This window comes from Salmonella sp. SAL00653 (assembly GCF_046552515.1).
Classification (GTDB): Bacteria; Pseudomonadota; Gammaproteobacteria; order Enterobacterales; family Enterobacteriaceae; genus Salmonella; species Salmonella enterica.
Genome location: NZ_JBGDTY010000010.1, coordinates 1 through 115343, shown reverse-complemented (window position 1 = coordinate 115343; position 115343 = coordinate 1). Strand labels below are relative to the sequence as shown.

Sequence of the window (115343 nt, the reverse complement as noted above, 5' to 3'; positions counted from 1 at the left end):
AACCATAGCGCCGCGCCGCCAGGTTTACTGATGCGTGCCGGAGGTTCAAGTGTGCTCATGTTTCCCCCTTATACCGTCAGGACCACGCAGCTATCCGCTTCCCAGCACAAACGCACTTCATCGCCCCAGGTCGGTAACCCTTTCCGGTAACGGTGCGCATTCTGCAGTTGAGCGCTGATCATCTGCCCGCTTTTTAGCCGCACATGATAAATAGACAGATCGCCGAGATACGCAATATGCGCCACTTCGCCGACGGCGAAATTATAGCCATCGGCAGGCGGCGACTCACACAGCATGACTTTTTCCGGACGTAGCGCCACATATACCGGCACATTATCAACGACAGAGGCATCTGCATCGACTTTTAACGGATGAACCAAACCGGGCGCGTCAATGACCAGACCGTCCTCCTCACGCGCTTTCAGTAAGCCCTCAAAAACATTTACCGATCCGATAAATTCGGCGCTATAGCGGGTCGTCGGATGCTCGTAAATCTCCTCCGGTTCGCCAATTTGCACAAATTTTCCACGGTTCATGATGGCAATGCGCCCCGCCATCGTCATCGCTTCTTCCTGATCGTGCGTCACCATGACGCAGGTCACGCCGACGCGCTCAAGGATATCCACCACTTCAAGCTGCATCCGGTCGCGTAATTTTTTATCCAGCGCGCCCATCGGTTCATCCAACAAGAGCAGCTTAGGACGTTTCGCCAGGCTGCGCGCCAGGGCCACGCGCTGGCGCTGACCGCCGGAAAGCTGATGCGGCTTACGTTTTGCAAACTCCTGCATGTGCACCAGACCCAGCATCTCATTGACGCGGCTGGTAATCTCCGCCTTCGGCAGTTTGTCCTGCTTCAGACCAAAAGCGATGTTCTGCTCTACCGTCATATGCGGAAACAACGCATAGGACTGAAACATCATATTAATCGGACGCTGATACGGCGGAACATGCGCCAGATCGACGCCGTCGAGCATAATTTGCCCGCTGCTCGGCGGTTCAAAACCTGCCAGCATCCGTAGCAGAGTCGATTTTCCACAACCTGACGCGCCCAGCAGGGCAAAAATCTCGCCTTTATAGATAGTCAGACTGACATCATCGACAGCATGTTGCCTGTCGAATGACTTCGTCAGGTTGCGAATTTCCAGAAGCGGCGTCAGCGCTTTACGGGTTTTCACCTGCGGGCGGTGGGGGACATCATTCACAAGGCGCTCTCCGGCATAACACAATCAAACGATACAAACGGTGGAATGCCCGATAGCGCACGCTTATCAGGCCATACCGTTAATAAATTACTTACCGCTTTTCACCTTCGTCCATGCGCGGGTGCGGACGCGATCAATCTTCGGCTCCTGCACTTTCAGGGTAAACAACTTGGCCCGCACATCCGCCGGCGGATAAATTCCCGGGTTATCGCGCACCTGCTGGCTGACCAGCGCCGTCGCCTCTTTATTCGCATTGGCGTAGAAAACGTGATCGGAAATATGGGCAATCACATCAGGGCGCAGCAGATAATTAAGGAACTGGTAGGCCTCGTCTTTATTTTTGGCGTCAGCCGGCATGGCAAACACATCAAAAAACGCCATTGCCCCCTCTTTGGGGATCGAGAAAGAGATATTGACGCCATTTTTCGCCTCTTTCGCTCGGTTAGCGGCCTGCCAGACATCGCCCGCCCAGCCGATGGCCACACAGGTATCGCCATTAGCCAGATCGTTAATGTATTGCGAGGAGTGGAAATAGCGAATGTTTGGCCGTAGCTTCAACAACAGATCGGTTGCCGGGCCGGTGTAGTCATCCGCTTTGCTGCTATTCGGATCTTTACCCAGATAGTTCAGCACGGTGGCAAAAATTTCTTCAGGCGCATCAAGGAAAGAGACACCGCAGCTTTTTAGCTTCTCCAGATTTTCCGGCTTGAGGACTAAATCCCAGCTATTCACTGGCGCATCATCCCCCAGCACCGCTTTCACTTTATCAACGTTATAGCCAATGCCCGTCGTGGCCCACATATAGGGCATGGCGTATTTGTTGTCAGGATCGTGCTTCGCTACCAGTTTCAACAGTTCAGGATCGAGGTTTTTCCAGCCGGGAAGTTTGCTTTTATCCAGCGGCTGAAAAACGCCCGCGGTGAGCTGGCGCTCAAGAAAACTGGCCGATGGCACCACCAGATCGAACCCGGTGCTGCCTGCCATTAACTTGCCTTCCAGCACTTCGTTAGAGTCAAAGACATCATAGATAACGTTAATCCCGGTCTCTTTTTCAAAGTTCGCCACCGTGTCCGGCGCGATATAATCTGACCAGTTATAAATGTGCAGCGTTTTTTGTTCGGCAGCGAGCGTGCCGACAGAGACGACCATCAGAGCACCCGCAACCAGACCCGATAGCCATTTTTTCTTTAAGGCGGTCATCATCGCTTTCCTTCTGAAATCCGTTAACAAATGAACCCATTAGGCGTGGTTTAAAACATGCCTGAAATGTGCATACCTTTTCATTTGATACAAATGAAGAAGAGAGGTCACCCTCCCTGCCATCAAGCTCGCTATAGAAGCTTCGCAAGAATAACTTTAGCTAAGGTTCGAGGCTATAGCCCAGATTAAAAAACGCCTTTTATCAATTTTTTATGCAGGTTTTGTCTATGTGATAAAGCGAAATGGTCAGAAAGGAGGTGAATAATTCTTTAAATAAAGGTTAACGGCAGCATAAAAAAACGTAAACAGCAGCCGCGCTGGCAGCGACTGCCTGATTATCGGGAGGGATCAGTGAAGAAAATGGTCAACCGCGCTGTTTTTTTGCGCGTCTTCTTCCGCGTTAAACAGAAGCTGATGCGCCCCGGCCTCAAGGATCACCATAGAAATCTGCTCTTCACTTTGGCGAACAAACCATTCGAACTGTTCGTAGGTGACTCCTTGCATAACGGATAAAGACTGGCACACAACCAGTTTTGGTAGATTATCATCCTGCATATCGAGAAAGGCTTTTACCGTCAACGAACTGGCGTTGATAGCAGAGAGATCGGCCGCCAGCGGCAGCAACGCGGAAGGCCTGACCTCCGCCATCGCGGAAAAAAGAATGGTGTTGTCCACCAAATCGATTTTAGCATCGTAGACGCCGTCAAAATTCTGCATATGCGGCAAATGCAGCGCCTGGCAGGTATCACATTCGAAGAAATTCATGCCCAGGTCGTCGAGCCATTGACGCAACGTATCCAGAGTGGGAACGACCAGTGATATCATAATAATGTGCTACCTCTTACGATGACGATGAAAAAATTACCGACACAGCTTACGCAAAAAGCGTGCTTCGTACTACGGCGGAATCCACGATTGCGATTAGCCGCCGATTTTAAGGCAAAATTCAGGCGTAGCGTGACGTTCTATCCACTGAATCATTCGCCCCGCGATATCCACGCCCGTAGTCTTTTCGATACCTTCCAGTCCCGGCGAGGCATTCACCTCCATCACCAGCGGCCCGCGCGCGGCGCGTAAAATATCGACACCCGCCACATCCAGCCCCAGCGTCTGTGCGGCTTTGATGGCGATATCCCGTTCACGGGGCGTGATCGTCGCGATGCTGGCCACCCCGCCACGATGAAGATTGGAGCGAAAATCACCGGCTTTCGCGCACCGCTCAATCGCCGCCACAACCTCATTGCCGACGACCAGACAACGAATATCGCATCCTTTAGCTTCGGCAATGTATTCCTGAACCAGGATATGGGCATTGAGCCCCCGAAACGCATCAATAACGCTTTCAGCAGCCTGACGCGTCTCCGCCAATACCACGCCGATCCCTTGCGTGCCTTCTACCAGCTTCACGACCAGCGGCGCCCCGCCAACCATCTTAATAAGATCGCTGGTATCATCCGGCGAATGGGCGATCCCGGTAATGGGAAGATCGATCCCCTGGCGCGCCAGAAGTTGTAGCGATCGCAGCTTATCGCGCGCGCGGGTAATAGCGACGGATTCATTCAGCGGATAGCTACCCAGTAGCTCAAACTGACGTAGCGCAGCGGTACCATAAAAGGTAATGGCCGAACCAATACGGGGAATAACGGCGTCAAAATGGGGCAGACGACGCCCCTTGTAATGGATCGACGACGCAGCCGGATTAATATTCATATAGCAGGAAAGAGGATCGAGTATCTCGACCAGATGGCCGCGCCGCATCGCCGCTTCGCGCAGACGTTTGCAAGAATAGAGCGTTCCATCCCTGGACAATATGGCAATTTTCACCCTGCACCTCGCTGAAAACCCTGAAAAGCCCGCGTATCATACACTGGCCCGCAGGTTTTAGCGCGTCGCCCAGCCCTGTTTATGCAAATATTCAAGGATAAATGGGCGATTTTCTTTAATCAGGGTGCGACGGATATGATCGCTCCAGGTATCGCGTCGCGTATTACTGCCGCGGGTCAGATAATACTCAGCCAACTGCTCGTCATAGAGCGCCAGCAGCTTTTCATCAAGCGGTTGATACTGGTTCTCATGAACCACAAGCTCGGCAGGCAGGCGCGGTTTCAGATCCGGATTATCCGCAGGCCATCCCAAACACAGGCCAAAGAGCGGCAATACATGCTTCGGCAATTTTAATAGTTCGGTAACAGACTCAATATTGTTACGGATGCCGCCGATATACACGCCGCCTAACCCCAGTGATTCCGCCGCCGTCAGCGCGTTTTGCCCCATCATCGCCGTATCGACGACACCGAGCAGCAGTTGTTCGGCAAGCCCCAACTGCGCGTCAGGACAGATCTGCAAATGACGATTAAAATCGGCGCAAAATACCCAGAACTCAGCGGCCTGCGCCACATGCTTTTGCCCGCCCGTCAGGGGCACTAACGCCTCGCGCAGCGCCCGATCGGTAATACGGATAATAGAACTGCACTGTAAAAAACTGGAACTGGACGTGCTGCGCGCGGCGGCAATAATGGCCTCTCGCTGCGCGTCAGTCACGGGTTCATCGGTGAAATGGCGAATAGAACGATGGCCACAAAGAAGTTCAATGGTCGGACTCATTATGCTTTTCTCTATCTGAACGGGAAGAAATGTCGGGTGGACGTTTCATCAACTGCGGCGCCAGTAACTGCGCAATACGCCACATCATCGCCACCGCGGCGGGGAGGATCAACACGACGCCCAGGAAAACCATCAATACGCCAGCCAGCGGCGTATTGAACGGCGCGGGCAGCGTAAGGTAATGATTAAGCGATAGCAGAGCAAACGCCAGCAAAATCATACCGAGGTATTCCAGTATCAGTACGCTTTTGGGTAACACGCCAATCGTGCGCATATCAAGCCTCCCGGTTAACTGACGCACAGTGTAGAACGTTCTGGTCCGGCGTGCTTAACAGATATAGCCCTGGGTTATCAAAGGAACAGGCGTAACCTGCTTTTCATCTGCCGTAAATCGCGGCATGATAACACCTGTTCGCCGTCTGGCTTTATGTTCGAGGAGAGATATGTTTACTGTTATTTTTGGCCGCCCAGGGTGCCCTTATTGCGTGCGTGCAAAAGAGTTGGCGGAAAAACTGAGCAAAGAACGCGACGATTTTAACTACCGCTATATTGATATCCATGCTGAAGGCATTACTAAAGCGGATTTGGAAAAAACCGTAGGTAAACCTGTAGAAACCGTACCGCAGATTTTTGTCGATCAAAAACATATCGGCGGCTGTACGGATTTTGAAGCATGGGCAAAAGAAAATCTGAATCTTTTCGCCTGATTGCTCTGGCAACGCCCTCTACCGGAGGGCGCTATCGGCGTTTTTTTCGCCGGTGGCTAAACAGGCTGCTAATAAACAAATAGCAGAGCGCGCCTAACGCACACCAGAATACGGCGCTAAATAACCACGCCACTTCTTGCCAAAACGATCGGGTAGGCATAAATACCACGCGCATTAACACCAGGCAAAACGGCGCCGCCAGCATCGCCCCGATCAGCGGTCGGATCACCTCGCGTCGGTGAGAACAAAAACTGGCCACCGCACCAGGCAACGTAAAAAATAACAGTCCAATCTCAGGATGCCCTGCCGCGCGAAAAGCGCCTTGTACATGCATAGTTAATGAAAGACACACCACAATAAAGAGTACAAAGCAGCAGACAACGCTTGCCCACCCGTGTTTATGTTTCAATCGTTCCTCCTGACACTCTCTATCGAACACGCTTTCCGCCGTGAGGCATCCAGTCAGATAAAGTCATGTGGCATTCCATGCCAAAAACACACCTGCACGATTCTTATAGCCGTTAGTACGCAATAAGATTAAACTAGCAGGATATATTGTTGTGTTGTTTTTATTTGGATGCTGTATGCAATACGATTGCACCCTTAATTCATGATAAAAACAGTAGCGTAAATTACCATTTCTTTCAACAGCTTACTCGTAAACAAGAAGTTAGTCTCCGTGAATATAAACATCTCAGATTTGTTAAATGGGAATTACATCCTGTTATTATTTGTGGTCCTGGCTCTTGGCCTGTGTCTTGGCAAGTTACGTCTGGGTTCAGTCCAACTTGGTAATTCCATTGGCGTTTTAGTGGTCTCTCTATTATTAGGGCAGCAACACTTTAGTATTAACACCGACGCGCTAAATCTGGGATTTATGCTGTTTATTTTTTGTGTCGGCGTCGAGGCTGGCCCCAACTTTTTTTCGATTTTTTTTCGCGACGGTAAAAATTATCTGATGCTTGCCCTGGTCATGGTCGGTAGCGCTCTGCTAATCGCCTTAGGCCTTGGTAAGCTATTCGGCTGGGATATCGGCCTGACGGCCGGTATGCTGGCCGGCTCAATGACCTCCACGCCCGTGCTGGTTGGCGCAGGCGATACCCTGCGACATTCCGGCATCGCCAGCACCCAACTCTCCTCCGCTCTTGATAATCTGAGCCTGGGCTATGCCCTGACCTATCTGATTGGCTTGGTCAGTCTGATCGTGGGCGCGCGCTACTTGCCTAAACTACAGCATCAGGATTTGCAAACCAGCGCCCAGCAAATTGCTCGCGAGCGCGGTCTGGATACCGATGCTAATCGCAAGGTTTATTTGCCGGTTATCCGCGCCTATCGGGTTGGCCCGGAATTGGTGGCCTGGACTGACGGCAAAAACCTGCGCGAGCTGGGTATTTACCGCCAGACAGGCTGCTATATCGAACGTATTCGCCGTAACGGTATTCTGGCGAACCCGGATGGCGATGCGGTGCTGCAAATGGGCGATGAGATTGCGCTGGTCGGCTATCCGGACGCGCACGCCAGGCTCGATCCCAGCTTCCGTAATGGTAAGGAAGTGTTTGATCGCGATCTGCTTGATATGCGCATCGTGACGGAAGAAATTGTGGTGAAAAACCACAATGCGGTCGGTCGCCGCCTCGCTCAGCTCAAGCTGACCGATCATGGCTGCTTCCTTAATCGCGTCATCCGCAGCCAGATCGAAATGCCTATCGACGATAACGTCGTGCTGAATAAAGGCGACGTGTTACAGGTGAGCGGCGACGCCAGACGCGTAAAAACCATCGCCGATCGCATTGGTTTTATTTCGATCCATAGTCAGGTGACGGACCTGCTCGCCTTCTGCGCTTTTTTTATCATCGGGTTAATGATCGGGATGATTACCTTCCAGTTCAGCAATTTTAGTTTCGGCATCGGCAACGCGGCCGGATTGCTGTTCGCCGGGATCATGCTCGGTTTCCTGCGCGCTAACCATCCTACCTTTGGTTATATTCCGCAGGGCGCGCTTAACATGGTGAAAGAATTCGGCTTGATGGTATTTATGGCAGGCGTTGGTTTAAGCGCCGGCAGCGGTATCAACAACGGTCTGGGCGCGGTCGGCGGACAAATGCTGATCGCCGGGCTTGTCGTCAGCCTGGTACCGGTGGTGATCTGCTTCTTGTTTGGCGCTTATGTGCTGCGCATGAACCGGGCGCTGCTGTTCGGTGCCATGATGGGCGCGCGTACCTGCGCCCCGGCGATGGAAATCATTAGCGATACGGCGCGCAGTAATATTCCAGCGCTGGGTTATGCGGGGACTTACGCCATCGCCAACGTTCTGCTAACGCTGGCGGGGACGCTTATTGTCATCATCTGGCCGGAGTTAGGATAAAACTGAAGTTTGCCTTTAAGTGAAAAAATTTTGCCAATAGGTCGAACTTTTCGTTAAAGCATCAGTCATACCTATTGCCACTGCTTTTCTTTGATGTCCCCATTTTGTGGAGCCCATCAACCCCGCCATTTCGGTTCAAGGTTGGTGGGTTTTTTGTTGCCTGACGCAGAGTGACACGACATTGACTCTCCGGCGATTCGCTTTACCATCTGTAAAATCGCTTCACGCGCCAGCGGCGTTCGATCCGTTACAAAATGCAGCGTCATCCCCTCGATAAACGCATCCAGCGCGCGGGCGGTCTGTGCGTCAAACCACTGCGCCAGCGTATTCTGGCTACGCTGCATCCAGTTTTGCATGACTATTTTTAACGCTGGCTTATCGCTGGCATAGGCATATAACTGATACATTAACGCCATATTATCCGGCGTCGTAACCTGCGAGCCGTAAATCATTTCCGTTATCGCCTGGCACGCCCCCTCCGCATCCGTCACCTGCGCAAAAAAGTCCTGGTATTGACGCGACATGTTCTCGGTGAAAAGTGTAAAGGCTTCACTCAATAACGCATCCATACCGGCAAAATAGTAGGTCATCGAGCCAAGCGGTACCTGAGCGATAGCGGCGATTTTCCGGTGCGTCACGGCATGAACGCCATAGGTCTTTACCGCTTCCAGTGTGGCCTGAATTATTTTTTCCCGTCGCTTAGGATCATTGGCGCGTCTTACGGCATTTTCTTTCATGATGAGTTCCACATCTCATTCAGGATGCAGGCGATAGTAGCCTGCCGCTTACGCTGAAAAAACAGACAGCAAAAACTGTCTGCACAACGAAGTATGACGACGATATGTACAAATGTACACAAGCTTGCTAATGTTTACCTCTCGCTTCTATTTTCTGGCCTGACGCTATGACCGTCCTCTCCTCACGTAACGCCTTAAAACGCCGTACCTGGGCGCTGTTTATGTTCTTCTTTTTACCCGGACTGCTGATGGCCTCCTGGGCAACCCGAACGCCTGCTATTCGGGATATTCTTTCCGTCTCTACCGCGGAAATGGGGGCGGTCTTATTCGGGCTTTCTATCGGTTCAATGAGCGGTATTCTTTGTTCCGCCTGGCTGGTGAAACGATTTGGCACCCGGAAGGTTATTCGCACGACGATGACCTGCGCAGTAGGCGGGATGGTTATTCTTAGCGTCGCGCTGTGGTGCGCCTCGCCGCTGATTTTTGCCCTTGGATTAGCCGTTTTCGGCGCCAGTTTTGGCGCCGCCGAAGTGGCGATTAATGTCGAAGGCGCGGCGGTCGAACGCGAGCTGAATAAAACCGTTCTGCCGATGATGCATGGTTTTTACAGTTTCGGCACGCTGGCGGGCGCTGGTGTCGGCATGGCGTTAACCGCATTAAGCGTCCCGGCTAACATCCATATCATCCTCGCGGCTGCCGTGGCGATCGCGCCCATTTTCATCGCCATTCGGGCGATCCCTGACGGTACGGGTAAAAACGCATCGGAAGATTCTCACCTTCAGGAAAAAGGATTACCTTTTTATCGGGACATCCAGCTTTTGCTTATTGGCGTGGTGGTGCTGGCAATGGCATTCGCCGAAGGATCTGCGAATGACTGGCTACCGCTACTGATGGTAGACGGACACGGTTTTAGCCCAACCTCCGGCTCTCTGATCTACGCCGGTTTCACGCTTGGTATGACCGTTGGCCGCTTTACCGGCGGCTGGTTTATTGACCGCTATAGCCGGGTGACGGTTGTTCGCGCCAGCGCGTTGATGGGAGCGCTGGGCATTGGCCTGATTATTTTTGTCGATAGCGACTGGGTCGCCGGCGTCTCGGTCATTCTTTGGGGCTTAGGCGCTTCGCTCGGCTTCCCGCTGACCATTTCCGCCGCCAGCGATACCGGTCCCGACGCGCCGACGCGCGTGAGCGTTGTCGCCACGACCGGCTATCTGGCGTTTTTGGTCGGGCCGCCGCTGTTGGGCTATCTGGGAGAGCATTATGGATTACGCAGCGCCATGATGGTTGTGCTGGCGCTGGTTATTCTGGCGGCGCTGGTGGCGAAGGCCGTCGCCAAACCTGTATCGACTCCGCAACCGGTGATGGAGCATAACGCATGAGTATCAAATTAATCGCCGTCGACATGGACGGCACGTTTCTGAGCGATCAAAAAACCTATAACCGTGACCGGTTTATGGCGCAGTACCAACAAATGAAGCGGCAAGGCATTCGCTTTGTCGTGGCCAGCGGCAACCAGTATTACCAGTTAATCTCCTTCTTTCCGGAAATTGCGCACGAAATCGCTTTTGTCGCGGAAAACGGCGGCTGGGTGGTCAGCGAAGGCGAGGATATTTTTAACGGCGAGCTGACAAAAGCAGACTTCCAGGCGGTTGTCGAACACCTGCTCACACGCGCCGATGTGGAGATCATCGCCTGTGGAAAAAACAGCGCCTACACGCTGAAACGCTACGACGATGCGTTAAAAGCCGTTGCGGCAATGTATTATCATCGTCTGGAGTTTGTGGATAATTTCAACAACATCAGCGATGTTTTTTTCAAATTCGGCCTTAATATTACCGATGAACGGATACCGGAAGTACAGGCGGCGCTGCACGACGCCATTGGCGATATCATGGTCCCCGTTCATACCGGCTATGGCAGTATTGATTTAATAATTCCCGGCGTGCATAAAGCCAACGGCCTGCGTCTGTTACAGCAGCGCTGGGGCATTCATGATAGTGAAGTGGTGGTATTCGGCGACGGCGGCAACGATATTGAGATGCTGCGTCAGGCCGGGTTTAGTTTTGCCATGTCGCACGCCAGCGAAGCGGTCGCGGCGGCGGCGAAATACCGCGCCGGATCGAACAATCAGGAAGGCGTGCTGGATATCATCGACAGCGTATTAAACAACGAGCCGCCGTTCAACGTCTAGCGGATGCCTCTCTACGCCTGATAACAGAAAGCTTATCAGGCGTAGCCGCTCTCTCAGACTGTTTGCAAATTCCCCGTCCGCTTATCTTTTAAGAAGACCAGCATCAGCAGTAGCCAAAGAATACCGTTTGCCAGATTAAACAGGCTAAATAGCCCATTGCCGCCACTTAACCAGGCGTGTTTACTGACTTCAATGCCAACGGTAAAAATCAGCATTTGTAGCATTCCCATCGCCGCCGAGACCGTTCCTTTACTCATATCGCTGGAAAAGAGCGTCAGACGCACCAGTCCGGCATTCGCCAGCCCAATGCCAAAAGCGTATACGCTTAATCCCGCCGTCATCCATAAATAAGCATGGGATGAAACCACCGTCGCCGCCGCGGTGATGATCAGCCCCGCGACGATAGGCCAGCCGCCCATCACGATCAGCGAGCGAACCGTACGTCGGGAGGTTAAACGCGCCAACACCAGATTACCGGCAATGAGCGCGCCAAAAACGGGCACCTGCAGCAAACCATATTCATAGCTGCTGAGCTGTTCGCCGCTAATGATGATAATCGGCGACTGCGCAATCCAGGCCAACAGCGGCAGGCTGACAAATCCCAGCGCTAACGCCCCTGCGACGAACCGCCGATTTTTTATCACCAGCCGATAATCCCGGCCAAGCGCCTTAAATGACAGCGTTTCGCCCCGCCGCGTGGCGGTCTCCGGCATTGCGCGCTGTAGCCCGAAAAAGGCGATAGCGGCCAGTGCGGCAAATAAAATAAACATCCCCTCCCACGGCAGAACATGCACCCATGCCGCCCCAACCAGTGGTCCCAGTAGCGGCGAGATTAACGCCACGTTCGCCATCAGCGCGGTAATTTTTATACACACCGCCTCCTCAAAGGATTCCTGAATCGCGGCATACCCTACAGCGCCGATAAAACACAGGCTAATCCCTTGCAAAAAACGCAGGAATGTAAATTGTTCGATGTTTTTCGCCAGTAACGTCGCCAGGCAGGTGACAATAAACCACACGACGCCCGCCAGCATCACGGGACGACGGCCAATCCGGTCAGACAACGGGCCAAGCAGCCATTGTAAGAACATACCGCCTGCCAGATAAGCGGTCATGGACGTCGGAACCCAGTCCAGGCCCGCCTGATACTGCTCAACCACCGCCAGCATACCCGGCTGGATCATGTCGTTGCCAATATAAGTAGAAAATTCGTACAGCACCAGACAGAGAGGAAAAAGTAGCGCCTGACGTCCTAGCCTGCCGCCTGATTGTAAACGATTCTGCATACCATCTCTTCGCCAATAAAAACCGCGCAGAGTGTAATGAAAGTCGGGGAACTGAGATAGCGAATTATGAGGCTGCAAGGGAAATAGCGCACATTTTTACAGAAAGCCGCTTAGCGCTTACGTACTTTAAGGTTAATTTAAGTTTGCGCCGTTATCATCAACGTTATTTTATGCCATTGTCTTAAATCTCTTCATGTTGCCGCCAAATAAGACAATACTGCTTTTACTCCCTGTTACGCTGCATTTATGCTCAGTTTGCACGGGGATGAGCTGGCTATCCCTTTTGATTTCATTGCTCCGAGCCTGGATGTTATGCTGGAAAACCTTAACAACTCGCTGTTTTATTTTATTAACGCCACGCCTGATTCCGCGCAGTGGACAATTTCGCTCGCTATCTTTATCGCCAAAGATGTCATCAACATTGTCCCGCTCTTAGCCGTGGTACTCTGGCTGTGGGGCCCCCGCGATCGGGTCTGCGCTCAGCGCCAGCTGATCGTTAAAATCGGCATCGCGCTGATTATCAGTCTGGCGGTCTCCTGGACAATGGGACACCTTTTCCCGCACGACCGTCCGTTTGTCGATCATATCGGCTATAACTTCCTGCATCATGCCGCCGATGACTCGTTCCCCAGCGATCACGGTACGGTGATTTTTACCTTTGCGCTGGCGTTTTTGTTCTGGCACCGCCTCTGGTCAGGCATCGTGATGATGGCGATAGCCATTACCATCGCCTGGTCGCGCGTCTATCTCGGCGTACACTGGCCGTTAGATATGATTGGCGCGCTGCTGGTAGCGATGCTTGGCTGCCTGAGCGCACAGCTGATCTGGCAATGGTACGGCGCGCCGCTCTACCAGGCGCTGCAACGTTGTTACCGTTTCTGTTTCGCATTGCCCATTCGAAAAGGCTGGGTACGTGACTAAACAGCGAAAAAAAGAGTAATATTAAGCGCTCTGTATGGTGCGGAGCGCTTATTTAACTCTCCAGGGGAACTATGGAAACGCGACGCGACGAGCGTATTGGTCAATTGCTGCAGGCCTTAAAACGCAGCGATAAACTTCATCTTAAAGAAGCCGCGACCCTGTTGGGCGTCTCTGAAATGACCATTCGTCGCGACCTGAACCATAAAAGCGCGCCTGTCGTGTTGCTGGGCGGCTATATCGTACTGGAGCCCCGCAGCGCCAGCCATTATCTGTTAAGCGATCAAAAATCTCGTCTGGTGGAAGAAAAACGCCGAGCCGCTCAGTTGGCTGCGGGCCTGGTACAAGCCCATCAGACGGTATTTATTGACTGTGGCACCACCACGCCGTGGATCATTGAAGCCATTGATAATGACCTTCCCTTTACGGCGGTGTGCTATTCACTTAATACCTTTCTGGCGCTGCAGGACAAACCCCATTGCCGCGCCATCCTCAGCGGCGGGGAGTTTCACGCCAGCAACGCCATTTTCAAACCGCTTGATTTCCATGAAACGTTAAACAATATTTGTCCGGATATCGCGTTTTATTCCGCCGCTGGCGTTCATACCAGTAAAGGCGCTACCTGCTTTAATCTGGAAGAGCTGCCGGTAAAACATTGGGCAATGACAATGGCACAGTGCCATGTACTGGTGGTGGATCACAGTAAATTCGGCAAGGTACGTCCGGCGCGGATGGGGGAATTATCACGCTTTGATACGATTATCAGCGACCGCCGTCCCGATGAGGCCTTTGTGGCCTACGCTAAAGCGCAACAAATTACTCTGATGTATTAACCGCCCGTAGCCGGATGCGACGCGCACCCGGCTACGGAGTTATTTTACGAGAACCAACTGCCAAACCACTGATGGAGTTTCATCAGCACAAAATCCCACATCCGGCTGAAAAATCCCCCCTCCTCGACGTTTTCCATCACCATTAACGGGCGTTGCTCAATGGATTTTCCGTTAAGCTGGAAATCGATGGTGCCGACAACCTGCCCTTTCTTCAACGGCGCCGTGAGCTGTGGTTCGTTCAACGTAAAGCTGGCCTTCAGGTTTTTAAGCTGCCCACGCGGAATCGTCACAGACCCCGCATCGCCCGCCCCCAAATTGACCTCACACTTATCGCCAAACCAGACTCGTTGCGTCACGAATGTCGCGTCAGGTTTAATCGGCGTGACCGTTTCAAAGAAGCGGAAACCCCAGGTCAGCAGTTTTTCTGACTCATTAAAACGAATACGGTCCGTTTTCGCCCCCAGCACGACAGAGATCAGGCGCATATCGCCCTGGGTGGCGGAGGCGACAAGGTTATATCCAGCCCCTGCCGTTGTCCCCGTTTTCATGCCGTCGACATGCAGATTGGTGCTCCACAACAGGCGGTTGCGGTTCGGTTGACGAATATTATTAAAAGTAAATTCTTTTTCTTTATGAATGGCGTATTCGTCAGGCACATCGTGAATCAAGGCCTTGCCGAGCAACGCCATATCGCGAGCGGTACTGAACTGCCCTGGCGCATCAAGACCGTGTACCGTCTGGAAGGTTGTATTGGTTAACCCCAGTCGTTTCGCATAGGCGTTCATCAGGCCGATAAAGGACTCCTGGCTTCCGGCGACGTAGTCGGCAAGCGCGATACAGGCATCGTTACCTGACTGAATGATGATGCCTTTATTAAGATCCGCAACCGACACCTGATCGCCTGGCTTCAGAAACATCACCGACGACCCACGTAGCGCCGGGTTCCCCGTCGCCCAGGCATCTTTGCCCACCGTCACCATATCGGTCAGCTTGATTTTCCCTGCCTTCAGCGCCTGGCCCACCACGTAGCTGGTCATAATTTTTGTCAAACTGGCAGGGTCGAGTTTCTCATCGGCGTTGCCTTCCGCCAGTACTTTACCGCTGGCGTAATCCATTAAGATCCAGGCTCGCGCATCAACGCCCGGCGGCGCGATCGTTTGTTCCTCTGCCTTTACAGGCGAAGCGAAAAGGAATAAGAGAACCGAACCTGCCGCGAGGCTACGAAGGGAAGAAGCGTATTGCGTCATAGTACCACCCGAGTATCCATTCCAAAAACACACGTCACACCACCGTGTAATAAGTGCGGTGAGTAATAACGCACTCACGACGTTAAAGAAACCGTAACTTGGTAAAGTTTTTAAAGTTTATGCAATAACATCCCGTTACGCTTCCTTCATAACGATTTTTTTACAGACCATTGTGTAAATGTTAGGTTTATCTCACGGTAGGCCGATTACTGTCATTATCCTGATAAAACGGAAGGGGTTAATATGATTACGCTGTGGGGCCGGAACAACTCGACTAATGTTAAAAAAGTGTTGTGGACGCTTGAAGAGCTGGAACTGCCATACGATCAAATTCTGGCAGGCGGAAAATTCGGCGTTAACCAGGATGCCGACTATCTGGCGATGAATCCTAATGGACTGGTGCCGCTGCTTAAAGATGATGAAACCGACCTGTTATTGTGGGAATCCAATGCCATTGTCCGCTATCTGGCGGCGCAATACGGCCAGAACCGGCTATGGGTTGATAATCCGGCGCGGCGTGCGGAGGGCGAAAAATGGATGGACTGGGCGAATCAAACGTTAAGCCCGGCGCACCGCGTGATCCTGATGGGACTGGTCAGAACCCCGCCGGAAAAACGCGACCAGGCGGCAATTGAAGCTGGTATCGAAAAGTGTGATAGCCTGTTTGCGCTTCTTGATGATGCTCTGGCCCGCCAGCCGTGGTTCTCCGGAGATAACTTTGGCACCGGCGATATCGCTATTGCGCCTTTCGTCTATAACCTGCTGAACGTGGGTCTGAAATGGACGCCGCGCCCGAATCTGGAACGCTGGTATCAACAGCTTACCGAGCGCCCTGCTTTTCGCAAAGTGGTGATGATCCCGGTGACCTAACGCGTGGCTGCAGGACTTACCTTGAGTAACTGCCCGTCGGACTCATCGGTTAACACATATAAGTAGCCGTCAGGTCCGACACGCACATCCCGAATACGCTGCTTTCTGTCACCCAGAATACGGCCTTCTTCCGTCACCGTATTGCCATCGACGCGCATCACAATGACCTCTTTATCTTTTAGCGCGCTGATAAACAGTTTGTGCCGCCACGGCGCAAAAACGTCGCTGGCATAAAAAGCCATCCCGCTGATCGCCGGAGAATCCTTCCAGTAGTAAACCGGTTGCTCCGTTCCCTCGACAATTTCACCTTTGGCTTCCGGCACTTTCAGACCACTATAGTTGACGCCCCATGTGGCCAGCGGCCAGCCATAATTTTTGCCTTTTTCCGGGATGTTAATTTCATCGCCGCCGCGCGGACCGTGTTCATGCAGCCATAGCGCGCCGCTCCAGGGATTGATGGCCAGCCCCTGCGGATTACGAATACCGGCATTGTACATGGCAAGATCAACAACCTGCCCTTTCATGCCGGGCTGACAGGCGCGGTATTCATAGTCGACCTGAAAGCTGCGGCAACATGCCTGACAGCGGTAATGCTGGTGCCCTGCACTCCCCGGACCATACTTTTTAACGGATGCCGTTTGCGCGCAAAACGGGCATTTCACATCGACTTTAGCCATCATAAATCCTGCGATAAAAGTCGGTATTCGAAACGATAATCAACGATTGAATACATGATCGTTTTCTGGGGATTTCACTGCATGTCATGATGGTTTACTCCTGCGATGAATAAGAGAACGGCGTTTAACCGTAAAATCAACATGCAGCGGGTCGAGAATAAAGATTATTAACGGAGTGATACCGACTTGAATCCGCCGAGTACTTTTTAGAGTATGTTCCATTCTTCGCGCCGGAATCCCTGAGTAATAGCCTGTCTGATCTAAAATGGAGATCAGAAAAATATGACACAAGCTGTTGCATAACATGGATAAAATGGGTAGTCATGCAAGCGAGATAAGACAATGAATGTATTCATTACTGATGCTGGTCGCTTATCGTGGTTACAGTGTGATCCTTTTTGCTCCGCTGGTAGCACTTGGCGCAGTTCTGTTCACCCGTCCAGTGACGGTCGCCCCGGTTTTCAGTGATATATTTATGGATAAGTTGATCGGTTTTGTAAAACTTTATTTTCCTGTCTTTCTGCTGGGTGCAGTATTTGGCAAGCTGATTGAATTTGCTGGTTTTTACTACTCAATTGTCAGTGCTGTGACCTGCATGTATGGTGGGCCAGAACAAAGCCATGCCGATGATTATTCTTGTATGCGCTTTATTGACCTATGGAGGCGTATCATTGTTTGTGGTAGCGTTTGCCAATCTGTTCTTTGCTTGGCTGATTCCACATATTTACGGTGATCAGTTTATGATAAATCTGCCGGGGCTGAAAAAACCGCTGTAAACGGGTTAACCTGATGACCACGGGGAGCAGGTATTAGCATCTACGTTACAACGGTTCCGACAATATGTATGACCTGACCCCCTGTCAGCGGTCACCAGCGTCCTACCAGATCCCCGGATCATGGTAGGGCGGTGACACCGTCAGCCTACATTTTGTAGTTATCTCGACGTGACAGGAATTCGGATAGGCCGAAATACTCAGTCTGACTGAGCCTATAAAAAAGCAGCACACTGTATTATACGTTAATTATGAGCCACAACGATGCACTTTGATATAAAAGATTTAAAATTATTCCTTGCTATCAGTGAAGAAGGGAGCATAACACGTGGAGCGGAAAAAACTTACATGTCTGCCGCATCTGGTAGCGTGCGTATACGTAATCTTGAACAGAGTATCAATCTGAGATTGCTGTATCGTAGTAGCAAGGGGATAACGTTATCCTCTGCTGGTGAAACATTTAAACACCACGCCAGCCTTATTGTGAATCAGATGGAAATGTTACGTAGCGATATGCAGGAGCATGTTAAAGGCATCAAAGGACATGTCAGAATATTTTCCAGTATAACTGCTATTGCAGAGTATCTCCCCCCATTGTTGAGCCATTTCCTTACACTATATAACGATGTGAATATTGATCTCAGGGAGTATCCAAGTCCGGAAATTGTACGTTCTGTTATTGAGGGGAAAACTGATCTCGGAATTGTTGCTGGTAATATTACAACAGATAATCTTGAAATACTGCCGTTCCGTACTGATAGGCTAGTGCTTATCACCGCGACAGACCATCCCTTTGCTGACAGAAAAAGCGTGACCTTTCATGAATTAATTCAATATGAACAAATCAGCCTGCCTGAAGGGACAGGAATGTTTGAATTTATCCGAAAAAAGGCAGAACTAGTACCATCTAAACTGAAAATTAGAATACAGGTCGGCAACTTTGAAACATTTTGCCGTATGGTTGAAGCAAAAGTGGGCATTGGTATAATGCCTCACTCTGCTGCATCCCGTTTGCGTCAGTTGCATGAATTTTCGATTATTGATCTTGATGAATTTTGGTCATTAAGAAAATTACAAATCTGCGCCAGAAGCTTTGACAAATTACCCGGCTTCACACAAAAACTGGTTACTATGCTCACAGCTCAGAATGAGTGATAGCGTTACATCCCTGTATAATTTGGTCCGTTGCCACCTTCAGGCGTAGTCCAGGTTATATTTTGTTTAGGATCTTTAATGTCACAAACTTTACAGTGAATACAGTTCTGTGAATTTATTTGCAGACGCATATTTTGTGTTTCACTATCCTGTAAAAATTCATATACTCCGGCAGGGCAATATCGTTCTTCGGGGCCACCATAAATATCCAGATTAATGGATATAGGGATATTCTGATCACTGATTTTCAAATGTACTGGCTGGTCGTCATCATGCCAGGTGTTACTGAGATAGACGGATGACAAAATATCAAACGTCAGTTTACCGTCAGGTTTGTCGTACAGTTTTTTCTGGCTTTTGTTGGCCGGTTGCAGAGTGATATTGTCCGGTCGGTTATTTTTTACACGCCAGGGGATTTTTTTTATACCCATTCGGGGAAGCAGCCAATGCTCAATGCCAGTCATGATAAAACCTATCACACGCCCTTTTTTAAACCAGGGTTTGAAATTACTACCATTTTCCAGTTCCTGCCAAAGCCAGCTCTGTCGCAGTAATGTTTGATATTCTGTCAGTATGTCGTTTTTCCTGTTGTCCAGCAAAGCATTAAATATAGCGTCAGCCGCTATCATGCCACTTTTGATAGCTGTATGTATGCCCTTGATTCTACTTGCATTGAGCGTACCGGCATTACAACCAATCAGCAGACCACCAGGTAAACAGGGATCAGGCATAGACGCAATCCCGCCGTTATTGATTGCTCTTGCGCCATAACCAATACGCTTACCCCGGTCAATGTATTTGCGTATAGAAGGGTGTGTTTTCAGGCGCTGCATTTCCTGAAAAGGGCTTAACCAGGGATTTGAATAATCAAGTCCCACAACCAAACCTAGTGCAATTTTATTATCATTAAGATGATAGAGAAACCCACCCCCGAACGACTCTTTATCCAGAGGCCAACCTGTGGTGTGAATTACAAGCCCCGGATGGGACTGGTCTGATGGAACCTCCCACAACTCTTTTATGCCTATGCTAAAACTCTGGGGTGCTTTGCCTGTATCAAGATGAAATTTTTTGATCAGTTCTTTAGCCAGACTACCGCGGGCCCCTTCGGCAAAAATTGTATATTTTGCCAGAATTTCTATTCCACTCTGGAACCCCTCTTTCTTGCTGCCATCCCGATGACGTCCCATATCACCAGTTACTACACCGATAATGTTAGTATCCTGATCATACAGTATCTCAGTTGCCGAAAAGCCTGCATAAATATCCACGCCCGACGTTTCTGCCTGACCGGCGAGCCATTTAATGAGATTACCGAGGCTTACGATAAAGTTTCCATGGTTGCGAAAATTATCAGGAATCAATGCATCCGGCAAATTAATACATTTTTCATTCGTCAGTAACAGTAATTTATCCTGAGTAACAGGCTGTTTAATGGGTGCGCCTCTTTCCTGCCAATCAGGAATTAGTTCATTCAGCGCTCGGGGATCCATGACTGCCCCACTGAGAATATGAGAACCAGGCTCAGCTCCTTTATCAAGGACGATAATGGACAGTTCTTTTCCTGCGTCATTTGCCTGTAATTTAAGTTTAAGAGCTGCAGATAATCCGGCGGGTCCTGCTCCCACAATAAGAACATCACATTCTATTGTCTCACGTGATTGCTGGGTATTAGAAAGTGTATCGTTCATTATTAACTCCTTAATTTTTCAGCACCGTAGGAACAGCTATATTATGTAAATAAAATTGCATTCATATTGTAACCAATGAAATAAATATCATAGTGATAAAACAGATGAAATGGTATAGGAATGTTCAACCTTAGAAAAAGGTGCCTATAAGACTATATAGCCAGTTATCAACTATAAAAAAAATGTCGGTGATGATGAAGCATTCCATAACATTTATATTTATCTTTCTCCCTCAGATGAAAAAGAATATACACAAATCATTTTTAAGCCGTTCATCATAATTGCAGGAAAAGTCCCTATTTTCTTGGCATTCTATTATAGTTACCCGCGAGAAATAATCAGCCAACTGTCGGGTACAGAAGGGAGCGGCAATGACATGTTCAATCGAGACTATAATGACTCCGGACAGAGGTAACTGTTTCATAATATTTTTCCAATTGATTTGACATCAGAATGAACGTGGCATCTCCAGCACATGCTCAGCGATATAGCTCAGGATCAGGTTGGTAGATATGGGAGCAACCTGATATAAACGTGTTTCTCTAAACTTTCGTTCGATATCATACTCACAGGCAAAACCATATCCACCATGAAATTGCAGGCAGGCATTGGCTGCTTCCCAGCTGGCTTTCGCAGCAAGGTATTTCGCCATATTAGCCTGTGCTCCACAATCAAGATGCTGATCAAAAAGCTCGCACGCTTTAAAACGCATCAGATTAGCCGCTTCCACTGCAATAAATGCTTCTGCAATAGGAAACTGCACCCCCTGGTTCTGACCAATGGGACGACCAAAAACCTCACGCTCGCAGGTATAGCGGGTAACACGATCCATAAACCAATATCCATCGCCTATACATTCTGCCGCAATCAAGGTACGCTCTGCATTTAAACCATCAAGTATGTAATGAAAACCCATACCCTCTTCACCAATAAGATTTTCTTCGGGAATTTCCAGGTTGTCAAAAAAGAGCTCGTTGGTTTCATGATTGACCATATTGGGAATAGGTCGTACTGTCATTCCATTTTTCATAGCTTCTTTAATATCAACCATGAAAATAGACATCCCTTCGGATTTACGTTTTACATTTGCAAGCGGAGTAGTTCGAACCAGAAGAATCATCCAGTCTGAATGTTGAACACGTGAAATCCAGACTTTTTGTCCGTTTATCACATACCGGTCTTCTCTTTTTACAGCTGTAGTTTTAATTCTGGTGGTATCTGTACCTGCTGTGGGTTCTGTGACGCCCATCGACTGCAGGCGCCATTCACCAGTAGCTATCCGTGGCAGCCAGAATTCTTTCTGTTTATCGGATCCATGACGTAACAACGTATTCATGTTATACATCTGACCATGGCAGGCTCCAGAGTTTCCACCCGATCTATTGATCTCTTCCATGATAATAGATGCTTCAGTTAAACCAAGCCCTGACCCTCCAAATTCCTCCGGGATGAGCGCAGCCAGCCAACCAGCTTTGGTTAGTTTATTAACAAACTCTTCAGGATAGGCTTTTGCTTCATCTATCTTACGGTGATATTTATCATCAAATTCACTACATAATGAACGAATCGCATCACGAATATCCTGATATTTATCCTTTTCAATACTTTTCATAATTTTTTCCTCAATAAACCAGCGCCAACAGGGGGTAGAAAATGACCTTTTATCGGATGACCATCAGCAGATAGATCTGACTGGCGGTCGACAGGAAGAAAATAGAGCCAGTGCCATAATTCTGGCAGAACGCCCCCCCCCCCCTCTTTAAAGATTTTGATGTCTTTATCCAGAGTGGCGGCCAGCAGCTTAGCGGGACCGGGGTTAAGATAATCGGTGTTGCGCAGAATGCCAGGCTGCCAAATTTGAATATCAGTATATTGCATAAAAGTTACCTTTAAGGAGGAAAAAATATGATTTATAATTTATCGATAAGTTCAGGTACAGCTTTGAAAATATCAGCTACCAAACCATAATCCGCAATAGAAAAGATAGGAGCGTCAGGATCCTTATTAATAGCGACAATGACGCCTGACTCTTTCATCCCGGCAAGATGTTGTATGGCGCCAGAAATTCCCAGAGCAATATAAAGTTGAGGCGCAACGATTTTTCCGGTCTGGCCAATCTGATAATCATTTGGTGCATAACCAGCATCTACAGCAGCCCGGCTTGCCCCCACGGCAGCGCCTAATTTATCTGCCAGGTTATCAACAAGTTCTTTGAATGCCTGTGCACTTCCTACTCCTCGTCCACCTGATACTACAACTCTGGCGGATTGTAAGTCTGGACGGTTACTTTTATTAACATGTTGGCTAATAAATTTTACCTGATCTGAACCAAGAACAACCTCTGTAAATTCAATGGGGGCTTTTCCCTCATCTTCCGCAACCGCAGCCGCAAATGAGGTAGGACGAACAGTTATCACTTTATATTCATCATCACTGTGTACTGTGGCAATAGCGTTACCCGCATAGATTGGACGTTCAAAGGTATGTTGATCAATGACACGCGTAATATCACTAATCTGAGATACATCAAGTTTTGCTGCTAAGCGTGGCGCACAGTTTTTTCCAAAAGAGCTTGCAGGAAAAAGAATGGACTGATAATGATTTTTCCCACTATTCAAAAAATAGCTGATCTGTTTTTCCACATTCTCTGCCAGAAGGTGTTCGAATAGTGGGCTGTCAGCAATAAATACAGTGGATATCCCCTGAATATGACTGGCTTTAACTGCAATACTTTCTATACCATATCCTAACATAAGTATATCTATATCACTATTAATGGCTTTTGCCGCAGTGATAGTACTGAGTGTTGAAGGTAAAAGAGTATTGCCGTTATGTTCAGCAATAACTAAAGAAGCCATATTTTCCTCCTTAAATTACTTTTTCTTCGTTTTTTAATTTATCTAGCAGCGTGTTAATATCTGGAACGATTATGCCTGCTTTCCTTCTTGCTGGCTCATCAACTTTAATAATAGTCAATCTGGATGACGGGTTAATACCAAGTGAATCGAAATCTATCTCCTTAACAGGTTTCTTTTTGGCTTTAATAACATTCGGCAAGCTGATATTCCTCGGTGTATTCAGACGTAGATCTGTAGTGAGTACTGCAGGCAGGGATAAATTTAACGTTTCTAATCCTCCATCAACCTCACGAACAGCAGTTAATGAATTATCAGAAATAGTAATTTCACTAACATTAGTGGCTTGGGGAAGATCGAGTAATGCTGCCAGCATTTGGCCTACCTGATTACAATCATCGTCAATAGCTTGCTTGCCTAATAATATAATATCGGGTTTTTCATTCCGGGTAATAGCGGTGATAGTTTTGGCCACAATTAGTGGTGTAAGAGAGTTTTTTGTTAATATGTGTATTGCCCTGTCTGCCCCTGCTGCCAGTGCTGTACGCAATACATCCCCTACACCTGTGTTTCCTATAGACACTACAACAACCTCACTGATTAATCCCCGTTCTTTTAAACGTACTGCTTCTTCAACTGCAATTTCATCAAATGGATTGATACTGAGTTTTGAATCAGAAATATCAACATCAGAATGATCTCGCTTTATTCTAATTCTAACGTTATGATCGACAACTTGTTTTACACAAACTAAAGCTTTCATTGGTGACTCCTTCATATATTTACTAAATGCTATGAGCCAAAATCCTTTTTGCTTTTTCCAGTAACGGTTTATCCACCATTTGCCCTTCATGACTGAACGCTCCATGGGGATATTGAGCCAGTCGCATAATCTGGGGAACCCACTCGATTTCTTGTTTTAAATAGCTGAATGCTCTGTTTACATGTGAAATTTGTGGAGGGTGAATACATACCTTGCCACTGAACCCCATTTTACAGGAGTGAATAGCATTTTGTATTGTCAACTCGTTTTTCATAAATTCAGTTGTGATACCGTCAACAGAAGGATATGATCCAGCCAGGCGTGAAGTTATTACAATTTTTGCACGTACAGCAATCAGTACTTTTTCATCATTACTCATGAAATTCAGAGCATTTTCTCTGGCAATTATTTTTTTCTCAGATGACACCGCATTTTCTAAATCAAGGATTACGCTATCAGCACAACTGCTATTTGCTTTTTCAAATCGTTCAGGTTGGTCCCCCGTAACGAAAAGAAAAAACCGTTCTAACGTTTGCATTCTCGTCTCTCATTTGAATGGAGCATCTGATAATTCAATATATCTTAAAAAAATAATTTTCTGAATTAGCTTTTATCTAACCCCCCATTAAAATTGGTTCAGGTTCGCTGATAACAGAAAGAAACATGTAATTTATTGTTACAATAACAAAGATAAAATTTAATTATTTGATATAAATAACGTTTCAGAATAGTAAACGGCCGACATTCCGTACCTGTTTCAGGAGTGAATTCGACTATACCGTTCCCTAAGAACATCAACGATTGTCTGGTGAACCGAATTTAGTCACCTTTGGCGGAAAACAGGCTGGCATATAGGAGAGCATGACAACCCGGGTCATTCCCTCCGTGATTTTTTAGTAACACGCTGAAAAAGTATCTGAAACTTCATTCTGCAAGTGAGACTTTCCCCGAAGTCGATCGATACGTTTTATCTTGTGCCTGACCGATGCTACTCCTGACAAATCACGCCCAATACTGAATAAGTGTAAGAGATGCACCGTTAATCACTACACTGGTAGCCTCAATCAGAGATTGACGGCGGTAAAGGTGCAAAGGCTCCAGTATATTTTTAAAGGATTTTTGGCATAATGAACGAGCAGGCATAGTGATGATTTCCTTGAAAGTGTTAGCGCAATCAATTAGATCACATAACACTATGCCTGTCTTGGTTTGCTGGGGATTCCTCAGGAGTCGCCTCCCCTTGTTCAGACCTGTGTAAGCGGTGAATGTGCTTTCAGACTCTGAATACTCAGCGTCAAAGTTGTCAGACAGTTTTCAAGTTTATCTGCGTTGACGGCAATAAAGGTCGGACAATCATGGTGTCCGCTCATTAAACAAACGGCGGCGGCTGCAAGAGCGCCTTCGGCACGGCGCAGCGCGTTCCACTCTTCCTGATCGAGATGCAGTCCCTGCCGTAAAGCGTGATCGTGGAGCTCGCGATTCAGTTCAAAAAAATTGTCACGCAGAGTGTCACTTTCGCTGACTGACATATACCCCTTCGCTTTTCGCAATTGCAGATAAGCGGCAAGATCGATACGCGCGTTTATCAGCTTGTTGAGAAGATCGGTTCTCAGTCTGTCAACGACCATACCTTTTTTCCTCCTCTTTTCTACCAGGGTTCAACTTAATAGTATGGTCGTTTTTTAGACAAAGGGGTGTCAGAGATCAAGAATTTTCTTAGAATTGCCCTTTTTCACCTTTTGCTGATAACCACAACGGTTGATGCCGCCGCTCCCGATGAGATTGCGATACAATTTTTGTTCGGATATCTGTAGAATCCCTGCCCTGACCATTCCAATAAATGAACACTTTTTAAGCTATGAGTAATGTAACCCACCAGCCAAAGATCGGCTTCGTTTCCCTGGGCTGTCCGAAAAACCTCGTTGATTCGGAACGAATCCTGACTGAGCTTCGTACCGAAGGCTATGACGTTGTGCCACGCTATGACGATGCGGATATGGTTATCGTTAATACCTGTGGCTTTATTGACAGCGCGGTACAAGAGTCACTGGAAGCCATTGGCGAAGCGCTGAACGAAAACGGTAAGGTAATCGTCACCGGCTGCCTGGGCGCAAAAGAAGATCAGATCCGCGAAGTGCATCCGAAAGTACTGGAAATCACCGGGCCGCATAGCTATGAGCAAGTTCTGCAGCACGTACATCATTACGTACCGAAGCCGAAGCACAATCCATTTTTAAGCCTCGTACCAGAACAGGGTGTAAAACTGACGCCGCGCCATTATGCGTATCTGAAAATTTCTGAAGGCTGTAATCACCGCTGCACGTTCTGCATCATCCCGTCGATGCGCGGGGATCTGGTCAGCCGCCCGATTGGCGACGTATTAAGCGAAGCGAAACGTCTGGTTGATGCCGGGGTCAAAGAGATTCTGGTGATTTCGCAAGATACCTCCGCCTACGGCGTAGATGTGAAGCACCGCACCGGATTCCATAATGGCGAACCGGTGAAAACCAGTATGGTGAGCCTGTGCGAGCAGTTATCAAAACTGGGCGTCTGGACACGTCTGCACTACGTCTACCCCTACCCACACGTTGATGATGTGATTCCGCTAATGGCGGAAGGCAAAATCCTGCCTTATCTGGACATTCCGCTGCAACATGCCAGCCCGCGGATTCTTAAACTGATGAAACGTCCCGGTTCCGTTGACCGCCAACTGGCGCGCATTAAGCAGTGGCGCGAAATCTGCCCGGAACTGACCCTACGCTCCACCTTTATTGTCGGCTTCCCCGGCGAAACGGAAGAAGACTTCCAGATGCTGCTCGACTTCCTGAAAGAGGCGCGCCTCGATCGTGTAGGCTGCTTCAAGTACAGCCCGGTGGAAGGCGCAGGCGCGAATGAGCTGCCGGATCAGGTGCCGGAAGAGGTGAAAGAAGAGCGCTGGAACCGCTTTATGCAACTGCAACAGCAAATCTCCGCTGAGCGCTTGCAGGAAAAAGTGGGCCGCGAAATTCTGGTGATCGTCGATGAGGTTGACGAAGAAGGCGCTATCGGGCGTAGCATGGCGGATGCGCCGGAAATTGACGGCGCGGTCTATTTGAACGGCGAAACCAACGTCAAGCCGGGCGATATCGTGCGCGTGAAAGTGGAAAACGCCGACGAATATGATTTGTGGGGCAGTCGGGTTTAACGCCACCTCCCCCGGCGCGGGTGCCGGATGTGTTATCCCGCCTGACGAGCCCGTTCCAGGCCCGCCAAGCGTCAACGCCACCGGGCTGGCTTACCCCTTAATCTTCGGGTCCAGCGCATCGCGCAACCCGTCGCCTAACAGGTTAAACGCCAGCACAGTCAGGAAAATCGCCACCGCCGGGAAGAGCGCTACGTGCGGCGCGATGACCATATCCGCCCGCGCTTCATTGAGCATCGCTCCCCACTCCGGCGTTGGCGGCTGCGCGCCTAATCCGAGAAATGACAGGCTTGCCGCGGAAATAATTGATGTACCGATACGCATCGTAAAGAAAACCACAATTGACGAGACCGTTCCCGGCAATATATGGCTAAACAAAATCGTCGTGTCGCTGGCGCCGATACTGCGGGCAGACTCAATAAACGTTTGCTGTTTTAAGACCAGGGTATTTCCGCGCACCAGACGAGCAAACGCCGGAATAGAGAAAATCGCCACCGCAACGATCACATTAGCAATACCGCTGCCTAACACCGCCACAACGGCAATCGCCAGCAAAATGCCGGGGAAGGCGAACAGCACATCGCAAATGCGCATAATAAAACGATCCCACCAGCCTTCATAATATCCCGCCAGCAATCCCAACACCGTACCGATTATCGCGCCGATAAATACCGCGAACACGCCCGCAGCCAGTGAGATCTGCGCCCCAACGAGAACCCGGCTAAAGATGTCTCTTCCCAGCGAGTCAACGCCAAACCAGTGCTGCAAAGAGGGGCCATTGTTCAGGCTATCGTAGTCAAAATAGTTTTCCGCATCGTAGGGCGTCAGCCAACGGGCAAAAATCGCCACCAGAATTAACGCCAGTACGAATCCCCCGGCGACCAACGCGACATGCTGGCGGCGAAAACGACGCCAGAACTCCCGCCACGGCGTGCGTATCTGGTCGGGTTTTACCACCGGCATAGCATGTAAAATCGCCTGACGGCGCCAGTTAAATAATCGCATCCTTACTTATACCTGATAGCCGGATTAATGGCGGCATAGAGGACATCCACCACTAAGTTGATAAGAATAAATTCCAGAGAAAACAGCAGCACTTCCGCCTGAATCACGGGGTAGTCGCGCATGTCGACGGAGTCGACCAGTAACCGCCCAAGCCCCGGCCAGTTAAACACTTTTTCGACGACGATCGATCCGCCAAGCAGAAAGCCAAATTGCAGTCCCATCATGGTGACGACCGGGATCATTGCATTGCGCAGGCCATGTTTTAACACCACCCACGTTTCACTGACGCCTTTCGCCCGCGCGGTCCTCATGTAATCCTCGCTCAGGACATCGACAAACGAGGAGCGTGTAAAACGCGCCATAACAGATGCCACCGCCGCGCCAAGCGTCAGGGAGGGTAAAATATAATGTTGCCAGCTATCCGCCCCCACGGTCGGTAGCCAGCCCAGATCCACGGAAAAAATCTGCATTAACAACATTCCCAGCGCAAAAGCCGGGAAAGAAATGCCGGTCACGGCAAGCGTCATTCCTACCCGGTCAGGCCAGCGATTACGCCACACGGCGGCGGCGATGCCGATCGCCATGCCAAACAGCACCGCCCATATCATACTGGTTATCGTCAGCCACAGCGTCGGCAAAAAGCGGCTGGCGATCTCCTCAGAAACCGGGCGGCGGGAAACCATTGACGTCCCGAAATCGCCTTGTAAAACATGGGTGATGTAATGCCAAAACTGGACATGAAGCGGCTGATCAAGCCCCAGCTGCTGACGAACCAGCGCGATCACCTGCGCGTCGGCTTCCGGTCCGGCTATCAGCCGCGCCGGGTCGCCGGGCAACAAATGAACAAATAAAAACACCAGCACTGCCACAATCAACAGCGTAGGAATTAATCCCAGCAGGCGCTTGAGAACATAGTTAAGCATCACACGAACCTTTTACCGGATGGCGGACAACGCGCGCGCCATCCAGCCCCATCGCATTACTTACTTCAAATCCGCATCGTCAAAGCTGAAACCGGTATCCGGCATAATCCAGAAACCGGTCAAATTTTTACTGTGCGCAGAAACCAATTTCTCCACCACCAACGGTATCCAGGGCGACTCTTTCCAGATAATATCCTGCGCCTCTTTGTACAATCGTGTTTTCTCCTGCGGATCGTTGGTTTTTAAAGCCGCCGCCAAATCACTGTCGACCTGCTTGTTGCTGTAAAAAGCGGTATTAAACTGCGTCGGCGGCCAGTTTTGTGATGCGAAGAGCGGCGATAACGCCCAGTCAGCTTCGCCCGTCGACGCCGACCAGCCGGTATAGAACATTCGCACGCCGCTCTCTTTTTGCCCTTTGCCCTCAACTTCCGCGGCGCGCTGGCCGGCGTCCATCGCGGTTATCCGGGCTTTAATGCCAATCTGCGCCAGTTGCTGTTGGGTAAACTGCAACACTTTTTGCGCGGTGCTATGGTTGTGCGATGACCACAGCGTGGTACTGAAACCGTCTGGATACCCCGCCTCTTTCAACAGTTCGCGCGCTTTAGCCGGATCATAGGGCCACGGCTGATAGCTTTGCGCATAGGCTATCGACGGCGGCACCACGCCCGTCGCCGGCGTGGCGTATCCGGCAAACGCCACTTTAACCAGCGCCTGACGATTGATAGCGTAATTCAACGCCTCACGCACCTTAGGATTATCAAACGGCTTCTGCGTCACATTCATACTGATATAACGCTGCATAATGGACGGGCTGGCGACCAGTTCGAGGTTTTTATTTTTCGCCAGTAACGCGGCCTGCTCATAAGGGATAGGAAAAGCAAATTGCGCTTCGCCGGTTTGCAGCATCGCCGCGCGGGTATTGTTGTCAGTAACCGGACGCCAGGTAATAGAATCCAGCTTGGGTAAGCCCTGCTGCCAGTAACCGGCGAACTTTTTCACTTTGACAAAGTCGGTCTGATTCCAGGTTTCAAGCTGATATGGACCAGTGCCGACCGGATGAAAACCAATATCCTTGCCATATTTTTCCAACGCTTGCGGCGAGATCATCGCCGTCGCCGGGTACGCCAGAATATTAATGAAAGCGGAGAACGGCTGTTTCAGGGTAATTTTTACCGTTGCCGGATCGACGACTTCCGTTTTTGCGATATTTTTATACAGGTTATAACGCTTGAGGTGGTTATCCGGATTGCTGGCGCGATCGAGATTCGCTTTTACCGCCGCCGCATTAAAATCCGCGCCGTCCTGAAATTTCACCCCCCGTCGTAGGGTAATGGTGTAGGTCAGACCGTCATCAGAAACGGTATAGCCTTCCGCCAGGACGTTTTTTACCTTCATGTCTTTATCCAGGCCAAACAGCCCCTGATAAAATGACTTCGCCACCGCCTGCGAGAGCGTATCGTTGGCGTCATACGGATCGAGCGTGGTGAAATTAGACCCTACCGCCACCACCACATCTTTGGCCGCCAGGGCCGGAAAAGCCGCAATGGATGAGGCCAGTCCCAGCGCCGCCAGCCATTTATGCGTAATAAATTGCGTCATGTTGTTCTCCTGAAACCCTGCCTGTCTGAATGTTATAAGCGCGAGAGCGCATTATCCTGCAGCGGCCGCGCAACATAATGTCCCGGCCCGACCAACTGTAATGAAACGGCGGGCGTCTCTTCGCCACGTTTATGAATATTGCTGGGTATATCATCTGATAGCAGAACGCGCCGCGGCCGGTGTCTGGAGGGATCGGCAACCGGCACCGCCGCCATCAATTTACGCGTATAAGGATGCTGCGGATTTTCAAAAACGGCGCGCCGCGGCCCCATCTCAACAATTTGACCAAGATACATCACCGCCACGCGATGGCTAATTCGCTCCACGACCGCCATATCATGCGAAATAAACAGGTAGGCGATCCCCATTTCCCGTTGTAAATCGAGCAGTAAATTAATGATCTGTCCGCGAACGGAAACATCCAGCGCGGAGACCGCCTCATCGGCAATAATCACTTTAGGATTCAATGCCAGCGCGCGAGCTATGCAGATGCGCTGACGTTGACCGCCGGAAAACTCGTGCGGATAACGCCAGGCATGTTCAGGACGTAATACGACACGCTCAAGCAACCAGGCCACGCGCTTTGCCGCAGCGTCCCCCTGCCCCAGGCCATGAATCCGTAAAGGTTCCATAATGGAATACCCCACGGTCTGGCGCGGGTCGAGCGAGGCGTAAGGGTCCTGGAAAATACATTGAATATCGCGGCGCAACGGCTGGAGTTTACCCGCAGACAACGTGTCAATGCGCTGGCCGTTAAAGATAATCTCCCCCTGCCGGGATTCAACCAACCGCAGCAGCGCGCGTCCGGTCGTCGATTTTCCGCTACCGGACTCGCCCACCAGCGATAGCGTTTCGCCGGGCCAGAGATCGAAACTGATATTCTCAACGGCATGAACTTCACGCGTAACGCGGTTAAAGAGACCGCTACGCAGCGGGAATCGCGTCACCAGCCCCCGAACCTGGAGAATAGGCTCGCCTTCCACCACCGTGTCTTGCTCAATCTGCGATTCATAAAGGGCTGGTTCGTCAGCGGAAATCAACGGGAAACGGCGTGGCAGCGAGTGGCCGCGCATCGCGCCAAGCTGAGGGACGGCGGCCAGTAACGTTTGGGTATAAGGATGCGTCGGCGCATGGAAAATCTGCTCTACGCTGCCGGTTTCCACGGCCTCGCCCTGATACATCACCAGCACGCGATCGGCAATATCCGCCACGACGCCCATGTCGTGGGTGATAAAAATCACGCCCATCGACATCTCTTGCTGCAACACTTTGATAAGTTGCAGAATTTGCGCCTGGATAGTGACATCCAGCGCCGTGGTGGGTTCATCGGCAATCAATACCGCCGGACGGCAGGATAGCGCCATCGCGATCATGACTCGCTGGCGCATCCCGCCGGAAAGCTGATGCGGATAACGCGATAAAATCGCCTGCGACTCCGGGATCCGTACCTGATCGAGCATACGTTTCGCTTCCGCCAGCGCCTCTTCGTGGCTGGCCCGCTGATGCAAACGAATAGATTCGGCAATTTGCTCGCCAACGGTAAATACCGGGTTGAGCGAGGTCATTGGCTCCTGGAAAATCATGGCGATATCCGCGCCGCGCACACGCCGCATCTGCGCGTCACTCTGCTCAGACAGCTCAATCACCTGACGATTACGCCGACGCAACAGCATTTCGCCGCAGCGCACGTTCGCGCCCGACTGCTCAATCAGCCGCATTAACGCCAGCGCCGTCACCGATTTTCCCGAGCCCGACTCGCCGACAATCGCCAGAGTCTCTCCACGCTTCAGGCGTAATGACACATTACGCACGGCGTCTACCTGTTGCCCTTCGTGGTGAAACGCGATATTCAGGCCACTGACGGACAGAACATCGCGGCTATCCAGTTCATCGCTGTGCGGCACCTGCGGCTCCTTATTCCCGGTAAATTCCTGTGGTAGGCGTATCCCCGGCATATCCCCAGGCGCGATACATCCCTTCGCTGTTAAACGGCAACGCGACATTACCTTCGTGATCAACGGCGATTAATCCACCGCTGCCGCCCAGCGCCGGTAATTTTTCCATCACCACGCGCTCACAGGCGTCGGCAAGGCTGAGTCCGCCATATTCCATCAATGCGGCGATATCGTAAGCCGCGAGCGTGCGAATAAAGACCTCTCCCGTTCCGGTACAGGAAACGGCGACGCTGGCGTTGTTGGCATAACACCCGGCGCCGACCAGCGGGCTGTCGCCGACGCGCCCGGGCAATTTATTGGTCATCCCGCCGGTAGACGTTGCCGCCGCCAGATTGCCGAATTTATCCCGCGCCACTGCGCCGACTGTACCCATTTTTTTCGTTTCGTCCAGCGGCGCGCCGCTGTGATCGAGCGCCATTTCACCCGCCGCACGCGCCGCCAGCAATTGCTCGTAACGCGCCGGGGTGGAAAAGATATCCGGCGAAACGCGCGCCATCCCCTGTGAAAAGGCAAAGTTTTCCGCCCCTTCCCCCACCATGAGTACATGCGGGCTGCGCTCCATCACCAGTCTGGCGGCGAGCACAGGATGGCGAACATGACTCACGCCCGCGACGGCTCCGGCTTTCAGGGTATTGCCGTCCATCACGCAGGCATCCAGTTCATGAGTCCCGTCTCGGGTATAGACCGCGCCGATACCAGCATTGAAGAGCGGACACGCTTCCAGCAGGCGCACCGCTTCCGTCACTACATCAAGCGCGCTGTCACCCGCTTCCAGCATCTTTTGCCCGCTTTCGACAATCTCTGACAGCGCCTGGATATAGCGTAGCTCCTGCTCATGGCTCATTTGCGCGCGAGCAATCGCGCCTGCGCCGCCGTGAATCGCAATCACTGCTTTATTCATTTTTAGGGTCCATTAACGGTGGCACACAACTTTTACTATAACTATCAGAATTGTTGTGAGTTATTCATTCGATTTTTGAATATAGAAAGATGCGTAAGGTATGTAAAGGCGCAAGGCCGTCTCTAAGACCGAGGTAGCATACTGCCCGCCACTGTTTTCTGACATAATAGCCGGATTCGATTTTGCCTCGCAGGAGTATGTTCATGGAATTTTCCGCCGGATTGATGCCGCTTGAAACGGCGCTGACCCAGATGCTTTCACGTATTACCCCGCTCACCGCCGTAGAAACGTTGCCGCTGGTGAACTGCTTTGGCCGCATCCTGGCGACCGATATCGTTTCTCCCCTCGATGTCCCCGGCTTTGATAATTCAGCTATGGATGGTTATGCGGTACGCGTGGCGGATTTGTCCGCCGATAAGCCGCTGCCCGTCGCCGGCAAAGCATTTGCCGGTCAGCCCTACCAGGGAGAGTGGCCTGCGGGAACCTGCATTCGCATTATGACCGGCGCCCCGGTACCGGCAGGTTGCGAGGCGGTAGTCATGCAAGAGCAGACGGAACAAACCGATGACGGCGTGCGTTTTACCGCCGATGTTCGTTGCGGACAAAACATCCGCCGCCGCGGCGAGGATATTCGCCAGGATGCGGTGGTCTTTCCGGCCGGTACGCGCCTGACTACTGCTGAACTGCCAGTGCTGGCGTCGCTGGGAATTGCCGATGCGCAGGTTGTACGTAAAGTGCGCGTAGCGCTGTTCTCGACCGGCGACGAGCTCCAGCTTCCGGGCCAGCCGCTGGAGGCGGGACAAATTTATGACACTAACCGTCTAACTATACATTTGATGCTGCAACAGCTTGGCTGCGAAGTGATCAATTTAGGCATTATTCCTGACGATCCCGGTAAGCTTCGCGCCGCATTTATCGACGCCGACAGCCAGGCCGATGTAGTGATAAGCTCCGGCGGCGTCTCGGTTGGTGAAGCGGACTATACCAAAACCATCCTTGAGGAGCTGGGCGAAATCGCCTTCTGGAAGCTGGCTATCAAGCCAGGCAAACCGTTTGCCTTCGGCAAACTCAGTAATAGCTGGTTCTGTGGCCTGCCGGGGAATCCAGTCTCTGCGGCACTCACGTTTTATCAACTGGTTCAGCCCTTACTGGCGAAGCTTGGCGGCAATACGGCAAGCGCTGTACCGCCGCGCCAGCGTGTACGCACAACATCTCGCCTGAAGAAAACGCCGGGGCGTCTCGATTTCCAGCGCGGCATCCTGCAACGTAGCGCCAACGGCGAACTGGAGGTCACGACCACCGGACACCAGGGCTCACATATTTTCAGCTCGTTTAGTCTGGGCAACTGCTTTATTGTGCTGGAGCGTGAACGCGGCAATGTTGAGCCGGGAGAATGGGTGGAAGTCGAGCCGTTTAATGCTCTGTTCGGAGGCCTGTAATGGCGGAACTTAGCGACCAGGAGATGCTGCGCTATAACCGACAAATTATTCTGCGCGGCTTCGATTTTGAAGGGCAGGAAGCGTTAAAAGATGCGCGGGTATTAGTGGTCGGACTGGGCGGGCTCGGCTGCGCGGCAACGCAGTATCTGGCCGGCGCTGGCGTCGGGCAACTGACGCTACTCGATTTTGATACCGTTTCCGTTTCCAATCTCCAGCGTCAAACCTTGCACAGCGACGCCACGGTCGGGCAGCCAAAGGTTGAGTCCGCCCGCGACGCGCTGGCGCGAATCAACCCGCATATTACCATTACGCCCGTTAACGCGCGGCTGGACGACGACGCTATGACCAGCCTGATTGCCGGGCATTCGCTGGTACTGGACTGTACTGATAACGTTAGCGTACGTAATCAACTTAACGCCGGGTGCTATACCGCGAAAGTGCCGCTAATCTCCGGCGCGGCCATTCGTATGGAAGGACAAGTTACCGTCTTTACGTATCGGGAAAACGAACCCTGTTACCGCTGCCTGAGCCGTCTGTTTGGCGAAAACGCTCTGACCTGCGTAGAGGCAGGGGTGATGGCGCCACTGATTGGCGTGATCGGTTCGCTACAGGCAATGGAGGCCATTAAGCTGCTGGCGCATTACGGTCAGCCTGCCAGCGGAAAAATCGTCATGTACGATGCGATGACCTGTCAGTTCCGCGAAATGAAGTTAATGCGCAACCCCGGCTGTAAAGTCTGCGGACAGTAGCCACTTTACGGATAAACATACCAAAGCACGGTTTATGGCCGTGCTGTATCAACAGATAATTACTGTCATCAGACGCAAAGCCAGCTTACCCAAGCTCCGACTGACGATCGGCTCAAGCAGCGCGGCATCATCTTAAACGCCATACCACAACCTCAAACCGTGATGTTGTACCTCATTTAACGCCTCTTTGTCAGAACCTCTCCATTCGTTGACGCACATCAAGACAACTTTCATTCGAAAGTAATTTAATCTTTATATGAAATAAGAGAGGCCGTTTATGATCTTCAATATTCAGCGCTATTCTACCCACGATGGCCCCGGTATCCGTACCGTAGTATTTCTCAAAGGCTGTTCGTTGGGCTGTCGCTGGTGCCAGAACCCGGAAAGCCGCGCCCGCGCTCAGGATCTGTTATACGATGCGCGGCTGTGTCTCGAAGGATGCGACCTGTGCGCGCAAGCCGCGCCGGACGTCATTGAGCGCGCGCTAAACGGCCTGCTCATCCATCGCGAGAAACTGACCGACGCCCATTTTTCCGTCCTGGCGCATTGTTGCCCCACACAGGCGTTAACCGTGTGCGGCGAAATAAAAAGCGTGGATGAAATCATGGCGACGGTACTGCGCGATAAACCTTTTTACGATCGCAGCGGCGGCGGTCTGACGCTTTCCGGCGGCGAACCGTTTATGCAGCCGGAGCTGGCGGCAGAGCTGTTTAAAGCCAGCCATGACGCCGGTATTCATACGGCGGTTGAGACCTGTCTGCATGTTCCATGGAAATACATTGCGCCCTCACTGCCTTATATCGATCTGTTTCTGGCTGATTTGAAACATGTCGCCGACGGGCCGTTTAAGCAGTGGACCGATGGCAGCGCCTCGCGGGTGCTGGAAAATCTCAGGAAACTCGCCGACGCGGGCAAAAAAATGGTGATTCGCGTCCCGCTGATTCAGGGATTTAATGCCGATGAGGAGACCATTAAAGCCATTACCGACTTTGCCGCCGACGAACTGCACGTCGGGGAAATTCATTTTCTGCCCTACCACACGCTGGGCATCAATAAATACCACTTACTCAGTCAGCCCTATCATGCCCCGGATAAACCACTGGATGCACCGGCGTTACTTGATTTTGCCCAGAAGTACGCCTGCCAAAAAGGTTTAACCGCGACCCTACGAGGATAATTATCATGACCCAACTGAAACTGGACACGCTCAGTGACCGCATTAAGGCGCACAAAACCGCGCTGGTACATATCGTGAAACCGCCGGTCTGTACCGAGCGCGCGCAGCATTATACCGAAATGTATCAGCAGCATCTGGATAAACCGATTCCGGTACGCCGCGCGCTGGCGCTGGCCCATCACCTGGCGGAACGCACTATCTGGATAAAACACGATGAACTGATCGTCGGCAACCAGGCAAGTGAAGTCCGCGCCGCGCCGATTTTCCCGGAATATACCGTCTCGTGGATTGAAAAAGAGATCGACGACTTGGCAGACCGGCCCGGCGCAGGTTTTTCCGTAAGTGAAGAAAACAAACGTATTCTGCACGACGTCTGTCCGTGGTGGCGCGGTCAAACCGTCCAGGATCGCTGCTACGGCATGTTTACCGATGAACAAAAAGGGCTTCTGGCGACTGGCATTATCAAAGCCGAAGGTAATATGACTTCCGGTGACGCGCACCTGGCGGTGAACTTCCCGCTGCTGCTGGAAAAAGGGCTTGATGGCCTGCGCGATAAAGTCGCCGAGCGCCGCTCACGCATCAACCTTACCGTGCTGGAAGATCTGCATGGCGAGCAGTTCCTGAAGGCGATTGATATTGTGCTGGATGCGGTAAGCCAGCACATCACGCGCTTTGCCGCGCTGGCGCGCCAGATGGCAGGCGAAGAGTCCCGTGAAAGCCGTCGTAAAGAGCTACTTACCATCGCCGAAAACTGCGAGGTGATCGCCCACCAACCGCCGCAGACCTTCTGGCAAGCACTGCAATTGTGCTACTTCATCCAACTGATTCTACAAATTGAGTCTAACGGTCACTCGGTGTCATTTGGTCGTATGGACCAGTATCTTTACCCCTATTATCGTCGCGATGTCGAACTAAACCAGACGCTGGATCGTGAGCACGCCATTGAACTGCTGCACAGCTGCTGGCTGAAACTGCTGGAAGTAAACAAGATCCGCTCCGGTTCGCACTCTAAAGCTTCCGCGGGCAGCCCGCTGTATCAAAACGTCACCATTGGCGGTCAGAATCTTATCAACGGTCAGCCAATGGACGCAGTGAATCCGCTGTCTTACGCTATTCTGGAGTCCTGCGGACGTTTGCGTTCTACCCAGCCCAACCTCAGTGTGCGTTATCACGCCGGAATGAGTAACGATTTCCTTGACGCCTGCGTCCAGGTCATCCGCTGCGGCTTTGGGATGCCGGCGTTTAACAATGATGAAATCGTCATCCCGGAATTTATCAAGTTGGGGATCGAACCGCAGGACGCTTACGATTATGCGGCGATCGGCTGTATCGAAACCGCCGTCGGCGGGAAATGGGGTTATCGCTGCACCGGCATGAGCTTTATTAACTTCGCCCGCGTCATGCTGGCGGCGCTGGAAGGCGGTCGCGACGCCACCAGCGGCAAGGTATTTCTGCCGCAGGAAAAGGCGCTCTCCGCAGGCAACTTTAACAATTTTGACGAAGTGATGGCCGCCTGGGATACCCAAATTCGCTACTACACGCGCAAATCGATCGAAATTGAGTATGTGGTCGACACCATGCTGGAAGAGAACGTCCACGATATTCTCTGCTCAGCGCTGGTAGATGACTGTATTGAGCGAGCGAAGAGTATCAAGCAAGGCGGCGCTAAATATGACTGGGTATCGGGTCTTCAGGTCGGTATCGCCAACCTGGGCAACAGCCTCGCCGCCGTGAAAAAACTGGTCTTCGAACAGGGCGTTATCGGTCAACAGCAGCTTGCCGCCGCGCTGGCCGATGACTTTGACGGGCTGACCCATGAGCAGCTGCGCCAGCGTCTGATTAACGGCGCGCCGAAGTACGGTAACGACGATGATACCGTCGATACGCTGCTGGCGCGCGCTTATCAGACCTATATTGATGAGCTGAAGCAGTACCATAACCCGCGCTACGGTCGTGGCCCTGTGGGCGGCAACTATTACGCCGGTACGTCCTCTATCTCAGCAAACGTGCCGTTTGGCGCCGCGACTATGGCTACCCCGGATGGTCGCAAAGCGCATACACCGCTGGCGGAAGGCGCAAGCCCTGCATCAGGTACGGATCATCTCGGCCCGACGGCGGTGATTGGTTCCGTAGGCAAATTACCTACCGGTTCCATTCTCGGCGGCGTGCTGCTCAACCAGAAACTGAACCCAACGACGCTGGAAAACGAATCCGACAAACAGAAACTGATGGTTCTGCTACGGACGTTCTTTGAGGTGCATAAAGGCTGGCATATTCAGTACAACATCGTGTCACGCGAAACGCTGCTGGATGCGAAAAAACATCCGGACCAGTACCGCGATCTGGTCGTGCGTGTGGCAGGCTACTCCGCCTTCTTCACCGCGCTGTCGCCGGATGCGCAGGACGATATCATCGCCCGTACCGAACATATGCTGTAATTTGCCCTGGCGCCATCGGCAATATGTCCGAACTGCCTGATGGCGCTACGTTTAACAGGCCTACGCAGGCCTGTTAATCAGAAGGGATCGGTGCCGTCAAGCACGGCCTGAATGACGTTGAGCGCGCCTTGATGGTTATTATCATCAGTGTGATAACGTGAAAGCGCTTTGATATTGTCTGCGGCATTGCCCATGGCAAAAGAGTAATGCGCCATTTTCAACATTTCCGCATCATTACCGCTGTCGCCAATGGCGACGACATTCTGTGGCGACCTGTTCCAGCGCTTTAACAGACGACTGATGCCATTCGCTTTATGCAGTCCCGGGATAATCAGGTCGATAAAACCGAAGCCGCTGGTGACGGGCTTCATGATGCCATCCAAAGATACGTGCAGTTTGTCGATAACCAGCGGAATTTGTTCATCGGGCAAATTCAGGGAGAACTTAAACAGGATATCGTCAATGTCGTGATAATCGTTTACCGGCTGCAGGCGGTGATAATGTTTGGCCATCAGCGCCACGAAAGTCTCGGGAGCGTTTTTGCTGACATAAGCGCTTTTCAGACCACAGGCGACGAAGTTAAGCTGCTTATCCTTCAGCAGTTCGCCAATCACAATACGCGATTCATGTTGGGTTAGCTCCCCGTGAAACAACTGCTTGCCATGTTCATACACCAGCGCGCCATTTTCTGCGACGAAGGAAATTTCGTCTTTCAGCTCGGGGAAGAAGGAGATCAACTGGTAGTACTGATTACCGCTGGCGACCACAAATTCGATATTACGTTTTTTCAGTTCCTGGTATTGCGCCATGAAGCGTACACGATCGTACTGCTTGGCATCGTCGAGAAAAGTGCCGTCCATATCGGTAACGACAACGTTAACGGTCATACTTAAGCTCCTGGCTGTAACTGCGACCAGAAACATTTTAATAACAATGTGAGCAGAACCACAAATTTATTTCGAATGAAAAGTGGCTGAACGAAAGGAATAGCCGCATAAGACATTAAGGCGTCCTGGCCACCTTACGTTTTCCTCTCGCTTCTCTCCTTGTGCGCTCCTGCAATATCTTAAACTTGCATTAACCTTATTTTAACTTAAAGTATCACATGTAACTAACTTTACTTTCGAACGAAAGATGATGAGGTTGATATGATGACTCCTTTTACCCACGAAACGCTGCCCGCCGACCCAAAAGCGGCCATTCGTCAGATGAAGCAGGCGCTACGCGCGCAAATCGGCGACGTACAGGCGGTGTTCGACCGTTTGAGCGCCACCATAGCAGCCCGGGTGGCGGAAATTAACGATCTGAAGGCGCAGGGGCAGCCGGTATGGCCAATTATCCCTTTTAACGAACTGGCGATGGGCAACATTAGCGATGCCACCCGCGCCGAGGTTAAGCGCCGCGGGTGCGCGGTGATTAAAGGTCATTTTCCACGCGAACAGGCGCTGGCATGGGACCAGTCGATGCTCGACTATCTGGACAAGAACCATTTTGACGAGGTGTATAAAGGACCGGGGGATAATTTTTTCGGTACGCTGAGCGCCTCCCGGCCTGAAATCTATCCTGTCTACTGGTCGCAGGCGCAAATGCAGGCCCGCCAAAGTGAAGAGATGGCGCTGGCGCAGTCGTTCCTCAACCGTCTGTGGCAGGTAGAGCACGACGGCAAGCGATGGTTTAATCCGGATATCAGCATCATTTACCCGGATCGCATCCGTCGCCGCCCGCCAGGCACCACATCCAAAGGACTGGGAGCGCATACCGACTCCGGCGCGCTGGAACGCTGGCTGCTGCCAGCCTATCAGCAGGTATTCGCCAGCGTGTTTAACGGCAACGTCGAGCAGTACGATCCGTGGAATGCGGCGCACCGTACCGAAGTTGAAGAGTATACGGTGGATAACACCACCAAATGCTCGGTATTTCGCACCTTCCAGGGCTGGACCGCGCTCTCCGATATGCTGCCCGGTCAGGGGTTGCTTCATGTCGTCCCTATCCCGGAGGCGATGGCGTATATTCTGCTGCGCCCGCTGCTGGATGATGTCCCGGAAGATGAATTATGCGGCGTCGCGCCGGGCCGGGTGCTGCCGGTTTCTGAACAGTGGCATCCTTTACTGATGGCGGCGTTAACCAGCATTCCGCCGCTGGAAGCCGGGGATTCCGTGTGGTGGCATTGCGATGTCATCCACTCCGTCGCCCCCGTCGAAAATCAGCAGGGCTGGGGCAATGTGATGTACATTCCTGCCGCGCCAATGTGTGAGAAGAATCTGGCCTATGCGCGTAAGGTGAAAGCGGCGCTGGAGACAGGCGCATCACCGGACGATTTCCCGCGCGAGGACTATGAAACCACCTGGGGAGGGCGTTTCACGCTGCGCGATCTGAATATTCACGGCAAGCGGGCATTAGGTATGGACGTTTGACGGTCGTACCGCCCTTCCCGCTCACCTGCGGTGTGCCCTTTGCCTGGGCGCACCCGTCTTACCGAACCTACGCGCCAGGATACGTAGGCCCGGTAAGCACAGCGCCACCGGGCGTCAGTGTTTAGCTTTCAATCCCTTTACTACGCAAATAATCGTCGTAGTTACCGCTGAAGTCCACCACGCGCTCCGGCGTAATTTCAATGACGCGGGTTGCCAGCGAGCTGACGAACTCACGGTCGTGCGAAACAAAGATCAGCGTGCCCTGATACAGCTCCAGCGCCATATTCAGCGATTCGATCGACTCCATATCCAGGTGGTTAGTCGGTTCGTCCATGATCAGGATATTCGGCTTTTGCATCATCAGTTTGCCGAACAGCATACGGCCCTTCTCGCCACCGGAGAGGACTTTCGCAGGCTTTTTGATATCATCCTGGCTAAATAACAGGCGGCCCAGAATACTGCGCACTGCCTGCTCGTCGTCGCCTTCCTGCTTCCACTGACTCATCCATTCAAACACCGTCAGGTCATTTTCGAATTCATATTCGTGGTCCTGCGCGTAGTAACCAATACGCGCGTTTTCCGACCATTTAACGGTGCCGTGATCGGCGTCCAGATCGCCAACCAGCGTCTTCAGCAGCGTAGATTTACCCACGCCATTGGTGCCGAGTACCGCCAGCTTCTCGCCGACGTCGAGCAGCAAATTGACATTTTTAAACAGCGGACCGTTATCAAAACCTTTCGTCAGCGCCTCCACTTCCAGAGCGTTACGGAACAGTTTTTTATCCTGCTCAAAACGGATGAACGGGTTCTGACGGCTGGAGGCTTTCACCTCTTCCAGCTTGATTTTATCAATCTGCCGCGCGCGCGACGTTGCCTGACGCGATTTAGAGGCATTGGCGCTAAAACGGCTAACAAAAGATTGCAGCTCGGCAATTTGCGCTTTTTTCTTCGCATTATCGGCCAACAGACGTTCACGCGCCTGGGTCGCCGCCGTCATATACTCATCATAGTTACCCGGATAGACGCGCAAGTCGCCGTAATCCAGATCCGCCATATGCGTACAAACCATGTTCAGGAAGTGACGGTCGTGCGAAATGATGATCATCGTGCTATCGCGCTCGTTCAGCACCTGCTCCAGCCAACGGATAGTATCAATATCCAGGTTGTTGGTCGGTTCGTCGAGCAACAGGATGTCCGGGTTAGAGAATAACGCTTGCGCCAGCAGCACACGCAATTTCCAGCCTGGCGCGACTTCACTCATCAGACCGTAATGCTGCTCCAGCGGGATGCCCACCCCCAACAGCAGTTCGCCCGCACGCGCCTCAGCGGAATAACCGTCCATCTCGCCGTATTTTACTTCCAGATCGGCGACTTTATAGCCGTCTTCTTCGCTCATTTCCGGCAAGGCGTAGATACGGTCGCGCTCCTGCTTGACCTCCCACAGTTCGCCATGCCCCATAATGACAGTATCAAGTACGGTGAATGTTTCAAAAGCGAACTGGTCCTGACGCAGCTTACCGATGCGCTCATTCGGATCGAGGGAAACATTGCCCAGCGTCGGCTCCAGGTCGCCGCCGAGGATTTTCATAAAAGTGGACTTTCCGCTACCGTTGGCGCCGATCAGGCCGTAACGGTTGCCGCCGCCAAATTTGACGGAAATGTTTTCGAACAGCGGCTTACTGCCGAACTGCATGGTAACGTTGCTGGAAACTAACACAGGCTTATCCTGAAAAAAGATGTGACAAACCGCTTATTATGCCACAAGTCTGAAATAAGATCGCGCCCTGTGCAAAGGGCTACACTGAACCGTAAGGGAAAAAAACGTGATTTCGTACACATCTGAATTCCCTGTTTACTGGAATGCACCTATAATGCGCTCCCAACATGACAGAATTCTCAACCTACTAGCCTGCTTGGCACAGAATCTCGCATAACATGAATATGAAATTAACAACGCTTTTCGCGGCGGCTTTCGCTGTAGTTGGTTTTTGTAAAACAGCCTCAGCAGTCACTTACCCGCTGCCTACCGATGGTAGCCGTTTAATTGGGCAAAATCAGGTCATCACCGTTCCTGAGGGCAATACCCAGCCGCTGGAGTATTTTGCCGCGGAGTATCAGATGGGGCTGTCCAACATGCTGGAAGCCAACCCGGGCGTGGATACCTTCCTGCCGAAGGGCGGTACCGTGCTGAATATTCCGCAGCAGCTGATCCTGCCGGATACCGTACACGAAGGCATTATCATCAATAGCGCGGAAATGCGCCTCTATTACTACCCGAAAGGCACAAACACCGTTATCGTCCTGCCGATTGGGATCGGTCAGTTAGGTAAAGACACGCCTATCAACTGGACGACCAAAGTTGAACGTAAAAAAGCCGGTCCGACCTGGACGCCTACGGCAAAAATGCACGCTGAATATCGCGCCGCCGGCGAGCCGCTGCCTGCGGTCGTGCCTGCGGGCCCGGATAACCCGATGGGCCTGTACGCGCTGTACATCGGTCGCCTGTATGCTATTCACGGCACCAACGCCAACTTCGGCATCGGGCTTCGCGTGAGCCACGGCTGCGTACGTCTGCGCAACGACGATATCAAATTCCTGTTTGAAAATGTGCCGGTCGGTACCCGCGTGCAGTTTATCGATGAACCGGTAAAAGCCACCACCGAGCCGGACGGTAGCCGTTACATTGAGGTGCATAACCCGCTGTCAACGACGGAAGCGCAGTTTGAAGGTAAGGAAGCGGTGCCGATCACGCTTAATAAGAGTATCCTGGCCGTCACCAACGAGCCTGACGTTGATCAGACCGTCGTACAACAGGCAGTTCAGGATCGTTCCGGGATGCCGGTTCGTCTGAACTGACAGACTCTGCCTGCGAAGCCCGATAGACACTATCGGGCTTCTCTTACGGCATCAGTTGCAATAATCCATATCCCACCAGCGCCGCCCATGCCAGCATCGGCAGCGAATAGAAATGAAATCGCCACCAGATTCGGCGATCGTTCGCCATCCGTAAAGCAATAAGATTTGCCAGCGACCCCGGCAGCAGACCAAACCCGCCGATATTCACCGCCCACGCCAGCAACGTCGAGGCCGGTACATAGTTCAGCAGGAGAATGGTACTGGGCACATTACTGATAACCTGCGACAGGCCGATAGCGGTTAGCCAAAGCCCCAGGTGAGACAGTGCGCCAACCTGGTTGAAAACGCCCTGCAACGCCGGCAATTGCGTTAGCAGATGGACATCAATAAACATCGCCATAAATACCAGCAGCAGCGTCCAGTCCACGCTGACTATCACCCTGCGCGCCAGCACAATAAACCCAGCCGCCACCAACACCAGTCCCCATAACTCTTGTCTGAGCTCCAGCGCGGTAAGAAAAACGACATATAATGCCAGGCAACTCCACACCAGACGGGGCTGCCACTGCGGCGAACGCGTACCGGTATGATACTGTAACGCCCTACCCGGAAAACAAAACCAGCACAGGAGCAGTAACGTCAGCATCATCATGACGGCAAGCGGCGCCATTTGCCCGCTAAATTCAGCAAAGGTTAAGCCGGAGCGTCCCCACAACAGAATATTTTGCGGATTACCGACAGGCGTCAGCAGCGAACCGGCGTTCACCGCCAACGCTTCAAAAATAATCAATCGGTTGACCGGAATCGCGCACAGTTTTTTTAACGTTATCGTCAGCGGCACAACGATAAACAGCGCGACATCGTTTGTCAGAAAGGTCGACAGCGCCGCCGCAGCCAGCACCAGGAACATCGCCAGCTGCCGCTCGGTATGAAATCGGCGCGTCATCTTGCGTCCCAGCACATCAAAATAGCCGCTCAGCTCAACGCCTTTAGTGAGCAACATTAACCCACTGAGGGTAATAATGGTGTGCCAGTCAATCGCGCCAGGCCAGGCGCGGGGCGCAAAAGGAACAAACAGGCTTAACGCCATCCCCACAATGATCAACAACTGAAAAAAACGGTCACGCCGCAGCGCCCGTAAAAAGGCCAGACTCATTCTGCAGATGTTCCATGCTGTTGCGTGAAGGCCAAAAAGGCATCCAATGTCTCCTGGCTGACATGGTGTTCCATCCCTTCCGCATCACGACGCGCGATCTCCGGACTTACGCCTAATACCAGTAAAAAATTTTCGACAATTTGGTGCCGCTCGCGGCTTTCCTGCGCCAGCTTCTCCCCTTCCGGCGTCAGAAAAACGCCGCGCCAGGGGATCATTTGAATAAATCCTAACGATGCCAGGCGCTTAAGCATTTTGGCCACAGTCGGCTGGGAGACGCCGAGCCGCGCCGCCATATCCACCTGACGCGCTTCCCCTACCTCAATAATTAAATCGGAAATCAGCTCAACGTAGTCGTCTATCAACTCACGGCGATGCGCCTCTCTGACCTGACGAAATCCTTCAACGTGTTCTTCTACGTTCACCAATTGCGTCACTTTTTTTGTTGTTGGCGTACCTGCGCGACGACCCATTTTGCTTCCTCGTTTCTGTGACGCGTTAACGCGTCAGCTGACAGAGCGCTCATTGTAAACCAGAGTTGTCCGGGCACAAAAAATTAACGTTTTAGCAATAGCTATAAAACATAGCCTGTGCTATATCTGTATGTAATGCAGACATCCCTCACGGATCGATGGGATAGAAACATCAGGAGGTTTATATGAACGAATTTAAGAGGTGTATACGCGTGTTCAGTCACTCTCCCTTTAAAGTCCGGTTAATGCTGCTCTCTATGTTGTGCGATATGATCAACGGCAAACCGGAGCAGGATAACCCTTCCACGAAATAACGCGGCGGTGCGGTACGCCGCTTTATTTTGCATCCTCAACGGAAATGGCGCCCATTTCCCCTGTTTTTTTGTGGTTTTGCTATTCTCTTCGCAAAACATTTTCTTTCCGGCGGTTGACCTTCTTACCCGCACGCTCTATCTTCTGGCAGCCCTGAATATTTTGCGACTCGCCGTTGCGAACCCAATACCTTTTTTACGCATAATCAGGCAGGTAATGACCCTTCGCGCCAGGGTTAGCACATGGCGTTTTTGCAATAGTGGCATATGAATGCAACCCTTATCGATTCACTTCTGGCCCGTCGTCGGGCTGTAAGCCCGTGGGCGGGCCTCTACTTTTTACAGTCGCTGCTGATTAACCTCGCGCTCGGCTACCCCTTTAGCCTGCTTTATACCGCGGCGTTTACCTGCCTGTTGCTGCTGCTCTGGCGCTACCTGCCCCGCGGACAAAAAGCGCTGCTCGGCATCTGTTCGCTGGTAGCCGCTTGCTATTTTCCCTTTGGCCAGGCTTACGGCGCCCCGAACTTTAATACGCTGCTGGCGCTGCACTCCACCAATATGGAAGAGTCGAGCGAAATCCTGACCATCTTCCCGTGGTATAGCTACCTGACCGGACTTTTTATTTTTGCGCTGGGTATTATTGCGCTTCGCCGCCGAAAAGAAGAAGTCAGGCCGCGCTGGAATAGCCTCGACAGCCTGTGCCTGCTGATCAGCGTCGCGGCATTTTTCGTCGCGCCGGTACAAAATCTGGCCTGGGGCGGCGTTTTTAAGGTTATTGATACCGGCTATCCGGTTTTTCGCTTCGCCAAAGACGTTATCGTCAATAACAACGAAGTCATTGAAGAGCAGCACCGTATGGCGCAGCTATCCGGCATAAAAGATAGCTGGACGGTTACTGCGGTGAAACCCAGATATCACATCTATGTCGTGGTGATTGGTGAAAGCGCGCGACGGGATGCCATGGGCGCTTTCGGCGGCCACTGGGATAATACCCCCTTCGCCAGCCATGTGAATGGCGACTTCTTTATGGATTACATCGCCGCCAGCGGCTCAACGCAAAAATCGCTCGGTTTAACGCTCAATCGCGTGGTGGATAACAAACCGCAGTATCAGGATAATTTCGTCACGCTGGCTAACCGCGCCGGTTTTCAGACATGGTGGTTTTCCAATCAGGGGCAAATCGGCGAATACGACACGGCCATCGCCAGTATCGCCAAACGCGCCGATGAAGCGCATTTCCTGAAAAACGGCGATTTTGAAGCGGATAAAAATACTCGCGACGAAGCGCTGTTAACCATGACGGCGCAGGTATTGGCGACAGAACGCACGCAACCGCAGTTGATTGTGTTGCATTTAATGGGGTCGCATCCCCAGGCCTGCGACCGTACTCAGGGAAAATACGCGACGTTTGTCCAGTCGAAAGAGACGTCTTGTTATTTATACACCATGACGCAAACCGACGATTTGCTCCGTCAGCTCTATACTCAGCTTCGTCATAGCGGCGACAGTTTTTCGCTCGTCTATTTCTCCGATCACGGGCTGGCGTTTAAAGAACGCGGCAAAGCGGTACAGTACCTGGCGCATGACGACAAATTCCAGCAAAACTTCCAGGTGCCGTTTATGGTGCTATCCAGCGACAGTAAAGCGCATCGGATCATTAAAGCTCGCCGTTCCGCGAACGATTTCCTGAGTTTTTTCTCGCAATGGACAGAAATTAGCGCTAAAGAGATCAAAAATCGCTATCGATTTATTTCGGAACAGAAAGCCGGGCCCGTTTATATCACCAATTTCAAATTACAGAAAGTGGACTATAACCATCTGGGCAGCGATATTTTTTCACTAAAATAATGCACGTTTCAGGCAAAAAAAATCCGCCCCGAAAGGCGGATTTTTCATTTTCACCGACGTGATTAGAAGCGGTAACCTACGCCAGCAATCCAGGTGCCAACGTCAACGCTACGAATACGGCTCTGCTCGTAAGAGAAGTCCAGAGCAACATTTTCCATCGGGTTGAATTGCAGACCAGCGCCATAGGAGAAGCCATAATCGCTGGTGTCATGTTTGTAGGTTGGGTAATCGGTCGTCTGGAATTTACCGTAACCCACACCGACTACACCGTAGATGCTTGCCCAATCGTTCAGACGGTAAGCCGGGCCGGCAGTGATGCCGTAGTACTGACCTTTGTTGTAATCGCCCGCACCGTTAGTACGATCTTTTTCGGTGTAGGTGAAGGAACCGATTACGCCCAGCGGGTTGTCGTCCTGCTCATAACGATACTTCAGGTTAAAACCGCTCATTTTATTCGCTACGCCCTGCGCGTCGCTCTGAGCGTAACCACCGGTAACGGTAGAAGTAGCAGCTACTGCAGTACCTGCGGAAAAAGCCAGAACAGCGGCCAGTGCTGAAAGACATGCAATTTTTTTCATAACCACCTCAAATGTGCTTCAAGTAAGTCCTAAGTTTTAAATATATCAAAAATTAATGGGAAACTCTTTGCGATTCACGGTGTCTAAGGGCGCCTTTCATGTAACAGAACGTTTCCATATCGCGCTATCTTATTCAATTAACATCACTTTTCCGGCTGATTGCACCAATAATGCGCGTGCGGCGCGATACATTCATCCAGATTATTCCTAAACTAACAGTCTATTTATCCATCAATTTAAGTTCATTTTATGGAATCCTGGAAATTTTTTTTCAACGAATCCTCAACCGCCGCGGGGAATTTCCATTACACTGCCACCTTTACTCGTACTGACATTTTTTGACAGGAGAAAGGATGCCGGGGTCAACACGTAAACTACCAGTCTGGTTGCCCATTTTGGTTTTGCTCATTGCCATGTCCTCTATTCAGAGTGGCGCTTCACTGGCGAAATCGTTATTTCCTCTTGTCGGCGCGCCGGGCGTAACGGCGCTTCGTCTGGCGTTGGGAACGCTTATCCTTATCGCCTTTTTCAAACCCTGGCGTTTGCGTTTTGCCAAAGAGCAGCGGCTGCCTTTACTGTTTTATGGTCTGTCGCTGGGCGGGATGAACTATCTATTCTATCTGTCGATTCAGACGGTGCCGTTGGGTATTGCGGTCGCGCTGGAATTTACCGGTCCTCTGGCGGTCGCGCTGTTTTCATCCCGGCGGCCGGTAGATTTTATTTGGGTCGTACTGGCTGTGCTTGGGCTCTGGTTCCTGCTGCCATTAGGGCAAGATATGTCTCACGTCGATCTTACCGGGGCCGCGTTAGCGCTCGGCGCTGGCGCCTGTTGGGCTGTCTATATTCTTACCGGCCAGCGAGCAGGCGCGGAACATGGTCCGGCCACGGTGGCGGTAGGCTCGCTGATTGCCGCCATCATTTTCGTGCCGATTGGCGCAGTTCAGGCTGGCGATGCGCTATGGCACTGGTCGATTCTTCCCTTAGGGTTAGCGGTCGCTGTGCTTTCTACGGCGCTGCCTTATTCACTGGAAATGATTGCGCTGACGCGCCTGCCAACCCGCACCTTCGGTACGCTGATGAGCATGGAACCCGCGCTGGCCGCCGTTTCCGGGATGATTTTTCTGGGCGAAACGCTTACGGGCATACAAATCATGGCCCTGTGCGCCATCATTGCCGCCTCAATGGGTTCTACCCTAACGATTCGACGCGAACCGCAAATTAAACAAGTTGACGTAAAATAGTTTCTTATTCTGCATGATGTGCATAATCATGCAGAATATCACCTCGTTATTCACCTTTTATTATTGCGCTATTACTTCGTCATTTTTTGTCATATTTTTTCTCATTTTTTACATTAAAATGAGAATTATTACCCACCAAACAGCAAACTCGTCTAACCAGTTGATTTTTAATCAAAATAAATATTAAATCTTGTCTGTACTATTAAAGTGATAGGTAAATTCAAAAAAGCAAAGTTAAAAACCGGTGCTATACTTATTTTCGTTAATTACCTGGGACACAAACATCAAGAGGATATGAGATTATGAGTACCGCTAAACTGGTAAAAACAAAAGCGTCTAATCTGCTTTATACCCGTAACGATGTATCAGAGAGCGATAAAAAAGCGACGGTTGAGTTGCTTAATCGTCAGGTGATCCAGTTCATTGACCTGTCGCTGATCACGAAACAGGCCCACTGGAACATGCGCGGTGCTAACTTTATTGCCGTTCATGAGATGCTGGATGGCTTCCGTACCGCACTGACCGATCATCTGGATACTATGGCCGAGCGCGCCGTACAGCTTGGCGGTGTGGCGTTAGGCACCACGCAAGTTATCAACAGCAAAACTCCACTGAAAAGCTATCCGCTCGACATCCATAACGTGCAGGATCACTTAAAAGAACTGGCCGATCGCTACGCTGTTGTCGCTAATGATGTTCGCAAAGCTATCGGTGAAGCCAAAGATGAAGACACTGCCGATATCTTTACCGCCGCATCACGCGACCTCGATAAATTCCTGTGGTTTATCGAATCCAACATCGAATAAATCTATCTCTACCCTGAATACTTCGAGTTGCAGGAAGGTACAAACGCAGCGAATCCGCAGAAGCCTGACTTCCGTCGGTCACTGAAGCGAACGCACCTGCAACTTGATGTACACAGGTATATAAGTCATCCCTATACCCCTGCCTGGCACAGGGGTTTTGCACTTAAATAGTGCACACGTCTTGTACTCCCCTCCGATAAAAGTGAATTATTTGTAATAATTACATCACACAATCGTTAATTAAAGATTGTTTTAACAACAATTTTTACGCTAAATAGACCCTGTATCTCTACTTTGTTATTCATGCACTAAATCAGTGCCCCAAAACGGTGCGGCATACTGGTTTTGCCCGACTTATTGTGCACAGGAATGTTTCACGCTTCTGTTAAAACAATGAGTTACATAATTGGCATGATTTTTTCATTACGCTACATGTTCTCGCAGGGGATCGCCCCGTGGATAGAAAAGGAAATGCTATGAAGTCTCTATTAAAAGTTTCACTGGCTGCACTTACCCTGGCTTTTGCGGTGTATTCGCACGCTGCGGATAAGAAACTCGTTGTGGCAACCGATACGGCGTTCGTTCCGTTTGAATTTAAACAGGGCGACAAATACGTCGGTTTTGATGTTGATCTGTGGGACGCTATCGCGAAAGAACTGAAGCTGGACTACACCCTGAAACCGATGGATTTCAGCGGCATTATTCCGGCATTACAAACCAAAAATATCGATCTGGCGCTGGCGGGTATTACGATTACGGACGAGCGTAAAAAAGCGATCGACTTTTCCGATGGCTATTACAAAAGCGGTCTGCTCGTGATGGTGAAAGCCAACAATAACGATATTAAAAGCGTTAAAGACCTCGATGGCAAAGTCGTTGCCGTGAAGAGCGGAACCGGGTCGGTGGATTACGCGAAAGCGAATATCAAAACCAAAGACCTGCGTCAGTTCCCGAACATTGATAACGCGTACATGGAATTAGGCACCAACCGCGCAGACGCCGTTCTGCACGATACGCCGAACATCCTGTACTTTATCAAAACCGCAGGCAACGGCCAGTTCAAGGCGGTAGGTGAATCGCTGGAAGCACAGCAATACGGAGTTGCCTTCCCAAAAGGCAGCGATGAACTGCGCGAGAAAGTCAACGGCGCGCTGAAAACGCTGCGTGAGAATGGCACCTATAACGAAATCTACAAAAAATGGTTCGGTACAGAACCTAAATAAAACGACCTGATGTTGGCTTGTGGCCCGGTAGTGAGGACGCTCACCGGGCCTACAGCTCTTTCCGTGACGGATAAGACACTTTCCGCCATTTCCGCGCCGGATAGAGCATTTGACTATTTACACCACGGTAACAGGAACGACATATGCAGTTTGACTGGAGCGCCATCTGGCCCGCCATTCCGCTTTTGCTTGAGGGCGCTAAAATGACCCTGTGGATCTCGGTCCTCGGTCTGGCTGGCGGCCTGGTTATTGGACTGGCGGCAGGTTTTGCCCGTACGTTTGGCGGCTGGTTCGCTAACCACATCGCCCTGGTTTTCATTGAAATTATTCGCGGCACGCCCATCGTTGTCCAGGTCATGTTTATCTACTTTGCCCTGCCGATGGCATTTAATGATTTGCGTATTGATCCGTTCAGCGCAGCGGTCGTGACAATTATGATTAACTCCGGCGCTTATATCGCGGAAATTACTCGCGGCGCAGTACTATCCATTCACAAAGGTTTTCGCGAAGCGGGTCTGGCGCTGGGCCTTTCTCGCCGGGAAACCATCCGCCATGTTATTTTACCGCTTGCTCTGCGCCGTATGCTGCCGCCGCTGGGCAATCAGTGGATCATTAGCATCAAAGACACCTCGTTGTTTATTGTTATCGGCGTAGCCGAGCTGACCCGTCAGGGCCAGGAAATTATTGCCGGTAACTTTCGCGCCCTGGAAATCTGGAGCGCCGTGGCCGTCTTCTATTTGATCATTACGCTGGTGCTGAGCTTTATTTTGCGTCGTCTTGAAAGAAGGATGAAAATCCTGTGATTGAATTTAAAAACGTCTCCAAGCACTTTGGCCCCACCCAGGTGCTGCATAACATTGATTTAAACATCCGTCAGGGCGAAGTGGTTGTGATTATCGGCCCTTCCGGCTCGGGTAAATCCACGTTATTACGCTGTATCAATAAACTGGAAGAGATCACCTCCGGCGATCTGATTGTCGATGGTCTGAAAGTCAACGATCCTAAAGTAGACGAACGGCTGATTCGCCAGGAAGCCGGCATGGTGTTTCAACAGTTTTATCTGTTCCCGCATCTGACCGCGCTCGAAAACGTAATGTTCGGTCCTCTGCGCGTGCGCGGCGTAAAGAAAGAAGAAGCGGAAAAACAGGCGAAAGCTCTGTTAGCGAAAGTTGGACTGGCGGAACGGGCGCATCACTACCCCTCCGAGCTTTCCGGCGGTCAACAACAGCGCGTCGCCATTGCCCGAGCGCTGGCAGTGAAGCCGAAAATGATGCTCTTTGACGAGCCAACCTCCGCTCTGGACCCTGAACTGCGCCATGAAGTGCTGAAAGTCATGCAGGATCTGGCGGAAGAAGGCATGACCATGGTCATTGTCACTCACGAAATCGGCTTTGCCGAAAAAGTCGCCTCACGGCTGATTTTCATCGATAAAGGCCGTATTGCCGAAGATGGCAGTCCGCAGGCGTTGATCGAAAACCCGCCAAGCCCACGTTTACAGGAATTTTTACAGCACGTCTCCTGAGATATCGCCCTTCCAGCCCTGCGGCAGGAAGGGCATCATGGAATAGTCCCATTTCATTTTCCCTCCCCTGCGCCATCTATACTTAGTGTTTTGCGTCTCTTTTCTCACTGGAGGAGTCATGCGGTGGACCCTGTTCATCCTTTTTTGTCTACTGGGCGCACCTGCCCATGCGGTCGCCATACCCGGCGTGACCACGGGGACATCAACCAGCCAGCAAGCAGCGCCAGAGCCCAGTCCTGAACAAAAAAAAGCGGCCTATGCGGCCCTGGCTGACGTACTGGAGAACGAGGCTTCACGTAACGAATTGATAGCGCAACTCCGCGAAGCCTCAACCACGCCGCCGACCGAGCCAGCGCCAGCGCTTGCGCCGCCTGCGGCCAAAGATGAGAAAACGGTACTGGAGAACGTCACCACCGTTACCCGTCAGTACGGCGATGCTTTCGCTACCCGTTTCGCCCAGCTTTATCGCAACATCACCGATGCGCCGCACAAGCCGTTTAACTCGCAAACCTTCACCAACGCGTTAACCCACTTTTTATTTCTGGCCGTCGCGGTATTTGGTTTTTATAGCGTGATACGGCTTTGCGCCCTGCCGTTATATCGAAAAATGGGCCTGTGGGCACGCAAGAAAAACCGTGAACGCAGCAACTGGTTACAGCTCCCGGCGATGATCGTCGGCGCGTTTATTATCGACCTCCTGCTACTGGCGCTCACCTTATTTATCGGTCAGATGCTCAGTGATAATTTCCATGCGGGAAGTCGAACTATCGCTTTTCAGCAAAGCCTGTTCCTGAATGCCTTCGCGCTAATAGAGTTCTTTAAAGCGATTCTGCGGCTTATTTTTTGCCCTAATGTACCGGAGTTACGCCCATTCGCGATTCAGGATGCGACAGCGCGTTACTGGAATCGCCGTATGAGTTCCCTTAGCAGCTTGATTGGCTACGGGCTGATTGTTGCCGTTCCGATTATTTCCAACCAGGTGAATGTTCAGGTTGGCGCGATGGCTAATGTGGCGATCATGCTCTGCATCACCATCTGGGCGCTGTACCTGATCTTTAAAAACAAAGCGGAGATTACGCAACATTTATTAAGTCTGGCGGAACGATCATTAGCCTTTTTTAGCCTGTTTATCCGCGCCTTTGCGCTGGTGTGGCACTGGCTGGCCAGCGCTTACTTTATCGTGCTGTTTTTCTTCTCGTTATTCGACCCAGGCAATAGCCTGAAGTTTATGATGGGCGCGACCGTGCGCAGTCTGGCGATTATTGGCATCGCGGCGTTTATCTCCGGTATGTTTACCCGCTGGATAGCGAAAACCATCACCCTGTCGCCCCATACGCAGCGCAACTACCCGGAATTACAAAAGCGGCTTAACGGCTGGCTCTCCTCAGCGCTAAAAGTCGCACGCTTTTTGACCGTCTGCGTCGCCGTTATGCTGTTGCTCAACGCCTGGGGGCTATTCGATTTCTGGCACTGGCTACATTATGGCGCGGGGGAAAAGATGGTCGATATCCTCATCCGTATCGCGTTAATCTTATTCTTCTCCGCCGTGGGATGGACGATTCTCGCCAGTCTGATTGAGAATCGCCTGGCCTCCGATATTCATGGCCGCCCGCTACCCAGCGCCCGCACGCGCACGCTGCTGACGCTGTTCCGCAATGCGCTGGCAGTGATTATCAGTACCATAACCATCATGATCGTGTTATCGGAAATCGGCGTCAATATCGCGCCATTGCTGGCTGGCGCAGGGGCGTTAGGTCTGGCTATCTCTTTCGGTTCGCAAACCCTGGTGAAAGATATTATCACCGGCGTCTTTATTCAGTTTGAAAACGGGATGAATACCGGCGACTTAGTCACCATAGGCCCGCTGACGGGGACGGTCGAAAGAATGTCGATTCGTTCCGTCGGCGTGCGGCAGGATACCGGGGCATACCATATTATCCCGTGGTCCTCGATCACCACTTTCGCCAACTTTGTGCGCGGTATCGGCTCTGTTGTCGCCAACTATGACGTGGATCGCCATGAGGATGCGGATAAAGCGAATCAGGCGCTGAAAGACGCGGTAACGGCGCTGATGGAGACGGAGGATATTCGCGGGCTGATTATCGGCGAACCCACGTTCGCCGGTATTGTCGGTTTAACGAACACGGCGTTTACTTTACGCGTGTCGTTCACCACGCTACCGCTCAAGCAGTGGACGGTGCGTTTTGCCCTTGATAGCCAGGTGAAAAAGCATTTTGATCTGGCTAATGTGCGCGCGCCGGTGCAAACGTATCAGGTTCTGCCCGCCCCCGCCGGCGGCCCGCCGCCTGATTCACTGCCGCCGCGCGAACCGACGATTTAGCGTTCACGGGTGATAAAACGGCGACGCTGGTCGTCATCCATAAAGGTCCAGGCGATAAAGCGGCTTTGCTTTTGCCCCTGGGCCATCTCTTTTTTCACCACTTTCACCGCGCCAGCCTCCGTCAACGCCCGGTAAAGCGGTGGTAAATTCTCGCCGCGCGACACCAACGTCGTAAACCACAACACCTGACGGCGGAAGGATTGGCTTTCAGCAATCATTTTTTTTAATAAAGGCGACTTCGCCGCCTTCACACCATAGCTCCTGCTGTTGACCGCCAAAGTTCAGCGCATCATCTTTATTCTGCCCCAAATTGCGGCGCTTACGCTCGCTGCCCGCGCGGGCTGCGGCGGCGGAGTCGTGAAAAGGCGGGTTACAAAGCGTTGCGTCATAAAATTCATTTTTATGAATAATACCGGTAAAAATGGCCGCCGGATCTTTTTGCCGACGCAGACGAATGGCGCGGCTTAACCCCATATTAGCCTGAATGATAGCCTGCGCGCTGAACATCGCTGCGTCGCTGACTTCACTACCGGTAAATCGCCAGCCATATTCATGTACGCCGATAAGCGGATAAATACAATTGGCGCCCACCCCCACGTCCAGAATAGTTGCCTGCGCCGGAATACTCCCTGTCGTTTCGCCAAGCAGATCCGCCAGATGATGGATATAATCCGCACGACCAGGCACCGGCGGACATAAAAACCCTGGCGGAATGTCCCAGTGTGTAACGGCATAAAAATGCGCCAGCAACGCCTTATTGAGCGCTTTTACCGCTTGCGGATTAGCAAAATCAACGCTCTGTTCACCGGCGGGCGTGCGGATAAGAAAGGACGTCAATTCCGGCGTGGTCTGACACAGTGCGGCGAGATCATAACGGTGTTGGTGGCGGTTGCGCGGGTGTAACCCCGGTTTCTGGGCGGACATGGCATTCTCCTTTTAGCAGCGGCGTAAGATACCCGTATAACGCCACGGGGTAAATATACCACCGCGAATTCCCTGCCTCGCTCGTTTGATCGGATATCTGAATGACATTGGTTCTGCTCATGGTCTGAAAAGATCGCACGATGCGATTTTTTCACCTGACGGCGCTACACTTAACCTCAGGTACCCTAAAATCAGGAGAGCGTGATGGCATCCGGCTGGGCAAATGATGACGCAGTGAATGAACAAATCAACAATACCATTGAAGATGCCGTTGCCCGCGCTCGCGGCGAACTTCCCCACGGCGAAAGTCGCGATGAATGCGAATCGTGCGGCGACCCTATCCCTGAAGCGCGGCGTAAAGCCGTACCGGGCGTTCGGTTATGCATAGCCTGCCAACAGGAGAAAGATTTACATAACGCAACATTTTCAGGATATAATCGTAGAGGTTCAAAAGACAGCCAGTTACGCTGACTTTTCTTTACCGAAACCGCCAGTATTATCCATTCCTTTACGCTCATGCTTTTTAGCGTTCTGCGTCGCAGAATGTGCCGTTAACCTCGACTCTGTAAAGCCAGATGACAAGAACGGTAAATTCCACCGTTGAATTAATTAATAATCAATAGGTTATTTGTCATTCAAAAATTTTGAGCAAGGCCGTCAATTCTATTCGATTTTATCTTTCGCAAAAAACCGTGATACTCATCACATCGACGGAACATCGTCCCATAAACAGAATAACCTGCGAGAGATTAATCATGAAAACCATTAAATATGCTGTTGCAGCCATCGCGCTTTCCACCCTTTCTTTTGGCGCTTTTGCCGCAGAACCGGTTAGCGCGTCTCAGACGCAAAACCTGCATAAAATCGGCGTAGTGTCTGCCGATGGCGCCACCACGCTGGATGGCCTGGAAGCTAAACTGGCTGAAAAAGCCGCCGCTGCTGGCGCAAGCGCTTATAACATCACCTCCGCCGTAGGTAATGACAAAATGAGCGGCACTGCGGTGATTTATAAATAATTTACCTGCCCGCCAGATTTCAGGCTGTAACATCGCTGTTGTTTGAATTCTGACGGGTATTACCCTCGTCTGTTTGCCAACAGACCCACTGCTCCAACCCTCATTAACCCTGTTTGTTACCCTTATTTGCCCGTCCGTCACTGGACGGGCTTTTTTTATTCGCTAAAAGCCTGTTCGACGCGCGCAAGCCCGTCTTCTAACGTCGCCGCCTCTCCCGTCGCAACCAGACAACAGGCCATTTGCGTTTTTAATGATTGCGGCACCGGCTCGTGGCCGGCAAGGCAGCGCTCAATCCAGCGCGCGGTGATTTCAGGATCTTTAGTCGCAGGCAGTGAAAGCGGCTCGTCGTGCGTGTCGCTCTGACGCTCATGCAGTACCTGCACGCCACGGCTATCAATCAGGCTGATTTGCGGACAGCGTTGCGGGTTGGCATAGACTTCGCCTTCGGTACCATGCATCAGCAAAGCCCGCCCGCCAATGCGGCTAAAAAAGGTCGCCACACGCGGAACATATTCAGGATGAGAAACGCTTGATAAACGCAGCGCGGCATCCTCAGCAAATGGCGTCGCCAGCTTGGCCAGTGAATGCGCGCTGTTACGCACGCCCATCCGCCAGCGCATCGCCAGCTGTTTTTCCAGCGGCGGGCAGAGCGCGCTCACCGGGATAAACACCGGCTGGCGCCCGTCCAGTTTGGCCTGCGCTTGTCCACCGTGTAGGGTGGGGATAATCCCCATCAGCTCAAATATAGTTTCCGTCAGTACGCGGGTCGGATCTTCACTGACGCCGTGTACTACGACTGGGAAGCCCAATTTATGCAGCAGGATAGCCAGCAGCGGCGTTAAATTCGCCTGTTTACGCGCGCCGTTATAGCTGGGAATAACGACCGGCAACGGCCTATCTGCGGGCGGTGTCAGTTTGATGGTATGATTCTGCATGGCCTCATAAAAGCCCAGCATTTCGGCTTCGCCTTCGCCTTTAATACGCAGCGCCATCAATATACTGCCCATTTCCAGGTCGGGGACCTCGCCATTCAGCATTCGGGTATACAAACCGTGCGCGGTATCCAGATCCAGATCGCGGGCGTGATTTTTACCTCGCCCGATCTCTTTGATGATCTTGCGATAATCCATTGAAAGCTCCTTGAAGTGTGCTCACAGCATTAACGCCGTCGGCGGCGTGCAGGTTTTGCTTTTGGTTTTACTATAACGTCTGGCACGGCAGGCTGCTCTATCGGAAAAACAGGTAAGGCATTCAGTAAACGCTGTCCGTAGTTTTTGGTCAACAAACGCTTATCATAAATGACCACTTCTCCCCGACAGGCGTGGCTACGGATCAATCGCCCTACCTGCTGAATTAAATTAAAAGACGCGCTTGGTAAACTTTGTACCTCAAACGGATAACGATTCAGACTTTTTAGCCATTCGCCTTCGGTGATCACGACCGGGCTGTCGATCGGCGGGAAGGCAATTTTATGGATATGGACCTGCGTCAGCAGCTCGCCTTTAAGATCCAGCCCTTCGGCAAAAGACTGAAGCCCAACCAGCACGCTGCGTTCGCCGCTCTCCACCCGTTTACGGTGCAGCTCTACCAGCCGGTAACGCGGCTGGTCGCCCTGGACCAGGAGGAGTAAGCGCACATCAGCGACATGCTCCAGAAAACGCTGCATCGCCCGCCCGCTGGCGAACAGTACCAGCATACCATGATGTTTTTTGCTCTCCAGTTGCTCACGAAAATAGGCTGCCATTTCGGCAATATGCTGCTCTTCGTTATCAATGGTGGGTTCGTAGCGCATTTGAGGAATCACCAGTTTCCCCTGTTCCACATGATTAAACGGCGAATCCAGCGCCACAAAGCGGTCGCCGGCTTTTTCTTTTAAGCCGCTCATTTCCTGCAGGCGCGAAAAGCTATTGAGCGAGCGCAGTGTCGCCGAGGTGACAATAATGTGCGGTACGCTGCGCCATAACAATCTTTCCAGCTGATCGCTGACGCGGATACCGACACAATGGAACCAGACGTGGAGTTGCCCTTCGCGTATTTCACGCGTCGCCCATTTGGACACCGGCGCGCCTGAAGACTGCGCCATCGAAGCCAGCCGCCATAATTTACTTTGCGCCTCGAACATTCCCAGCGCCCAGTTCATCTGTAAAATCACCCGATGCAAACGCACAATATCGTGCGACCCGGTTTTTTCGCTGAGATCGTTGAGAAAGGATTCCGCCAGCCCACGCAGCGTCTCGGTCAGCTTCGCCAGTCGCTGGCAGATTTCCATGACCTCATCAGGCAACTCACCCATTGCAAAACGGTGCTCCGCCTCCTGCGCTGCGGGCATATACAGATTAAGAATGGCATTGAGCGAGGCGATCAGTTCGTATACCTCCTCGCAATGGGCGTTAAGTCGCTCAGGATTCGCTAACGGCGGCGTGGTCTTAGGGCGAAATTGCTCCATGCTGGTCGCCACCAGTTTGCTGAACAGATCCAGTTGCAAGCGATACCAGGAGGCGGTAATTTCCGCGCTCATCTCCAGCGCATCGCGAGCGACATCGGGCAGATGATGACCTTCATCCAGTACCAACAGCAGATGCTTTGGTTCCGGCAGTACGGCTTCACTTTCCATCGCCGCCATTACCAGCGCGTGATTCGCCACCACGACTTCCGCTTCCTGTATTTCACGTCGGGCGACAAAGAATGGACATTCGCGGTAATAGTGACAGTTGCGGTTCAGACAACTGGCTTTATCGGTACTTAATCGCCGCCACAGATCGTCGTCAATAGCAATGTCGGTATGATCCCGCAGACCATCCCATTTGTAACCGTCAAGATCCCCTTTCAGCCTGGCGCAGCGCTTTTGCTCTTCCTAGTTGTTAGGCGTCAGTTCATCATCAAGAAAGGCGAGCAGATCCTGCTGCGTAGGCTCGCTACTGGCGAGCGCCGCCAGGTTTCGCGGACACACGTAACGCCCGCGGCCAAAGGCGGCGGTAAAGCGCAGATCGGGGATGATTTTTCGTAGCAGCGGCAAATCTTTGCTAAAGATCTGATCCTGTAACGCCACGTTAGCGGTACTGACCACCAGTGTTTTTTGCTCTTCCCGGGCAATGGCAATACCGGGAATAAGATAGGAGAGGGTTTTCCCGACGCCGGTCGGCGCTTCAATAGCCAGATGTCTCCCTTCTTCCCCGGCCAGCGTTCTGGCGACGTCAGCAATCATCTGCCGCTGCGGCGCACGGGGAATAAAGTCGGGAATCTGGTCCTGAAGCGCCTTATACCAGGCGGCGATTTGCGCTTTCAGCGCAGCGGTCAATGCCATGAGAAAACCTGAAGCACTGTATAAACAGCCACTATTGTGTCACATTTCAGGGGCGGGAAGTACCTTTTTTACCGGTTCTGGAAGGCGGCTCGCAACGCGATGTGTATTTTGCCGGATGACGGTGCAAGCACCTTATCCGGCCTACGTATTTGCATAGTCCGTAGGCCCGGTAAGCGTCGCGCTACCGGGCATGTTGCCGGACAAAATTTACTGGGCAGGCGTGATTCTGCGCGGGCGACGCGGCGGACGTGCTTTGTCGCCAGCGGGTTTCCCCTCGCCTGTGCGCGGTTTTGGTTTCGCCTTCGCCGCCCCGCTATCCTGACGTCGCGGCTGCTGACTGCGCCCCGCTCCCCCCTGATTTTGTCCGCGTCCACGACCGCCGCCGCCGCGCTGCTGACGACCGTTCTGAATCGGCTCCGCTTTAATCGACGGGTCCGGCTCATAGCCCGGCGTCGTAATGCGTGGGATCTCTTTTTTCAGCAACTTTTCGATATCACGCAACAGTTTATGCTCGTCAACACAGACCAGCGACAGCGCCTCGCCAGTTGCCGCCGCGCGACCGGTACGGCCAATACGGTGTACATAATCTTCCGGCACGTTCGGCAGTTCATAGTTGACCACGTGCGGCAGCTCTTCAATATCCAGACCACGCGCCGCAATATCCGTCGCCACCAGCACGCGAATATCGCCGGATTTAAAATCGGCCAGCGCGCGGGTACGTGCGCCCTGCGATTTATTACCGTGGATCGCCGCGCTGCGAATACCGTCTTTATTAAGCTGTTCCGCCAGATGGTTCGCGCCATGCTTGGTGCGGGTGAAGACCAACACCTGCTGCCAGTTGCCCTGGCCAATCATCTGCGACAACAGTTCACGTTTGCGTTTTTTATCGACAAAGTGCACGTGCTGCGTCACTTGCTCTGAGGCCGTGTTGCGGCGCGCCACTTCGATTTCCAGCGGGTTGCGCAACAGCTTTTCGGCGAGCGCTTTGATGTCGTCGGAGAACGTGGCGGAGAACAGCAGATTCTGACGCTTCGCCGGCAGTTTCGCCAGCACGCGACGAATGTCGTGAATGAAGCCCATATCCAGCATACGGTCGGCTTCATCCAGTACCAGAATCTCAATCTGATCCAGCTTCACGGCATTTTGATGTTCCAGGTCGAGCAGACGTCCCGGCGTCGCCACCAGCACATCCACGCCGCCGCGCAGTTTCATCATCTGCGGATTGATGCTTACGCCGCCAAATACCACCAGCGAGCGAATGTTGAGATATTTACTGTAATCTCTGACGTTTTCGCCAATTTGCGCCGCCAGCTCGCGGGTTGGCGTGAGGATCAACGCGCGCACCGGGCGACGACCTTTAGCATGCGGCTGATGGGTAATCAGATGCTGCAACAATGGCAGGGTAAAACCCGCCGTTTTACCGGTTCCGGTCTGGGCGCTGGCCATCAGATCGCGGCCTTCCAGCACGGCGGGAATCGCCTGTTGCTGAATAGGGGTAGGTTCACGGTAACCCTGCTCGGCAATAGCGCGCAGGATATCAGGGTTTAATCCCAGGGAATCAAAAGACATAACTACTCCGGACCGCCCCGACCGTTGCCGGTGTAGTTTTCAGGGAGATGCTCAAATTTGGAATGACAAAAACCACAATGTCATGAAGGGGCGGAGTGTAGCAGTTTTTGTGATGCGGCGCATAAATTATCCCGGAAGGTAGCAAAGACAAATTAATCGACCACACTGGACAAGTGCCATTATGAGTCATAGTCTTAATCAATCGATTGATTAAAAATTAGGGCGTGTGATGAATATTCCCACCACGACCACCAAGGGCGAGCAGGCGAAAAGTCAGCTCATTGCCGCCGCACTGGCGCAGTTTGGCGAGTATGGCCTCCATGCCACCACGCGCGATATCGCTGCGCTGGCGGGGCAAAATATTGCCGCCATTACTTACTATTTCGGCTCAAAAGAGGATTTATACCTCGCCTGCGCCCAGTGGATTGCCGATTTTCTTGGCGAAAAATTTCGCCCCCATGCTGAAAAAGCGGAGCGTCTGTTTAGCCAGCCTGCCCCTGACCGGGACGCCATACGCGAGCTCATTCTGCTCGCCTGCAAGAACATGATTATGCTGCTGACGCAGGAAGACACCGTTAACCTGAGCAAATTTATTTCACGCGAGCAGCTCTCTCCCACGTCGGCCTATCAATTGGTCCATGAACAGGTTATCGATCCGTTGCACACCCATCTGACAAGATTGGTTGCCGCTTATACCGGCTGCGACGCCAATGATACGCGCATGATTTTGCATACCCATGCCTTACTGGGAGAAGTACTGGCGTTTCGTCTCGGCAAAGAAACTATTCTGTTACGTACCGGCTGGCCGCAGTTTGATGAAGAAAAAGCGGAGCTGATTTACCAGACGGTAACCTGCCACATCGATCTTATTCTGCACGGTTTAACGCAAAGGAGTCTGGACTGATGAAAAAACCTGTCGTTATCGGACTGGCAATCGCAGCGATCGTCGCTGTGATTGCCGGTGGAACCTGGTGGTATCAAAGTCGGCAGGACGATGGGCTGACGCTATACGGTAATGTCGATATCCGTACCGTCAATATCAGCTTTCGCGTCGGCGGCAGGCTGGCGTCGCTGAATGTTGATGAAGGCGATACTATCAAAGCCGGACAGGTGCTCGGCGAACTGGATCACGCGCCATACGAAAACGCGCTAATGCAGGCGAAAGCTGGCGTGTCGGTCGCGCAGGCGCAATATGATTTGATGCTGGCAGGCTATCGCGATGAAGAGATAGCCCAGGCCGCCGCCGCCGTCAGACAGGCGCAAGCCGCTTATGACTACGCGCAAAACTTTTATAACCGTCAGCAAGGATTGTGGAAAAGCCGCACCATTTCCGCTAACGATCTGGAAAACGCCCGCTCATCGCGCGATCAGGCGCAGGCGACGCTGAAGTCCGCGCAGGATAAACTGAGCCAGTACCGTACCGGTAATCGTGAACAGGATATCGCCCAGGCGAAAGCCAGCCTGGAACAGGCAAAGGCCCAACTGGCGCAAGCGCAGCTTGATTTGCAGGACACCACGCTTATCGCGCCTGCCAACGGAACCTTGCTCACCCGCGCGGTCGAGCCTGGCAGTATGCTGAACGCCGGCAGCACGGTATTAACACTCTCGCTGACCCGCCCCGTCTGGGTGCGCGCCTATGTCGATGAACGCAACCTCAGTCAGACGCAACCGGGGCGCGACATTCTGTTGTATACCGATGGACGTCCTGACAAACCTTACCACGGCAAGATTGGTTTCGTTTCCCCCACCGCGGAATTTACGCCGAAAACCGTCGAAACGCCGGATCTGCGTACCGATCTCGTCTATCGCCTGCGCATTATCGTCACCGATGCGGACGATGCGTTACGCCAGGGGATGCCAGTCACGGTGAAATTTAATGACGAGGCACGGCATGAGTGAGGCCGTTATTACGCTGAACGGTCTGACGAAGCGCTTTGCGGGAATGGATAAACCCGCCGTCGCGCCGCTCGACTGTACCATTCATTCCGGTTATGTCACCGGGCTGGTAGGGCCGGACGGCGCAGGAAAAACCACGCTGATGCGTATGCTGGCGGGCCTGCTCAAAGCCGATGGCGGCAGCGCGTCCGTATTGGGCTTCGACCCGATACAAAACGACAGCGAGCTGCACGCGGTTCTGGGCTATATGCCGCAGAAATTCGGTCTGTATGAAGATCTTACCGTCATGGAGAACCTTAATCTCTATGCCGATTTACGCAGCGTTACCGGCGAGATACGGGAAAAGACCTTTGCCCGTTTGTTGGAATTTACCGCCCTCGGCCCTTTCACTGGCCGTCTGGCGGGGAAATTGTCCGGCGGGATGAAGCAAAAACTGGGGCTGGCCTGTACGCTGGTCGGCGAACCGAAAGTGCTGCTGTTGGATGAACCGGGCGTTGGCGTTGACCCGATTTCACGGCGCGAGTTGTGGCAAATGGTCCACGAACTGGCGGGCGACGGGATGCTGATTTTATGGAGTACCTCCTATCTGGATGAAGCCGAACAGTGTCGCGATGTGCTGCTGATGAATGAAGGAGAGCTGCTCTATCAGGGCGAACCTAAAGCGCTGACGCAAACGATGGCCGGGCGTAGCTTTCTGATGAGCAGTCCACAGGAAAACAACCGTAAGTTACTACAGAGAGCGCTCAGACTGCCGCAGGTGAGCGACGGCATGATTCAGGGACGTTCGGTACGCCTGATCCTGAAAAAAGAGGCGACCGCAGCAGATATTCGTCAGGCCGAAGGAATGCCGGAAATCACCCTCAATGAGACCGCGCCGCGTTTCGAAGATGCGTTTATCGATCTGCTTGGCGGAGCGGGAACCTCGGAGTCTCCGCTGGGTTCAATCCTGCATACGGTTGAAGGCACTGCCGGCGAAACGGTGATTGAAGCGCAGGAACTGACGAAAAAATTTGGCGATTTCGCGGCCACGGACCATGTTAATTTCGTCGTACAGCGCGGCGAGATTTTTGGCCTGCTCGGCCCGAACGGCGCGGGTAAATCAACCACCTTTAAAATGATGTGCGGCCTGCTGGTGCCGACGTCCGGCAAGGCGCTGGTGCTGGATATGGACCTGAAAGTCAGCTCCGGCAAAGCCCGTCAGCATCTGGGCTATATGGCGCAAAAATTTTCGCTTTACGGCAACCTGACGGTTGAGCAGAACCTGCGTTTTTTCTCCGGCGTCTACGGTTTGCGGGGCCGCGCGCAAAATGAAAAAATTCAGCGCATGAGTGAAGCGTTTGGTCTGAAAAGCATCGCGTCGCATCCCACCGATGCGCTGCCGCTGGGCTTTAAACAGCGACTGGCGCTGGCCTGCTCGCTGATGCACGAACCGGATATTTTATTCCTTGATGAACCAACGTCCGGGGTTGATCCCCTCACCCGTCGTGAATTTTGGCTGCACATTAATAGCATGGTGGAAAAAGGGGTCACGGTAATGGTGACGACCCACTTTATGGATGAGGCGGAATATTGCGATCGCATCGGACTGGTTTATCGCGGGAAGCTTATCGCCAGCGGTACGCCGGACGATCTCAAAGCGCAGGCCGCCGATGAGCAACAGGCCGATCCAACGATGGAGCAGGCCTTTATCACTCTCATCAATGACTGGGATAAGGAGCATACGCATGAGTAAGTCTCTCTCCTGGCGCCGCGTGCGTGCGTTGTGCATCAAAGAGACGCGCCAGATCGTGCGCGATCCCAGTAGCTGGCTGATTGCGGTGGTGATCCCGCTGCTGTTGCTGTTTATTTTTGGTTACGGCATTAACCTCGACTCCAGCAAACTGCGGGTGGGAATTCTGCTTGAACAACAAAGCCAGGAGGCGCTGGATTTCACTCATGCGATGACCGGTTCACCCTATATCGACGCGACCATTAGCGATAACCGCCATGAATTAATTGAAAAAATGCAGGCCGGACGCATTCGCGGACTGGTGGTGATTCCGGTGGATTTCGCGCAGCAAATGGCGCGCGACGGTGACAGCGCGCCGATTCAGGTGATTACCGACGGCAGCGAGCCAAACACCGCCAACTTCGTTCAGGGTTATGTTGAAGGCATCTGGCAAATCTGGCAACAGCAGCGGGCGGAAGATCGCGGCGACACCTTTGAACCGCTCATCGACGTCCAGACGCGCTACTGGTTTAACCCGGCGGCGATCAGTCAGCATTTTATTATTCCCGGGGCGGTGACCATTATCATGACGGTAATTGGCGCAATCCTCACCTCGCTGGTCGTTGCCCGCGAATGGGAGCGCGGCACGATGGAGGCGCTGCTCTCAACCGAAGTGACGCGTGTTGAACTGCTGCTGTGTAAGCTTATTCCCTATTACTTTCTCGGTATGCTGGCGATGCTGCTCTGTATGCTGGTATCGGTGTTTATTCTCGGCGTGCCGTATCGCGGTTCGCTGGTGATTCTGTTTATCATCACCAGTCTGTTTTTACTGAGTACGCTGGGGATGGGGCTGTTGATTTCCACTATCACTCGCAACCAGTTTAACGCCGCGCAGGTGGCGCTGAACGCCGCGTTTTTGCCCTCGATTATGCTGTCCGGATTTATCTTCCAGATAGACAGTATGCCTGCGGTGATCCGCGCGGTGACCTATATTATTCCGGCGCGCTATTTTGTCAGCACCCTACAAAGTCTGTTTCTGGCCGGCAATATTCCGGTCGTGTTAGGCGTTAACGTACTGTTTTTAATCGCCTCGGCGGTGATGTTTATTGGCCTGACGTGGCTAAAAACCAAACGACGGCTGGATTAACTATGTGTATGGATAATTGTCGTCGTAGGCCGGATAAGGCGTTCACGCCGCCATCCGGTATTATGCCTGATACGCTTTGCTTATCAGGCCTGCAAACTGGACTGAGAGGACGGGCATGTTTCATCGTTTATGGACGTTAATTCGCAAAGAACTGCAATCGCTTTTACGCGAACCGCAAACGCGCGCGATCCTGATTCTGCCGGTGCTGATTCAGGTCATCCTGTTTCCGTTCGCCGCGACGCTTGAAGTCACTAACGCGACTATCGCCATCTATAACGAAGATAACGGCAAACATTCGGTAGAACTTACCCAGCGCTTTGCCCGCGCGAAAGCGTTTACCCATGTGCTATTGCTGAACAGTCCGCAGGAGATCCAGCCGACTATCGATACGCAAAAAGCGCTGCTGCTGGTACGCTTCCCGGCGGATTTCTCGCGGAATCTGGATACCTTCCAGCCTGCGCCGATGCAACTCATTCTTGATGGACGTAACTCCAACAGCGCGCAAATTGCCGCCAATTATCTGCAACAGATCGTCAAGGAGTATCAGCAGACACTGATGTACGGCAAGCCAAAGCCCAACAATAGCGAACTGGTGGTACGCAACTGGTATAACCCGAATCTGGACTACAAGTGGTTTGTGGTGCCCTCGCTGATCGCCATGATCACCACTATCGGCGTGATGATCGTCACTTCGCTGTCCGTCGCCCGCGAGCGTGAACAAGGCACTCTGGATCAGCTGCTGGTCTCTCCGCTCACCACCTGGCAGATTTTCGTCGGCAAAGCGGTGCCGGCTCTGATTGTCGCGACCTTCCAGGCCACGATAGTGCTAGCTATCGGCATTTGGGCATACCAAATTCCCTTCGCCGGTTCGTTAGCGCTGTTTTATTTCACGATGGTGATTTACGGGCTGTCGCTGGTAGGCTTTGGCTTGCTGATATCATCGCTTTGCGCCACGCAACAGCAGGCGTTTATCGGCGTCTTTGTCTTTATGATGCCGGCGATTTTGCTCTCGGGTTATGTCTCGCCGGTGGAAAATATGCCGGTCTGGCTGCAAAACCTGACGTGGATAAATCCTATCCGCCACTTTACTGATATTACCAAGCAAATTTATCTTAAGGATGCGAGTCTGGGAATTGTCTGGGGAAGTTTGTGGCCGCTACTGGTAATAGCGGCCACCACGGGTTCAGCGGCGTATGCGATGTTTAGACGCAAAGTGATGTAGCTTTTTATCTTTCGCCAGTAGCGAGACCACGGCGGGCCCGGCCAGGATAGCCAGCCCCGCCAGCGCCAGCAAGACATTGTTTTGCAATACGCGGGATAGCAGCCAGAGGACAATCAGCGCGGTGCCGAAGTACCAGGTGGTAGTCAGCTCTTCCAGCACATCCGCCACATCGCGCCAGCGTTGCTCATGATGGCGCTGCAACGCCAGCATCAGCAGTACCGTCACGCCATAAAGCACGCATAATCCCAGGCCGACGCGCACTAATGTGCCGCTCATCCAGCCTATTACCAGCATCGCCACTACCAGTAAATGCAACATAATCTGCCAACAACCGAGGCCGGTTGCGACACGAACGCGTTGTTGCCACTTCATGGCTTTTCTCCTGAAGCATTTTTCTCTCATTATTCAGAGTACCGAACTTTACGGAAAATTCCGTAAGACCGCATCTTTTTGTGACGACGACTACACTATTTCAATCAGGATAGTGACGCGGACAGGAAGAAAATGACTCAACACACGCGAAATTTTTCATTCAAAGTGCTCACAATTAATACGCACAAAGGTTTTACCGCCTTTAATAAACGCTTCATCCTGCCGGAGCTACGCGACGCCGTCAGAACGGTCGGCGCCGATATCGTCTGTCTGCAAGAAGTAATGGGCGCGCATGAAGTACATCCGCTGCATATCGAAAACTGGCCGGACACTACCCACTATGAATTTTTGGCCGACACCATGTGGAGCGATTTCGCCTATGGCCGCAATGCGGTCTATCCGGAAGGCCACCACGGTAACGCGGTTCTTTCTCGCTATCCCATTGAACATTATGAAAATCGCGACGTCTCGGTCGGCGGTAGCGAAAAACGCGGCGTGCTCTATTGCCGCATTACGCCGCCCATGCTCAACCGCCCTATCCACGTCATGTGCGTACATCTCGGCCTGCGGGAGAGCCACCGCCAGGCGCAGTTAACCATGCTGGCGGGATGGGTGAATGCCTTGCCGGAATCAGAACCGGTGCTGGTGGCCGGAGACTTTAATGACTGGCGGCAAAAGGCCGGCCCGCCGTTAAACGCGGCCGGGCTGGAGGAGATATTCACCCGTGCCCATGGCCGACCGGCGCGCACATTCCCGGTGAGTATGCCGCTGCTGCGACTCGATCGTATTTACGTCAAGAATGCGAACGCCAGTTCTCCTACGGCGCTGCCGCTGCGGAACTGGCGACATTTATCAGACCATGCCCCCCTTAGCGCGGAGATCCATCTATGAAATGCGGCTGGCGTGAAGGTAATCAAATTCAGCTACTGGAAAACGGCGACCAGTTCTATCCTGCCGTGTTTGAGGCTATCGCTCAGGCACAGCAAAAAATCATTCTGGAAACCTTTATCTTGTTTGAAGATGAGGTGGGTAAAAAACTCCATGCCGCTCTGCTAAAAGCCGCACAGCGCGGCGTAAAAGCCGAAGTATTACTCGACGGCTACGGCTCTCCCGATCTCAGCGACGCGTTTGTCGGCGAACTGACCTCAGCGGGCGTGATTTTTCGCTATTACGACCCCCGCCCGCGTCTACTGGGGTTGCGAACCAATATCTTCCGCCGAATGCACCGCAAAATTGTGGTGATTGATGATCGTATTGCCTTTGTCGGCGGCATTAACTACTCCGCCGAACATATGTCGGATTACGGCCCGCAGGCGAAACAAGACTACGCGGTACGGGTCGAAGGGCCTGTCGTGGCCGATATCCTGCAATTCGAAGTCGAGAATCTGCCGGGGCAAAGCCCCGCGCGCCGCTGGTGGAAACGCCATCATCAGGCCGAAGAAAACCGCCACCCCGGCGAAGCGCAGGCGCTGTTTGTCTGGCGAGATAACGAAGAGCACCGCGACGATATCGAACGTCATTATCTGAAAATGCTGACCCAGGCAAAGCGTGAAGTGATTATAGCTAACGCCTATTTTTTCCCCGGCTATCGCTTGCTCCACGCAATGCGTAAAGCCGCCCGCCGTGGCGTGAGCGTAAAACTGATTGTCCAGGGGGAACCAGACATGCCGATAGTCAAAGTCGGCGCGCGGTTGCTCTATAACTATCTGGTGAAGGGCGGCGTGCAGGTTTATGAATACCGACGACGTCCGCTGCATGGCAAAGTGGCGCTGATGGACGATCACTGGGCCACGGTAGGGTCGAGTAATCTCGATCCGCTCAGCCTGTCGCTTAACCTTGAAGCTAACCTGATCATTCACGATCGTACTTTTAACCAGACCCTGCGCGATAACTTACAAGGCATCATCGTGAACGATTGTAAGCAGGTCGATGAGTCTATGCTGCCGAAACGCACCTAGTGGAACCTGACCAAAAGCGTGCTGGCGTTCCACTTTTTACGTCATTTCCCGGCGCTGGTCGGCTGGCTACCTGCGCATACCCCGCATCTGGCGCAGGTTCCCCCGCCTGCCCAGCCAGAAATGGAAACCCAGGATCGCGTTGATCCAGAAAATACAGGAGTGAAGCCCTAATGGCTAAATCGCATCCGCGCTGGCGGCTGGCTAAAAAAGTGCTGACCTGGCTGTTTTTTATTGCGGTCGTCGTTCTGCTGGTGGTTTATGCTAAAAAGGTCGACTGGGGCGATGTCTGGACCGTCATCCGCGACTATAACCGCACGGCGCTTTTAAGCGCTGTAGGACTGGTGATCGTAAGCTATCTTCTGTACGGCTGCTACGACCTGCTTGGACGGCTTTATTGCGGCCATAAGCTGGCGAAGCGACAGGTGATGTTGGTATCGTTCGTCTGCTATGCCTTTAACCTGACGCTCAGCACCTGGGTCGGCGGGATCGGGATGCGTTACCGACTATACTCTCGCCTCGGGTTGCCCGGCAGTACTATTACGCGCATTTTCTCACTCAGCATTACCACTAACTGGCTGGGCTATATTCTGCTTGGCGGCATCATTTTTACCTTCGGCATTGTCCAGCTTCCCGACCACTGGTATATCGATGAAGGCACGCTACGTATTCTCGGTATCGTTTTATTGTTGATTATCGCGGTCTATCTGTGGTTTTGCGCCTTTGCAAAGCGGCGGCATATGACGATTAAAGGGCAGAAACTGGTGCTGCCGTCATGGAAATTCGCGCTGGCGCAGATGGCGATCTCCAGCGCGAACTGGATGGCGATGGGCGCCATCATCTGGCTGCTGATGGGTCAGGATGTGAACTATTTCTTTGTGCTGGGCGTACTGCTGGTGAGCAGTATCGCGGGCGTCATCGTGCATATTCCGGCAGGCATCGGCGTGCTGGAGGCCGTATTCCTTGCGTTGCTGGCGGGCGAACATACGTCGCAAGGCACGATTATCGCCGCCCTGCTCGCATACCGCGTGCTTTACTATTTTATTCCCCTGTTGCTGGCGCTGGTGTGCTATCTGATCCTGGAGAGCCGGGCGAAGAAGCTGCGGGCGAAAAACGAGCGGGCGATGGCGAAATAAATTTAAGCAGACGCGTTTTCGCTTTCCAGCACAACGCGTTTTATCCGGTAAAAATAAACATATGCTGAGAAAAAAGACGTATTCATCTGTAAGCGGGAAAAAAGCAGCAATGACCAGCTAAACAGCAGCAGGAGCACTTCGTGAAACTCGCCCATGAATACTGATGACAGGGTACAGAACGTTGCCAACGTAACGGAAATAATGACCAGTAATAGCGCATAGCGGTAAATAATAACCCCGCTCATTCTTCCTTTAAGCAGGAGCTGATTTGACGGGGTAAGAAAAGCGATATAGCCCACGGCCAGGAAGAAGACCAGCTCCAGATGCTTTTTATTGTGCAGCTCAAACTGCGCAATAACCATGTTTATACTGACGATCCATGTCATGGTCATCATGATCGCCGTAAGCCCAATAACGCCTCCGTGAGGAATACCTTGTTCATACCAGTTTTTTTTGTAGTGGCTGGCCGGATACACAGGTAACTTAATTTCTGGCGGGATCAACTGCCCTTTTTTCACCAGCTCCGCCAGTGTTTTTCCTGTTAGCCACGTCATCAGGTTCATGGGCTTATCATTTCCTTGTCTGTGAGGTGAGATATTCTTGTAATGCAACTCGCACTAATCGACGCCCCAGGCAGAAACGAATCATCATCGTAAACGTTTCGCCATTCATCACCCAGCGGCAAAGCACAACCATAATAATCGCGATAACAAGATCACTCTTTAGTTCGCTATTTTGATGGCACAACACGTCAAATAATCCAGTACCGCAGAGCATAATATTTAACAAAAACAGTAAAACGCAGAGGCGCAACCCCAGAATAAAACCTTTGGCAATAAGCCATACCTCAGCCATAACACATAGCATCATACCTATAGCACTGCCAAAATAAATGATTATATTTAGCGGCCAATACAGGATAAACTTATCGAAAGCAAAATGCGCACTACACACACCTCCCACAAGAAGCATAAAACTAAACGCGCAAACAGGCGCAGGATTGGGTAATGAATGTTCCCATGACAATCCGGTAATGAAATGAGAAATCAGCGCTGGCGGGCATTTCTTATTAAAATCCTCGCCGCCATTTTTAATGGCGCGAGTGACGTCTTTAGCTTCACAAAACGCTAACCAAAATTGTTTGCCACATAATTTACTCATTATACCCATCATCACCAACCTGAATAAAAAACCTGCAACGCCTACGACCTGAAAGATAATAGTATTTCCAGAATCATCAAAATGATATAACGACACAGCGTAACCACAGCATTAATAATACCAAGGTAAAGCGTCAGCGCGCCAAATAAAGCGCAACGAGGCAGGGATGAAAACTCGCTGTGGTATAACATGCGGGCATAACCATGAAGTGTCGATTTTTCTAGTGCTGTAATCAATGTCCATACCAATACCGTCAGCATACTGACTATCCAGACCATAGTGCTACTGGCCACCAGGCTATTGACAACTATCGCAGCGATGATCCCGCTTACCGCCATGAAGATTAACGGCCTGAATAGACCAGAACTGATATTCAGGTAGAAAATAAATAAGGCATTAAGACTAAACATGATTCCAACAATCACGAAAATGGTCGCGCCACTTGAGAAAAGGTAAGCTAATGACACGCCGGTAAGCGTAATGATGGCAATATATATCAACGTTGCGACAACAGTGCCAAAGCGGGAAAGACAGGTAACGGCCCCATACCCCAGACCAAGCAAAAGTGCTGATATCCACAAAACAACAACAGGTTGAACGTGGGTTATCAAAAAATGAGTATACAACGTTAACCATATAATGCCGGCGGTACACCATAGTCCCAACGCAGTATACCAATAGGTAAGGGATAACATTGTCGCGGGAATAAATGCTATTTGCCGTATACGTATTGCAGCCAGAGGTCCCACTTGTCATTTATCACTCTTCACATGATCACGTGATAAGAATGGCAAGCGCAGGAAAACATTTCTAAGATATTTATGCTGTTTCGCCCTAAATATAGTCCTAAAAAAATCCTGGCGCAAGGCCAGGATTTTAAGAGATCGCTATAATTAGCGGCGATTACCAAAAATACGCAGTAACATCAGGAACAGGTTGATAAAGTCCAGGTACAGCGTTAACGCGCCGAGAATCGAATATTTACGCAGATTAGCGCTATCGCGGGTATCTATTTGCTCGCCGATATTTTTCAGTTTCTGCGTGTCATAGGCGGTCAGACCGACAAACACCACCACCCCGATATAGGTTACCGCCCACATCAGCGCTTCACTCTTCAGCCAGAAATTGACCAGCGACGCCAGAACGATACCAATAAGCGCCATAAACAGCATGTTGCCGAAACCGCTAAGATCGCGTTTAGTGGTGTACCCGTACAGGCTCATGGCGCCAAACATTCCCCCCGTCACCACAAACGTGCTGGCGATAGAGGAGTAGGTGTAAACGATAAAAATACTGGATAACGTCAATCCGGTTAGCGCCGAATAGAGCATAAACAGCGTCGTCGCCATTCCGGCGCTAAGTTTATGCACCAGTCCCGACAGAACAAACACCAGCGCAAGCTGGGCAATAATTAAGCCAAAGAAGGTGATCTTACTGGAAAAGACAAACATCATGACGGCTGGCGTATTAGCCGCATACCACGCGATAAACGCGGTCAGTAACAGTCCGACCGTCATCCAGCCATACACTTGCGCCATATAGGTCTGCAGGCCGGATCGCGCCTGCACTATTGAATCAGATCGTGGAAATCTGTCCATGATGAACTCCTGTGTGGAAATGATACCCTAAAGCGTATCACATTCTGCTACCAACGTTTCGCCGACTGCTGGTCGCTGTCGCGCGCTTCGACCCAGCGATCGCCTTCCGGCGTGGCTTCACGCTTCCAGAACGGTGCACGGGTTTTCAGATAATCCATAATGAACTGACCGGCGTCGAACGCACTACTGCGGTGCGCGCTGGTGACGCCGACAAACACAATCTCATCGCCCGGCCATAATTCGCCAACGCGATGAATCACCGTGACCCGCCCCAGCGGCCAGCGGGAACGCGCCTTTGCGACGATCTCCGCCAGAGCTTTCTCAGTCATGCCGGGATAATGCTCCAGCGTCAGCGCCTTAACGCTATCGCCCAGGTTATGATTGCGCACTTTTCCGGTAAAGGTGACGACCGCGCCGTCTTCGTCGCGCGCCGCCAGCCAGGAATATTCCTCCCCGACGCTAAACGGCGCAGGGCCGACTACAATTCGCGTTTCGTGCATGTTAGCCCCCCGTGACTGGCGGGAAAAACGCCACTTCATCGCCCGCCGTCAGCGGATGGTCAAAACTGACCAGCGTCTGGTTGACCGCCGCCAACAGCTTGCCGTCTTCCAGCGCCAGCGCCCAACGATCGCTCTTTGTCGCCAGATGCTGTCGCAGCGACTCAACGGTGGAAAAATCTGCTGGAAGATCCAGCGCGTCAGTTCCTGTAAGCTCGCGAACCTGGGCGAAGAAAAGCACCTTAATCATGCGCATCCACCTTAAAATCCCCCGATTTGCCGCCGCTTTTCGCCAGCAGGCGCACCGGACCAATTACCATATCTTTTTGTACCGCTTTGCACATGTCGTAGATGGTTAACGCCGCGACGGACGCCGCGGTTAACGCTTCCATTTCGACGCCGGTTTTACCGGTCAGACGGCACAGAGACTCAATACGCACGCGGTTATGCTCCGGCTCGGCCTGAAGCTGAATCTCCACTTTACTTAGCAGTAGCGGGTGGCACAGCGGGATCAGCTCCCAGGTGCGTTTGGCGGCCTGAATACCGGCAATTCGGGCGGTGGCGAAAACATCGCCCTTGTGGTGTTTGCCATCAACAATCATCGCCAGCGTTTCACTACGCATGGTAACGAATGCTTCCGCCCGCGCTTCACGAACGGTTTCCGCTTTAGCGGAAACGTCCACCATGTGCGCTTCGCCTGCGGCGTTTATATGGGTTAATTGCGACATCGTTATTTCTTTAAATGAGGGTGAAAATTACATGGGCGTGTACGGGCATCCAGCTGCGGCGCAATGATATTCTCCCATGCGGTTCTGCACGCTTTTGTGGAGCCCGGCATGGCGAAAATCAAGGTGTTATTCGCCACGCCAGCTACCGCGCGCGACTGCAGAGTTGCGGTGCCGATCTCTTCAAACGAGAGCATGCGAAACACTTCGCCAAATCCTTCCACTTCACGATCGAACAGCGGCAACAGCGCTTCCGGCGCCTGATCGCCTTCGGTCAAACCGGTCCCACCAGTTATCAATACGACCTGCACCTCATCACTGGCGATCCAGGCGGAAACCTGGGCGCGAATCGCGTAACGGTTCTCTTTAACGATGGCTTTCGCCACCACTTCATGCCCGGCCTCCTGCGCCGAATCACGCAGATAATGACCGGAGGTGTCGTCTTCTTCGCCGCGTCGGCTGGAAACAGTAAGAATAGCGATGCGGGTCGGGATAAATTCAGCGCTGACCTGACTCATCTGAAATCTCCTTATTAAGGATTAACCGCCAATGTAAGATAAATTTTGCGTAATACCAGTATTGCTCTGGTGAAGGAAATGGGTCTGCTTTTTCTCCCGCAACGCGTCGGAAATACGTTCCTCAAGCGCGTATTGCTGCGCATCATCCTGTAACAGGTCGCGTAAACTCACGCCGCCGTCGCCAAACAGACATAAATGCAGCTTACCGACGGACGAAACACGCAGGCGATTACAGGTGGCGCAGAAATCTTTTTCGTACGGCATAATGAGACCGATCTCACCGGCGTAATCGGGATGACAAAAAACCTGCGCCGGGCCATCACTACGCTGGCGGAGCTGGTGGATCCAGCCGCGCTTAATCAGCTCGTCACGTAATACCTGACCCGAAATATGATGTTTGCGGAAGAGATCGCTCCCCTCGCCCGTCTCCATAAGTTCAATGAAGCGTAGCTGAATGGGGCGAGGCTGAATCCAGGCAAGGAAGGTATCCAACTGATAGTGATTCACGTCGCGCATCAGCACGGTGTTGACTTTCACCTTTTCGAAACCGGCGTCAAAGGCGGCATCGATGCCCGCCATCACTTGGCGGAATTTGTCCTGACCGGTAATCGCATGGAACTGACGCGCATCCAGACTATCCACGCTAACATTGACGCCCGTCAGCCCCGCTTCGCGCCAGTTCGCGGCATCGCGCGCCAGTCGATAACCGTTAGTGGTCACCGCGATCTGGCGAATAGCATCATTTTCACCCACGGCGGCAATGATGTCGGTAAAATCGCGGCGTAATGAAGGCTCGCCGCCGGTAAGACGCACCTTCTCCGTGCCAAGACTGGCAAAAGCGCGCGTAACGCGACGAATTTCATCGACGGTAAGGAAACCGTTGTTAGTGACGCCGCCAGGTTTGTAGCCATCCGGCAGGCAGTAGGTGCAACGAAAGTTACACACATCGGTAATCGACAAACGCAAGTAGTAAAACTTACGCGCGAAAGCATCGGTAAGTTGTGAAGCCATGTACACCTTTCCAAATACGGGAGGCGGAGTCATTTCTTCCTGCGCCCTGGTGGCAAACGTTAAACGTTGTCACGGCCAAAGCACCATATCAAAAATGACCCAGGTGCAGAGGCTAGAGTGTTTACTGTGGTTACGCCGATACTAGCGTGTAAATGACAATTTCGCCATCACGCTTTCGCTATATAAACATATACATAGCGATATGATCGTGCTATTTAGCGACAGAATACGTGAAAATCACACTTTTACATTGATATATATCATTTAGCCGTGGTAACGCCCTCGCTATAAAGGGGTAGTCGGGAATAATTAATTGTCTTTTAGCCGGTTGGCTAATTGCTGAAAACCCGCGACTTGCGCTACTGTAGCGCTGCTTATTTGACTTCAGGAATTTTTATGCGCAATCGTACGCTGGCTGACCTTGATCGTGTCGTTGCCCTCGGCGGAGGGCATGGATTAGGACGCGTCCTCTCCTCGCTTTCTTCATTAGGTTCGCGCCTGACCGGCATTGTGACTACCACAGATAATGGGGGGTCAACTGGCCGTATTCGCCGCTCGGAAGGCGGGATCGCCTGGGGCGATATGCGCAACTGTCTGAATCAGTTAATTACCGAACCCAGCGTCGCGTCCGCTATGTTTGAGTATCGTTTTGGCGGTAATGGCGAACTTTCTGGTCATAACCTCGGAAATTTGATGTTAAAGGCGTTAGATCACCTGAGCGTGCGGCCTCTGGAAGCGATTAATTTAATTCGTAATCTGCTTAAAGTGGACGCGCAGCTGATCCCGATGTCGGAGCTACCGGTAGATCTGATGGCGATTGATGAACAGGGGCATGAGATTTACGGCGAGGTGAATATCGATCAGTTAGCGACGCCGCCGCAGGAGATCATGTTAACGCCAAACGTTCCGGCGACGCGGGAAGCGGTACAGGCCATTAATGACGCGGATCTGATTCTGATTGGCCCTGGCAGTTTTTATACTAGCCTGATGCCTTGCCTGCTGCTGGATGAACTGGCGCAGGCGCTGCGGCGCACCCCAGCGCCAATGGTGTATATCGGCAATCTGGGTCGCGAACTGAGTCTGCCCGCCGCCAGTTTAACGCTGGTCGATAAGCTGGCGATGATGGAGCAATATATTGGCAAAAAAGTCATTGACGCGGTGGTGGTTGGACCGCAAGTTGACGTCAGTGCGGTGAACGATCGGCTGGTGATTCAGGAAGTGCTGGAGGCCAGCGATATCCCCTATCGCCACGATCGTCAGTTACTACACAATGCGCTGGAAAAAGCGCTACAGGCGTTGGGTTAAGCCCATTTACCGACGACGCTGCGCTTATCAGAAGCCTGTTTACACCGAAGGGTAAACAGGCTCTCTCCCTCTTCTGATAAACTGCGTTCAGCTATCACCAGTAGGCGCTCATGAGCGAGCTCACCTCTTTTTTCAGCAATATATTCTCCATGATCTCAGTAAAGAGGGTCTGATTGATCTCTTCCATTATCCGCATTCCAGCCATGCGCTCTGCGTCAGGATCACCTGCTATTCCTAACGCTTCCAGTTCAGCATTGACCCGGCTCTGATACTCATCCGTTTCAATACACTCAGCCCTTTTGGCCATCATTTCACGCCACTCTTCTGGCGCTATACGCTCCAGCACTTTATGCCACGGCCCCCACAGCGCAAACCATTTGTGAAAATCCCTATTTTCAGCAATTTTTATCCTTATTTCCGCCTCGTCCAGGTCAGACTCAGTGATACCCGAAACGTTATAAAATCGCATATCCTGGGTCATTGTTGTCAGCGACAGCGACTCTCGTAACTGATTCTGAAAACCCAGATATACTTCGATTTCGTCAATAAAAAACAGCCGTTTTACCTTTTCTCTGGCGAGCGATTCTATTTGCTCCAGCCGAAAGATTTCACGCCCCGCCATAATCAGTTCCGCTAAGTGGCTATCAAAGGCGCCTCTTTCAGCATCATGAACCAACGTCGCTTCCTGCATTTGGTGGTATGTCAGTGTGACCCGATCTTCACAGCTTATCGTTGCATCCATCGCTATAATAAATGCGGTTTCTCTTAGTGCGCTATCATCAGCCAGGCGCATTAGCCAGGCGGAGACTTGTTCCTTAAAATCCGGGTGTCGGGTATTCTGCGTATCACCAAGATAGTCCAGGAATCCGCTGAAAGCCGCCGCGTTTGCCTCTGCCTCAAACGCCCGCCATTGGTTGACGTCTTCCTCCTCGAGATTGGTTAGCCACCCCTGGACAGCTTGATGCAGTGGTCGAGTTACCCGAACAATTGAAAAGTCGCCCATGGCAAAAAATACCTGGGGTCCCTGATAACCCGCAGAGGACATTAGCCGCTGCATATTCTGTATTGTTCGTTCTGAAAAAGGATTATGTTCTACGATTATTCTTGTAGGTTGAGGTCCTTCACCACGAAAATGGGGTAACGACTCCGGGAGACGGACCAGGTGATTGCGAGAGGCCTGCATTATTTGTAATGCCGCCGGGAGGTTTTCCGGTAGATTACTCAATGCGTTACGGGAAACGTCCAGCGTTGTTATCGTGGGAGGTAGTGTTTCAGGCAGAACAGTAATCTGATTTTTACTTACATCCAGGAACTGTAATTCTGGTGGTAACGATGCGGGCAGACTGGTTAAGGCATTTTCGCCGGCCTCCAGATTCTTCAGGCCCGGCGGCAATGTTTCAGGCAGAGCGGTTAACGAATTACTCTGCACATTCAAATGGGTAATCCCTGACGGAAGATGTTCTGGCAGTGTCCTTATGCGGTTATCATAAACGCTCAGGTACCGAAGTTCCTCAGGTAGATTTTCAGGTAAGCAACTAATTTTATTATGGAAAAGATCCAGCGATTGAAGCGCTGAAGGCAAACGTTCCGGCAATTCAGTAATACGGTTAATGCTCAGCTCCATTTTCTGTATGGTATCCGGTAACGTGGCAGGGATACTGGTTAGCTGATTACTGCTGGCATACAGGGTCTTTATATTTCCCTGTAAATTTTCCGGCAAACTTTTCAGTTCATTGTTATCGAGTATCAGAGTAGTTATCTGCTCAGGAATACAGGCGGGTATAGTGGTAAGTCCTAATATTTTCAGACGAAGTTCCGTCTTATTATTTTTCAGGCAGTCACGCATCCGTTGTACGGCTTCTTCACGATTTGCTGCCTCTTTCGCTGGCGCCTCTTTTACCCACTCAGACCAGATTAACTCATAATTCACAGCATCTTTGGAGCCGGAAGCGCTACTCGCCTGCTCGCTTTCTGTCACACGGGTATAGGTGACTGACTTTCCCCCTCCCTCAACGGTATAGCCCTCTGTATTAAAAACTATAGACAGAATTTCCTGACTATTTTCACTCAAAATACAGTATTGGTCTGCCCCTCCTCTACTATACTGAATATTATCCGCATACGCCGGGAAAGCTAACATCCTTAAACATTCAAACTTGCTTTTGATCTCTTCTGGCGAGGCGGTTTCAGGTGGATGACAAAGATAAGCGATGCAGCTTTGTGCTTCAACCTGATGTTCTGAAGAGAAAAAGGCACTTATTTTATTCCATATCTCTTCTTTTAAAGGCACCTCTGTTGATGCCTCATTGCTAATACTTTGATGCCTTGCCGTAGATTGTATATTAGTAATATTAAACATATTTTCCCTACCTGATCTGAACGTAACCTAAAGTAACAGATAAGGATATTCTCAACTTTAAACAAGAGGCCATAGTCGTCATTATTTCGGACAAATCATTCAGTATTTGCAGCGCTTGACTTATAAATGCTCGCGCTTCCATCACCTCTTTTTTAAGTAGAATGATGTAATCTGTTGCCATGACACGCTTTCAACGAACTCACATAAGATTAAAATGACGATCATGAGGATAGCTATACCGATAATACGGGGCGTTTTTTTTCATAGCCGAGGAGAGAGGGAAAATTAGCGTTGGGTTCAGCCTCAACGCTAATTTTCTTCAGTTGTGATTAAACTAGCTACCCCATTGATGTTTTGAGTTTTTCGACAATCTCGTTAGTCAAAGCCTGTCACTGTTTTTCATTCCTGACTGACTTAGCCCTTACTATTGAACTGAAATTCTCAAAAGCGAGCCATGGTAACGATGACTCGCTGGCGATCGACACATTGTCAGGACGCCGCGATAAACAACTCGCGTAACTGGTGCAACTGGTCGCGAATTTGCGCGGCTTCTTCAAACTCCAGATTTTGCGCGTGCTGCATCATTTGCCCTTCCAGTTCATGAATTTTCTGCTGCAACGCTTTCGGCGTCATATCCAGTTCGACAATTCCGGCTTTTGCCGTAGAACGGCCCTTGCCTTTCCCCTTCGCTTTGGTTTTCGCAATGTTCTGCCCCAGCGCCAGGATGTCGACCACTTTTTTGTTCAGCCCCTGCGGAGTGATACCGTGCTCTTCGTTGTACTTCTGCTGCTTCTCGCGACGTCGCTCGGTTTCGCCAATCGCCTTCGCCATCGACGGCGTGATTTTATCGCCATACAGAATCGCTTTACCGTTAACGTTACGCGCCGCGCGTCCTATGGTCTGAATCAGGGAGCGCTCGGAGCGCAGGAAGCCCTCTTTGTCGGCGTCCAGAATCGCCACCAGCGAGACTTCCGGCATATCCAGCCCTTCGCGCAGCAGGTTAATCCCCACCAGAACGTCAAACTCGCCCAGACGCAAATCGCGGATGATTTCCATGCGCTCCACGGTATCAATATCTGAGTGCAGGTAACGCACGCGCTCGCCGTGCTCTTCCAGATATTCGGTCAAATCTTCCGCCATCCGTTTGGTGAGCGTAGTGACAAGGACACGCTCATTAATGGCCGCACGCTGACGAATTTCGGACAGCAGATCGTCCACCTGGGTCGCCACCGGACGCACTTCAATAATCGGGTCCAGCAGCCCGGTCGGTCGCACGACCTGATCCACCACCTCATCACCAGATTTTTCCAGCTCATAGTTGCCGGGCGTGGCGGAAACATAGATAGTTTGCGGCGCTAAGGCTTCAAACTCCTCAAACTTCAGCGGACGGTTATCCAGCGCCGAAGGCAGACGGAAGCCATACTCGACCAGCGTCTCTTTGCGCGCCCGGTCGCCGCGGTACATGCCGCCTATCTGCGGGATGGTGACATGAGACTCATCCACCACCAGCAGTCCGTCGGCGGGCAGATAATCGAACAAGGTTGGCGGCGGTTCGCCCGGCCCGCGGCCCGACAGAAAGCGGGAATAGTTTTCAATGCCTGAGCAGTAGCCCAGCTCGTTCATCATCTCTAAATCGAACTGCGTGCGCTGGCTTAATCGCTGCTCTTCAAGCAGCTTATTATTCGCCAGCAAGACCTTACGCCTGTCCGCCAGCTCATCTTTTATCTCTTCCATCGCCTGCAGAATACGCTCGCGCGGCGTCACGTAGTGCGTTTTGGGATAGATAGTATAACGTGGCACCGTTGACTCTACCTGCCCGGTTAACGGGTCGAACAGCGACAGGCGTTCCACTTCTTCATCAAACAGCTCAACGCGTAGCGCGATGTCGTCAGATTCAGCCGGGAAGATGTCGATCACTTCGCCGCGCACGCGAAAGGTACCACGCTGAAAAGCTTGATCGTTACGGGTGTATTGCAATTCCGCCAGCCGACGCAAAATCGCGCGCTGGTCAATCAGCATTCCCACCGTCAGATGCAGCATCATTTTCAGGTAGAGATCCGGATCGCCCAGACCGTAAATCGCGGACACGGAAGCCACCACCACGACATCGCGTCGCTCAAGCAACGCTTTCGTTGCCGACAACCGCATTTGCTCAATATGTTCGTTTACCGAAGCGTCTTTTTCGATAAACGTATCCGAACTTGGCACATAAGCTTCCGGCTGATAGTAGTCATAGTAGGAGACGAAATACTCCACCGCGTTTTCCGGGAAAAACTCTTTCATTTCGCCGTAGAGCTGCGCCGCCAAGGTTTTATTGGGCGCAAGCACCATCGTTGGCCGCTGCAAGTCCGCAATGACGTTGGCAATGGTGAATGTCTTCCCGGAGCCGGTCACGCCCAATAACGTCTGATGCGCCAGCCCGTCCTCCAGCCCCTCTTCCAGACGACGTATAGCGTCCGGCTGATCGCCAGAAGGTTTAAAAGCGGAATTCAGTTTGAACGGTTTACTCATGAGCGGCTACCTGAAGGAGTGAGCGGGCAGGGGTGTAATTTTACTCTCGACGGTGAATATTGCCAATAAAAAATACTGGATGAAAAAACAGTAACACTCCAGTGTATAATGGCTATCGGCAGATACCCCACGCTATTTAGAGGTAAAACATAGACAGTCGCGGGGTAAAATTCCAGCAGTGTGCTGGTTATCCCCAGACCAGAGTCTTTTTTAACATTTGTCAAGTCGGATGATGAAAGTTTTATGTCAACGTATCCCCCTTCCTTTACAACCATTGATTTTATATAACTTGCTGTCTGAAAAGGGATATTTTCTCAAGCCGTCTTTCGCGCCAATTTAGTCGCAGGCCGCGTCGCCTCTCGCTTACGTTGTGTTTTCTAACTCTAATACACAAGGTTATCCACAGGAATAGTGGATAACTGCTTCCAGCCCGTATCCCCTACCGCCTGGCAAAATCAGCCCTTGACGTTTTCGCCGGGCGATAAAAAAAAATTATCGCTATTTTTGGCAGATTATTGGCTAACGAGAAGGGAAAAATTGAGGCGTAGACGCTCACATTTTGCACATTTTTAGCATGGAGACGTCAGGAGGGTCTGGCGAAAGAACAGCAGGATCGTCAGATCCTGCAAGAAGGCGGTTTTTAAGCGCGGTCAGGCGCGTTCCAGGGGGCTGAGGTCCAGATACTGTCCTGTCGCCGCCTGCGATGGAGAAATGCCCAGCCACGGGATTTCCCCTAACAGCGGGGCCGGTATGACGCGGCGAAGCGTCGCGAGATATTCACCATGACGCGCGCCCGGCGGCTGTATGTCGTTGGCTATCCATCCGACAAGTGGTAATCCGGCCTGTTCTACCGCCAGCGCCGTCAGCATGGCGTGATTAATACAGCCCAGCTTGACGCCAACAACCAGAATCACCGGCAGCTGCTCCGTCTGTACCCAGTCGGCAAACGTCAGCGTGGCAGAGAGCGGTGTAAACCAGCCGCCCGCCCCTTCTGTCATCACCCAGTCTGCCTGCGCCTCCAGCGTTCGCAATCCGCGTGATAACACCGCCGCGTCTATCGCCCGGCCTTCGTCGGCGCTAACGATGTGGGGAGAGGTAGGCTCGGCAAAAGTATAAGGATTGATAGCGGAATAAGGTTGCGGCAGGCTGCTGTTACGCTGCAAGGCCAGGGCATCGCTATTGCGTAGCCCATCGGTTGTCATTTCGCTGCCGGAAGCGACGGGCTTATAGCCTACGGTTTGATAACCTAACTGCGTTGCGGCCTGCAATAAGGCGCAACTGGCGACCGTTTTACCGACTTCAGTATCAGTACCGGTCACAAAATAGCGTTTAGTCACGTTCAATCACTCCCATAAAAAGATGGTACGTCAGCGGATATTTCCCCTGCCGCTGCGGCCATGCCAGTTGAATCTGTCTAAGCCGGGCGCGGGTTAATACATCCGACTCCCGCCCTTCATGAAGATGGGTGGCGCCAATGCCTTTAAGCGAGCGCATTGCGCTCAGGGCATCCTCAAACCACAATGTCATCGCCTGAGTATGACGAAACGCCCGCCAGCCGCGCAGCGCGTGGTCAATGGCCTCTTCCGGCAAAAAGCTATTCGCGTGAGCGCGATTATCGACGGCCTGCCATGCCTGACGCAGCTCCGGCAACGACCCCTGGCACAAGGTGGTAAACGCCACCACGCCGCCGGGCCGTACAACCCGATACAACTCGCTCAACGCATCGCGTAAATCGCCGCACCACTGGACCGCCAGGTTGCTCCAGGCCAGGTCAAAAACTTCGGCGTCATGGGGAATCGCTTCGATATCCGCCAGCAAATAGTGATGCGCCGCCTGACGATCGCGAGCCTGTTGCAGCATCGGCAGCGAAAGATCCAGGGCGGTCACTTCGCTCCCCCGCTCTCGCCAGTAACGACTCATACGTCCGGGGCCGCAGCCTGCGTCCAACACACTGGCAAACTGGCGGCCTGTCAACAGCGTCAGCAGCGCATCCGCGCTGTGTTGCTGTAAAGAGGCGTGCTGTTCATATTGCGATGCGGCCCGGCCAAACGCCGCCGCAATAGCCTGCTTATTCACCTGCGCCATGCAGCACCTCCAGCAGACGGTCTATATCGCACGCTTCATGCGCCTGCGTTAACGTTAAGCGCAGGCGCGCCGTACCGACAGGCACCGTCGGCGGACGAATCGCCGTCGCCCAGCATCCTTGTTGACGCAGCGCCTCCGCCAGGCGCAATGCACGGCTGTTATCGCCCACGATTAACGGCTGGATGGCGCTATGTGCATTCAGTAGCGTAAATCGGGACGCGTTAACGCCGGCCCGAAAGCGCTGAACCAGAGCGGCGAGTTTTTCGCGCCGTTCACGACCTTCATCGCTACGGATCACCGCCAGCGAGGCGCTTAACGCCTGCGCCTGGGCGGGCGGCATACTGGTGCTGTAAACCAGATGACGGGCGAATTGCAGCAGATAATCTGCGACGCTTTCCGAGCATAGCACCGCTGCGCCGCTGACGCCAAACCCCTTACCGAAAGTCACCACCAGCAACTCAGGCTTCACCCCCCGCTGCCAGCAGGTGCCCCGCCCCTCATCGCCAGTCACGCCGATGCCGTGCGCATCATCAACCAACAGCCAGGCATGATGCCTGCGGGCAATGTGCTGGATTTCCGCCAGCGGCGCGCTGTCGCCGTCCATGCTGTATACACCTTCTGTCACCACCAGTTGCTGACCCACGCAGGGCGATTGCAGTAAACGCGACAGATGCTGCGTATCGTTATGGATAAAGCGGCGAAGCTGCGCCGGACTCAGATTGGCGGCCTCCAGCAGGGAAGCATGACTCAACCTGTCGGCCACAATCCGGTCATTTTTTTTCATTAAGGCGGTAATGACCGCCTGATTCGCCGCAAAGCCAGAGATAAACAGTAGCGCGCGCGGATATCCTAACCATTGCGCCAGTTCCTCCTCTAACGCCCGGTGCGCCACGGAATAACCGCTGATATGACCCGACCCGCCGCTGCCGACGCCAAAACGCGTCGCTGCCTGTTGCCAGGCGCGAATAATCTGCGGGTGTTGACTTAAGCCGAGGTAATCATTGCTGGAGAAGTTAAGATACTGTCGCCCGTTCGCTACCAGCCAGCGTCCGGCACCCTGCGATACCACATAGCGGCGGCGCAACGTATCCGTCGCCCGACGCGCCGTCAGCGCATCGTCGACGCGTTGTTGCCAACTCATAAGGCTGCCGCGTTGTAATAATCATCGGTGTCAGGCGTCATCAGCGTCTGCTCCAGACGTTGCTGCTGCTCGTTATCGCCCGCCAGCACCCTGGTCTGCTGCGGATTCAGCCCCAGCTTACGGAATAACTGCAGATCCTTGTCCTCTGCCGGATTTGGCGTAGTTAACAATTTGCAGCCATAGAAAATCGAGTTCGCCCCGGCCATAAAGCACATCGCCTGAGTCTGCTCGTTCATCTGTTCACGTCCTGCGGAAAGACGCACGTATGAGGTCGGCATCATGATGCGCGCTACGGCGATAGTACGAATAAAATCAAACGCATCCACGTCATCGTTATCCGCAAGCGGCGTGCCTTTTACCTTCACCAGCATGTTGATTGGCACGCTTTCCGGCGGCGTAGGCAGGTTCGCCAACTGCAACAACAGTCCGGCGCGATCGGTAACCGTTTCGCCCAGACCCACAATGCCGCCGGAGCACACTTTAATCCCTGCTTCACGGACTTTTTCCAGCGTGTCGAGGCGCTCCTGATAGGTACGGGTAGTGATGATATTGCCGTAAAACTCCGGCGAGGTATCGAGGTTGTGGTTGTAGTAATCCAGCCCGGCGTTAGCCAGACGCTGCGCCTGGCTCTCGTTCAACATGCCGAGCGTCATACAGGTTTCCAGCCCCATCGCTTTGACGCCCTGTACAATCTTCTCCAGATAAGGCATATCGCGTTCATGCGGATTCCTCCAGGCCGCCCCCATACAGAAGCGGGTCGAACCGGCGTTTTTCGCTTTACGGGCGGAGTCCAGTACCTGCTCCACTTCCATTAAGCGCTCGGCTTCCAGCCCGGTTTTATAGCGCGAGCTCTGCGGGCAGTATTTACAATCCTCCGGGCAGGCACCGGTTTTGATCGACAGCAGCGTACTAACCTGTACCTGCTGCGGATCGAAATGCTGGCGATGAATTTGCTGCGCTTCAAACAGCAATTCCAGCAGTGGTTTTTCAAATAATTCGGTTACTTGCGACAGTGTCCAGCGTGGGTGGCGAGCCATCGGGCTTCTCCAAAATATGTTGTTTGTTTTTGATATGGTGTAGACTCGTAAACCTAAATCTTTTTAATTTGGTTTACAAGTCGATTATGACAACGGACGATCTGGCCTTCGATAAACGCCATATTTGGCATCCTTACACTTCCATGACCTCGCCGCTGCCGGTATATCCCGTTGAGCGGGCCGAAGGCTGCGAGCTGGTTCTCGCCTCGGGCGAACGCCTGATTGAGGGGATGTCCTCCTGGTGGGCGGCCATTCATGGTTATAACCACCCGCAATTGAACGCGGCGATGAAAGCGCAAATTGACGCCATGTCGCATGTCATGTTCGGCGGCATAACCCATCAACCTGCGGTGAATCTGTGCCGTAAGCTGGTCGCGATAACGCCTGAGCCGCTGGAGTGTGTCTTTCTGGCCGACTCTGGTTCGGTGTCGGTAGAAGTGGCCATGAAGATGGCGCTGCAATACTGGCAGGCGCGGGGCGAATCGCGTCAGCGTTTTCTGACGTTTCGCCACGGTTATCATGGCGACACGTTCGGCGCGATGTCGGTGTGCGATCCGGATAACTCCATGCACAGCTTGTGGAAAGGCTATCTGCCGGAAAATCTGTTCGCGCCGGCGCCGCAAAGCCGGATGGATGGCGAATGGGATGAAAGCGACATCGCGCCATTTGCCCGCCTGATGGCCGCGCATCGTCATGAAATAGCCGCCGTGATTCTGGAACCTATCGTTCAGGGCACGGGCGGGATGCGCATATATCATCCACAATGGCTCAGGCGTATTCGTAACATGTGCGATCGCGAAGGCATTCTGCTGATTGCCGATGAAATAGCCACCGGGTTTGGCCGTACCGGCAAACTGTTCGCCTGCGAGCATGCCGGGATCGCACCGGATATTCTGTGTCTCGGCAAAGCGTTAACCGGCGGCACCATGACCCTCTCGGCAACGCTCACGACACGCCAGGTTGCAGAGACTATTAGCAACGGCGAGGCGGGGTGTTTTATGCATGGCCCGACGTTTATGGGGAATCCGCTGGCCTGCGCCGTCGCCTGCGCCAGCCTGACGCTGCTGGAAAGCGGCGAATGGCGTCAGCAGGTGGCGTCTATCGAGTCTCAGTTACGCGCTGAGTTAGCCCCCGCGCAAAGTTCGCCCTGGGTGGCGGATGTGCGGGTGTTGGGTGCGATTGGGGTGGTTGAAACCACGCATCCGGTCAATATGGCGGCGCTTCAACGCTTCTTCGTCGGGCAAGGCGTCTGGATCAGGCCGTTCGGCAAGCTAATCTACCTGATGCCGCCCTACATTATTCGTCCGGATCAACTGCGCCGTTTGACCCAGGCGGTCAATGACGCGGTACACAATGAAACATTTTTTAGCCATTAATCAGCGGTAAGCGATGCTGCTTCTGGCTACACTTCTGGTGAGTCAAAAGGAGAGCGCATGAAACTTATCAGCAACGATTTGCGCGATGGAGATAAACTTCCTCATCGCCACGTTTTTAACGGTATGGGCTATGATGGCGATAATATTTCGCCGCATCTGGCCTGGGACGACGTGCCGATGGTCACCAAAAGTTTTGTCGTGACCTGTTACGATCCCGACGCACCGACCGGCTCCGGCTGGTGGCACTGGGTGGTGGTGAACCTCCCGGCGGATACGCGCGTACTGACCCAAGGGTTCGGCTCAGGCCTGGTGGCCGTACCAGACGGCGTCATTCAGACGCGTACCGATTTCGGTAAAGCGGGCTACGGCGGCGCGGCGCCGCCTAAAGGGGAAACGCACCGCTATATCTTTACGGTTCACGCGCTGGACGTCGAGCGTCTTGACGTTGATGAAGACGCCAGCGGCGCGATGGTCGGCTTTAACGTGCATTTCCATTCGCTCGCCAGCGCCTCGATCACGGCGATGTTCAGTTAAACGCTGTGCCGGATGGCGGCGTAAACGTCTTACCCTACCAACGGGTTGGGTAAGCCGAATAAGCGCCGCGCCATCCGGCAGCATTCACATAAAGTCCGGCACCAGACGCTGTAACGCGCCTTGCGCCAGCAGCGCCGTCGCACACTCAATATCGGGCGCGAAAAAACGATCCTGCGTATAGTGCGCCACCCGCTCGCGCAGTGTCTGCCGCGCCTGTTCCAGTAACGGGCTGGAGGTTAACCCTTCCCGTAAATCTATCCCCTGACAGGCCGCCAGCCACTCCACGGCAATGATGCCGCGGGTATTCGCCACCATTTCCCAGAGTCGCCGCCCTGCCGCCGGGGCCATTGAGACATGATCTTCCTGATTCGCCGAGGTCGGCAGGCTATCCACGCTGTGCGGGTGCGCCAGCGCTTTATTCTCGCTGGCGAGCGCCGCGGCGGTGACCAGGGCAATCATAAAACCGGAATTAACGCCGCCATTTTTCACCAGGAACGGCGGTAACTGCGACATATGTTTATCCATCATCAGCGCGATGCGCCGCTCCGATAGCGCGCCGATTTCCGCTATCGCCAGCGCCAGATTATCCGCCGCCATGGCAACCGGTTCAGCATGGAAGTTACCGCCGGAGATCACCTCCCCCGCATCGGCAAAGACCAGCGGATTATCGGATACCGCGTTGGCCTCAGCCAGCAGTACCTCTTTCGTCTGACGTAACTGGGTCAGACAAGCGCCCATTACCTGCGGCTGGCAGCGAAGGGAATACGGGTCCTGAACTTTATGACAGTGGTGATGTGATTCAGCAATGGCGCTGGTATCGGTCAGCAGGTGCCGGAACAACCGCGCGACGTCAATTTGCCCCTGTTGTCCGCGCGCGGCATGAATGCGCGCATCAAAAGGACGGCGCGATCCCAGTACGGCTTCGGTAGTCAGCGCGCCGCAGACAACGGCGGAGGCAAATAACTCCTGTGCCTCAAACAAACCGCGCAGCGCGAAGGCCGTTGATGCCTGGGTGCCATTAAGCAGCGCCAGCCCCTCTTTGGCCGCCAACGCGACAGGCTCCAGTCCGGCCTTTTTTAGCGCCGTCTGCGCCGGAAGCCATTCGCCCTGCCAGCGCGCTTTTCCTTCGCCAAGCAGCATCAGCGACAGATGCGCCAGCGGCGCTAAGTCGCCCGACGCGCCAACCGAGCCTTTTGCCGGAATCAGCGGATACACGCCGGCATTCACCAGAGCGATGAGCGCTTCTATCACGCTCAACCGAATCCCGGAAAACCCGCGCGCCAGGCTATTGATTTTCAATACCATAATCAGACGCACCATCGCGTCATCCAGTGGGTCGCCTACGCCCGCGGCGTGAGACAACACCAACGATCGCTGTAGATTTTGCAAGTCTTCATCAGCGATGCGCGTCTGCGCCAGCAGGCCGAAACCGGTGTTGATGCCGTAGGCGGTACGCCCTTCGGCAACGATATCATTGACGCACGCGACACTGGCGTTAATGCCGTCAATGGCGCTGGCGTCCAGCCGAAGCTGTACCGGATGACGCCAGACATCGTACAGTTGAGAGAGGCTTAACTGCCCCGGAGTGAGTGTCATGGTGTTCATATCAGCCTTTCCCCTGCGTCGCCGCAACCATCGGTAAATTCAGACCTTGCTCAACAGCGCATTCCACCGCGAGATCATATCCGGCATCGGCATGGCGCATGACGCCCGTCGCCGGATCGTTGTGTAACACGCGGCGAATACGCGCGGCGGCCTCGTCAGTGCCATCACAGACAATCACCATACCGGCGTGTTGCGAAAACCCCATTCCCACCCCGCCGCCATGATGGAGTGATACCCATGTCGCCCCGCTGGCGGTATTCAGCAACGCATTTAACAGCGGCCAGTCGGAAACCGCGTCGGAACCGTCGCGCATCGCTTCGGTTTCACGGTTAGGGCTGGCGACAGAGCCGGAATCCAGATGATCGCGGCCAATCACAATGGGCGCGGATACCTCGCCGCAACGCACCATTTCGTTGAACGCCAGCCCCAGTTTTTGCCGCCACTCCAGGCCTACCCAGCAGATACGCGCCGGTAGCCCCTGAAAATGAATGCGCTCGCGCGCCATATCCAGCCAGTGATGCAGATGTTTATCCTCAGCCACTATCTCTTTGACTTTAGCATCGGTTTTATAGATATCCTGCGGATCGCCGGACAGCGCCACCCAGCGAAACGGCCCGATGCCACGACAGAACAGCGGACGAATATAGGCTGGCACAAATCCCGGAAAATCAAAGGCGTTTTCCACCCCCATCTCTTTCGCCATCTGGCGAATATTGTTGCCATAGTCAAAGGTCGGCACGCCCATTTTACTGAACGCCAGCATCGCCCGAACATGTGCCGCCATGGAACGTTTCGCTGCCTGCATCGTCCCGTGGGGATCGGATTGCGCGTTTTTCTGATACTCCTCCCAGCGCCAGCCGGAGGGTAAATAGCCATGTAGCGGATCATGGGCGCTGGTCTGATCGGTCACCAGGTCCGGGCGCACGCCGCGATTAACCAGTTCCGGCAGGATATCCGCCGCATTCGCGCACAGGGCGACGGACACGGCTTTCCCCTCGCGGGTGTAGCGCGTAATGCGGGCCAGCGCGTCATCCAGCGTGGCGGCCTGCTCATCCACGTAGCGAGTACGCAGACGAAAATCGATACGGCTTTGCTGGCATTCAATCGTCAGCGAACACGCTCCGGCCAGCGTCGCGGCTAGCGGTTGCGCGCCGCCCATGCCGCCCAGCCCGGCGGTCAGCACCCAGCGTCCCGCCAGCGTGCCGTTATAGTGCTGACGCCCCGCCTCGACAAAGGTTTCGTATGTTCCCTGCACGATTCCCTGACTGCCGATATAGATCCAGCTTCCGGCCGTCATCTGACCGTACATCGCCAGTCCTTTAGCATCCAGTTCGTTAAAGTGTTCCCATGTCGCCCAGTGGGGAACCAGGTTGGAGTTGGCGATTAATACCCGCGGCGCGTTGTCGTGCGTTTTAAATACGCCGACCGGTTTACCAGACTGAATAAGCAACGTTTCGTCCGCCTCCAGCCGGGTGAGCGCATCAACAATAGCGTCATAGCATTCCCAGTTGCGCGCGGCGCGACCAATCCCGCCGTAGACCACCAGCTCATGCGGATTTTCCGCCACGTCAGGATCGAGATTATTCATTAACATCCGCAGCGGGGCTTCTGTCAGCCAGCTTTTCGCCGTTAATACCTGCCATCGCCAAATAACGCTAAAACGCCACTATCAGGCGCCGCCGCAGACCCACAGATAAGAATCAGACATATACTTGTCTATACAAGTAAGCACAAGAATAGAGTTAACAAAAATGATACAATTTTGTTATATTGTGTCAGCAATCACGTTTTCCGGCAGCGGCCCGCTCAGGAGATAAATCGTCCCTGTAGCCGATAGCGCGACCCGGGGAAAAGTAAGCGGGCGTGAGAAACAATCCGCGACGCGGACCAGGTTGTACGACGAATGAGCAGACAAGGCTCATGCTCTTTGATAGTTAACCACGCGCACTCTTGCGCCGTGGCGCGCACCGCCTCCACAATATGTTCCCCTTCCGTTAGCGGCGCGATCCGCGACAAATAAGCGTGCGGCGTGGTCTGACGGTAATCCTGCGTCAGGTAATCCACGGCAATATCCGCATTCACGCAGCGATCTTCAATTTGTACCGGCAGATCGTTTTCATAATGCACCATGATGGAATGGAAAATGACATCGCTCTCATTGACGTTGAGAGCGCTGGCCTGGATGGCGTTTGCCTGCACACGCTCCAGCGTGAGCACCTCACAACGATGCTGATGACGGCGGGCGGCAATCTCCTCGGCGATACTGCGGACTTCAAACAACGCGGACTGGCCTTTTGGTTCGGCGACAAACGTCCCCACGCCCTGTAAACGTACCAGCCACCCTTCATCCGTCAGCTCACGCAGCGCCCGGTTGATGGTCATTCGGCTAAAGCCATACTGAGCGACCAGTTCAGCTTCCGACGGAATGCGATCGTGCGGCTGCCAGACGCCGCCGGCTATTTTTTTACAGATGTCCTGTTTCACCGTTTCGTAAAAAGGCGCAGGCGCAGAACGGGAGCGGGATGAATACATGCGTGAAGCCTTCCTTATGCGGAGAGTGTTTTCCGGATGACAGATTAACGCCACCAGTGCGCGATTTGCCAGCCAAGCCGCGCCGCCACGCGCGCCGCTGCGCCATCTTCATCAAAGCGTGGATTAAACTCAACCAGATCCGCCGCCTGTAATTTTCCGCTGCGGCAAACCGGCTCAATTAAACGCAGAACCTATATCAGCGGCACGCCCAGCGCTGCGGGAGCGGAGACGGCCGGCATTTCCCAGACAGGCAATACGTCGAGATCGATAGTCAGATAAATTTTATCCACCTTGTCGATAAACTGCGTCATCTGTGCCAGCGCGTCATGGCAGTCCAGATCCTCCACCACGGTAACATTCCGCCACTGCGCTTCCCGCCACAATGCCTGCGTATTCGCCGCACGGCTCACGCCGAAACAGGCATAATGAAACGCGCGGCTCTGCGCGTCGCATAGCTGCGCCAGTTGACGAAACGGCGTCCCGGATGTTGCCCGGTCGGTCTGACGGAGATCCAGATGCGCATCAAGATTAATGATCCCTACGCTTTCCTGCGCAAACGCGTCCAGCACCCCCGCGCCGTGTCCAAACGCGGTTTCATGCCCGCCGCCCAGTACCAGCGTGCGCATCCCGGCCCGCAGACAGCGGCTTACCGCATCGCGCAAGGCCTGCTGCGCGCCTTCCAGATCGGGCGTCGGCGCAACCCAATTGCCTAAATCCACCAGCCGTTCATGTCCCTGGTGGCTGGCCATATTCGCCAGCGCTTTACGCAACGCATCCGGGGCGCCTGCCGCGCCGGGACGGCCTGAATTGCGTTTTACCCCCTCGTCACAGGCAAATCCCATTAACGCGATCTTTTGCTGCCAGTTTTCGGGGAAAAAGGTCTCGCTGCGCGTGACGGTCTGAAACAGACGCCGCGCATCCGGCGCTTCTATACTGTCATCGCGCCCCTGCCAGAGCGCCGGAGAAGCCGGATACCATTGCGTCATGAGATTTGTCCTCTGTATACCCGCTGATATAAAGGGTTACGCCCCGGCTCATACACAATCTCTACCGGCTGTTCAGCATCCCACACCACAAAATCTGCCCGGTAGCCGGCCCTGAGCTGCCCATGCGTCGCCTGTCTTCCCAGCGCGCGTGCGGCATGGCGCGTAACGCCCGCCCATGCCTCTTCCGGCGTCAGACCAAACTGTACGCAGGCCATATTCATCGCCAGATGCAAACTGCAAAACGGGCTGGTGCCGGGATTGAAATCGCTGGCGACGGCGACAGGCACCTGATAGCGGCGCAGCAGTTCAACCGGCGGGCGCTGCGTCTCGCGCAGAAAATAAAACGCGCCGGGCAACAACACGCCGACAGTACCGCCGTCACGCATCGCCGCGACGCCCGCTTCATCAAGATATTCGATATGATCCGCCGATAAACCCTGATAACGACTCACCAGCTGCGCGCCGCCCAACAGCGAAAGCTGCTCAACATGGCCTTTAACGGGAATACCTAACGCCTTCGCCGTCTGCAACACGCGCTCACTCTGGGCCACATTAAAGCCGACGCTCTCGCAAAAGAGGTCTACCGCATCAAATAACCCTTTTTGCCAGAGCTGCGGAATCATCGTCTCGCAGACCAGAGTGATGTAGCCGTCCGGGTCGTCACGATACTCCGCTGGCGTAGCATGAGCGGCCAATAGCGTGGGGCTAATGTCGATAGCGTTTTCGGCGGCAAGTTTTGCAGCAACGCGCAACAGCTTTTCTTCTGTCGCCAGCTCCAGGCCATAGCCGGATTTAATCTCCAGCAGCGTAACGCCTTCGCTGGCAAGGCGCATCATGCGTTCACGCGCCAGCAGGTAGAGCGTCTCCTCCGCACAGGCGCGGGTTGCTGATACCGTCGCGTTAATGCCGCCGCCCTGAGCGCTAATATGCTGGTATGACGCGCCGTTAAGCCGCTGCTCCCACTCTGCGGCGCGGTTACCGGCAAACACCAGATGCGTGTGGCAATCGATAAGTCCCGGGGTTACCAGTCGTCCCTGCATATCATGGATATTGTCCCCACTGACAGGAAGCTGCGTCTCTGGCACGATATCGCAAATATGCCCTTCGCGTACAATCAGCGCCTGGTTATCCACCAGCCCGTACGGGGCTTGCCGCTGCGGGTCCATTGTCGCCAGCCTGATGTTTCGCCAGACAGTATTGCCCGGTAAAAGTTGCCGCATTCCTGTCGCTCTCTTGCCAGTCATGAGTTGTATAGACATTTATTTTCTTTCTGCTCCGGATTGTCAACTCAAAGCGCGAAAGTTGTTGCTTAATTGTGATAAAACTATCTGATGCTACAGGTGTTTCCGGCCTGAAAAGGAACTTTTTACCTTTTCGCCTTCCCGTTTCGTTCAACTTAGTATAAAAAAGCAGGCTTCAATGGATGTCATTTAACTTTTTCAAGCCCGGAGCAACCTGTGAATACATTATCGGTTTCCCGTCTGGCGCTGGCACTGGCTTTTGGCGTGACGCTGAGCGCCTGTAGCTCTACGCCACCCGATCAGATCCCTTCCGATCAAACCGCGCCTGGCACCGCCTCGCGCCCAATTCTGTCGGCAAATGAAGCGAAAAACTTCGTTGCGGCGCGCTATTTTGCCTCCCTGACGCCGAATACCGCCCCGTGGTCGCCGTCGCCGATTACCCTGCCCGCACAGCCTGACTTTGTGGTGGGGCCGGCAGGTACACCAGGCGTTACGCACACCTCGATTCAGGCCGCGGTCGATGCGGCAATGGTTAAACGCACGAACAAACGCCAGTACATTGCTATTATGCCGGGCGACTATCAGGGGACCGTGTATGTTCCCGCCGCGCCGGGAAGTCTGACCCTGTACGGGACCGGTGAAAAACCGATCGATGTGAAAATTGGGATGGCGATTGATGGTGAAATGAGCGTCGCTGACTGGCGCCGCGCGGTGAATCCCGGCGGGAAATATATGCCTGGTAAACCCGCCTGGTATATGTTCGATAACTGCCAAAGCAAACACGCCGCGACGATCGGTGTGATGTGTTCTGCCGCGTTCTGGTCGCAGAATAACGGTCTGCAGCTACAAAATCTGACCATCGAGAACACGCTAGGCGACAGCGTCGATGCCGGAAACCATCCGGCGGTGGCGTTGCGTACCGATGGCGACAAAGTCCAGATTAACAAGGTCAATATCCTTGGCCGCCAGAACACCTTCTTTGTGACCAACAGCGGCGTGCAGAACCGTCTGCAAACCGATCGCCAGCCGCGTACGCTGGTGACGAACAGCTATATTGAAGGCGATGTGGATATGGTTTCCGGACGCGGCGCCGTGGTGTTCGATAACACCAACTTCCAGGTCGTCAACTCCCGCACACAGCAGGAAGCCTACGTCTTCGCCCCGGCGACGCTGTCCAATATTTACTATGGCTTTTTGGCGATCAACAGCCGCTTTAACGCCTCCGGCGATGGCGTTGCGCAGCTTGGCCGCTCGCTGGATGTCGACGCCAACACCAACGGTCAGGTCGTGATCCGCGACAGCGTGATTAACGAGGGCTTCAACGTTGCCAAACCGTGGGCCGACGCGGTCATCTCGAAACGTCCGTTTGCTGGAAATACGGGGACCGTGGATGACAAAGACGAGGTGCAGCGTAATCTGAACGACACTAACTACAACCGCATGTGGGAATACAACAACCGCGGTGTAGGCAGTAAAGTAGTGGCGGAACCTAAGCAGTAATCACCGTTCCGGTTCAGGCTTATAAACGGGCCGCCGCAGCAGATGTGGCGGCCCGTGGTTTTACTGCAAGCAATGTTTATTGAAATTAATCAGGCATCCCGCCTTGATGAGTTCCAGCCCGCCTCCATCCGGCACACAGCGCTTTAGTACGCGTTCACCACAACCCACATTGGCCCCTGGCCGACGGCATAACGGCCTTTTTCCGTCAGCAACCCCTGAGTGCCCGTAATTTCATAGACCGCGATATGATGTGATTTTTGACCCGCAGCAATCAGGTATTTTCCGCTATTGTCGATATTAAAGCCGCGCGGCTGGACTTCCGTCGGCTGGAAGCCTTCAACGCTCAGTACGCTGCCGTCTTCGGAGACACTAAAGACGGTAATCAGACTGGCGGTGCGGTCACAGGCATACAGATGCCGTCCATCCGGCGTAATATGAATATCCGCCGCCCAGCGGGTATCGGAAAAATCGGCGGGCATCATATCCAGCGTTTGTACGCACTCTATCTCGCCATGCGGATTTTTAAGCTGCCAGACATCCACCGAACTGTTCAGTTCATTGACGCAATAGGCATATTGTCGATTCGGGTGGAAGACCATATGACGCGGGCCTGCCCCTTCGACTGTATTTACTTCCGCCGGCTCCTGGGCCACCAGATGGCCGTCATCGCTTAGCGTAAACAGACAAATGCGCTCCTGTTTTAGCGCAGGCACCCACAGGGTACGGTTATCAGGCGTAATATTTGCCGAGTGGCAGCCGTCCAGCCCTTCCACCACATCCACCAGCTCAACCGGCAGGCCATCCTGTAAGCGCGTCACGCTGACATTACCGGCGTTATACGATCCGACAAAGACAAAACGACCATGATGATCGGTAGAAATATGGGTCGGGCTACCCGGCAGGGCGGATTCGGCGGCAAACGTCAGCACGCCATCATCCGGCGCAATACGATACGCCAGGACACGAAACTCCGGGCGCACGCCGACATAGAGGTAGCGTTTATCCGGACTGACCACCATCGGCTGAACCTGACCGGGCACATCCACGACCTGCACCAGCGTCAGCGTCCCTTCGTGGTTCAGGCTCCAGACGTGAATTTGCTGACTCTCAGGGCTGGCGGTATAGACTGTTTGTTTCATGAATACTCCTTTGCATATGGCATGTAGCTGCAATAACAGGACACAGCTTAACGTAGTCGCTTTTGACGGCGAATGCTGAATTCAGACGCAGAATTTTGTCTGCTTACCGTCCCGGTGTACCATGCCGACAGACGGAATTATTACTCTTAATCTGGAAAAAATTATGACTGCACGCGTGATTGCCCTCGATTTAGACGGAACGTTATTAACCCCGCATAAAACCTTACTCCCCTCCTCGCTTGACGCGCTATCACGCGCCAAAGAGGCGGGCTTTCAACTTATCATTGTCACTGGTCGCCATCACGTTGCTATTCATCCTTTTTATCAGGCGCTGGCGCTGGAAACACCTGCTATTTGCTGCAACGGCACCTATTTGTATGATTATCAAGCTAAAACTGTCCTGGATGCCGATCCTATGCCCGTGGATAAGGCGTTGCAGTTGATTGATTTACTGGATGAGCATCAGATTCACGGCCTGATGTATGTTGATGACGCTATGCTTTACGAACACCCAACCGGTCACGTCGTGCGTACCTCCCGGTGGGCGCAGACCTTGCCGCCGGAGCAACGTCCGACCTTTGCACAGGTCTCTTCGTTGGCGCAGGCGGCGCGCGACGTGAATGCCGTGTGGAAGTTTGCGCTTACCGATGAAGATATTCCCAGGCTACAGCGGTTCGGTCAGCATGTTGAACAGGCGCTTGGCCTGGAGTGCGAATGGTCATGGCACGATCAGGTGGATATCGCGCGCAAAGGCAACAGTAAAGGCAAGCGCCTTACCCAGTGGATAGAAGCGCAGGGAGGGTCAATGAAAAATGTGATCGCTTTCGGCGATAACTACAACGACATCAGTATGCTGGAGGCGGCAGGCACCGGCGTTGCGATGGGCAACGCCGATGAGGCGGTGAAAGCGCGCGCTGACGTTGTGATCGGCGATAACACTACCGATAGCATCGCCAAATTTATTTACACCCACCTGCTATAGTCAGGCGGTGATAGAAACGCTTTTCACCTGCGCGTAAAGCCACAGGCCAGGCTTGATATTCAGCTCATCCCTAGCCCACGGGCTTATTCGCGCCCACAGCGTTCTGCCGCCTATCTCAAGCTGGACTTCCACCTGCCCGTTATCGTCATAGCAATTCGCCACTTTTGCCCGCAATACGTTGCGGATACTGGTCTGCTGCGGCGGCTGTAGTACCAGCGAGACATCCGACGCCTGTATACGAATACGCAGTGTGGATTGCAGCGGCTGATTGAGTTTATTTACCCACAGGTGCTGGTCGCCAAGCGCCAAAGCGGTCATGGCATAATGCGGGTGATGCTCCAGCACGCTGACTTTCAGAATACTGCTCTGTTGCTCTTTCGGCAGCCACGGGTGCATAACGCTGCTTCCCCAGACCTCCTCCAGCGGGCCAAACGCTTTAACCTGTCCATCCTCCAGCACCATGACTTTATCCGCCAGGTGGAGAATTTCATCGAGAGAATGGCTGACATACAGCATGGGAATATTGATTTCCCGCGCCAGCCGTTGCAGGTACGGCAGTAATTCGCGTTTACGCGGGATATCCAGCGAGGCCAACGGTTCGTCCAACAGCAGCAACTCCGGGGCGGTGAGCAATGCCCGGCCTATCGCTACGCGCTGTTTTTCTCCGCCGGACAAGCTCCCCGGCAGGCGATCAAGCAACGCTTCAATTCCCAGCAGCGACACCAGCTTATCAAACTGACCGGTCATGCTTTTCGCCATGCCGTAGCGCAAATTGCCGCGTACTTTGTAATGGGGGAACAGGCGCGCATCCTGGAAAACATAACCGATGCGGCGCTTTTCCGGCGTTAAACAGATACCGTTTTCCGCGTCATGCAACACCCGGCCATTCAGCGCGATGCGTCCTTTTTGCGGGCGAGTCAAACCGCTGATGGCATTAATCAGCGAGGTTTTTCCCGCGCCGGAGACGCCAAAGATAGCCGTGATCCCACTGGCTGGCAGCGTTTCGTTGAGGGTTAAACAGTGCGTTCCCAGCGTCTGGGAAAAATTAAGCTCCAGCATGGTTAGCGCCCCGTCCGTTCACGGCTAATCCGCGCCAGCCATTCAGAAATCAACAGCGAAATCAGCGCTAATACAATCGAAATCACGCACAGCCTCGCCGCCGCGCTCTCCCCGCCCGGCGTCTGGATCAAGGTATACATGGCGGAAGGTATGGTGCGGGTTTCGCCCGGAATATTAGAAACAAAGGTAATGGTCGCGCCAAATTCGCCAAGCGAACGGGCAAACGCCAGCACCGTACCGACAATAATGCCCGGCAGGGTAAGCGGTAAGGTGATAGTCAGAAAAACGCGCCAGCGCCCGGCGCCCAGCGTTCTGGCGGCCTGTTCAAGCTTGATATCCACCCCCTCCAGCGCCAGCCGAATGGCCCGCACCATCAGCGGGAAGGACATCACCGCCGCCGCCAGCACGGCGCCGCGCCAGCTAAAGGCAAACGTGAGACCGAACCAGTCATACAGCCACTGGCCAATAAACCCGCGTCGCCCCATCGACACCAGCAGCAGATAGCCGACCACCACCGGCGGCAGCACCAGCGGCAGATGCAGGACGCTATCAAGTAAGGCTTTGCCCGGAAACCGGCATCGTACCAGTAACCAGGCAAAAAAGATCCCAAACGGCAGGCTAAACAGCACGGCCAGGGAAGACACTTTCAGGCTAAGAAGGACAGCCTGCCATTCTGGATCGGTCAGTATCATTACTTCGTCGTAAATCCATAACGTTTAAAGATTGCCGAGGCCTGCGGTCCTTTCAGGTAATCATAGAACGCGCTGACGGTCGCATTTTTATGCCCCTCCACGATAGCGATGGGGTATTCCACTTTTTTATGTGAATCTTCCGGGAACGTCGCCACCACGTTGACCCCCTTGCTGGCAACCGCATCAGAACCGTATACAATGCCCAAAGGCGCTTCGTTACGTTCGACCAGCGCCAACGCGCCGCGCACATCCTCGCCCGGCGCCAGTTTCGGTTCAAGCGTTTGCCATGCGCCCAGCTTTTGCAGCGCTTCTTTGGCATAAATTCCCGCCGGTACGTGTTGCGGATCGCCCACTGCCAGACGCCCGCCGTTCAACAGACGAATCCAGTCCGTTTTGTTGTCGATGGTAAACGGTTTCTGCTCGCTGGCTTTCGGCGCTACCACCACCAAGCTATTGCCAAGCAATGTTTCGCGCGTCGTGGTATCCACCGCTTTTTTATCGGCTGCGTAATCCATCCATTTCTGGTCAGCAGAGATGAACAGATCCGCCGGCGCGCCCGCTTCTATCTGGCGCGCCAGCGTTGAAGAGGAGGCGAATGAGGAGACCACATCCACATTTTTCTCTTTTTTATATTCTGCCGCAATGTCTTGCATCGCGTTCGTTAGCGACGCGGCGGCAAATACGGTGATCTTGCCTTCATCCGCCAGCGCATGACCAGCGATGACGAAAGATAATGTCGCCCCTGCGACCAGGCGTAACCAGGAGTGCGCCATCTGTAACTCCTTGTGTGTTTCGTTATGTAAACGATAATCTCAGGGGTTTCCCAGCGGTTATTCATACCCATTAACGATTAAACACAGAAAATATCGGCAGGAAAAGCAGGATCTTGAGTAACAAAAACGCCCGACTGAGCGGGCGTTTGGGGAAATCAGCGGTTCTGTCTGGACTGGTCTTTCTGACCGATACCAGAAAAAATGTTGAACACCTCACCCAGACCGTAAATCAGACCGAGGATGATGGCCATCACTACCGGTACCATGATGACGGCGAATACCAGACTTTTTAATAACTCTAACATGGGCAACTCCAGATATAGTCCTTTTTGTATTTTAACCGCATCACACAGAAAAGCACTCCCCTTTTGTGCGGTCGGCTTTGCGCTGACGCGCTTTTCAGTCACAATAGTCTTTTTACCAGGAGCTGGTTATGCAGGCCGAAATCCTTCTTACCCTGAAACTTCAGCAAAAGCTTTTTGCCGATCCCCGACGTATCTCTCTGCTGAAACACATTGCGCTTTCCGGCTCGATTAGTCAGGGCGCGAAAGACGCGGGAATCAGCTATAAGAGCGCCTGGGATGCGATAAACGACATGAACCAGCTTAGCGAACATATGCTGGTTGAACGCGCAACGGGCGGCAAAGGCGGCGGCGGCGCGGTATTAACCCGCTATGGTCAGCGTCTGATCCAGCTTTACGATTTGCTGGGCCAAATTCAGCAAAAAGCGTTCGATGTGTTAAGCGACGATGACGCCCTGCCGCTTGACAGTCTGCTGGCCGCTATCTCCCGCTTTTCACTGCAAACCAGCGCCCGAAATCAGTGGTTCGGCACCATTACCGCCCGCGATCGCGATCAGGTACAACAGCATGTCGACGTGCTGCTGGCCGACGGCAAAACGCGGCTCAAAGTCGCGCTGACGGCGCAAAGCGGCGAGCGTCTCGGCCTGGAGGAAGGTAAAGAAGTGCTGATCCTGCTAAAAGCCCCGTGGGTTGGCATTACCCGGGATGCAGCCGTTGCGCGCGCCGCTGACAATCAGTTGTCGGGAACGATCAGCCATATCGAGCGCGGCGCGGAACAGTGTGAAGTGTTGATGGCGCTGCCGGACGGCCAGACGCTGTGCGCCACGATACCGACTGCGGATGCCGCCACGTTAAAGGAAGGCGATGACGTGATTGCCTGGTTTAATGCGGACAGAGTGATTATTGCAACGTTGTGCTAAGCACATTGACATCCGTTGCCGAAAGACGTATCCCTGTCATTCATCGCTGCAAAAAATGGGATGCAAAATGTCATCGTTGCAAATTTCGCAAGGCACGTTTCGTCTGAGCGATACAAAAACACTTCATCTGGATTCGCTGACGCTCAATGCGGGCGATAGCTGGGCATTCGTTGGGGCTAACGGGAGCGGGAAGTCGGCGCTCGCCCGCGCGCTGGCGGGTGAACTGCCGTTATTAACAGGCGAGCGCCAGTGTCGGTTTACCCGCATTACTCGTCTGTCCTTTGAACAATTGCAAAAGCTGGTCAGCGATGAATGGCAACGTAATAACACCGATATGCTCAGTCCTGGCGAAGACGATACCGGGCGCACTACCGCGGAAATTATTCAGGATGATGTTCACCATCCTGCCCGCTGTGCGATGCTGGCGCAGCAGTTCGGCATTTCCGCTTTACTCAACAGGCGTTTTAAATACCTTTCTACCGGCGAGACGCGAAAAGCGCTGCTGTGTCAGGCGCTGATGTCTGAGCCGGAGTTATTGATCCTTGATGAACCGTTCGACGGGCTTGACGTGACCGCCCGTCAACAACTGGCGCAACGCCTGACGGCGTTGAACCAGGCGGGTATGACCCTGGCGCTGGTACTCAACCGTTTTGATGAAATCCCGGACTTCGTGCAGTTTGCCGGCGTGCTTGCCGACTGTACGCTGGCAGAGACCGGAACGACGACAGAGTTACTGCAACGGGCGTTGGTTGCTCAACTCGCGCACAGCGAGCGTCTGACCGACGTACAATTACCCGAACCGGACGAACCTTCCGTCCGCCATGCGTTACCCGATGGCGAACCACGGATCGTACTTAACGATGGCGTAGTCTCGTATAACGATCGCCCTATCCTCCACCACCTAAGCTGGCGAGTAAATCCAGGCGAACACTGGCAGATCGTCGGTCCTAACGGAGCGGGTAAGTCTACGCTGCTTAGCCTTATTACTGGCGATCATCCGCAAGGCTACAGCAACGATCTTACGCTGTTCGGGCGGCGGCGAGGAAGCGGCGAAACAATCTGGGATATCAAAAAACATATCGGCTACGTCAGCAGCAGTTTACATCTGGATTACCGCGTCAGTACCACGGTACGCAATGTCATTCTCTCCGGCTATTTCGATTCTATCGGCATTTACCAGGCCGTTTCAGACAGGCAACGAAAACTGGCGCAACAGTGGCTGGATATTCTGGGAATCGATAAGCGTACGGCGGATGCCCCCTTCCACAGTCTCTCCTGGGGACAGCAGCGGCTGGCGCTGATCGTGCGCGCGCTGGTTAAACATCCGACAGTGTTGATTCTGGATGAGCCGCTGCAAGGGTTGGACCCGCTGAACCGCCAACTGGTACGCCGTTTTGTAGATGTATTAATTCGCCAGGGAGAGACCCAACTGCTGTTCGTTTCCCATCATGCAGAGGATGCGCCTGCCTGTATTACCCACCGGCTGGAATTTGTACCAGATGGCGAACGTTATAAGTACGTTTCCGGACGATGCAATAATTAAATGTATTATCAGAATGGCGCCGCGCGCCATTCTGGAACCACTCTCCTTTTGTTAAGAATAATAATAACGGTCGATAAGCTTACTATCTCTTGAATCTCTGACCGCCTCATTGTCATAATAATCCTGAAATTTTCGACAATGATGTCGTATGTGAATATAAGGGATTCATTATGGCTTTTCGTTTTCCACAAATAATACTATTTTTACTGGCAGCCATGTTATTTTGCCCCAGCAGTTATGCTGAGCAAAAGCCGACCGCTGCGCAGGAAGCGCGTAAAACCGCCGTTGAGGTCGCTGTTGAAGGCATGAGTCGCGCCGCCGTTGCGGGTCCGACAAAAATTAGTTTAGGTGATAAAGCCACGCTTAATCTACCGGAAGGATTTACCTGGATATCCGCAAAAGAAGCGGCGGTATTTATGCGTGAAATTGGTAACTATGTTGACGATGAATATTTTTACGGTCTCGTATTTAAAAAGGAAATGAATGGATTTATTTCTATCGAATATGATGATTCTGGTTATGTAAAAGATGATGATGCAAAAAATTGGGATGCCGATGAATTAATGGATAACCTGCGCAAAGGCACAAAAGAAGCGAATAAAGATCGTATTGCAAAAGGCATTGAGCCGATAGAAATTATTGGCTGGATCGAGAAGCCTACCTACGATGCAACCAATCATCGTCTGATCTGGTCCGCCACCATCCAGGATATCGGCACCAACGAACCACTGAATGAACAAGGCGTGAACTACAACACCTATCTGCTGGGACGTGAAGGTTATTTTTCTTTAAATCTGGTGACCGACAGAGGTTCTGTTGACCATGAAATCCCTCTGGCGAAAAGAATTCTCAGTTCCGTCAAGTTCAACCCGGGACAACGCTACGCTGACTTCAACGAATCAACGGACAAAATAGCGGAGTATGGGCTCGCCGCGCTGATTGGCGGTATCGCGGCCAAGAAAGTAGGACTGCTTGCTATGCTCGGTATTGCGTTGCTTAAATTCTGGAAAGTGACCGCCATCGGCGTCGTCGCTGTCGGGGCGCTCGCCAGGAAGCTACTCTCGCGTAAAAAAGACTGACAGCTCCTGCCCCGTCCGTTTCATTCCCAGGCGCGTAACGCGCCTTTTTTTCGGATAAAAAGCAGAAGCATTCTCAAGCCAGATGATTTGTAATCATTTAATTGATATAAATGCGTAAAATCACCAGCGTGTAAACGATTCCACTAATTTATTACATGTCACACTTTTCGCATCTTTGTTATGCTATGGTTATTCCATACCATAGGCTTAACGGAGCGAATTATGAGAGTATTGGTTACAGGTGGTAGCGGTTACATTGGAAGTCATACCTGCGTACAATTGCTGCAAAATGGTCATGACGTCGTCATCCTCGATAACCTCTGCAACAGCAAGCGCAGCGTGCTGCCCGTTATTGAACGTCTGAGCGGTAAGCACCCGACCTTTGTCGAAGGCGATATTCGCAACGAAGCGCTTATAACCGAAATTCTGCACGATCACGCGATTGATACCGTGATTCACTTTGCCGGCCTGAAAGCCGTCGGCGAATCGGTCGCCAGGCCGCTGGAGTACTATGACAACAACGTCAACGGTACGCTGCGGTTGGTCAGCGCCATGCGTGCGGCCAACGTTAAAAACCTTATTTTTAGCTCCTCCGCCACCGTTTATGGCGATCAGCCCAAAATTCCTTACGTCGAAAGTTTTCCTACCGGCACGCCGCAAAGCCCCTACGGCAAAAGTAAATTGATGGTAGAACAGATCCTCACCGATCTGCAAAAAGCCCAGCCGGAGTGGAGTATTGCGCTGCTGCGTTATTTCAATCCGGTCGGCGCGCACCCGTCGGGCGACATGGGAGAAGATCCGCAAGGTATTCCGAATAACCTGATGCCCTATATCGCCCAAGTCGCCGTGGGTCGTCGCGAATCGCTCGCCGTTTTCGGCAACGATTACCCGACCGAGGATGGCACCGGCGTACGCGATTACATTCACGTTATGGACTTAGCCGACGGGCACGTCGTGGCGATGGAAAAACTGGCGGACAAATCCGGCGTACATATTTATAACCTCGGCGCGGGTGTCGGCAGTAGCGTCCTGGATGTGGTCAACGCCTTTAGTAAAGCCTGCGGTAAACCCATTAATTACCACTTCGCGCCGCGTCGCGACGGCGATCTCCCGGCGTATTGGGCGGATGCCAGCAAAGCCGATCGCGAGCTGAACTGGCACGTCACCCGCACGCTTGACGAAATGGCGCAGGACACCTGGCACTGGCAGTCACGCCATCCGCAGGGATACCCAGATTAAGGACGTTGTTATGACCCCATTTAATCCCATCGATCATCCGCATCGCCGTTATAACCCGCTTACCGGCCAGTGGGTTCTGGTTTCGCCGCATCGCGCAAAACGCCCCTGGCAGGGGGCGCAGGAAACGCCGTCTCAGCAAATGCTGCCGGCCCACGATCCGGACTGCTTCTTGTGTGCGGGCAATACGCGTGTCACCGGCGATAAAAATCCCGATTACAAAGGGACTTACGTCTTTACTAACGATTTCGCGGCGCTGATGGCCGATACGCCGGATGCGCCGGACAGCCACGATCCGCTGATGCGCTGTCAGAGCGCGCGCGGCACCAGCCGCGTGATCTGCTTTTCTCCCGATCACAGTAAAACGCTGCCGGAGTTGAGCCTGCCCGCGCTGACGGAAATCGTCAGAACCTGGCAAACGCAGACCGCCGAGTTAGGCAAAACCTATCCGTGGGTGCAGGTCTTTGAAAATAAAGGCGCGGCGATGGGCTGTTCGAACCCGCATCCGCATGGCCAGGTCTGGGCCAACAGCTTCCTGCCGAATGAGGCCGAACGCGAAGATCGTTTACAAAAAGCCTACTTCGCCGAGCAGCGCTCGCCAATGCTGGTGGATTATGTCCAGCGAGAACTGGCGGACGGCAGCCGCACCGTGGTCGAAACCGAACACTGGCTGGCGGTGGTGCCTTACTGGGCGGCGTGGCCGTTCGAAACGCTACTGTTACCCAAAACGCATGTCCTGCGCATTACCGATTTAAGCGACGAGCAGCGCGACTCTCTGGCGCTGGCGTTGAAAAAGCTGACCAGTCGTTATGACAACCTGTTTCAGTGTTCCTTCCCCTACTCAATGGGCTGGCACGGCGCGCCGTTTAACGGTGAAGAAAACGCACACTGGCAGTTGCACGCACACTTTTACCCGCCGCTGCTGCGCTCTGCGACCGTCCGTAAATTTATGGTCGGCTATGAAATGCTGGCGGAAACCCAGCGTGATTTAACCGCAGAACAAGCGGCTGAACGCCTGCGCGCGGTCAGCGACATCCATTTTCGCGAATCCGGAGTATAAAAATGAATCTGAAAGAGAAAACGCGCGCGCTGTTTGCTGAAATTTTCAGCTACCCTGCCACCCACACGATTCAGGCGCCAGGCCGCGTCAACCTGATCGGCGAGCATACTGATTACAATGATGGTTTCGTTCTGCCCTGCGCTATCGATTACCAGACCGTAATTAGCTGTGCGCCGCGCGACGATCGTACCGTACGGGTGATTGCCGCCGATTACGACAATCAGGTGGAAGAATTTTCACTGGATGCGCCGATCGTGACCCACGATAGCCAGCAGTGGTCTAACTATGTGCGCGGCGTAGTGAAACACCTGCAGCAGCGTAACAACGCGTTTGGCGGCGTGGATATGGTCATCAGCGGCAATGTGCCGCAGGGCGCCGGGTTAAGCTCCTCCGCCTCGCTGGAAGTGGCGGTGGGCACCGTCTTCCAGCAGCTTTATCACCTGCCGCTGGACGGCGCGCAAATTGCGCTCAACGGACAAGAGGCCGAGAACCAGTTTGTCGGCTGTAACTGCGGCATTATGGATCAGCTCATCTCTGCGCTCGGCAAAAAAGATCATGCGTTGCTGATTGATTGCCGTACGCTCGGCGCCAAAGCGGTTTCCATGCCGAAAGGTGTCGCCGTGGTGATCATCAATAGTAACTTTAAGCGCACGCTGGTGGGCAGCGAGTATAATACCCGCCGTGAACAGTGCGAAACCGGCGCCCGTTTCTTCCAGCAGCCGGCCCTGCGCGATGTCAGCCTTGAGGCGTTCAATGCCGTTGCCAGCGAACTGGACCCGGTAGTCGCAAAACGCGTTCGCCATGTATTGAGCGAAAATGCGCGCACCGTTGAAGCGGCAAGCGCGCTGGAGAAAGGTGATTTGCAACGTATGGGCCAACTGATGGCGGAGTCCCATGCCTCAATGCGCGATGATTTCGAAATTACCGTCCCGCAGATAGACACGCTGGTAGACATCGTCAAAGCGACCATCGGCGATCAAGGCGGCGTGCGCATGACCGGCGGCGGCTTCGGCGGCTGTGTTGTCGCACTGATCCCGGAAGATCTGGTTCCCGCTGTTCGGCAGGCCGTTGCGCAACAGTACGAAGCGAAAACCGGAATCAAAGAAACCTTTTATGTATGCAAACCGTCACAAGGAGCAGGACAGTGCTAAATGAAACGCCCGCACTGGCCCCCGATGGTCAACCGTACCGCCTGCTAACCCTGCGCAATAGCGCAGGGATGGTGGTAACGCTGATGGACTGGGGAGCCACTCTTCTTTCCGCCCGTATTCCGCTGTCTGACGGCAGCGTTCGGGAAGCATTGCTGGGCTGCGCCAGCCCGGAACACTACCCTGAACAGACGTCATTCCTCGGCGCCTCTATTGGCCGTTACGCGAACCGTATCGCCAATAGCCGTTATACGTTTGCCGGCGAAACCGTACAGTTAAGCCCAAGCCAGGGCGAGAACCAGCTACACGGCGGACCGGAAGGCTTTGACAAGCGCCGCTGGCAAATTGTGAACCAGAACGATCGCCAGGTATTATTCGCGCTCACCTCTGATGACGGCGACCAGGGCTTTCCCGGCCATCTTTGCGCCACGGCGCAATATCGTCTGACCGATGACAATAGAATATCCATCACCTACCGGGCGACGGTCGATAAACCCTGTCCGGTGAATTTGACCAACCACGTCTATTTTAATCTGGACGGCGATCGGACCGACGTGCGCCAACATAAGCTGCAAATTCTGGCGGATGAGTATCTGCCGGTAGATGAATCCGGTATTCCACGCCAGGGGCTAAAATCGGTAGCCAATACCTCGTTTGACTTCCGAATGCCAAAAGTCATTGCCAGCGAGTTTCTCGCCGATGACGATCAGCGCAAGGTTAAAGGCTACGACCATGCTTTCCTGCTACAGACGCAGGGTGATGGCAAAAAGCCGGCGGCCCGTCTGTGGTCACAGGATGGAAAGCTACAAATGATGGTTTACACCACCGCCCCGGCGCTACAGTTTTATTCCGGCAATTATCTGGCGGGTACACCTTCCCGCGGACCGGAACCTTATGCCGACTGGCAAGGGCTGGCGCTGGAAAGCGAACTGCTGCCGGACAGCCCGAATCATCCTGAATGGCCGCAGCCTGACTGTATCCTTCGCCCTGGCGAGGAGTACGCCAGCCTGACCGAGTATCAGTTTATTCCGTTCTAACGATATGCCGCTACATGCCCGATGACGCAAGCTTATCGGGCCTACGCGCCATTGCCCTGCTCAAACCTCCACCACTTAAAGACAAAATCGCAACTCTGAATTCACAAGAACCTTACACTGCGCCACTATTTTCGCTATGGTTATGCGTAAGCATTGCCGCTAACACCTCGCGGCAATATAATGAGAATTATTATCATTACATATGATTTATAGGAGTGAGAGTATGGCTGTAACTAAGCTGGTTCTGGTACGTCACGGTGAAAGTCAATGGAACAAAGAGAACCGTTTCACCGGCTGGTATGATGTTGACCTGTCTGAAAAAGGCGTAAGCGAAGCAAAAGCAGCAGGTAAACTGCTAAAAGAAGAAGGTTTCAGCTTTGATTTTGCCTACACTTCCGTACTGAAACGCGCTATCCATACGCTGTGGAACGTACTGGATGAACTGGATCAGGCGTGGCTGCCGGTGGAAAAATCCTGGAAACTCAACGAACGTCACTATGGCGCGTTGCAGGGGCTGAATAAAGCGGAAACGGCCGAAAAATATGGTGATGAGCAGGTTAAGCAGTGGCGCCGCGGTTTTGCCGTAACGCCGCCGGAACTGACCAAAGATGATGAGCGTTATCCGGGTCACGATCCACGTTATGCCAAACTGAGCGAGAAAGAGCTGCCGTTGACCGAAAGTCTGGCGCTGACCATCGACCGCGTTATTCCTTACTGGAACGACACCATCCTGCCGCGTATGAAGAGCGGTGAGCGCGTGATCATCGCCGCTCACGGTAACTCATTGCGTGCGCTGGTGAAATACCTGGATAACATGAGTGAAGATGAGATTCTTGAATTAAACATCCCGACCGGCGTGCCGCTGGTGTATGAGTTCGACGAAAACTTCAAGCCGATCAAACATTACTATCTGGGTAACGCTGACGAGATCGCTGCGAAAGCGGCTGCCGTGGCGAATCAGGGTAAAGCGAAGTAATCACCTTTGCCGGATGGCGGTATAACTGCCGTATCCGGCCTACGAGCAATGGGTAGGCCGGATAAGCGCAGCGCCATCAGGCAATATGTCTTAAACAGCGATCACGCCGTCCAGCACCACCTGCAATTTACCCTGCGAACAGCGCTCCACGCGTCCTCGTACCCGGTACACGTCAGCCAGACGCTCCGCAGTAATCACCGTCTCCGGCGCGCCGCTGGCGACCAGCCTGCCGTCTTTTAGCATCAGGACATGGTCACCATGACGCAGGGCAATATTAATGTCATGCGCCACGACTATCGTTACCCTATTTTGCGCCTGGGTATCCCGACGCACGAGATCCATTACGTGAAACTGATAGTTTAAATCCAGCGCGCTGAGCGGCTCATCCAGCAACAGAAGTTCAGGGCGACGAATCAGCGATTGCGCCAGACCCACTAACTGCCGCTGACCGCCGGAAAGCTGGTCGAGATACTGCAACGCCAGATGCGTTATGCCCAATTGCTCAAGGATAGCCAGTATCTGCGCTCTGCCCTGCGCATTGTCTCTGCCGCCTGATGCCCGCAATACCACGATAATCGACTCCAGTACATGCAGATGTACGCCCTGCGGTAATGACTGCGGCAAAAACACAACTTTCTGCGCCCGCTCGGCAAACGATAACGACATGAGATCTTCGCCATCAAGCAGCGCCTCGCCGTCGGCGTTATTCAGCCCGGCCAGCGAACGTAGTAACGTCGATTTACCACAGCTGTTCGGCCCCAGCAAAATGGTAATTTTCCCGCGCGGCAGTAAGGGAACGTTGAGATCTGCAATAACCGGCTGAGTGGAATAGCCGGCGCTAAATGAGCGGAGCATTAACCCGCGCATCAGAGACTCCCCCGATGTCGCAATACAATGCTTAAAAAGAACGGAACCCCGACCAGCGAGGTGACAATCCCCACCGGCACCATGACGCCCGGAATACTATTTTTCGCCGCAATAGAGGCCAGCGATAACACCAGCCCGCCTATCAGCACGCTGCCCGGAAGGTAGAAACGGTGATCTTCCCCCAAAAGTATTCGTGCAATGTGCGGTGCAACGAGACCAATAAAACCAATCGGCCCGACGAAAGCTACCGCCAGCGCTGATAACAAGCTGATACGCAACAATGACAGCAGGCGTAAACGGCGGACATGAATCCCAAAGCTCATCGCCCTCTCTTCGCCCAGACGTAATGCCGTGAGTTGCCAGGCGCTTCGTAACGCGCAAAAAAGCACAGCAATAAACACCACGGCCAGTACGCCCAATTTTTCCCACGACGCGCGGACCAGGCTCCCCATCGTCCAGAATACCAGCCCCTGCAGCGTATCTTCATCAGCCACAAACTGCATAATGGCGACCAACGCGTTAAAGGTGAATACCAGCGCAATACCGAACAACACCACTCCGGATGCGGCGACGCCTGTCCAACGGGTAATACCGTCCAGGAGTAACGCGGATAACAGCGCAAAGATGAACGCATTGGCCGGGATAAACCAGGCGGCAGGAATACCGGGAATACCGATCCCCAACACAATCGCCAGCGCAGCGCCAAAAGCCGCCGCGGACGATACGCCGAGGGTAAACGGCGTCGCCAGCGGATTATTTAAAATGGTTTGCATTTCGGCGCCCGCTAACCCTAACGCCATGCCCACCAGTAGGGCCATCAGGGCATAGGGTAAACGAATATCCCAGACAATAACGTGTATGCCCGCATTCACCTTTTCCGGTTGAAAAAGCGCCTGCCATAGCGCACTGAGCGGTAAACCAGAAGACCCACAGGTTACATCCACCATCAGTGAAGCCATCATCGCCAACGCAATAGCTAACATGAGCACAGCCCGTTTGCGTATGATCTGGCGATAGCGCGGAATGACGGGCGTGGAAGCGAGACCGGGGGCTAAAAGTGATTTGTCCTGACAGGTCATGGTTCGAGCTACGTTATTAATCAGAAGAGAATTATAGCGCCGAATTATTTTGTTATATATTTATTTATATTTTGATTGATGACACGGTGGCCTATCTCATCGGTTTCCAATAAATATCCTCCGGCATAGCCATGTCTCTTGATCAGATCTCCTGATCAAGAGACAGGGCCTGGCTGGGGGTTTTCCATAGACAAAGAAAGCGTGGAGCCATCCACGCTTGAGGCTGCTGACAACGTGTAACCAGGTGGCAATGTTCCAACCACGGACCTACAAAAAGTACGTAATCTGTTGATATTCTCGTTTCGTAAGTCAGGCAAAGCGCTAGCTGCCTCTCGCAGAAATGCCAACACAACAGATAATTGTCAGCAGTCCTCATTTTTCAGTCAGCAAATATCGGTCCGGCAGGGAATTTCGCTAGAAACCCGGTGACGGCCAGCAGCGACCACAGCCCGGGCCACCCAATCTGGCGCTCCCGCAGTTCATCATCCAGCGTCATAAGCGCAAACTCACCTTTATCGCCCAGCACGCCGCCCTGCCAGAGCAGCCGCTGCGCCTGCTGCCGCTCCCAGGGAGAATCGCTCTTCCAGGCCAGCAGGTGCAGCAGAGCCTGCTGCAGGCAGACACTGTGAGAATGTTGATCCCGCAACAGCCGCCGGTAAACCGGCAGCGATATGCTGCGCACGGTATAAAAACCGCTGCGGGTTTCGCTGTCAACATCTGCCATGCCAGCACAGAACTGACTGGCCAGGTCACATAAACGATTGTGCGTCAGCGGCTGGCGCAGGGCATCCAGACGACCTGCTGCGGCACACAGCAGCCCGCTCCTTTGCCGTTCTTGTGACAGCGAATCAGGCAAAACCGCTACCGTTTCAGCCGCCCCGGCCTGCGCATGCTGTACGCCCGCGTCATAACAACGGACAAAGAAATCATGGCTGCCACGGACGATTGACGGGTGCGCCAGCAGATTCAGCGCCGGGTGCAGTTGTTCAAGCTCGTCCAGTGACGCCAGCGTGTAATTGACAACCACATCTTTTGTCGACGCCCGGCCTTCCGGACGAAATGCTATGGTTTAATTCATCAAAGTCTCCTTATGGGACATTCCCGGAGGCGATGCTGCGCATCTGTCCGGGCTACAGATCCATGCAATCCGGTAGCCCGGACAGGCGCAACGCGCCGCCTCCGGGAAAGGAACAGATTTACATCGCCAGCACGTACTTCAGCATCACGCCCGCCGCAATGGCCGAACCGATAACCCCCGCCACGTTCGGGCCCA

General features: G+C 52.9%; 105 protein-coding genes, 8 pseudogenes and 1 riboswitch (1 of these 114 running past the window's edge). Of the genes and pseudogenes, 47 read left to right on the top strand and 66 right to left on the bottom strand.

Annotated features, from left to right (window positions below; all coding sequences use genetic code 11):
- From potH to ACLJRU_RS13295, 7 genes are all read right to left on the bottom strand, one after another.
- Positions 1-59, bottom strand: the start of a protein-coding gene (gene potH, locus ACLJRU_RS13325; RefSeq protein WP_000105453.1) for a putrescine ABC transporter permease PotH. Its footprint begins 895 nt before the window's first position; 59 of the gene's 954 nt are visible here — the first part of the coding sequence; the start codon lies at positions 57-59; its stop codon lies off the left edge, out of view.
- A gap of 9 nt (positions 60-68) precedes the next feature.
- Positions 69-1202: a putrescine ABC transporter ATP-binding subunit PotG gene (gene potG / locus ACLJRU_RS13320; protein ID WP_011264233.1), complete on the bottom strand. Its 1134-nt coding sequence runs from the start codon at positions 1200-1202 to the stop codon at positions 69-71.
- A gap of 87 nt (positions 1203-1289) precedes the next feature.
- A complete protein-coding gene (gene potF, locus ACLJRU_RS13315; protein ID WP_000125769.1) occupies positions 1290-2402 on the bottom strand; it encodes a spermidine/putrescine ABC transporter substrate-binding protein PotF in 1113 nt (370 codons plus the stop codon).
- Positions 2403-2750: 348 nt separating this feature from the next.
- The gene (locus ACLJRU_RS13310) at positions 2751-3227 is read right to left on the bottom strand and encodes a YbjN domain-containing protein (protein WP_000624809.1); all 477 of its coding nucleotides are present in this window, start codon (positions 3225-3227) and stop codon (positions 2751-2753) included.
- Between the two features lie 96 nt (positions 3228-3323).
- Positions 3324-4226 carry a 30S ribosomal protein S6--L-glutamate ligase gene (gene rimK, locus ACLJRU_RS13305; RefSeq protein WP_000684361.1) on the bottom strand — a complete coding sequence of 301 codons (903 nt, stop codon included), beginning with the start codon at positions 4224-4226 and terminating at the stop codon, positions 3324-3326.
- 57 nt (positions 4227-4283) lie between these two features.
- Positions 4284-5006, bottom strand: coding sequence for a nitroreductase NfsA (gene nfsA / locus ACLJRU_RS13300; protein WP_000075298.1), 723 nt, complete (start codon positions 5004-5006; stop codon positions 4284-4286).
- Positions 4990-5280, bottom strand: a complete 291-nt coding sequence (locus ACLJRU_RS13295) for a YbjC family protein (protein WP_001259135.1) — start codon at positions 5278-5280, stop codon at positions 4990-4992. The genes nfsA and ACLJRU_RS13295 overlap by 17 nt, the downstream gene beginning before the upstream one ends.
- A gap of 169 nt (positions 5281-5449) precedes the next feature.
- Here ACLJRU_RS13295 and ACLJRU_RS13290 point away from each other — a divergent pair, with 169 nt between their 5' ends.
- Positions 5450-5713: a GrxA family glutaredoxin gene (locus ACLJRU_RS13290; RefSeq protein ID WP_000495513.1), complete on the top strand. Its 264-nt coding sequence runs from the start codon at positions 5450-5452 to the stop codon at positions 5711-5713.
- Between the two features lie 31 nt (positions 5714-5744).
- On the opposite strand, the gene ACLJRU_RS13285 is transcribed toward ACLJRU_RS13290, so the two are convergent.
- Positions 5745-6122, bottom strand: a complete 378-nt coding sequence (locus ACLJRU_RS13285; protein ID WP_038393965.1) for an inner membrane protein YbjM — start codon at positions 6120-6122, stop codon at positions 5745-5747.
- Between the two features lie 270 nt (positions 6123-6392).
- Between ACLJRU_RS13285 and ACLJRU_RS13280 the strand changes: the two genes are divergently transcribed.
- On the top strand, positions 6393-8078 hold the full coding sequence (locus ACLJRU_RS13280) for an aspartate:alanine antiporter (protein WP_023234764.1): 1686 nt from the start codon (positions 6393-6395) through the stop codon (positions 8076-8078).
- Positions 8079-8194: 116 nt separating this feature from the next.
- Here the strand turns inward: ACLJRU_RS13280 and ACLJRU_RS13275 are convergent, their stop codons facing one another.
- Positions 8195-8815, bottom strand: coding sequence for a TetR/AcrR family transcriptional regulator (locus tag ACLJRU_RS13275; RefSeq protein ID WP_000661873.1), 621 nt, complete (start codon positions 8813-8815; stop codon positions 8195-8197).
- Between the two features lie 167 nt (positions 8816-8982).
- On the opposite strand from ACLJRU_RS13275, the gene ACLJRU_RS13270 reads away from it, so the two are divergent.
- Both ACLJRU_RS13270 and ACLJRU_RS13265 read left to right on the top strand, forming a co-directional pair.
- Positions 8983-10194 (top strand): MFS transporter, encoded by a 1212-nt coding sequence (locus ACLJRU_RS13270; protein ID WP_000217420.1) that lies wholly within the window; start codon positions 8983-8985, stop codon positions 10192-10194.
- Positions 10191-11006, top strand: a complete 816-nt coding sequence (locus tag ACLJRU_RS13265; RefSeq protein WP_000023548.1) for a Cof-type HAD-IIB family hydrolase — start codon at positions 10191-10193, stop codon at positions 11004-11006. Before ACLJRU_RS13270 ends, ACLJRU_RS13265 begins: the two co-directional genes overlap by 4 nt.
- A gap of 53 nt (positions 11007-11059) precedes the next feature.
- Here ACLJRU_RS13265 and ACLJRU_RS13260 read toward each other — a convergent pair whose 3' ends face one another.
- Positions 11060-12292 (bottom strand): MFS transporter, encoded by a 1233-nt coding sequence (locus ACLJRU_RS13260; protein WP_001539578.1) that lies wholly within the window; start codon positions 12290-12292, stop codon positions 11060-11062.
- Between the two features lie 312 nt (positions 12293-12604).
- On the opposite strand from ACLJRU_RS13260, the gene ybjG reads away from it, so the two are divergent.
- Together ybjG and deoR are read left to right on the top strand one after the other, a co-directional pair.
- Complete coding sequence (gene ybjG, locus ACLJRU_RS13255) at positions 12605-13213, top strand: undecaprenyl-diphosphate phosphatase (RefSeq protein WP_001531378.1); 609 nt, start codon at positions 12605-12607, stop codon at positions 13211-13213.
- Positions 13214-13284: 71 nt separating this feature from the next.
- Positions 13285-14043: a DNA-binding transcriptional repressor DeoR gene (gene deoR / locus ACLJRU_RS13250; protein WP_000450103.1), complete on the top strand. Its 759-nt coding sequence runs from the start codon at positions 13285-13287 to the stop codon at positions 14041-14043.
- 44 nt (positions 14044-14087) lie between these two features.
- Here deoR and dacC read toward each other — a convergent pair whose 3' ends face one another.
- Positions 14088-15290, bottom strand: a complete 1203-nt coding sequence (gene dacC, locus ACLJRU_RS13245) for a serine-type D-Ala-D-Ala carboxypeptidase (RefSeq protein WP_023234762.1) — start codon at positions 15288-15290, stop codon at positions 14088-14090.
- 243 nt (positions 15291-15533) lie between these two features.
- On the opposite strand from dacC, the gene ACLJRU_RS13240 reads away from it, so the two are divergent.
- On the top strand, positions 15534-16160 hold the full coding sequence (locus ACLJRU_RS13240) for a glutathione S-transferase family protein (protein WP_000631910.1): 627 nt from the start codon (positions 15534-15536) through the stop codon (positions 16158-16160).
- Here the strand turns inward: ACLJRU_RS13240 and ACLJRU_RS13235 are convergent.
- Both ACLJRU_RS13235 and ACLJRU_RS13230 read right to left on the bottom strand, forming a co-directional pair.
- The gene (locus tag ACLJRU_RS13235; protein WP_408990116.1) at positions 16157-16684 is read right to left on the bottom strand and encodes a PQQ-dependent sugar dehydrogenase; all 528 of its coding nucleotides are present in this window, start codon (positions 16682-16684) and stop codon (positions 16157-16159) included. The two genes, ACLJRU_RS13240 and ACLJRU_RS13235, sit on opposite strands and share 4 nt — an antisense overlap.
- Positions 16685-16744: 60 nt before the next feature.
- Positions 16745-16837, bottom strand: a pseudogene (locus ACLJRU_RS13230) (IS1 family transposase); the annotation flags it as partial.
- Positions 16838-17183: 346 nt separating this feature from the next.
- Between ACLJRU_RS13230 and ACLJRU_RS13225 the strand changes: the two are divergent.
- Both ACLJRU_RS13225 and ACLJRU_RS13220 read left to right on the top strand, forming a co-directional pair.
- Positions 17184-17613 (top strand): annotated as a pseudogene (locus ACLJRU_RS13225) (GntP family permease).
- 261 nt (positions 17614-17874) lie between these two features.
- Positions 17875-18765: a LysR family transcriptional regulator gene (locus ACLJRU_RS13220; protein ID WP_000545326.1), complete on the top strand. Its 891-nt coding sequence runs from the start codon at positions 17875-17877 to the stop codon at positions 18763-18765.
- Positions 18766-18770: 5 nt separating this feature from the next.
- On the opposite strand, the gene ACLJRU_RS13215 is transcribed toward ACLJRU_RS13220, so the two are convergent.
- From ACLJRU_RS13215 to bssR, 8 genes and pseudogenes are all read right to left on the bottom strand, one after another.
- On the bottom strand, positions 18771-20456 hold the full coding sequence (locus tag ACLJRU_RS13215) for an electron transfer flavoprotein-ubiquinone oxidoreductase (RefSeq protein ID WP_001000306.1): 1686 nt from the start codon (positions 20454-20456) through the stop codon (positions 18771-18773).
- Positions 20457-20904: 448 nt separating this feature from the next.
- Positions 20905-22068 (bottom strand): acyl-CoA dehydrogenase family protein, encoded by a 1164-nt coding sequence (locus ACLJRU_RS13210; RefSeq protein ID WP_000835380.1) that lies wholly within the window; start codon positions 22066-22068, stop codon positions 20905-20907.
- The gene (locus ACLJRU_RS13205; RefSeq protein ID WP_187790647.1) at positions 22065-22334 is read right to left on the bottom strand and encodes a hypothetical protein; all 270 of its coding nucleotides are present in this window, start codon (positions 22332-22334) and stop codon (positions 22065-22067) included. Before ACLJRU_RS13205 ends, ACLJRU_RS13210 begins: the two co-directional genes overlap by 4 nt.
- Before the next feature lie 32 nt (positions 22335-22366).
- The gene (locus ACLJRU_RS13200; RefSeq protein ID WP_001539571.1) at positions 22367-23314 is read right to left on the bottom strand and encodes an electron transfer flavoprotein subunit alpha/FixB family protein; all 948 of its coding nucleotides are present in this window, start codon (positions 23312-23314) and stop codon (positions 22367-22369) included.
- 10 nt (positions 23315-23324) lie between these two features.
- Positions 23325-24074, bottom strand: a complete 750-nt coding sequence (locus ACLJRU_RS13195; protein ID WP_001521753.1) for an electron transfer flavoprotein subunit beta/FixA family protein — start codon at positions 24072-24074, stop codon at positions 23325-23327.
- A gap of 22 nt (positions 24075-24096) precedes the next feature.
- Positions 24097-24612 carry a CoA ester lyase gene (locus tag ACLJRU_RS13190; RefSeq protein WP_001521476.1) on the bottom strand — a complete coding sequence of 172 codons (516 nt, stop codon included), beginning with the start codon at positions 24610-24612 and terminating at the stop codon, positions 24097-24099.
- Positions 24613-24931: 319 nt separating this feature from the next.
- Positions 24932-25217 (bottom strand): annotated as a pseudogene (locus ACLJRU_RS13185) (IS4 family transposase); the annotation flags it as partial.
- A 101-nt stretch (positions 25218-25318) separates the two neighbouring features.
- Positions 25319-25702 carry a biofilm formation regulator BssR gene (bssR, locus tag ACLJRU_RS13180; RefSeq protein ID WP_000259651.1) on the bottom strand — a complete coding sequence of 128 codons (384 nt, stop codon included), beginning with the start codon at positions 25700-25702 and terminating at the stop codon, positions 25319-25321.
- A 230-nt stretch (positions 25703-25932) separates the two neighbouring features.
- Between bssR and rimO the strand changes: the two genes are divergently transcribed.
- Positions 25933-27258, top strand: coding sequence for a 30S ribosomal protein S12 methylthiotransferase RimO (rimO, locus tag ACLJRU_RS13175; protein WP_000073317.1), 1326 nt, complete (start codon positions 25933-25935; stop codon positions 27256-27258).
- A 90-nt stretch (positions 27259-27348) separates the two neighbouring features.
- Here the strand turns inward: rimO and gsiD are convergent, their stop codons facing one another.
- Genes gsiD through iaaA form a run of 5 tightly spaced genes read right to left on the bottom strand, consistent with a single transcriptional unit; the run spans position 27349 to position 33638 of the window.
- Positions 27349-28260 carry a glutathione ABC transporter permease GsiD gene (gsiD, locus tag ACLJRU_RS13170; RefSeq protein ID WP_001236024.1) on the bottom strand — a complete coding sequence of 304 codons (912 nt, stop codon included), beginning with the start codon at positions 28258-28260 and terminating at the stop codon, positions 27349-27351.
- 2 nt (positions 28261-28262) lie between these two features.
- The gene (gene gsiC, locus ACLJRU_RS13165) at positions 28263-29183 is read right to left on the bottom strand and encodes a glutathione ABC transporter permease GsiC (RefSeq protein WP_000936066.1); all 921 of its coding nucleotides are present in this window, start codon (positions 29181-29183) and stop codon (positions 28263-28265) included.
- 60 nt (positions 29184-29243) lie between these two features.
- Positions 29244-30782: a glutathione ABC transporter substrate-binding protein GsiB gene (gsiB, locus tag ACLJRU_RS13160; RefSeq protein ID WP_023234758.1), complete on the bottom strand. Its 1539-nt coding sequence runs from the start codon at positions 30780-30782 to the stop codon at positions 29244-29246.
- A 32-nt stretch (positions 30783-30814) separates the two neighbouring features.
- The gene (gsiA, locus tag ACLJRU_RS13155) at positions 30815-32686 is read right to left on the bottom strand and encodes a glutathione ABC transporter ATP-binding protein GsiA (RefSeq protein ID WP_023234757.1); all 1872 of its coding nucleotides are present in this window, start codon (positions 32684-32686) and stop codon (positions 30815-30817) included.
- Positions 32687-32696: 10 nt separating this feature from the next.
- The gene (gene iaaA, locus ACLJRU_RS13150; protein WP_001030503.1) at positions 32697-33638 is read right to left on the bottom strand and encodes a beta-aspartyl-peptidase; all 942 of its coding nucleotides are present in this window, start codon (positions 33636-33638) and stop codon (positions 32697-32699) included.
- 203 nt (positions 33639-33841) lie between these two features.
- On the opposite strand from iaaA, the gene moeA reads away from it, so the two are divergent.
- From moeA to ACLJRU_RS13130, 4 genes are all read left to right on the top strand, one after another.
- A complete protein-coding gene (moeA, locus tag ACLJRU_RS13145; RefSeq protein ID WP_000395792.1) occupies positions 33842-35077 on the top strand; it encodes a molybdopterin molybdotransferase MoeA in 1236 nt (411 codons plus the stop codon).
- Positions 35077-35826, top strand: coding sequence for a molybdopterin-synthase adenylyltransferase MoeB (gene moeB, locus ACLJRU_RS13140; protein WP_001539566.1), 750 nt, complete (start codon positions 35077-35079; stop codon positions 35824-35826). Before moeA ends, moeB begins: the two co-directional genes overlap by 1 nt.
- Positions 35827-36103: 277 nt before the next feature.
- Positions 36104-37003: a glycyl-radical enzyme activating protein gene (locus ACLJRU_RS13135; RefSeq protein WP_001539565.1), complete on the top strand. Its 900-nt coding sequence runs from the start codon at positions 36104-36106 to the stop codon at positions 37001-37003.
- Positions 37004-37008: 5 nt separating this feature from the next.
- Positions 37009-39441 (top strand): glycyl radical protein, encoded by a 2433-nt coding sequence (locus tag ACLJRU_RS13130; protein ID WP_000192662.1) that lies wholly within the window; start codon positions 37009-37011, stop codon positions 39439-39441.
- A 77-nt stretch (positions 39442-39518) separates the two neighbouring features.
- Here ACLJRU_RS13130 and ACLJRU_RS13125 read toward each other — a convergent pair whose 3' ends face one another.
- A complete protein-coding gene (locus ACLJRU_RS13125; RefSeq protein WP_000217902.1) occupies positions 39519-40328 on the bottom strand; it encodes a Cof-type HAD-IIB family hydrolase in 810 nt (269 codons plus the stop codon).
- A gap of 261 nt (positions 40329-40589) precedes the next feature.
- Here ACLJRU_RS13125 and ACLJRU_RS13120 point away from each other — a divergent pair, with 261 nt between their 5' ends.
- Positions 40590-41855 carry a DUF1479 domain-containing protein gene (locus ACLJRU_RS13120; protein ID WP_000988929.1) on the top strand — a complete coding sequence of 422 codons (1266 nt, stop codon included), beginning with the start codon at positions 40590-40592 and terminating at the stop codon, positions 41853-41855.
- A gap of 121 nt (positions 41856-41976) precedes the next feature.
- On the opposite strand, the gene ACLJRU_RS13115 is transcribed toward ACLJRU_RS13120, so the two are convergent.
- Positions 41977-43572, bottom strand: coding sequence for an ABC-F family ATPase (locus tag ACLJRU_RS13115; protein ID WP_000961476.1), 1596 nt, complete (start codon positions 43570-43572; stop codon positions 41977-41979).
- A 218-nt stretch (positions 43573-43790) separates the two neighbouring features.
- On the opposite strand from ACLJRU_RS13115, the gene ldtB reads away from it, so the two are divergent.
- A complete protein-coding gene (gene ldtB / locus ACLJRU_RS13110) occupies positions 43791-44711 on the top strand; it encodes a L,D-transpeptidase (protein WP_001056404.1) in 921 nt (306 codons plus the stop codon).
- A gap of 43 nt (positions 44712-44754) precedes the next feature.
- Here ldtB and ACLJRU_RS13105 read toward each other — a convergent pair whose 3' ends face one another.
- Positions 44755-45867 (bottom strand): anion transporter, encoded by a 1113-nt coding sequence (locus ACLJRU_RS13105; protein WP_000050089.1) that lies wholly within the window; start codon positions 45865-45867, stop codon positions 44755-44757.
- Entirely contained in the window at positions 45864-46337 is a 474-nt protein-coding gene (gene mntR, locus ACLJRU_RS13100; protein ID WP_000533542.1) for a manganese-binding transcriptional regulator MntR, read from the bottom strand. Before mntR ends, ACLJRU_RS13105 begins: the two co-directional genes overlap by 4 nt.
- A 185-nt stretch (positions 46338-46522) precedes the next feature.
- Here mntR and mntS point away from each other — a divergent pair, with 185 nt between their 5' ends.
- Entirely contained in the window at positions 46523-46651 is a 129-nt protein-coding gene (gene mntS, locus ACLJRU_RS13095; protein WP_001001755.1) for a manganase accumulation protein MntS, read from the top strand.
- A 264-nt stretch (positions 46652-46915) separates the two neighbouring features.
- On the top strand, positions 46916-48496 hold the full coding sequence (locus tag ACLJRU_RS13090) for a phosphoethanolamine transferase (RefSeq protein WP_038393961.1): 1581 nt from the start codon (positions 46916-46918) through the stop codon (positions 48494-48496).
- A 62-nt stretch (positions 48497-48558) separates the two neighbouring features.
- On the opposite strand, the gene ompX is transcribed toward ACLJRU_RS13090, so the two are convergent.
- Entirely contained in the window at positions 48559-49074 is a 516-nt protein-coding gene (ompX, locus tag ACLJRU_RS13085) for an outer membrane protein OmpX (RefSeq protein WP_000716763.1), read from the bottom strand.
- A 353-nt stretch (positions 49075-49427) separates the two neighbouring features.
- On the opposite strand from ompX, the gene rhtA reads away from it, so the two are divergent.
- The 6 genes from rhtA (at position 49428) to ybiO (ending at position 56207) form a co-directional block, all read left to right on the top strand.
- Entirely contained in the window at positions 49428-50315 is an 888-nt protein-coding gene (rhtA, locus tag ACLJRU_RS13080) for a threonine/homoserine exporter RhtA (protein ID WP_001119555.1), read from the top strand.
- A gap of 302 nt (positions 50316-50617) precedes the next feature.
- The gene (gene dps / locus ACLJRU_RS13075) at positions 50618-51121 is read left to right on the top strand and encodes a DNA starvation/stationary phase protection protein Dps (protein WP_000100805.1); all 504 of its coding nucleotides are present in this window, start codon (positions 50618-50620) and stop codon (positions 51119-51121) included.
- A gap of 476 nt (positions 51122-51597) precedes the next feature.
- Positions 51598-52344, top strand: a complete 747-nt coding sequence (glnH, locus tag ACLJRU_RS13070) for a glutamine ABC transporter substrate-binding protein GlnH (RefSeq protein WP_000838677.1) — start codon at positions 51598-51600, stop codon at positions 52342-52344.
- A gap of 143 nt (positions 52345-52487) precedes the next feature.
- Positions 52488-53147, top strand: a complete 660-nt coding sequence (gene glnP / locus ACLJRU_RS13065) for a glutamine ABC transporter permease GlnP (protein WP_001159076.1) — start codon at positions 52488-52490, stop codon at positions 53145-53147.
- The gene (glnQ, locus tag ACLJRU_RS13060; RefSeq protein ID WP_000569093.1) at positions 53144-53866 is read left to right on the top strand and encodes a glutamine ABC transporter ATP-binding protein GlnQ; all 723 of its coding nucleotides are present in this window, start codon (positions 53144-53146) and stop codon (positions 53864-53866) included. The genes glnP and glnQ overlap by 4 nt, the downstream gene beginning before the upstream one ends.
- 118 nt (positions 53867-53984) lie before the next feature.
- Positions 53985-56207, top strand: a complete 2223-nt coding sequence (ybiO, locus tag ACLJRU_RS13055) for a mechanosensitive channel protein (RefSeq protein ID WP_001267701.1) — start codon at positions 53985-53987, stop codon at positions 56205-56207.
- Here ybiO and rlmF read toward each other — a convergent pair.
- Positions 56204-57131 (bottom strand): annotated as a pseudogene (rlmF, locus tag ACLJRU_RS13050) (23S rRNA (adenine(1618)-N(6))-methyltransferase RlmF). The gene ybiO and the pseudogene rlmF overlap by 4 nt on opposite strands.
- 204 nt (positions 57132-57335) lie before the next feature.
- Between rlmF and ACLJRU_RS13045 the strand changes: the two are divergent.
- Both ACLJRU_RS13045 and ybiJ read left to right on the top strand, forming a co-directional pair.
- Complete coding sequence (locus ACLJRU_RS13045; RefSeq protein ID WP_000146330.1) at positions 57336-57602, top strand: DksA/TraR family C4-type zinc finger protein; 267 nt, start codon at positions 57336-57338, stop codon at positions 57600-57602.
- Between the two features lie 284 nt (positions 57603-57886).
- Positions 57887-58147, top strand: a complete 261-nt coding sequence (ybiJ, locus tag ACLJRU_RS13040) for a DUF1471 family protein YbiJ (RefSeq protein ID WP_000849089.1) — start codon at positions 57887-57889, stop codon at positions 58145-58147.
- 155 nt (positions 58148-58302) lie between these two features.
- Here the strand turns inward: ybiJ and ybiB are convergent, their stop codons facing one another.
- From ybiB to rhlE, 3 genes and pseudogenes are all read right to left on the bottom strand, one after another.
- Positions 58303-59277 carry a DNA-binding protein YbiB gene (ybiB, locus tag ACLJRU_RS13035; RefSeq protein ID WP_001539558.1) on the bottom strand — a complete coding sequence of 325 codons (975 nt, stop codon included), beginning with the start codon at positions 59275-59277 and terminating at the stop codon, positions 58303-58305.
- A 29-nt stretch (positions 59278-59306) separates the two neighbouring features.
- A pseudogene (gene dinG, locus ACLJRU_RS13030) lies at positions 59307-61451 on the bottom strand (ATP-dependent DNA helicase DinG).
- 207 nt (positions 61452-61658) lie between these two features.
- Positions 61659-63020, bottom strand: a complete 1362-nt coding sequence (gene rhlE / locus ACLJRU_RS13025; protein ID WP_000007065.1) for an ATP-dependent RNA helicase RhlE — start codon at positions 63018-63020, stop codon at positions 61659-61661.
- Between the two features lie 229 nt (positions 63021-63249).
- Here rhlE and cecR point away from each other — a divergent pair, with 229 nt between their 5' ends.
- The 5 genes from cecR to ACLJRU_RS13000 all read left to right on the top strand — a co-directional run bounded on the left by cecR (position 63250) and on the right by ACLJRU_RS13000 (position 68993).
- Positions 63250-63924: a transcriptional regulator CecR gene (cecR, locus tag ACLJRU_RS13020; protein WP_001025254.1), complete on the top strand. Its 675-nt coding sequence runs from the start codon at positions 63250-63252 to the stop codon at positions 63922-63924.
- Positions 63924-64919 carry a secretion protein HlyD gene (hlyD, locus tag ACLJRU_RS13015; protein WP_000743436.1) on the top strand — a complete coding sequence of 332 codons (996 nt, stop codon included), beginning with the start codon at positions 63924-63926 and terminating at the stop codon, positions 64917-64919. The genes cecR and hlyD overlap by 1 nt, the downstream gene beginning before the upstream one ends.
- Positions 64912-66648: an ATP-binding cassette domain-containing protein gene (locus tag ACLJRU_RS13010; RefSeq protein WP_001287623.1), complete on the top strand. Its 1737-nt coding sequence runs from the start codon at positions 64912-64914 to the stop codon at positions 66646-66648. The genes hlyD and ACLJRU_RS13010 overlap by 8 nt, the downstream gene beginning before the upstream one ends.
- Complete coding sequence (locus ACLJRU_RS13005; RefSeq protein ID WP_038393960.1) at positions 66641-67771, top strand: ABC transporter permease; 1131 nt, start codon at positions 66641-66643, stop codon at positions 67769-67771. The genes ACLJRU_RS13010 and ACLJRU_RS13005 overlap by 8 nt, the downstream gene beginning before the upstream one ends.
- Before the next feature lie 115 nt (positions 67772-67886).
- A complete protein-coding gene (locus tag ACLJRU_RS13000; protein WP_001539552.1) occupies positions 67887-68993 on the top strand; it encodes an ABC transporter permease in 1107 nt (368 codons plus the stop codon).
- Here the strand turns inward: ACLJRU_RS13000 and ACLJRU_RS12995 are convergent.
- A complete protein-coding gene (locus tag ACLJRU_RS12995; RefSeq protein WP_000871970.1) occupies positions 68955-69365 on the bottom strand; it encodes a YbhQ family protein in 411 nt (136 codons plus the stop codon). The two genes, ACLJRU_RS13000 and ACLJRU_RS12995, sit on opposite strands and share 39 nt — an antisense overlap.
- A gap of 132 nt (positions 69366-69497) precedes the next feature.
- Here ACLJRU_RS12995 and ACLJRU_RS12990 point away from each other — a divergent pair, with 132 nt between their 5' ends.
- From ACLJRU_RS12990 to ACLJRU_RS12980, 3 genes and pseudogenes are all read left to right on the top strand, one after another.
- Positions 69498-70256, top strand: coding sequence for an endonuclease/exonuclease/phosphatase family protein (locus tag ACLJRU_RS12990; RefSeq protein ID WP_000192039.1), 759 nt, complete (start codon positions 69498-69500; stop codon positions 70254-70256).
- Positions 70253-71494: pseudogene (gene clsB, locus ACLJRU_RS12985) on the top strand (cardiolipin synthase ClsB). The gene ACLJRU_RS12990 and the pseudogene clsB overlap by 4 nt, the downstream one beginning before the upstream one ends.
- Positions 71494-72456: a YbhN family protein gene (locus ACLJRU_RS12980; protein WP_001129817.1), complete on the top strand. Its 963-nt coding sequence runs from the start codon at positions 71494-71496 to the stop codon at positions 72454-72456. The pseudogene clsB and the gene ACLJRU_RS12980 overlap by 1 nt, the downstream one beginning before the upstream one ends.
- A gap of 2 nt (positions 72457-72458) precedes the next feature.
- Here the strand turns inward: ACLJRU_RS12980 and ACLJRU_RS12975 are convergent, their stop codons facing one another.
- The 9 genes from ACLJRU_RS12975 to moaA all read right to left on the bottom strand — a co-directional run bounded on the left by ACLJRU_RS12975 (position 72459) and on the right by moaA (position 77966).
- Positions 72459-73019: a membrane protein gene (locus tag ACLJRU_RS12975; protein WP_001052198.1), complete on the bottom strand. Its 561-nt coding sequence runs from the start codon at positions 73017-73019 to the stop codon at positions 72459-72461.
- Between the two features lie 7 nt (positions 73020-73026).
- Positions 73027-73635 (bottom strand): hypothetical protein, encoded by a 609-nt coding sequence (locus ACLJRU_RS12970; protein WP_077906302.1) that lies wholly within the window; start codon positions 73633-73635, stop codon positions 73027-73029.
- A gap of 23 nt (positions 73636-73658) precedes the next feature.
- On the bottom strand, positions 73659-74366 hold the full coding sequence (locus tag ACLJRU_RS12965; protein WP_000529061.1) for a Bax inhibitor-1 family protein: 708 nt from the start codon (positions 74364-74366) through the stop codon (positions 73659-73661).
- 144 nt (positions 74367-74510) lie between these two features.
- On the bottom strand, positions 74511-75215 hold the full coding sequence (locus ACLJRU_RS12960) for a Bax inhibitor-1 family protein (protein WP_000373611.1): 705 nt from the start codon (positions 75213-75215) through the stop codon (positions 74511-74513).
- A 47-nt stretch (positions 75216-75262) separates the two neighbouring features.
- Positions 75263-75715 (bottom strand): molybdopterin synthase catalytic subunit MoaE, encoded by a 453-nt coding sequence (gene moaE / locus ACLJRU_RS12955; protein WP_000545204.1) that lies wholly within the window; start codon positions 75713-75715, stop codon positions 75263-75265.
- Between the two features lies 1 nt (position 75716).
- Entirely contained in the window at positions 75717-75962 is a 246-nt protein-coding gene (gene moaD, locus ACLJRU_RS12950; RefSeq protein ID WP_000598596.1) for a molybdopterin synthase sulfur carrier subunit, read from the bottom strand.
- Positions 75955-76440, bottom strand: a complete 486-nt coding sequence (moaC, locus tag ACLJRU_RS12945; protein ID WP_000080894.1) for a cyclic pyranopterin monophosphate synthase MoaC — start codon at positions 76438-76440, stop codon at positions 75955-75957. The genes moaD and moaC overlap by 8 nt, the downstream gene beginning before the upstream one ends.
- Positions 76441-76442: 2 nt before the next feature.
- Positions 76443-76955: a molybdenum cofactor biosynthesis protein B gene (moaB, locus tag ACLJRU_RS12940; protein ID WP_000084604.1), complete on the bottom strand. Its 513-nt coding sequence runs from the start codon at positions 76953-76955 to the stop codon at positions 76443-76445.
- Between the two features lie 21 nt (positions 76956-76976).
- Positions 76977-77966: a GTP 3',8-cyclase MoaA gene (moaA, locus tag ACLJRU_RS12935; protein WP_000168184.1), complete on the bottom strand. Its 990-nt coding sequence runs from the start codon at positions 77964-77966 to the stop codon at positions 76977-76979.
- Positions 77954-78098, bottom strand: a riboswitch (molybdenum cofactor riboswitch). (Overlaps the previous gene by 13 nt.)
- A 264-nt stretch (positions 78099-78362) precedes the next feature.
- On the opposite strand from moaA, the gene yvcK reads away from it, so the two are divergent.
- On the top strand, positions 78363-79271 hold the full coding sequence (gene yvcK / locus ACLJRU_RS12930; RefSeq protein WP_001246037.1) for a uridine diphosphate-N-acetylglucosamine-binding protein YvcK: 909 nt from the start codon (positions 78363-78365) through the stop codon (positions 79269-79271).
- A 94-nt stretch (positions 79272-79365) separates the two neighbouring features.
- On the opposite strand, the gene slrP is transcribed toward yvcK, so the two are convergent.
- From slrP to bioB, 7 genes are all read right to left on the bottom strand, one after another.
- Positions 79366-81630, bottom strand: a complete 2265-nt coding sequence (slrP, locus tag ACLJRU_RS12925) for an SPI-1 type III secretion system effector E3 ubiquitin transferase SlrP (protein WP_023234754.1) — start codon at positions 81628-81630, stop codon at positions 79366-79368.
- Positions 81631-81637: 7 nt separating this feature from the next.
- Positions 81638-81811 carry a hypothetical protein gene (locus ACLJRU_RS12920; protein WP_001539544.1) on the bottom strand — a complete coding sequence of 58 codons (174 nt, stop codon included), beginning with the start codon at positions 81809-81811 and terminating at the stop codon, positions 81638-81640.
- A gap of 308 nt (positions 81812-82119) precedes the next feature.
- Entirely contained in the window at positions 82120-84141 is a 2022-nt protein-coding gene (uvrB, locus tag ACLJRU_RS12915) for an excinuclease ABC subunit UvrB (RefSeq protein ID WP_000042502.1), read from the bottom strand.
- Between the two features lie 650 nt (positions 84142-84791).
- Positions 84792-85478, bottom strand: a complete 687-nt coding sequence (gene bioD, locus ACLJRU_RS12910) for a dethiobiotin synthase (protein WP_000167225.1) — start codon at positions 85476-85478, stop codon at positions 84792-84794.
- Positions 85471-86226, bottom strand: a complete 756-nt coding sequence (gene bioC, locus ACLJRU_RS12905) for a malonyl-ACP O-methyltransferase BioC (protein WP_000079909.1) — start codon at positions 86224-86226, stop codon at positions 85471-85473. The genes bioD and bioC overlap by 8 nt, the downstream gene beginning before the upstream one ends.
- Positions 86210-87367, bottom strand: a complete 1158-nt coding sequence (gene bioF, locus ACLJRU_RS12900) for an 8-amino-7-oxononanoate synthase (RefSeq protein WP_000118950.1) — start codon at positions 87365-87367, stop codon at positions 86210-86212. The genes bioC and bioF overlap by 17 nt, the downstream gene beginning before the upstream one ends.
- Positions 87364-88404, bottom strand: coding sequence for a biotin synthase BioB (bioB, locus tag ACLJRU_RS12895; RefSeq protein WP_000090729.1), 1041 nt, complete (start codon positions 88402-88404; stop codon positions 87364-87366). The genes bioF and bioB overlap by 4 nt, the downstream gene beginning before the upstream one ends.
- Positions 88405-88490: 86 nt before the next feature.
- On the opposite strand from bioB, the gene bioA reads away from it, so the two are divergent.
- Both bioA and ACLJRU_RS12885 read left to right on the top strand, forming a co-directional pair.
- Positions 88491-89780, top strand: coding sequence for an adenosylmethionine--8-amino-7-oxononanoate transaminase (gene bioA / locus ACLJRU_RS12890; protein ID WP_023234753.1), 1290 nt, complete (start codon positions 88491-88493; stop codon positions 89778-89780).
- 57 nt (positions 89781-89837) lie between these two features.
- Positions 89838-90314, top strand: a complete 477-nt coding sequence (locus ACLJRU_RS12885) for a kinase inhibitor (RefSeq protein WP_001539535.1) — start codon at positions 89838-89840, stop codon at positions 90312-90314.
- An 84-nt stretch (positions 90315-90398) separates the two neighbouring features.
- On the opposite strand, the gene hutH is transcribed toward ACLJRU_RS12885, so the two are convergent.
- The 5 genes and pseudogenes from hutH to hutI all read right to left on the bottom strand — a co-directional run bounded on the left by hutH (position 90399) and on the right by hutI (position 96657).
- Complete coding sequence (hutH, locus tag ACLJRU_RS12880) at positions 90399-91919, bottom strand: histidine ammonia-lyase (protein ID WP_023234752.1); 1521 nt, start codon at positions 91917-91919, stop codon at positions 90399-90401.
- 1 nt (position 91920) lies between these two features.
- The gene (hutU, locus tag ACLJRU_RS12875) at positions 91921-93570 is read right to left on the bottom strand and encodes a urocanate hydratase (RefSeq protein WP_051962091.1); all 1650 of its coding nucleotides are present in this window, start codon (positions 93568-93570) and stop codon (positions 91921-91923) included.
- A 155-nt stretch (positions 93571-93725) separates the two neighbouring features.
- On the bottom strand, positions 93726-94451 hold the full coding sequence (locus ACLJRU_RS12870) for a histidine utilization repressor (RefSeq protein WP_000287412.1): 726 nt from the start codon (positions 94449-94451) through the stop codon (positions 93726-93728).
- A 44-nt stretch (positions 94452-94495) separates the two neighbouring features.
- Positions 94496-95437 (bottom strand): annotated as a pseudogene (gene hutG, locus ACLJRU_RS12865) (formimidoylglutamase).
- The gene (gene hutI / locus ACLJRU_RS12860; RefSeq protein WP_001249499.1) at positions 95434-96657 is read right to left on the bottom strand and encodes an imidazolonepropionase; all 1224 of its coding nucleotides are present in this window, start codon (positions 96655-96657) and stop codon (positions 95434-95436) included. The pseudogene hutG and the gene hutI overlap by 4 nt, the downstream one beginning before the upstream one ends.
- 237 nt (positions 96658-96894) lie before the next feature.
- Here hutI and ACLJRU_RS12855 point away from each other — a divergent pair, with 237 nt between their 5' ends.
- Entirely contained in the window at positions 96895-98178 is a 1284-nt protein-coding gene (locus ACLJRU_RS12855; RefSeq protein ID WP_001094776.1) for a putative acyl-CoA thioester hydrolase, read from the top strand.
- Positions 98179-98321: 143 nt separating this feature from the next.
- Here ACLJRU_RS12855 and pgl read toward each other — a convergent pair whose 3' ends face one another.
- A complete protein-coding gene (pgl, locus tag ACLJRU_RS12850) occupies positions 98322-99317 on the bottom strand; it encodes a 6-phosphogluconolactonase (protein ID WP_023234748.1) in 996 nt (331 codons plus the stop codon).
- A 163-nt stretch (positions 99318-99480) separates the two neighbouring features.
- Between pgl and ACLJRU_RS12845 the strand changes: the two genes are divergently transcribed.
- Complete coding sequence (locus tag ACLJRU_RS12845) at positions 99481-100299, top strand: pyridoxal phosphatase (RefSeq protein WP_001539531.1); 819 nt, start codon at positions 99481-99483, stop codon at positions 100297-100299.
- Here ACLJRU_RS12845 and modC read toward each other — a convergent pair whose 3' ends face one another.
- The 4 genes from modC to ACLJRU_RS12825 all read right to left on the bottom strand — a co-directional run bounded on the left by modC (position 100300) and on the right by ACLJRU_RS12825 (position 103128).
- A complete protein-coding gene (gene modC, locus ACLJRU_RS12840; protein ID WP_000891710.1) occupies positions 100300-101358 on the bottom strand; it encodes a molybdenum ABC transporter ATP-binding protein ModC in 1059 nt (352 codons plus the stop codon).
- A 2-nt stretch (positions 101359-101360) separates the two neighbouring features.
- Positions 101361-102050 (bottom strand): molybdate ABC transporter permease subunit, encoded by a 690-nt coding sequence (gene modB / locus ACLJRU_RS12835; RefSeq protein WP_000604026.1) that lies wholly within the window; start codon positions 102048-102050, stop codon positions 101361-101363.
- Positions 102050-102823 carry a molybdate ABC transporter substrate-binding protein gene (modA, locus tag ACLJRU_RS12830; RefSeq protein WP_000951416.1) on the bottom strand — a complete coding sequence of 258 codons (774 nt, stop codon included), beginning with the start codon at positions 102821-102823 and terminating at the stop codon, positions 102050-102052. The genes modB and modA overlap by 1 nt, the downstream gene beginning before the upstream one ends.
- 155 nt (positions 102824-102978) lie before the next feature.
- Complete coding sequence (locus ACLJRU_RS12825; protein ID WP_000891513.1) at positions 102979-103128, bottom strand: AcrZ family multidrug efflux pump-associated protein; 150 nt, start codon at positions 103126-103128, stop codon at positions 102979-102981.
- A 128-nt stretch (positions 103129-103256) separates the two neighbouring features.
- Between ACLJRU_RS12825 and modE the strand changes: the two genes are divergently transcribed.
- The 8 genes from modE (at position 103257) to gpmA (ending at position 112124) form a co-directional block, all read left to right on the top strand.
- Positions 103257-104045: a molybdenum-dependent transcriptional regulator gene (gene modE, locus ACLJRU_RS12820; RefSeq protein WP_001147416.1), complete on the top strand. Its 789-nt coding sequence runs from the start codon at positions 103257-103259 to the stop codon at positions 104043-104045.
- 67 nt (positions 104046-104112) lie between these two features.
- Positions 104113-105588, top strand: a complete 1476-nt coding sequence (gene modF, locus ACLJRU_RS12815; RefSeq protein WP_000096933.1) for a molybdate ABC transporter ATP-binding protein ModF — start codon at positions 104113-104115, stop codon at positions 105586-105588.
- A 170-nt stretch (positions 105589-105758) separates the two neighbouring features.
- Positions 105759-106667, top strand: a complete 909-nt coding sequence (locus ACLJRU_RS12810; protein ID WP_001539526.1) for a DUF2167 domain-containing protein — start codon at positions 105759-105761, stop codon at positions 106665-106667.
- 222 nt (positions 106668-106889) lie between these two features.
- Positions 106890-107906: a UDP-glucose 4-epimerase GalE gene (gene galE / locus ACLJRU_RS12805; protein WP_001539525.1), complete on the top strand. Its 1017-nt coding sequence runs from the start codon at positions 106890-106892 to the stop codon at positions 107904-107906.
- A 10-nt stretch (positions 107907-107916) separates the two neighbouring features.
- Positions 107917-108963: a galactose-1-phosphate uridylyltransferase gene (gene galT / locus ACLJRU_RS12800; RefSeq protein ID WP_000187473.1), complete on the top strand. Its 1047-nt coding sequence runs from the start codon at positions 107917-107919 to the stop codon at positions 108961-108963.
- 2 nt (positions 108964-108965) lie between these two features.
- Positions 108966-110114 carry a galactokinase gene (gene galK / locus ACLJRU_RS12795; protein ID WP_001539523.1) on the top strand — a complete coding sequence of 383 codons (1149 nt, stop codon included), beginning with the start codon at positions 108966-108968 and terminating at the stop codon, positions 110112-110114.
- Positions 110108-111148 carry a galactose-1-epimerase gene (gene galM / locus ACLJRU_RS12790; protein WP_000931428.1) on the top strand — a complete coding sequence of 347 codons (1041 nt, stop codon included), beginning with the start codon at positions 110108-110110 and terminating at the stop codon, positions 111146-111148. Before galK ends, galM begins: the two co-directional genes overlap by 7 nt.
- Positions 111149-111371: 223 nt before the next feature.
- Positions 111372-112124 carry a 2,3-diphosphoglycerate-dependent phosphoglycerate mutase gene (gpmA, locus tag ACLJRU_RS12785; RefSeq protein WP_000301554.1) on the top strand — a complete coding sequence of 251 codons (753 nt, stop codon included), beginning with the start codon at positions 111372-111374 and terminating at the stop codon, positions 112122-112124.
- A gap of 90 nt (positions 112125-112214) precedes the next feature.
- Here the strand turns inward: gpmA and ACLJRU_RS12780 are convergent, their stop codons facing one another.
- The 4 genes and pseudogenes from ACLJRU_RS12780 to ACLJRU_RS12765 all read right to left on the bottom strand — a co-directional run.
- Positions 112215-112991 (bottom strand): ABC transporter ATP-binding protein, encoded by a 777-nt coding sequence (locus tag ACLJRU_RS12780; protein ID WP_023234747.1) that lies wholly within the window; start codon positions 112989-112991, stop codon positions 112215-112217.
- On the bottom strand, positions 112991-114070 hold the full coding sequence (locus tag ACLJRU_RS12775) for a FecCD family ABC transporter permease (RefSeq protein WP_000128339.1): 1080 nt from the start codon (positions 114068-114070) through the stop codon (positions 112991-112993). The genes ACLJRU_RS12780 and ACLJRU_RS12775 overlap by 1 nt, the downstream gene beginning before the upstream one ends.
- 379 nt (positions 114071-114449) lie before the next feature.
- Positions 114450-115136, bottom strand: coding sequence for a triphosphoribosyl-dephospho-CoA synthase (locus ACLJRU_RS12770; protein WP_223557571.1), 687 nt, complete (start codon positions 115134-115136; stop codon positions 114450-114452).
- A gap of 130 nt (positions 115137-115266) precedes the next feature.
- Positions 115267-115343: pseudogene (locus ACLJRU_RS12765) on the bottom strand (oxaloacetate decarboxylase beta chain); the annotation flags it as partial.

Bases quoted from the DNA above. Each gene is read 5' to 3' on its own strand.
- potF (WP_000125769.1), bottom strand. From the start codon at position 2,402: ATGACCGCCTTAAAGAAAAAATGGCTATCGGGTCTGGTTGCGGGTGCT.
- ACLJRU_RS13310 (WP_000624809.1), bottom strand. From the start codon at position 3,227: ATGATATCACTGGTCGTTCCCACTCTGGATACGTTGCGTCAATGGCTC.
- nfsA (WP_000075298.1), bottom strand. From the start codon at position 5,006: ATGAGTCCGACCATTGAACTTCTTTGTGGCCATCGTTCTATTCGCCAT.
- ACLJRU_RS13295 (WP_001259135.1), bottom strand. From the start codon at position 5,280: ATGCGCACGATTGGCGTGTTACCCAAAAGCGTACTGATACTGGAATAC.
- ACLJRU_RS13290 (WP_000495513.1), top strand. From the start codon at position 5,450: ATGTTTACTGTTATTTTTGGCCGCCCAGGGTGCCCTTATTGCGTGCGT.
- ACLJRU_RS13275 (WP_000661873.1), bottom strand. From the start codon at position 8,815: ATGAAAGAAAATGCCGTAAGACGCGCCAATGATCCTAAGCGACGGGAA.
- ACLJRU_RS13270 (WP_000217420.1), top strand. From the start codon at position 8,983: ATGACCGTCCTCTCCTCACGTAACGCCTTAAAACGCCGTACCTGGGCG.
- ACLJRU_RS13265 (WP_000023548.1), top strand. From the start codon at position 10,191: ATGAGTATCAAATTAATCGCCGTCGACATGGACGGCACGTTTCTGAGC.
- ACLJRU_RS13260 (WP_001539578.1), bottom strand. From the start codon at position 12,292: ATGCAGAATCGTTTACAATCAGGCGGCAGGCTAGGACGTCAGGCGCTA.
- ybjG (WP_001531378.1), top strand. From the start codon at position 12,605: ATGCTGGAAAACCTTAACAACTCGCTGTTTTATTTTATTAACGCCACG.
- deoR (WP_000450103.1), top strand. From the start codon at position 13,285: ATGGAAACGCGACGCGACGAGCGTATTGGTCAATTGCTGCAGGCCTTA.
- dacC (WP_023234762.1), bottom strand. From the start codon at position 15,290: ATGACGCAATACGCTTCTTCCCTTCGTAGCCTCGCGGCAGGTTCGGTT.
- ACLJRU_RS13240 (WP_000631910.1), top strand. From the start codon at position 15,534: ATGATTACGCTGTGGGGCCGGAACAACTCGACTAATGTTAAAAAAGTG.
- ACLJRU_RS13235 (WP_408990116.1), bottom strand. From the start codon at position 16,684: ATGAAAGGGCAGGTTGTTGATCTTGCCATGTACAATGCCGGTATTCGT.
- ACLJRU_RS13220 (WP_000545326.1), top strand. From the start codon at position 17,875: ATGCACTTTGATATAAAAGATTTAAAATTATTCCTTGCTATCAGTGAA.
- ACLJRU_RS13215 (WP_001000306.1), bottom strand. From the start codon at position 20,456: ATGAACGATACACTTTCTAATACCCAGCAATCACGTGAGACAATAGAA.
- ACLJRU_RS13210 (WP_000835380.1), bottom strand. From the start codon at position 22,068: ATGAAAAGTATTGAAAAGGATAAATATCAGGATATTCGTGATGCGATT.
- ACLJRU_RS13205 (WP_187790647.1), bottom strand. From the start codon at position 22,334: ATGCAATATACTGATATTCAAATTTGGCAGCCTGGCATTCTGCGCAAC.
- ACLJRU_RS13200 (WP_001539571.1), bottom strand. From the start codon at position 23,314: ATGGCTTCTTTAGTTATTGCTGAACATAACGGCAATACTCTTTTACCT.
- ACLJRU_RS13195 (WP_001521753.1), bottom strand. From the start codon at position 24,074: ATGAAAGCTTTAGTTTGTGTAAAACAAGTTGTCGATCATAACGTTAGA.
- ACLJRU_RS13190 (WP_001521476.1), bottom strand. From the start codon at position 24,612: ATGCAAACGTTAGAACGGTTTTTTCTTTTCGTTACGGGGGACCAACCT.
- bssR (WP_000259651.1), bottom strand. From the start codon at position 25,702: ATGGTCGTTGACAGACTGAGAACCGATCTTCTCAACAAGCTGATAAAC.
- rimO (WP_000073317.1), top strand. From the start codon at position 25,933: ATGAGTAATGTAACCCACCAGCCAAAGATCGGCTTCGTTTCCCTGGGC.
- gsiD (WP_001236024.1), bottom strand. From the start codon at position 28,260: ATGCGATTATTTAACTGGCGCCGTCAGGCGATTTTACATGCTATGCCG.
- gsiC (WP_000936066.1), bottom strand. From the start codon at position 29,183: ATGCTTAACTATGTTCTCAAGCGCCTGCTGGGATTAATTCCTACGCTG.
- gsiB (WP_023234758.1), bottom strand. From the start codon at position 30,782: ATGACGCAATTTATTACGCATAAATGGCTGGCGGCGCTGGGACTGGCC.
- iaaA (WP_001030503.1), bottom strand. From the start codon at position 33,638: ATGAATAAAGCAGTGATTGCGATTCACGGCGGCGCAGGCGCGATTGCT.
- moeA (WP_000395792.1), top strand. From the start codon at position 33,842: ATGGAATTTTCCGCCGGATTGATGCCGCTTGAAACGGCGCTGACCCAG.
- moeB (WP_001539566.1), top strand. From the start codon at position 35,077: ATGGCGGAACTTAGCGACCAGGAGATGCTGCGCTATAACCGACAAATT.
- ACLJRU_RS13135 (WP_001539565.1), top strand. From the start codon at position 36,104: ATGATCTTCAATATTCAGCGCTATTCTACCCACGATGGCCCCGGTATC.
- ACLJRU_RS13130 (WP_000192662.1), top strand. From the start codon at position 37,009: ATGACCCAACTGAAACTGGACACGCTCAGTGACCGCATTAAGGCGCAC.
- ACLJRU_RS13125 (WP_000217902.1), bottom strand. From the start codon at position 40,328: ATGACCGTTAACGTTGTCGTTACCGATATGGACGGCACTTTTCTCGAC.
- ACLJRU_RS13120 (WP_000988929.1), top strand. From the start codon at position 40,590: ATGATGACTCCTTTTACCCACGAAACGCTGCCCGCCGACCCAAAAGCG.
- ldtB (WP_001056404.1), top strand. From the start codon at position 43,791: ATGAATATGAAATTAACAACGCTTTTCGCGGCGGCTTTCGCTGTAGTT.
- ACLJRU_RS13105 (WP_000050089.1), bottom strand. From the start codon at position 45,867: ATGAGTCTGGCCTTTTTACGGGCGCTGCGGCGTGACCGTTTTTTTCAG.
- mntR (WP_000533542.1), bottom strand. From the start codon at position 46,337: ATGGGTCGTCGCGCAGGTACGCCAACAACAAAAAAAGTGACGCAATTG.
- mntS (WP_001001755.1), top strand. From the start codon at position 46,523: ATGAACGAATTTAAGAGGTGTATACGCGTGTTCAGTCACTCTCCCTTT.
- ACLJRU_RS13090 (WP_038393961.1), top strand. From the start codon at position 46,916: ATGAATGCAACCCTTATCGATTCACTTCTGGCCCGTCGTCGGGCTGTA.
- ompX (WP_000716763.1), bottom strand. From the start codon at position 49,074: ATGAAAAAAATTGCATGTCTTTCAGCACTGGCCGCTGTTCTGGCTTTT.
- rhtA (WP_001119555.1), top strand. From the start codon at position 49,428: ATGCCGGGGTCAACACGTAAACTACCAGTCTGGTTGCCCATTTTGGTT.
- dps (WP_000100805.1), top strand. From the start codon at position 50,618: ATGAGTACCGCTAAACTGGTAAAAACAAAAGCGTCTAATCTGCTTTAT.
- glnH (WP_000838677.1), top strand. From the start codon at position 51,598: ATGAAGTCTCTATTAAAAGTTTCACTGGCTGCACTTACCCTGGCTTTT.
- glnP (WP_001159076.1), top strand. From the start codon at position 52,488: ATGCAGTTTGACTGGAGCGCCATCTGGCCCGCCATTCCGCTTTTGCTT.
- ybiO (WP_001267701.1), top strand. From the start codon at position 53,985: ATGCGGTGGACCCTGTTCATCCTTTTTTGTCTACTGGGCGCACCTGCC.
- ACLJRU_RS13045 (WP_000146330.1), top strand. From the start codon at position 57,336: ATGGCATCCGGCTGGGCAAATGATGACGCAGTGAATGAACAAATCAAC.
- ybiJ (WP_000849089.1), top strand. From the start codon at position 57,887: ATGAAAACCATTAAATATGCTGTTGCAGCCATCGCGCTTTCCACCCTT.
- ybiB (WP_001539558.1), bottom strand. From the start codon at position 59,277: ATGGATTATCGCAAGATCATCAAAGAGATCGGGCGAGGTAAAAATCAC.
- rhlE (WP_000007065.1), bottom strand. From the start codon at position 63,020: ATGTCTTTTGATTCCCTGGGATTAAACCCTGATATCCTGCGCGCTATT.
- cecR (WP_001025254.1), top strand. From the start codon at position 63,250: ATGAATATTCCCACCACGACCACCAAGGGCGAGCAGGCGAAAAGTCAG.
- hlyD (WP_000743436.1), top strand. From the start codon at position 63,924: ATGAAAAAACCTGTCGTTATCGGACTGGCAATCGCAGCGATCGTCGCT.
- ACLJRU_RS13010 (WP_001287623.1), top strand. From the start codon at position 64,912: ATGAGTGAGGCCGTTATTACGCTGAACGGTCTGACGAAGCGCTTTGCG.
- ACLJRU_RS13005 (WP_038393960.1), top strand. From the start codon at position 66,641: ATGAGTAAGTCTCTCTCCTGGCGCCGCGTGCGTGCGTTGTGCATCAAA.
- ACLJRU_RS13000 (WP_001539552.1), top strand. From the start codon at position 67,887: ATGTTTCATCGTTTATGGACGTTAATTCGCAAAGAACTGCAATCGCTT.
- ACLJRU_RS12995 (WP_000871970.1), bottom strand. From the start codon at position 69,365: ATGAAGTGGCAACAACGCGTTCGTGTCGCAACCGGCCTCGGTTGTTGG.
- ACLJRU_RS12990 (WP_000192039.1), top strand. From the start codon at position 69,498: ATGACTCAACACACGCGAAATTTTTCATTCAAAGTGCTCACAATTAAT.
- ACLJRU_RS12980 (WP_001129817.1), top strand. From the start codon at position 71,494: ATGGCTAAATCGCATCCGCGCTGGCGGCTGGCTAAAAAAGTGCTGACC.
- ACLJRU_RS12975 (WP_001052198.1), bottom strand. From the start codon at position 73,019: ATGAACCTGATGACGTGGCTAACAGGAAAAACACTGGCGGAGCTGGTG.
- ACLJRU_RS12960 (WP_000373611.1), bottom strand. From the start codon at position 75,215: ATGGACAGATTTCCACGATCTGATTCAATAGTGCAGGCGCGATCCGGC.
- moaE (WP_000545204.1), bottom strand. From the start codon at position 75,715: ATGCACGAAACGCGAATTGTAGTCGGCCCTGCGCCGTTTAGCGTCGGG.
- moaD (WP_000598596.1), bottom strand. From the start codon at position 75,962: ATGATTAAGGTGCTTTTCTTCGCCCAGGTTCGCGAGCTTACAGGAACT.
- moaC (WP_000080894.1), bottom strand. From the start codon at position 76,440: ATGTCGCAATTAACCCATATAAACGCCGCAGGCGAAGCGCACATGGTG.
- moaB (WP_000084604.1), bottom strand. From the start codon at position 76,955: ATGAGTCAGGTCAGCGCTGAATTTATCCCGACCCGCATCGCTATTCTT.
- moaA (WP_000168184.1), bottom strand. From the start codon at position 77,966: ATGGCTTCACAACTTACCGATGCTTTCGCGCGTAAGTTTTACTACTTG.
- yvcK (WP_001246037.1), top strand. From the start codon at position 78,363: ATGCGCAATCGTACGCTGGCTGACCTTGATCGTGTCGTTGCCCTCGGC.
- slrP (WP_023234754.1), bottom strand. From the start codon at position 81,630: ATGTTTAATATTACTAATATACAATCTACGGCAAGGCATCAAAGTATT.
- ACLJRU_RS12920 (WP_001539544.1), bottom strand. From the start codon at position 81,811: ATGGCAACAGATTACATCATTCTACTTAAAAAAGAGGTGATGGAAGCG.
- uvrB (WP_000042502.1), bottom strand. From the start codon at position 84,141: ATGAGTAAACCGTTCAAACTGAATTCCGCTTTTAAACCTTCTGGCGAT.
- bioC (WP_000079909.1), bottom strand. From the start codon at position 86,226: ATGGCGCAGGTGAATAAGCAGGCTATTGCGGCGGCGTTTGGCCGGGCC.
- bioF (WP_000118950.1), bottom strand. From the start codon at position 87,367: ATGAGTTGGCAACAACGCGTCGACGATGCGCTGACGGCGCGTCGGGCG.
- bioB (WP_000090729.1), bottom strand. From the start codon at position 88,404: ATGGCTCGCCACCCACGCTGGACACTGTCGCAAGTAACCGAATTATTT.
- bioA (WP_023234753.1), top strand. From the start codon at position 88,491: ATGACAACGGACGATCTGGCCTTCGATAAACGCCATATTTGGCATCCT.
- ACLJRU_RS12885 (WP_001539535.1), top strand. From the start codon at position 89,838: ATGAAACTTATCAGCAACGATTTGCGCGATGGAGATAAACTTCCTCAT.
- hutH (WP_023234752.1), bottom strand. From the start codon at position 91,919: ATGAACACCATGACACTCACTCCGGGGCAGTTAAGCCTCTCTCAACTG.
- ACLJRU_RS12870 (WP_000287412.1), bottom strand. From the start codon at position 94,451: ATGTATTCATCCCGCTCCCGTTCTGCGCCTGCGCCTTTTTACGAAACG.
- hutI (WP_001249499.1), bottom strand. From the start codon at position 96,657: ATGCGGCAACTTTTACCGGGCAATACTGTCTGGCGAAACATCAGGCTG.
- pgl (WP_023234748.1), bottom strand. From the start codon at position 99,317: ATGAAACAAACAGTCTATACCGCCAGCCCTGAGAGTCAGCAAATTCAC.
- ACLJRU_RS12845 (WP_001539531.1), top strand. From the start codon at position 99,481: ATGACTGCACGCGTGATTGCCCTCGATTTAGACGGAACGTTATTAACC.
- modC (WP_000891710.1), bottom strand. From the start codon at position 101,358: ATGCTGGAGCTTAATTTTTCCCAGACGCTGGGAACGCACTGTTTAACC.
- modB (WP_000604026.1), bottom strand. From the start codon at position 102,050: ATGATACTGACCGATCCAGAATGGCAGGCTGTCCTTCTTAGCCTGAAA.
- modA (WP_000951416.1), bottom strand. From the start codon at position 102,823: ATGGCGCACTCCTGGTTACGCCTGGTCGCAGGGGCGACATTATCTTTC.
- ACLJRU_RS12825 (WP_000891513.1), bottom strand. From the start codon at position 103,128: ATGTTAGAGTTATTAAAAAGTCTGGTATTCGCCGTCATCATGGTACCG.
- modE (WP_001147416.1), top strand. From the start codon at position 103,257: ATGCAGGCCGAAATCCTTCTTACCCTGAAACTTCAGCAAAAGCTTTTT.
- modF (WP_000096933.1), top strand. From the start codon at position 104,113: ATGTCATCGTTGCAAATTTCGCAAGGCACGTTTCGTCTGAGCGATACA.
- ACLJRU_RS12810 (WP_001539526.1), top strand. From the start codon at position 105,759: ATGGCTTTTCGTTTTCCACAAATAATACTATTTTTACTGGCAGCCATG.
- galE (WP_001539525.1), top strand. From the start codon at position 106,890: ATGAGAGTATTGGTTACAGGTGGTAGCGGTTACATTGGAAGTCATACC.
- galT (WP_000187473.1), top strand. From the start codon at position 107,917: ATGACCCCATTTAATCCCATCGATCATCCGCATCGCCGTTATAACCCG.
- galK (WP_001539523.1), top strand. From the start codon at position 108,966: ATGAATCTGAAAGAGAAAACGCGCGCGCTGTTTGCTGAAATTTTCAGC.
- gpmA (WP_000301554.1), top strand. From the start codon at position 111,372: ATGGCTGTAACTAAGCTGGTTCTGGTACGTCACGGTGAAAGTCAATGG.
- ACLJRU_RS12780 (WP_023234747.1), bottom strand. From the start codon at position 112,991: ATGCGCGGGTTAATGCTCCGCTCATTTAGCGCCGGCTATTCCACTCAG.
- ACLJRU_RS12775 (WP_000128339.1), bottom strand. From the start codon at position 114,070: ATGACCTGTCAGGACAAATCACTTTTAGCCCCCGGTCTCGCTTCCACG.